At 70.0% G+C, this 111,937-nt stretch carries 102 protein-coding genes and 2 pseudogenes (1 of these 104 running past the window's edge); 62 read left to right on the forward strand and 42 right to left on the reverse strand.

Annotated features, from left to right (window positions below; genetic code table 11):
* The 5 genes from ACIOHC_RS23060 to sucD form a co-directional block, all read left to right on the forward strand.
* Window positions 1-1,000, forward strand: the 3' portion of a protein-coding gene (locus ACIOHC_RS23060) for an AAA family ATPase (protein WP_351074462.1). The gene continues 113 nt to the left of window position 1, outside the view; only the last 1,000 of its 1,113 coding nucleotides appear in the window; its start codon lies beyond the left edge, outside the window; it ends in the stop codon at window positions 998-1,000.
* Window positions 997-3,483: a DUF5682 family protein gene (locus ACIOHC_RS23065; RefSeq protein ID WP_365689998.1), complete on the forward strand. Its 2,487-nt coding sequence runs from the start codon at window positions 997-999 to the stop codon at window positions 3,481-3,483. The genes ACIOHC_RS23060 and ACIOHC_RS23065 overlap by 4 nt, the downstream gene beginning before the upstream one ends.
* Window positions 3,480-4,700: a VWA domain-containing protein gene (locus ACIOHC_RS23070; protein WP_351074459.1), complete on the forward strand. Its 1,221-nt coding sequence runs from the start codon at window positions 3,480-3,482 to the stop codon at window positions 4,698-4,700. The genes ACIOHC_RS23065 and ACIOHC_RS23070 overlap by 4 nt, the downstream gene beginning before the upstream one ends.
* A 522-nt stretch (window positions 4,701-5,222) precedes the next feature.
* Window positions 5,223-6,404, forward strand: a complete 1,182-nt coding sequence (sucC, locus tag ACIOHC_RS23075) for an ADP-forming succinate--CoA ligase subunit beta (protein ID WP_351074458.1) — start codon at window positions 5,223-5,225, stop codon at window positions 6,402-6,404.
* 21 nt (window positions 6,405-6,425) lie between these two features.
* Complete coding sequence (gene sucD / locus ACIOHC_RS23080) at window positions 6,426-7,310, forward strand: succinate--CoA ligase subunit alpha (RefSeq protein ID WP_351074456.1); 885 nt, start codon at window positions 6,426-6,428, stop codon at window positions 7,308-7,310.
* 139 nt (window positions 7,311-7,449) lie between these two features.
* Here the strand turns inward: sucD and ACIOHC_RS23085 are convergent, their stop codons facing one another.
* Entirely contained in the window at window positions 7,450-8,892 is a 1,443-nt protein-coding gene (locus ACIOHC_RS23085; protein ID WP_351074454.1) for a sigma factor-like helix-turn-helix DNA-binding protein, read from the reverse strand.
* 125 nt (window positions 8,893-9,017) lie between these two features.
* Here ACIOHC_RS23085 and ACIOHC_RS23090 point away from each other — a divergent pair, with 125 nt between their 5' ends.
* Window positions 9,018-10,565, forward strand: a complete 1,548-nt coding sequence (locus tag ACIOHC_RS23090; RefSeq protein WP_351074539.1) for a DUF6350 family protein — start codon at window positions 9,018-9,020, stop codon at window positions 10,563-10,565.
* 23 nt (window positions 10,566-10,588) lie between these two features.
* Here ACIOHC_RS23090 and ACIOHC_RS23095 read toward each other — a convergent pair whose 3' ends face one another.
* On the reverse strand, window positions 10,589-11,527 hold the full coding sequence (locus ACIOHC_RS23095) for a hypothetical protein (RefSeq protein ID WP_351074453.1): 939 nt from the start codon (window positions 11,525-11,527) through the stop codon (window positions 10,589-10,591).
* Window positions 11,528-11,878: 351 nt separating this feature from the next.
* On the opposite strand from ACIOHC_RS23095, the gene purN reads away from it, so the two are divergent.
* Both purN and purH read left to right on the forward strand, forming a co-directional pair.
* Window positions 11,879-12,535: a phosphoribosylglycinamide formyltransferase gene (gene purN, locus ACIOHC_RS23100; protein ID WP_351074451.1), complete on the forward strand. Its 657-nt coding sequence runs from the start codon at window positions 11,879-11,881 to the stop codon at window positions 12,533-12,535.
* Entirely contained in the window at window positions 12,522-14,075 is a 1,554-nt protein-coding gene (gene purH / locus ACIOHC_RS23105; protein WP_351074449.1) for a bifunctional phosphoribosylaminoimidazolecarboxamide formyltransferase/IMP cyclohydrolase, read from the forward strand. The genes purN and purH overlap by 14 nt, the downstream gene beginning before the upstream one ends.
* A 224-nt stretch (window positions 14,076-14,299) precedes the next feature.
* On the opposite strand, the gene ACIOHC_RS23110 is transcribed toward purH, so the two are convergent.
* Window positions 14,300-14,875, reverse strand: coding sequence for a hypothetical protein (locus ACIOHC_RS23110; RefSeq protein WP_351074447.1), 576 nt, complete (start codon window positions 14,873-14,875; stop codon window positions 14,300-14,302).
* Window positions 14,876-15,109: 234 nt separating this feature from the next.
* Between ACIOHC_RS23110 and ACIOHC_RS23115 the strand changes: the two genes are divergently transcribed.
* From ACIOHC_RS23115 to ACIOHC_RS23125, 3 genes are all read left to right on the forward strand, one after another.
* Window positions 15,110-15,973, forward strand: coding sequence for a bifunctional methylenetetrahydrofolate dehydrogenase/methenyltetrahydrofolate cyclohydrolase (locus ACIOHC_RS23115; RefSeq protein WP_351074445.1), 864 nt, complete (start codon window positions 15,110-15,112; stop codon window positions 15,971-15,973).
* A 29-nt stretch (window positions 15,974-16,002) separates the two neighbouring features.
* The gene (locus ACIOHC_RS23120; protein WP_351074444.1) at window positions 16,003-16,767 is read left to right on the forward strand and encodes a DUF3017 domain-containing protein; all 765 of its coding nucleotides are present in this window, start codon (window positions 16,003-16,005) and stop codon (window positions 16,765-16,767) included.
* A 511-nt stretch (window positions 16,768-17,278) separates the two neighbouring features.
* Window positions 17,279-18,268 carry a malate dehydrogenase gene (locus tag ACIOHC_RS23125; RefSeq protein WP_351074442.1) on the forward strand — a complete coding sequence of 330 codons (990 nt, stop codon included), beginning with the start codon at window positions 17,279-17,281 and terminating at the stop codon, window positions 18,266-18,268.
* 161 nt (window positions 18,269-18,429) lie between these two features.
* Here ACIOHC_RS23125 and ACIOHC_RS23130 read toward each other — a convergent pair whose 3' ends face one another.
* Both ACIOHC_RS23130 and ACIOHC_RS23135 read right to left on the reverse strand, forming a co-directional pair.
* A complete protein-coding gene (locus ACIOHC_RS23130) occupies window positions 18,430-19,164 on the reverse strand; it encodes an isocitrate lyase/phosphoenolpyruvate mutase family protein (RefSeq protein ID WP_351074441.1) in 735 nt (244 codons plus the stop codon).
* 70 nt (window positions 19,165-19,234) lie between these two features.
* Window positions 19,235-19,750 carry a carboxymuconolactone decarboxylase family protein gene (locus ACIOHC_RS23135; protein ID WP_351074439.1) on the reverse strand — a complete coding sequence of 172 codons (516 nt, stop codon included), beginning with the start codon at window positions 19,748-19,750 and terminating at the stop codon, window positions 19,235-19,237.
* 47 nt (window positions 19,751-19,797) lie between these two features.
* On the opposite strand from ACIOHC_RS23135, the gene ACIOHC_RS23140 reads away from it, so the two are divergent.
* Complete coding sequence (locus tag ACIOHC_RS23140; RefSeq protein WP_351074438.1) at window positions 19,798-21,201, forward strand: PLP-dependent aminotransferase family protein; 1,404 nt, start codon at window positions 19,798-19,800, stop codon at window positions 21,199-21,201.
* 364 nt (window positions 21,202-21,565) lie between these two features.
* Here the strand turns inward: ACIOHC_RS23140 and ACIOHC_RS23145 are convergent, their stop codons facing one another.
* Entirely contained in the window at window positions 21,566-22,813 is a 1,248-nt protein-coding gene (locus ACIOHC_RS23145) for a serine hydrolase domain-containing protein (RefSeq protein ID WP_351074437.1), read from the reverse strand.
* Between the two features lie 164 nt (window positions 22,814-22,977).
* Between ACIOHC_RS23145 and ACIOHC_RS23150 the strand changes: the two genes are divergently transcribed.
* Both ACIOHC_RS23150 and ACIOHC_RS23155 read left to right on the forward strand, forming a co-directional pair.
* Complete coding sequence (locus ACIOHC_RS23150) at window positions 22,978-24,126, forward strand: histidine kinase (protein WP_351074436.1); 1,149 nt, start codon at window positions 22,978-22,980, stop codon at window positions 24,124-24,126.
* Window positions 24,117-24,785: a response regulator transcription factor gene (locus tag ACIOHC_RS23155; protein WP_351074435.1), complete on the forward strand. Its 669-nt coding sequence runs from the start codon at window positions 24,117-24,119 to the stop codon at window positions 24,783-24,785. The genes ACIOHC_RS23150 and ACIOHC_RS23155 overlap by 10 nt, the downstream gene beginning before the upstream one ends.
* A gap of 145 nt (window positions 24,786-24,930) precedes the next feature.
* On the opposite strand, the gene ACIOHC_RS23160 is transcribed toward ACIOHC_RS23155, so the two are convergent.
* From ACIOHC_RS23160 to ACIOHC_RS23170, 3 genes are all read right to left on the reverse strand, one after another.
* Window positions 24,931-25,770, reverse strand: a complete 840-nt coding sequence (locus ACIOHC_RS23160) for a hypothetical protein (protein WP_351074537.1) — start codon at window positions 25,768-25,770, stop codon at window positions 24,931-24,933.
* A gap of 224 nt (window positions 25,771-25,994) precedes the next feature.
* Window positions 25,995-26,618: a hypothetical protein gene (locus ACIOHC_RS23165; protein WP_351074433.1), complete on the reverse strand. Its 624-nt coding sequence runs from the start codon at window positions 26,616-26,618 to the stop codon at window positions 25,995-25,997.
* Window positions 26,619-26,706: 88 nt separating this feature from the next.
* Entirely contained in the window at window positions 26,707-27,186 is a 480-nt protein-coding gene (locus ACIOHC_RS23170; RefSeq protein WP_351074432.1) for a hypothetical protein, read from the reverse strand.
* A gap of 214 nt (window positions 27,187-27,400) precedes the next feature.
* Between ACIOHC_RS23170 and ACIOHC_RS23175 the strand changes: the two genes are divergently transcribed.
* Together ACIOHC_RS23175 and ACIOHC_RS23180 are read left to right on the forward strand one after the other, a co-directional pair.
* Window positions 27,401-27,703 carry a hypothetical protein gene (locus ACIOHC_RS23175; RefSeq protein WP_351074431.1) on the forward strand — a complete coding sequence of 101 codons (303 nt, stop codon included), beginning with the start codon at window positions 27,401-27,403 and terminating at the stop codon, window positions 27,701-27,703.
* Between the two features lie 6 nt (window positions 27,704-27,709).
* A complete protein-coding gene (locus tag ACIOHC_RS23180; protein WP_389636866.1) occupies window positions 27,710-28,912 on the forward strand; it encodes a glutathionylspermidine synthase family protein in 1,203 nt (400 codons plus the stop codon).
* Window positions 28,913-28,943: 31 nt separating this feature from the next.
* Here the strand turns inward: ACIOHC_RS23180 and rocD are convergent, their stop codons facing one another.
* Window positions 28,944-30,149 carry an ornithine--oxo-acid transaminase gene (gene rocD, locus ACIOHC_RS23185; protein WP_389636865.1) on the reverse strand — a complete coding sequence of 402 codons (1,206 nt, stop codon included), beginning with the start codon at window positions 30,147-30,149 and terminating at the stop codon, window positions 28,944-28,946.
* 226 nt (window positions 30,150-30,375) lie between these two features.
* On the opposite strand from rocD, the gene trpS reads away from it, so the two are divergent.
* Window positions 30,376-31,389, forward strand: a complete 1,014-nt coding sequence (gene trpS / locus ACIOHC_RS23190; RefSeq protein WP_351074427.1) for a tryptophan--tRNA ligase — start codon at window positions 30,376-30,378, stop codon at window positions 31,387-31,389.
* A gap of 112 nt (window positions 31,390-31,501) precedes the next feature.
* Window positions 31,502-32,092, forward strand: coding sequence for a 2'-5' RNA ligase family protein (locus ACIOHC_RS23195; protein ID WP_351074425.1), 591 nt, complete (start codon window positions 31,502-31,504; stop codon window positions 32,090-32,092).
* Between the two features lie 38 nt (window positions 32,093-32,130).
* Here the strand turns inward: ACIOHC_RS23195 and ACIOHC_RS23200 are convergent, their stop codons facing one another.
* Together ACIOHC_RS23200 and ACIOHC_RS23205 are read right to left on the reverse strand one after the other, a co-directional pair.
* The gene (locus ACIOHC_RS23200; RefSeq protein ID WP_351074424.1) at window positions 32,131-32,931 is read right to left on the reverse strand and encodes a decaprenylphospho-beta-D-erythro-pentofuranosid-2-ulose 2-reductase; all 801 of its coding nucleotides are present in this window, start codon (window positions 32,929-32,931) and stop codon (window positions 32,131-32,133) included.
* Between the two features lie 165 nt (window positions 32,932-33,096).
* On the reverse strand, window positions 33,097-34,446 hold the full coding sequence (locus ACIOHC_RS23205) for an FAD-binding oxidoreductase (RefSeq protein WP_351074423.1): 1,350 nt from the start codon (window positions 34,444-34,446) through the stop codon (window positions 33,097-33,099).
* A 141-nt stretch (window positions 34,447-34,587) separates the two neighbouring features.
* On the opposite strand from ACIOHC_RS23205, the gene ACIOHC_RS23210 reads away from it, so the two are divergent.
* A complete protein-coding gene (locus ACIOHC_RS23210; RefSeq protein WP_401843794.1) occupies window positions 34,588-35,517 on the forward strand; it encodes a YihY/virulence factor BrkB family protein in 930 nt (309 codons plus the stop codon).
* Here ACIOHC_RS23210 and ACIOHC_RS23215 read toward each other — a convergent pair.
* Entirely contained in the window at window positions 35,465-36,913 is a 1,449-nt protein-coding gene (locus tag ACIOHC_RS23215) for a D-alanyl-D-alanine carboxypeptidase (RefSeq protein ID WP_389636863.1), read from the reverse strand. The two genes, ACIOHC_RS23210 and ACIOHC_RS23215, sit on opposite strands and share 53 nt — an antisense overlap.
* Between ACIOHC_RS23215 and ACIOHC_RS23220 the strand changes: the two genes are divergently transcribed.
* From ACIOHC_RS23220 to ACIOHC_RS23230, 3 genes are all read left to right on the forward strand, one after another.
* Window positions 36,852-37,097, forward strand: coding sequence for an SCO4848 family membrane protein (locus tag ACIOHC_RS23220; RefSeq protein ID WP_351074418.1), 246 nt, complete (start codon window positions 36,852-36,854; stop codon window positions 37,095-37,097). The two genes, ACIOHC_RS23215 and ACIOHC_RS23220, sit on opposite strands and share 62 nt — an antisense overlap.
* A 30-nt stretch (window positions 37,098-37,127) precedes the next feature.
* On the forward strand, window positions 37,128-38,468 hold the full coding sequence (locus ACIOHC_RS23225) for a metallophosphoesterase (protein ID WP_401843797.1): 1,341 nt from the start codon (window positions 37,128-37,130) through the stop codon (window positions 38,466-38,468).
* Window positions 38,469-38,656: 188 nt separating this feature from the next.
* The gene (locus ACIOHC_RS23230; protein WP_351074414.1) at window positions 38,657-40,213 is read left to right on the forward strand and encodes an ABC transporter substrate-binding protein; all 1,557 of its coding nucleotides are present in this window, start codon (window positions 38,657-38,659) and stop codon (window positions 40,211-40,213) included.
* An 85-nt stretch (window positions 40,214-40,298) separates the two neighbouring features.
* On the opposite strand, the gene ACIOHC_RS23235 is transcribed toward ACIOHC_RS23230, so the two are convergent.
* The 4 genes from ACIOHC_RS23235 to ACIOHC_RS23250 all read right to left on the reverse strand — a co-directional run bounded on the left by ACIOHC_RS23235 (window position 40,299) and on the right by ACIOHC_RS23250 (window position 43,205).
* A complete protein-coding gene (locus ACIOHC_RS23235; protein ID WP_351074412.1) occupies window positions 40,299-41,009 on the reverse strand; it encodes a TetR family transcriptional regulator in 711 nt (236 codons plus the stop codon).
* A 25-nt stretch (window positions 41,010-41,034) separates the two neighbouring features.
* A complete protein-coding gene (locus tag ACIOHC_RS23240; RefSeq protein ID WP_351074410.1) occupies window positions 41,035-41,472 on the reverse strand; it encodes a DCC1-like thiol-disulfide oxidoreductase family protein in 438 nt (145 codons plus the stop codon).
* A gap of 7 nt (window positions 41,473-41,479) precedes the next feature.
* Entirely contained in the window at window positions 41,480-41,911 is a 432-nt protein-coding gene (locus ACIOHC_RS23245) for a hypothetical protein (protein WP_365692031.1), read from the reverse strand.
* 67 nt (window positions 41,912-41,978) lie between these two features.
* Window positions 41,979-43,205 carry an MFS transporter gene (locus tag ACIOHC_RS23250; protein ID WP_351074406.1) on the reverse strand — a complete coding sequence of 409 codons (1,227 nt, stop codon included), beginning with the start codon at window positions 43,203-43,205 and terminating at the stop codon, window positions 41,979-41,981.
* 88 nt (window positions 43,206-43,293) lie between these two features.
* Between ACIOHC_RS23250 and ACIOHC_RS23255 the strand changes: the two genes are divergently transcribed.
* Window positions 43,294-43,803, forward strand: a complete 510-nt coding sequence (locus tag ACIOHC_RS23255) for a MarR family transcriptional regulator (RefSeq protein ID WP_351074404.1) — start codon at window positions 43,294-43,296, stop codon at window positions 43,801-43,803.
* Window positions 43,804-44,064: 261 nt separating this feature from the next.
* On the opposite strand, the gene ACIOHC_RS23260 is transcribed toward ACIOHC_RS23255, so the two are convergent.
* From ACIOHC_RS23260 to ACIOHC_RS23285, 6 genes are all read right to left on the reverse strand, one after another.
* Entirely contained in the window at window positions 44,065-44,655 is a 591-nt protein-coding gene (locus tag ACIOHC_RS23260; protein WP_351074402.1) for a hypothetical protein, read from the reverse strand.
* A gap of 181 nt (window positions 44,656-44,836) precedes the next feature.
* Window positions 44,837-45,595, reverse strand: coding sequence for a succinate dehydrogenase iron-sulfur subunit (locus ACIOHC_RS23265; RefSeq protein WP_351074400.1), 759 nt, complete (start codon window positions 45,593-45,595; stop codon window positions 44,837-44,839).
* On the reverse strand, window positions 45,595-47,349 hold the full coding sequence (gene sdhA, locus ACIOHC_RS23270; RefSeq protein WP_351074398.1) for a succinate dehydrogenase flavoprotein subunit: 1,755 nt from the start codon (window positions 47,347-47,349) through the stop codon (window positions 45,595-45,597). Before sdhA ends, ACIOHC_RS23265 begins: the two co-directional genes overlap by 1 nt.
* Window positions 47,350-47,378: 29 nt before the next feature.
* The gene (locus tag ACIOHC_RS23275; protein WP_351074396.1) at window positions 47,379-47,855 is read right to left on the reverse strand and encodes a succinate dehydrogenase hydrophobic membrane anchor subunit; all 477 of its coding nucleotides are present in this window, start codon (window positions 47,853-47,855) and stop codon (window positions 47,379-47,381) included.
* Window positions 47,856-47,860: 5 nt separating this feature from the next.
* Window positions 47,861-48,241: a succinate dehydrogenase, cytochrome b556 subunit gene (sdhC, locus tag ACIOHC_RS23280; protein ID WP_072486591.1), complete on the reverse strand. Its 381-nt coding sequence runs from the start codon at window positions 48,239-48,241 to the stop codon at window positions 47,861-47,863.
* Window positions 48,242-48,458: 217 nt separating this feature from the next.
* On the reverse strand, window positions 48,459-48,992 hold the full coding sequence (locus tag ACIOHC_RS23285) for a 2-oxo-4-hydroxy-4-carboxy-5-ureidoimidazoline decarboxylase (protein WP_389636891.1): 534 nt from the start codon (window positions 48,990-48,992) through the stop codon (window positions 48,459-48,461).
* Between the two features lie 297 nt (window positions 48,993-49,289).
* On the opposite strand from ACIOHC_RS23285, the gene ACIOHC_RS23290 reads away from it, so the two are divergent.
* The 5 genes from ACIOHC_RS23290 to ACIOHC_RS23310 all read left to right on the forward strand — a co-directional run bounded on the left by ACIOHC_RS23290 (window position 49,290) and on the right by ACIOHC_RS23310 (window position 54,955).
* Complete coding sequence (locus ACIOHC_RS23290; protein WP_401843802.1) at window positions 49,290-50,894, forward strand: glycoside hydrolase family 20 protein; 1,605 nt, start codon at window positions 49,290-49,292, stop codon at window positions 50,892-50,894.
* Window positions 50,895-51,037: 143 nt separating this feature from the next.
* Window positions 51,038-51,865 (forward strand): DUF4328 domain-containing protein, encoded by an 828-nt coding sequence (locus ACIOHC_RS23295; protein WP_401843804.1) that lies wholly within the window; start codon window positions 51,038-51,040, stop codon window positions 51,863-51,865.
* A gap of 141 nt (window positions 51,866-52,006) precedes the next feature.
* Window positions 52,007-52,576 carry a hypothetical protein gene (locus ACIOHC_RS23300; protein ID WP_401843805.1) on the forward strand — a complete coding sequence of 190 codons (570 nt, stop codon included), beginning with the start codon at window positions 52,007-52,009 and terminating at the stop codon, window positions 52,574-52,576.
* A gap of 406 nt (window positions 52,577-52,982) precedes the next feature.
* Window positions 52,983-53,771: an RNA polymerase sigma factor gene (locus tag ACIOHC_RS23305; RefSeq protein ID WP_351074534.1), complete on the forward strand. Its 789-nt coding sequence runs from the start codon at window positions 52,983-52,985 to the stop codon at window positions 53,769-53,771.
* Complete coding sequence (locus ACIOHC_RS23310; RefSeq protein WP_401843808.1) at window positions 53,750-54,955, forward strand: hypothetical protein; 1,206 nt, start codon at window positions 53,750-53,752, stop codon at window positions 54,953-54,955. Before ACIOHC_RS23305 ends, ACIOHC_RS23310 begins: the two co-directional genes overlap by 22 nt.
* A 232-nt stretch (window positions 54,956-55,187) precedes the next feature.
* Here ACIOHC_RS23310 and ACIOHC_RS23315 read toward each other — a convergent pair whose 3' ends face one another.
* Complete coding sequence (locus tag ACIOHC_RS23315; RefSeq protein ID WP_351074386.1) at window positions 55,188-56,036, reverse strand: L,D-transpeptidase family protein; 849 nt, start codon at window positions 56,034-56,036, stop codon at window positions 55,188-55,190.
* 331 nt (window positions 56,037-56,367) lie between these two features.
* Here ACIOHC_RS23315 and ACIOHC_RS23320 point away from each other — a divergent pair, with 331 nt between their 5' ends.
* The 11 genes from ACIOHC_RS23320 (at window position 56,368) to ACIOHC_RS23370 (ending at window position 65,708) form a co-directional block, all read left to right on the forward strand.
* A complete protein-coding gene (locus ACIOHC_RS23320; RefSeq protein WP_351074384.1) occupies window positions 56,368-57,948 on the forward strand; it encodes a methylmalonyl-CoA mutase family protein in 1,581 nt (526 codons plus the stop codon).
* Between the two features lie 216 nt (window positions 57,949-58,164).
* Window positions 58,165-58,827 (forward strand): leucine efflux protein LeuE, encoded by a 663-nt coding sequence (gene leuE / locus ACIOHC_RS23325; protein WP_365692041.1) that lies wholly within the window; start codon window positions 58,165-58,167, stop codon window positions 58,825-58,827.
* A 9-nt stretch (window positions 58,828-58,836) separates the two neighbouring features.
* A complete protein-coding gene (locus tag ACIOHC_RS23330; RefSeq protein WP_365692042.1) occupies window positions 58,837-59,052 on the forward strand; it encodes a hypothetical protein in 216 nt (71 codons plus the stop codon).
* A 204-nt stretch (window positions 59,053-59,256) separates the two neighbouring features.
* Window positions 59,257-59,463, forward strand: coding sequence for a hypothetical protein (locus ACIOHC_RS23335; RefSeq protein WP_365692068.1), 207 nt, complete (start codon window positions 59,257-59,259; stop codon window positions 59,461-59,463).
* Window positions 59,447-59,971 carry a DUF6879 family protein gene (locus ACIOHC_RS23340; RefSeq protein ID WP_365692043.1) on the forward strand — a complete coding sequence of 175 codons (525 nt, stop codon included), beginning with the start codon at window positions 59,447-59,449 and terminating at the stop codon, window positions 59,969-59,971. Before ACIOHC_RS23335 ends, ACIOHC_RS23340 begins: the two co-directional genes overlap by 17 nt.
* Entirely contained in the window at window positions 59,955-60,791 is an 837-nt protein-coding gene (locus ACIOHC_RS23345; protein WP_389636857.1) for a Scr1 family TA system antitoxin-like transcriptional regulator, read from the forward strand. Before ACIOHC_RS23340 ends, ACIOHC_RS23345 begins: the two co-directional genes overlap by 17 nt.
* A 438-nt stretch (window positions 60,792-61,229) precedes the next feature.
* On the forward strand, window positions 61,230-61,682 hold the full coding sequence (locus ACIOHC_RS23350; protein ID WP_365692046.1) for a hypothetical protein: 453 nt from the start codon (window positions 61,230-61,232) through the stop codon (window positions 61,680-61,682).
* A 67-nt stretch (window positions 61,683-61,749) separates the two neighbouring features.
* Window positions 61,750-62,391: a class I SAM-dependent methyltransferase gene (locus tag ACIOHC_RS23355; protein WP_365692048.1), complete on the forward strand. Its 642-nt coding sequence runs from the start codon at window positions 61,750-61,752 to the stop codon at window positions 62,389-62,391.
* A gap of 939 nt (window positions 62,392-63,330) precedes the next feature.
* Entirely contained in the window at window positions 63,331-63,759 is a 429-nt protein-coding gene (locus ACIOHC_RS23360) for a histone-like nucleoid-structuring protein Lsr2 (protein WP_365692069.1), read from the forward strand.
* A gap of 17 nt (window positions 63,760-63,776) precedes the next feature.
* Window positions 63,777-65,246 (forward strand): DUF3987 domain-containing protein, encoded by a 1,470-nt coding sequence (locus ACIOHC_RS23365; RefSeq protein ID WP_365692050.1) that lies wholly within the window; start codon window positions 63,777-63,779, stop codon window positions 65,244-65,246.
* A gap of 39 nt (window positions 65,247-65,285) precedes the next feature.
* Window positions 65,286-65,708: an endonuclease VII domain-containing protein gene (locus tag ACIOHC_RS23370; protein WP_389636856.1), complete on the forward strand. Its 423-nt coding sequence runs from the start codon at window positions 65,286-65,288 to the stop codon at window positions 65,706-65,708.
* A gap of 229 nt (window positions 65,709-65,937) precedes the next feature.
* On the opposite strand, the gene ACIOHC_RS23375 is transcribed toward ACIOHC_RS23370, so the two are convergent.
* Both ACIOHC_RS23375 and ACIOHC_RS23380 read right to left on the reverse strand, forming a co-directional pair.
* Entirely contained in the window at window positions 65,938-66,837 is a 900-nt protein-coding gene (locus ACIOHC_RS23375; RefSeq protein WP_401843814.1) for a hypothetical protein, read from the reverse strand.
* Between the two features lie 508 nt (window positions 66,838-67,345).
* Entirely contained in the window at window positions 67,346-67,591 is a 246-nt protein-coding gene (locus ACIOHC_RS23380; RefSeq protein WP_401843816.1) for a hypothetical protein, read from the reverse strand.
* A gap of 209 nt (window positions 67,592-67,800) precedes the next feature.
* Here ACIOHC_RS23380 and ACIOHC_RS23385 point away from each other — a divergent pair, with 209 nt between their 5' ends.
* Window positions 67,801-68,301 (forward strand): hypothetical protein, encoded by a 501-nt coding sequence (locus ACIOHC_RS23385; protein WP_365692055.1) that lies wholly within the window; start codon window positions 67,801-67,803, stop codon window positions 68,299-68,301.
* 46 nt (window positions 68,302-68,347) lie between these two features.
* Here the strand turns inward: ACIOHC_RS23385 and ACIOHC_RS23390 are convergent, their stop codons facing one another.
* Window positions 68,348-69,928: a recombinase family protein gene (locus tag ACIOHC_RS23390; protein WP_365692057.1), complete on the reverse strand. Its 1,581-nt coding sequence runs from the start codon at window positions 69,926-69,928 to the stop codon at window positions 68,348-68,350.
* A 33-nt stretch (window positions 69,929-69,961) separates the two neighbouring features.
* On the opposite strand from ACIOHC_RS23390, the pseudogene ACIOHC_RS23395 reads away from it, so the two are divergent.
* A pseudogene (locus ACIOHC_RS23395) lies at window positions 69,962-70,195 on the forward strand (LysE family transporter); the annotation flags it as partial.
* Here the strand turns inward: ACIOHC_RS23395 and ACIOHC_RS23400 are convergent.
* The gene (locus ACIOHC_RS23400) at window positions 70,182-71,609 is read right to left on the reverse strand and encodes an FAD-dependent monooxygenase (protein WP_351074380.1); all 1,428 of its coding nucleotides are present in this window, start codon (window positions 71,607-71,609) and stop codon (window positions 70,182-70,184) included. The pseudogene ACIOHC_RS23395 and the gene ACIOHC_RS23400 overlap by 14 nt on opposite strands.
* A 38-nt stretch (window positions 71,610-71,647) precedes the next feature.
* On the opposite strand from ACIOHC_RS23400, the gene ACIOHC_RS23405 reads away from it, so the two are divergent.
* From ACIOHC_RS23405 to ACIOHC_RS23415, 3 genes are all read left to right on the forward strand, one after another.
* Entirely contained in the window at window positions 71,648-72,292 is a 645-nt protein-coding gene (locus ACIOHC_RS23405; protein WP_351074378.1) for a TetR/AcrR family transcriptional regulator C-terminal domain-containing protein, read from the forward strand.
* A 305-nt stretch (window positions 72,293-72,597) separates the two neighbouring features.
* Window positions 72,598-74,115, forward strand: coding sequence for a hypothetical protein (locus ACIOHC_RS23410; RefSeq protein WP_351074376.1), 1,518 nt, complete (start codon window positions 72,598-72,600; stop codon window positions 74,113-74,115).
* Window positions 74,112-76,463, forward strand: a complete 2,352-nt coding sequence (locus ACIOHC_RS23415; RefSeq protein ID WP_351074374.1) for a glycosyltransferase — start codon at window positions 74,112-74,114, stop codon at window positions 76,461-76,463. The genes ACIOHC_RS23410 and ACIOHC_RS23415 overlap by 4 nt, the downstream gene beginning before the upstream one ends.
* A 76-nt stretch (window positions 76,464-76,539) precedes the next feature.
* Here ACIOHC_RS23415 and ACIOHC_RS23420 read toward each other — a convergent pair whose 3' ends face one another.
* Both ACIOHC_RS23420 and ACIOHC_RS23425 read right to left on the reverse strand, forming a co-directional pair.
* Entirely contained in the window at window positions 76,540-77,919 is a 1,380-nt protein-coding gene (locus ACIOHC_RS23420) for a polysialyltransferase family glycosyltransferase (protein WP_351074372.1), read from the reverse strand.
* Window positions 77,916-78,905: a glycosyltransferase family 2 protein gene (locus ACIOHC_RS23425; protein WP_365692063.1), complete on the reverse strand. Its 990-nt coding sequence runs from the start codon at window positions 78,903-78,905 to the stop codon at window positions 77,916-77,918. The genes ACIOHC_RS23420 and ACIOHC_RS23425 overlap by 4 nt, the downstream gene beginning before the upstream one ends.
* Before the next feature lie 209 nt (window positions 78,906-79,114).
* Between ACIOHC_RS23425 and ACIOHC_RS23430 the strand changes: the two genes are divergently transcribed.
* The 4 genes from ACIOHC_RS23430 to ACIOHC_RS23445 are packed head-to-tail and all read left to right on the forward strand — an operon-like array spanning window position 79,115 to window position 83,755.
* Window positions 79,115-80,464, forward strand: coding sequence for a DUF6716 putative glycosyltransferase (locus ACIOHC_RS23430; protein WP_351074368.1), 1,350 nt, complete (start codon window positions 79,115-79,117; stop codon window positions 80,462-80,464).
* Window positions 80,465-80,484: 20 nt separating this feature from the next.
* A complete protein-coding gene (locus ACIOHC_RS23435) occupies window positions 80,485-81,705 on the forward strand; it encodes a cytidylyltransferase domain-containing protein (RefSeq protein ID WP_401843819.1) in 1,221 nt (406 codons plus the stop codon).
* A 47-nt stretch (window positions 81,706-81,752) separates the two neighbouring features.
* Window positions 81,753-82,688 (forward strand): N-acetylneuraminate synthase family protein, encoded by a 936-nt coding sequence (locus ACIOHC_RS23440; protein WP_351074364.1) that lies wholly within the window; start codon window positions 81,753-81,755, stop codon window positions 82,686-82,688.
* Between the two features lie 11 nt (window positions 82,689-82,699).
* On the forward strand, window positions 82,700-83,755 hold the full coding sequence (locus tag ACIOHC_RS23445; protein ID WP_351074362.1) for a hypothetical protein: 1,056 nt from the start codon (window positions 82,700-82,702) through the stop codon (window positions 83,753-83,755).
* A gap of 157 nt (window positions 83,756-83,912) precedes the next feature.
* Here the strand turns inward: ACIOHC_RS23445 and ACIOHC_RS23450 are convergent, their stop codons facing one another.
* Entirely contained in the window at window positions 83,913-85,016 is a 1,104-nt protein-coding gene (locus ACIOHC_RS23450) for a serine hydrolase domain-containing protein (protein ID WP_401843822.1), read from the reverse strand.
* Between the two features lie 370 nt (window positions 85,017-85,386).
* Between ACIOHC_RS23450 and ACIOHC_RS23455 the strand changes: the two genes are divergently transcribed.
* The 9 genes and pseudogenes from ACIOHC_RS23455 to ACIOHC_RS23495 form a co-directional block, all read left to right on the forward strand.
* Complete coding sequence (locus tag ACIOHC_RS23455) at window positions 85,387-86,019, forward strand: hypothetical protein (RefSeq protein ID WP_401843824.1); 633 nt, start codon at window positions 85,387-85,389, stop codon at window positions 86,017-86,019.
* Window positions 86,020-86,219: 200 nt separating this feature from the next.
* Window positions 86,220-87,446, forward strand: coding sequence for an amidohydrolase (locus ACIOHC_RS23460; RefSeq protein WP_351074533.1), 1,227 nt, complete (start codon window positions 86,220-86,222; stop codon window positions 87,444-87,446).
* A 138-nt stretch (window positions 87,447-87,584) separates the two neighbouring features.
* Window positions 87,585-88,625: a BMP family ABC transporter substrate-binding protein gene (locus ACIOHC_RS23465; RefSeq protein ID WP_351074357.1), complete on the forward strand. Its 1,041-nt coding sequence runs from the start codon at window positions 87,585-87,587 to the stop codon at window positions 88,623-88,625.
* 284 nt (window positions 88,626-88,909) lie between these two features.
* Complete coding sequence (locus ACIOHC_RS23470) at window positions 88,910-90,520, forward strand: ABC transporter ATP-binding protein (RefSeq protein WP_351074356.1); 1,611 nt, start codon at window positions 88,910-88,912, stop codon at window positions 90,518-90,520.
* Entirely contained in the window at window positions 90,517-91,632 is a 1,116-nt protein-coding gene (locus tag ACIOHC_RS23475) for an ABC transporter permease (RefSeq protein WP_351074354.1), read from the forward strand. Before ACIOHC_RS23470 ends, ACIOHC_RS23475 begins: the two co-directional genes overlap by 4 nt.
* Window positions 91,629-92,918: an ABC transporter permease gene (locus ACIOHC_RS23480; RefSeq protein WP_351074353.1), complete on the forward strand. Its 1,290-nt coding sequence runs from the start codon at window positions 91,629-91,631 to the stop codon at window positions 92,916-92,918. The genes ACIOHC_RS23475 and ACIOHC_RS23480 overlap by 4 nt, the downstream gene beginning before the upstream one ends.
* The gene (locus ACIOHC_RS23485) at window positions 92,915-93,313 is read left to right on the forward strand and encodes a cytidine deaminase (protein ID WP_351074352.1); all 399 of its coding nucleotides are present in this window, start codon (window positions 92,915-92,917) and stop codon (window positions 93,311-93,313) included. The genes ACIOHC_RS23480 and ACIOHC_RS23485 overlap by 4 nt, the downstream gene beginning before the upstream one ends.
* Window positions 93,314-93,486: 173 nt before the next feature.
* Window positions 93,487-94,764 (forward strand): thymidine phosphorylase, encoded by a 1,278-nt coding sequence (locus tag ACIOHC_RS23490; RefSeq protein ID WP_351074351.1) that lies wholly within the window; start codon window positions 93,487-93,489, stop codon window positions 94,762-94,764.
* A 97-nt stretch (window positions 94,765-94,861) separates the two neighbouring features.
* Window positions 94,862-94,969, forward strand: a pseudogene (locus tag ACIOHC_RS23495) (Uma2 family endonuclease); the annotation flags it as partial.
* Between the two features lie 173 nt (window positions 94,970-95,142).
* Here the strand turns inward: ACIOHC_RS23495 and ACIOHC_RS23500 are convergent.
* The gene (locus ACIOHC_RS23500; protein ID WP_401843917.1) at window positions 95,143-98,418 is read right to left on the reverse strand and encodes a S8 family serine peptidase; all 3,276 of its coding nucleotides are present in this window, start codon (window positions 98,416-98,418) and stop codon (window positions 95,143-95,145) included.
* 361 nt (window positions 98,419-98,779) lie between these two features.
* Between ACIOHC_RS23500 and ACIOHC_RS23505 the strand changes: the two genes are divergently transcribed.
* On the forward strand, window positions 98,780-99,148 hold the full coding sequence (locus ACIOHC_RS23505) for an STAS domain-containing protein (RefSeq protein ID WP_365694448.1): 369 nt from the start codon (window positions 98,780-98,782) through the stop codon (window positions 99,146-99,148).
* 109 nt (window positions 99,149-99,257) lie between these two features.
* On the opposite strand, the gene ACIOHC_RS23510 is transcribed toward ACIOHC_RS23505, so the two are convergent.
* The 3 genes from ACIOHC_RS23510 to ACIOHC_RS23520 all read right to left on the reverse strand — a co-directional run bounded on the left by ACIOHC_RS23510 (window position 99,258) and on the right by ACIOHC_RS23520 (window position 102,472).
* Complete coding sequence (locus ACIOHC_RS23510; RefSeq protein WP_351086457.1) at window positions 99,258-100,244, reverse strand: sigma-70 family RNA polymerase sigma factor; 987 nt, start codon at window positions 100,242-100,244, stop codon at window positions 99,258-99,260.
* Window positions 100,245-100,350: 106 nt separating this feature from the next.
* Window positions 100,351-101,067, reverse strand: a complete 717-nt coding sequence (locus ACIOHC_RS23515; protein WP_401843825.1) for a L,D-transpeptidase family protein — start codon at window positions 101,065-101,067, stop codon at window positions 100,351-100,353.
* Window positions 101,068-101,152: 85 nt separating this feature from the next.
* Window positions 101,153-102,472 carry an MFS transporter gene (locus tag ACIOHC_RS23520; RefSeq protein WP_389636846.1) on the reverse strand — a complete coding sequence of 440 codons (1,320 nt, stop codon included), beginning with the start codon at window positions 102,470-102,472 and terminating at the stop codon, window positions 101,153-101,155.
* A 62-nt stretch (window positions 102,473-102,534) separates the two neighbouring features.
* Here ACIOHC_RS23520 and ACIOHC_RS23525 point away from each other — a divergent pair, with 62 nt between their 5' ends.
* Entirely contained in the window at window positions 102,535-103,488 is a 954-nt protein-coding gene (locus ACIOHC_RS23525) for a LysR family transcriptional regulator (protein ID WP_389636845.1), read from the forward strand.
* Window positions 103,489-103,521: 33 nt separating this feature from the next.
* Here ACIOHC_RS23525 and ACIOHC_RS23530 read toward each other — a convergent pair whose 3' ends face one another.
* Window positions 103,522-104,067, reverse strand: coding sequence for a hypothetical protein (locus ACIOHC_RS23530; RefSeq protein WP_351086450.1), 546 nt, complete (start codon window positions 104,065-104,067; stop codon window positions 103,522-103,524).
* 299 nt (window positions 104,068-104,366) lie between these two features.
* On the reverse strand, window positions 104,367-105,128 hold the full coding sequence (locus ACIOHC_RS23535; protein ID WP_351086448.1) for an alpha/beta hydrolase: 762 nt from the start codon (window positions 105,126-105,128) through the stop codon (window positions 104,367-104,369).
* Window positions 105,129-105,231: 103 nt separating this feature from the next.
* Between ACIOHC_RS23535 and ACIOHC_RS23540 the strand changes: the two genes are divergently transcribed.
* Both ACIOHC_RS23540 and ACIOHC_RS23545 read left to right on the forward strand, forming a co-directional pair.
* Window positions 105,232-106,386, forward strand: a complete 1,155-nt coding sequence (locus tag ACIOHC_RS23540; protein WP_365694454.1) for an adenosine deaminase — start codon at window positions 105,232-105,234, stop codon at window positions 106,384-106,386.
* 135 nt (window positions 106,387-106,521) lie between these two features.
* Window positions 106,522-106,839: a hypothetical protein gene (locus tag ACIOHC_RS23545; protein WP_351086444.1), complete on the forward strand. Its 318-nt coding sequence runs from the start codon at window positions 106,522-106,524 to the stop codon at window positions 106,837-106,839.
* A 71-nt stretch (window positions 106,840-106,910) separates the two neighbouring features.
* Here ACIOHC_RS23545 and ACIOHC_RS23550 read toward each other — a convergent pair whose 3' ends face one another.
* The 5 genes from ACIOHC_RS23550 to afsQ1 all read right to left on the reverse strand — a co-directional run bounded on the left by ACIOHC_RS23550 (window position 106,911) and on the right by afsQ1 (window position 110,746).
* The gene (locus ACIOHC_RS23550) at window positions 106,911-107,111 is read right to left on the reverse strand and encodes a PspC domain-containing protein (RefSeq protein ID WP_401843829.1); all 201 of its coding nucleotides are present in this window, start codon (window positions 107,109-107,111) and stop codon (window positions 106,911-106,913) included.
* 93 nt (window positions 107,112-107,204) lie between these two features.
* Window positions 107,205-107,753 (reverse strand): VanZ family protein, encoded by a 549-nt coding sequence (locus ACIOHC_RS23555; RefSeq protein ID WP_351086440.1) that lies wholly within the window; start codon window positions 107,751-107,753, stop codon window positions 107,205-107,207.
* Between the two features lie 166 nt (window positions 107,754-107,919).
* Window positions 107,920-108,537, reverse strand: coding sequence for a GerMN domain-containing protein (locus ACIOHC_RS23560; RefSeq protein WP_351086438.1), 618 nt, complete (start codon window positions 108,535-108,537; stop codon window positions 107,920-107,922).
* Window positions 108,534-110,072 carry a HAMP domain-containing sensor histidine kinase gene (locus ACIOHC_RS23565; RefSeq protein WP_351086436.1) on the reverse strand — a complete coding sequence of 513 codons (1,539 nt, stop codon included), beginning with the start codon at window positions 110,070-110,072 and terminating at the stop codon, window positions 108,534-108,536. Before ACIOHC_RS23565 ends, ACIOHC_RS23560 begins: the two co-directional genes overlap by 4 nt.
* On the reverse strand, window positions 110,069-110,746 hold the full coding sequence (gene afsQ1, locus ACIOHC_RS23570; protein ID WP_206433404.1) for a two-component system response regulator AfsQ1: 678 nt from the start codon (window positions 110,744-110,746) through the stop codon (window positions 110,069-110,071). Before afsQ1 ends, ACIOHC_RS23565 begins: the two co-directional genes overlap by 4 nt.
* A 192-nt stretch (window positions 110,747-110,938) precedes the next feature.
* On the opposite strand from afsQ1, the gene ACIOHC_RS23575 reads away from it, so the two are divergent.
* Complete coding sequence (locus ACIOHC_RS23575) at window positions 110,939-111,751, forward strand: SigE family RNA polymerase sigma factor (RefSeq protein ID WP_351086434.1); 813 nt, start codon at window positions 110,939-110,941, stop codon at window positions 111,749-111,751.
* The last annotated feature ends 186 nt before the right edge of the window (window positions 111,752-111,937 follow it).

The following is a 111,937-nucleotide window of genomic DNA, read 5'->3' on the forward strand; positions in this document are numbered from 1 at the left end:
GCCGGTCCGTTGGCAGCTTTCGCCGTGGGCCGTCGCCACCTACCTGCTCGGCGGCACCCTGCCCGACGGCACGGTGATCACACCCAAGTACGTCGGTCCGCGCCGCCTCGTCGAGGTCGCCGTGACCACGCTCGCCACCGACCGGGCCCTGCTGCTCCTCGGCGTTCCCGGCACCGCCAAGACCTGGGTGTCCGAGCATCTCGCGGCCGCCGTCAGCGGTGATTCGACGCTGCTCGTCCAGGGCACGGCCGGTACCCCGGAGGAGGCCGTCCGCTACGGCTGGAACTACGCGCAACTGCTCGCGCACGGGCCCAGCCGGGACGCCCTGGTGCCCAGCCCGCTCATGCGCGCCATGTCCGGAGGCATGACGGCGCGGATCGAGGAGCTCACCCGGATCCCCGCCGATGTGCAGGACTCGCTCATCACAATCCTGTCGGAGAAGACCCTCCCCGTCCCGGAACTGGGGCAGGAGGTCCAGGCGGTCCGCGGATTCAACGTCATCGCCACCGCCAACGACCGCGACCGCGGGGTCAACGAGCTGTCCAGCGCGTTGCGCCGCCGGTTCAACACCGTGGTGCTCCCGTTGCCGGCCACCGCCGACGCGGAGGTCGACATCGTGTCCCGGCGCGTCGATCAGATCGGGCGCTCGCTCGACCTCCCGGCCGCACCCGACGGCATGGCCGAGATCCGGCGTGTCGTCACGGTCTTCCGCGAACTGCGCGACGGGGTCACCACCGACGGGCGTACCAAACTCAAATCCCCCTCGGGGACGCTGTCGACGGCCGAGGCGATCTCCGTCGTCACCAACGGCCTCGCGCTGGCCGCTCACTTCGGCGACGGGGTGCTGCGCCCCGGCGACGTGGCGGCGGGCATCCTCGGCGCGGTCGTCCGCGACCCCGCGGCCGACCGGGTGATCTGGCAGGAGTACCTGGAGACCGTGGTCCGTGAGCGGGACGGGTGGCAGGACTTCTACCGCGCCTGCCGCGAGGTGTCCGTATGACCCGGGCCGCACGTCCCGCCGGACCGCTGCTGCTGGGGGTGCGGCACCACGGGCCCGGTTCGGCCCGCGCCGTCCGCGCGGCCCTGGAAGCCGCCCGCCCGGAGGCCGTGCTCATCGAGGGGCCTGCGGAGGGTGACGCACTGCTGCCGCTGGCCGCCGACGAGCGGATGCGGCCGCCGGTCGCGCTCCTCGCCCACGCCGTGGACGACCCCGGGCGGGCGGCGTTCTGGCCACTGGCGGCTTTCTCGCCCGAGTGGGTCGCGATCCGCTGGGCGCTGGCGCACGACGTGCCGGTCCGTTTCGTCGACCTGCCCGCCGCCAACTCCCTGGCCATGACCCAGGCGGAGGAGCGTCGAGCGGGCCACGACGGCGAGGGCGACGAGGACGGAGACGGGAACGAGAGCGGGAAGGGGGCGGTGGACACGGGCGCGGACCCGGCGGCGGGCACGGGCGGTCCGCCCGCACCCGCCCCGGTCGACCCCATCGGCGTGCTGGCCGGGACGGCCGGTTACGACGACCCGGAGCGCTGGTGGGAGGACGTCGTCGAACACCGCGCCCGGGACGGCGCGGCCACCGATCCGCGGGCACCGTTCGCCGCGCTCGCCGAGGCGATGACCGCCCTGCGCGAGGTGTACGGGGACGGCGGCCATCCCCGGGACACCGTCCGGGAGGCGTACATGCGCCTCCAACTGCGCAAGGCAGTGAAGGAGTTCGGCGAGGACGTCGCGGTCGTCTGCGGCGCCTGGCACGTGCCCGCGCTCGGTGCGAAGACCACGCTCGCCGCAGACAGGGCCCTGCTCAAGGGGCTGCCCAAGGTCAAGACCGAGCTGACCTGGGTCCCCTGGTCGCACCGTCGGCTCGCCCGGCACAGCGGATACGGGGCGGGCATCGACTCACCCGGCTGGTACGGGCACCTCTTCGACGCCGCCGACCGTCCGGTCGTACGGTGGATGACCAAGGTCGCCGGGCTCCTCCGCGACGAGGACCGGTTCGTCTCGTCCGCCCATGTCATCGAGGCCGTCCGGCTCGCCGAGGCCCTCGCCGTCATGCGGGGCCGCCCGCTCGCCGGTCTGGGCGAGACGACCGACGCGATCCGGGCCGTGATGTGCGAAGGCTCCGATGTGCCGCTCGCGCTCGTGCAGGACCGGCTGATCGTCGGCGAGACACTCGGTGAAGTGCCGGACACCGCCCCCGCCGTGCCCCTGCAACGCGACCTCACCCGACAGCAGCGCACGCTCCGGCTCAAACCGGAGGCGCTGGAGCGGGAGTTGGAGCTCGACCTGCGCAAGGACACCGACGCGGCCCGCAGTCGGCTGCTCCACCGGCTGCGGATCCTCGCCGTCGGCTGGGGCGAGCCCGCCGCGGGCCGGGCGAGCACCGGCACGTTCCGGGAGAGCTGGCGGCTGCGCTGGGAACCCGAGCTGTACGTGCGCGTCGCGGAGGCCGGGACCTGGGGCACCACCGTGCTCTCCGCCGCGACCGCCAGAGCCGAGTCCCAGGCCGCTTCGGCGAGCACGCTCGCCGAGGTCACCGCACTGGCCGAGCACTGCCTCCTCGCGGAACTGCCCGACGCACTCCCCGTGGTGATGAGGGTCCTCGCCGACCGCGCCGCGCTCGACGCCGACGTCGGTCATCTCGCCGACGCCCTTCCCGCGCTGGCCCGCACCCTGCGCTACGGCGACGTGCGGTCCACGGACACGGCGGCGCTCGGCGGTGTCGCGACCGGGCTCGCAGAACGGATCTGCGTCGGCCTGCCGCCCGCGTGCACCGGACTCGATGCCGACGGTGCCGCCGAACTGCGCCGCCGGGTGGACGGTGTCCACTCCGCGATCGGGCTGCTCACGGGGGCCGTCGGAGCGGACGCCGACGGGGCCGGGCTGCGTGCGCGCTGGACCGCCGTACTGCACAGGCTCGCCGTCCGGGACACGGTCGCGGGCGTCATCCGGGGCGGTGCGGCCCGGCTGCTGCTCGACGAAGGACGGCTCGCGGAGGACGACGCGGCACGGCTGATGGGCCTGGCCCTGTCGCCCGGCACACCCCCGGCCGAGGCCGCCGCCTGGATCGAGGGGTTCGTCGGCGGGGCCGCCGGGGGCGGCATGCTCCTCGTCCACGACGAGCGGCTGCTCGGCCTGGTCGACGCCTGGCTCACCGGGGTTCCCGCCGACACCTTCGCCGATGTACTGCCCCTGCTGCGCCGCACCTTCTCGGCGTACGAGGCGGGCGTACGGCGCACGCTGGGCGAACTGGTACGGCGCGGGCCGGCCACCGGGGGACCGACACCCACCGGTACCGGCACGACGGCGCCCGGCTTCGGCCCCGGACTCGACACGGACCGGGCCGATGCGGTGGTACCGCTGCTGCGCCTGATGCTCGGTCTGGGCTCCGGCACCGGTCCGGACCCGGGCGGCGTCGACCCGGGCGAGGGGGACGAGAGGCACGAGAGAGTCGAGAACGCCGAGGAACCGCTGGGGGCGACAGGATGACCACGGACACGGCCGGCACCGCACCGCACCCGGCCCCCGGCCCGCCGTCCGGCGGCCCGGCGAACGACGAACGGCTGCGCCGGTGGCGGCTGGTCCTGGGCGGCGACAGCGCCGAGAGCACCGGCTGCACCCTCACCGGACGCGACGCCGCGACGGACGGCGCACTCAACGCGTTGTACGGCGGCGGGGCGGGTCCCGGTGGCCGGGGCGGGAACAGCCGCTCGGCGGGGCTCGGGGCCTCCGCCCCCTCGGTCGCCCGCTGGCTCGGAGACATCCGCACCTACTTCCCCGGCTCCGTGGTCCAGGTCATGCAGCGTGACGCGATCGACCGACTCGGGCTCGCCGCCCTGCTTCTCGAACCGGAGATGCTGGAGGCCGTCGAGGCGGACGTCCACCTCGTCGGGACACTCCTCTCGCTCAACAAGGCCATGCCCGAGACGACGAAGGAGACCGCAAGAGCGGTCGTGCGCAAGGTCGTCGACGATCTGGAGAAGCGGCTGGCCACCCGCACCCGGGCCACACTCACCGGCGCACTGGACCGTTCGGCCAGGATCAACCGCCCGCGCCACCACGACATCGACTGGGACCGCACCGTCCGGGCCAACCTCAAGAACTACCTCCCCGAGTACGGCACCGTCGTCCCCGAGCGGCTCATCGGCTACGGACGGGCCGCACAGTCCGTGAAGAAGGACGTCATCCTCTGCATCGACCAGTCCGGGTCGATGGCGGCCTCGGTCGTCTACGCCTCCGTCTTCGGCGCGGTGCTCGCCTCCATGCGCACCCTGCGCACCAGGCTCGTCGTCTTCGACACGGCCGTGGTCGACCTCACCGACCAGCTCGACGACCCCGTCGACGTACTCTTCGGCACCCAACTCGGCGGCGGGACCGACATCAACCGGGCGCTGGCGTACTGCCAGTCGAAGATCACCCGCCCCGCCGACACCGTCGTCGTGCTCATCAGCGACCTCTACGAGGGCGGCATACGCAACGAGATGCTGAAGCGGGTCGCCGCGATGAAGGCCTCCGGCGTGCAGTTCGTGACGCTGCTCGCACTGTCCGACGAAGGGGCGCCCGCCTACGACCGGGACCACGCGGCGGCCCTCGGGTCCCTGGGCGCACCCGCGTTCGCATGCACCCCTGATCTCTTCCCGGAGGTGATGGCGGCGGCCATCGAGAAGAGGCCGCTGCCCGTACCGGACAAGGAGCCCCTTCAGTGACGAGAGGCGGCACCGACGAGGACGGGGGCCGGTGCGACCGCCGGGCCGGCCGACCGGGCCGAGGCGGACCGGCACGAGGCGGACCGGCACGAGGTGGCGGGCCCGGCGGACACGGTCACCGGCACGCTCCATGACGCCATCGGACGGCCCGGCGTACGGGAGCCACGGGACCGTTTCCGTACGACCGGGCGGCCGGGGGCGGCTGTCCGGGGACCACCCGACCGGCTGCTCAGGGACCACCCGACCGGCTGGACCCGAGGCTCCTGCCCACAGACATCGCGGCCGTGCCGTTCTGTCCACTGCGACCCGGCCGCGGGCCGGATCTGTGACCGTAATCACCGCTCAGGCGCGTTCTGCGATTTAGGGTCCTGCGGAGCGCGGGGATAACCTGCGAGATGGACATGCCGCGTACCCCGGGTCACCGTGTGCGCCTTCCTAGTGACAGAGCAGTCACGTTGCCCCTCGCGGCACGCCCACGCAGAAAACGAACCGCGAGACCATTTGATTAAGGGACGGACGCGCGTGGACCTGTTCGAGTACCAGGCGAGGGACCTCTTCGCCAAGCACGGTGTACCGGTGCTGGCCGGTGAAGTCATCGACACGCCTGAGGCAGCCCGCGAGGCGACCGAGCGGCTGGGCGGCAAGTCGGTCGTCAAGGCGCAGGTGAAGGTCGGAGGCCGCGGCAAGGCCGGCGGCGTCAAGCTGGCCGCCACCCCCGACGAGGCGGTCGCCCGCGCGACCGACATCCTCGGCATGGACATCAAGGGCCACACGGTCCACAAGGTGATGATCGCCGAGACCGCGCCGGAGATTCTTGAGGAGTACTACGTCTCGTACCTCCTCGACCGCACCAACCGCACCTTCCTGGCCATGGCCTCGGTGCAGGGCGGCATGGACATCGAGGAGGTCGCGGCGAAGACCCCCGAGGCCCTCGCGAAGGTCCCGGTCGACTCCAACACCGGTGTCACGATCGAGAAGGCCCGCGAGATCGTCGCCCAGGCGAAGTTCCCGGCCGAGGTGGCCGAGAAGGTCGCCGAGGTCATGGTGACGCTGTGGGACACCTTCGTCGCCGAGGACGCGCTCCTCGTCGAGGTCAACCCGCTCGCCAAGGTCGCCTCCGGCGACGTCCTGGCGCTGGACGGCAAGGTGTCTCTCGACGAGAACGCCGACTTCCGTCAGCCCGAGCACGAGGCTCTTGAGGACAAGGCCGCAGCCAACCCGCTCGAGGCTGCCGCCAAGGCCAAGAACCTCAACTACGTCAAGCTCGACGGCGAGGTCGGCATCATCGGCAACGGCGCCGGTCTGGTCATGTCGACCCTGGACGTCGTCGCGTACGCCGGTGAGAACCACGGCAACGTGAAGCCCGCCAACTTCCTCGACATCGGTGGCGGCGCCTCCGCCGAGGTCATGGCGAACGGCCTGGAGATCATCCTCGGCGACCCGGACGTCAAGTCCGTCTTCGTCAACGTCTTCGGCGGCATCACCGCGTGCGACGAGGTCGCCAACGGCATCGTCCAGGCTCTTGCGCTGCTCAAGAGCAAGGGCGAAGAGGTCACCAAGCCGCTGGTCGTGCGCCTCGACGGCAACAACGCGGAGCTGGGTCGCAAGATCCTTTCCGACGCCAACCACCCGCTGGTGCAGCGTGTGGACACCATGGACGGCGCGGCCGACAAGGCCGCCGAGCTCGCCGCGGCTGCGAAGTAAGGGACGAGGGACTCCAACACCATGGCTATCTTCCTCACCAAGGACAGCAAGGTCATCGTCCAGGGGATGACCGGTGCCACCGGCATGAAGCACACCAAGCTCATGCTCGGTGACGGCACCAACATCGTCGGCGGCGTGAACCCGCGCAAGGCCGGCACGACCGTCGACTTCGACGGCACCGAGGTACCCGTGTTCGGGACCGTCGCCGAGGCGATGGAGAAGACCGGCGCCAACGTGTCGGTTCTCTTCGTGCCGCCGGCCTTCGCCAAGGCCGCCGTCGTCGAGGCGATCGACGCCGAGATCCCGCTCGCCGTCGTGATCACCGAGGGCATCGCCGTCCACGACTCCGCGGCCTTCTGGGCGTACGCGGGATCGAAGGGCAACAAGACCCGGATCATCGGCCCGAACTGCCCCGGCCTGATCACCCCCGGTCAGTCCAACGCCGGCATCATCCCGGGCGACATCACCAAGCCCGGCCGCATCGGTCTCGTGTCCAAGTCCGGCACGCTGACCTACCAGATGATGTACGAGCTCCGTGACATCGGCTTCTCCTCCGCCGTCGGCATCGGTGGCGACCCGGTCATCGGCACGACGCACATCGACGCCCTCGCGGCGTTCGAGGCCGACCCCGAGACCGACCTGATCGTCATGATCGGTGAGATCGGCGGCGACGCCGAGGAGCGTGCGGCCGACTTCATCAAGGCCAACGTCACCAAGCCGGTCGTCGGTTACGTCGCGGGCTTCACCGCCCCCGAGGGCAAGACCATGGGCCACGCCGGCGCCATCGTCTCCGGCTCCTCCGGCACCGCGCAGGCGAAGAAGGAGGCCCTTGAGGCCGCCGGCGTCAAGGTCGGCAAGACGCCGACCGAGACCGCCAAGCTGGCGCGCGAGATCCTCGGCGCCTGATCGCCTCACCGCGTCGGAGCACCACCGCAGCATCGCGTCACCGCACAGACGTCGCGGGCCCGTACCCCTGCACAGGGATACGGGCCCGCGACGTTTCCTGTTCTCTGCCGCCCCTCGCCCGGCCCGCCGGTGCCCGCGTTCAGCCGGCTCGGGGGACCAGCCGGCCCGGACCCTGGACGAGTTCGCCGAGCAGTTGCTTCTGCAGCTGCAGGTCCTGCGGCGAGAGCTTCTGCGGGCCGCTGCGGGGCGGCACCCCGCCGACCTGCTGAGCGGGTGACTCCGGGGTCTCGTACCGCGTCGGGGCCGTCGCCAGAGTGAACAGCGTCAGACCGATGATCAGCGCAGTGAAGGAAACGGCTGCCCTGGTCCACATCTGGGCCCTGCGCTCGCTGTTCGTACGGATCACGCCGGGCGAGGGGAGCGGGGCGGGGGCCCGGGTCAGGGCGAGCGCACCGAGCCGCTGATGCAGGAGCGCCGACTGCTCGCCGGGCGACGAGCTTTCCGCCAGCTCGGGCAGCCGCTCGGCGACCGCCGCACGCGCGTTCATCAGCCTGCTCGCCGCCGCCGGGGTGCTGGCCTCCGTCTCCGCGGCGGTCTCCGGCAGGTCCAGGCCGACACCGTCGTACAGCAACAGGGTCCGACGGTACGACGGCGGCAGTGCGAGCAGCGCGTCGAGCAGCGCGCGCGCACCGGGTTCGGCGGGCGGCGGGTCGAAGCGGCGGTGCGTGCGGCGCAGCCGGTGCCAGGGCGATGTCGCGTACTCGTAGGCGGCGGCGCGCACCCAGCCGACCGGATCGCGGTCCACCGCGACCTCGGGCCAGCGTTCCCAGGCCAGCGCGAAGGCCCGTGCGACGGACTCCTGGGAGCGGCCGCTGCGCCCGGTCAGCAGAAACGTCTGGTGCAGGAGGGCGGTGGCGCAATGCGCGTACAGGGCGTCGAAAGCCTCGGCAGCCGCCCCGGGCGCGTCAACCGCCTCGGGCGATTCGTCGGCGCCGGGTGTTTCAGGTGCGACATGGGCGGCAGGTGCGGCCGGCACCGCAGATCCGTTCCCCGCGCCGCGTGTGCCGGACGTGCGGGGTGTGCCGGGTGTGCCCGATGTTCCGGACGTGCCCGATGTTCCGGACGTGCCGGACAGATCGGGGGTGGTGCCGGGCTCGGTCGGGGCCATGGCGGTGCTCCCGGTGGCTTCGACGGGGGTCGGCGGGCGGGACGGCGCAGGGGACGGCGCAGGAGACGTCACCGGCTCGGACAGTCCCCCGGCCGTCGTCGGTGCCACCGGCCGGGCCGCCCGTTCGGTGGCGGCCTTCGGCCGGGTGCTCGTGGTGGTGGGCTTGTTCCGGGTACTCGCGGGCGTGGCCCGGGAGCCTCTCCGGCTGCCGCCGATCAGCCTGGCGTACGCCTCACGCCTGCGTCCCCGGGGCGTGGCGCGGCCCCGTTCCCAGTCGCGGACCGCGGCCCGGGTGACGCCCACCGCCGTCGCGACCTGCTCTTCACTCAACGACTTCGCCTCACGCAGCCTGCGGCGCTCCTCGGAGTCGGGAAGCGGGTGTGCGGTGGTCGCATCGGTCGAGCTCTGCGTCATGAATGACCCCCCGAGGGCCTACGTCGGGTGGAAAAGTACATAAACGCATATTGAGCGACACAGCGGGTGTTCGCCTGTTACGCGGAATAAGCGCGTGTCGTTGGCAGCATTGCGGTGTGACCCAAGTGACCGAAGGCAGCCCCTCGTTGTCGGCCGAGCAGAGCAGGTCCGCCGTTCTGGCCTTCGCCTTCCTGCGTGGAGCGCTGGCCGCCGGGCTGGGGCTGGGCGGGTTCACCGTGCTCGTCATGGTGCTGTGGATCAGCTCCCCGGCCCCCGACAACGGCCCCGGTGAGGCTTTTCACGCGTCGGCGGGACTCTGGCTGCTCGCCCATGGTGCGGAGCTGATCAGAGCCGACACGCTCAGCGGAGTCCCCGCCCCGGTCGGCCTCGTCCCGCTGCTGCTCGCCGTGGTGCCGGTGTGGCTGGTGCACCGTGCGGCCCGGGACACCCTGGAGGTCGACGAGGGGCGTCAGGCACCCTCGGCGGCGGGCGCGTTCGCCATGATCACCAGCGGATATCTGCTGATCGGGGCCGCCGTCGCGCTCTATGCGCGGGGCGGTTCGCTGTCCGTGCACGTGGCATCGCTGTTCTTCCCTTCGGCCGTTGTGGTGGCCGGCGCGGCGGCGGCCGGGATCTGGACGGCTGCCGGGCGCCCCATCGGCCCGCCGCCGTCCTGGGCGCCCGTGCGGGTGCACGAGGAGCTGGCGCGTTCCCGGTTCAGGGAGCGCGCGGACACGGTCGCCCGGTCGGCCGCGGCCGGGGTGGCGATACTGCTCGGCGGCGGGGCGCTGCTCGTCGCGGTGTCGCTGGTCTGGCACGCGCAGCCGGCGCAGCAGTCGTTCATCCAGCTCTCCGGCGACTTGGCCGGCCGGGTCTCGGTGCTGCTGCTCGCGCTGGTCCTGGTGCCGAACGCCGCGGTCTGGGGCGCCGCGTACGGGCTCGGGCCGGGCTTCGCCCTCGGTACGGCGTCCACGGTCAGCCCGCTCGCCTTCACCGGGCGTCCGGCACGGCCCGTCTTCCCGCTGCTCGCGGCGGTGCCGGACCAGGGCCCGGCGACATTCCTGAACTGGGCGGCCGTGGCGGTGCCGGTCGCGGCCGGGGTGACGGTCGCCTGGTTCACCGTACGACGGGCCGCACCCGCCGATGCCGGGCGGGAGGAGGCGTGGAGTCCGGGGGAGACCGCGCTGTCGGCAGGGCTGGCGGCGCTCGGGTGCGGCATCGGTACGGCGGCGCTGGCCGGGGTCGCGGGGGGACCGCTCGGCACCGGGGCGCTGGCTCAGTTCGGCCCGGTGTGGTGGCTGACGGGTGCGGCTGCCCTGGCTTGGACAGCGGTGCTCGGTGTCCCCGGGGCGCTGCTGCTGCGGGCCTGGCGGCTGCGGGGGAGCGCCGGGGGGCGGTGGTCGCGACGGCGCGCGGAGCGGGCGGCGGCAAAGGCGCAGGCGGTCGCTGGACAGGCCTCTGCGGAGGTGCCGGAGCAGTTGCCCGGACCGGGAGCGGTGCCGGTGGCCGTGCGCACCCCCGGGAGGGTGTCCACCGCGACGGCGTCCCCTGCGGCGACGTCCCCCGTGGCCGGGACGGACGAGGACTCGGAGCCGTACGACTTCCTGCCGAGCGATCCCTGGCACGAACGGACGGCCCGGCCCGGGGAGGCGGGACCGTCCGGACATCCCTGAGCTGTCCTGCGGGCCGGCGGACGTCAGTTCTTGACGCCGAAGAAGGGCTCCAGTGGCTTCGGCAGCAGGTCGTTGCAGGCCAGCTGGCCGGACTTGGTCAGGGCGTCGTTCACACAGGTGTAGTAGTCGCGGTAGACCAGCTGCACCGTGAACGTCGTCGCCACGATCGAGAGCGCGAGCAGTGCCGTCACCAGGCCGCTGACCGCTGCCGTGGTCTGCTGCCTGCCGTAGCCCGGAGCGGGGGCGCCGGGCGCGGATCCGGGCGCGGGGGGTGCCGGAACATGTCCGGAGCCGGAGCCCTGAAGGGGACCGGCGGCCGGTGTGCCGGACGGAGCGGCCGGCCCGGCCGCTCCGGCGGAGCCGCCCGGTGCGGACACGCCCTTCGGCTTGGCCCGGAGCGCGCTGATCGACCAGTACAGGGCGAGCGCGCCGAGCAGCAGGGCGATCTCCGGGAAGTCGAAGAGCGCGAAGAAGAAGGCCCACATGCCGCAGAGCAGTGAGTAGCGCGCGCGGCGCTGGGCGGGGTCGGTCGGGTCCCAGCGCGGTCCGCCCGGCTTGCCCTCGGGGCCACCCGGACCGTTCGGCCCGCCCGGGCCTCCGGGGCGACCGCCGAAGTCGCCGCTCTGGCGACCGGGCTGCCGGCTGCTCCACTGGCTGCCCCGGGCCGGCCGTTCGTCGGGGGAGCCGCCCTCGGGCGCCCCGTCGCCGTTGCCCCTGCCGCCGTTCCCGTCCCCGTTGCCGTTCCCGGCGTTCGAGGGGTGGCGGGGCTGCCAGGGCTGGTCGGGCCGGTTCGCCGGCGGTGCGGCGAACGGGTTGTCGTCCGCGGGGCCCGTGGGCCCCGACGAGCCGGAGGAGTCAGAAGCGGGGGCAGGGCCCGTGGGCGACCGGTGCTCCCGCAGCAGGAGCGAGGTCCGGTCGGGCAGCGGGTGGCGGAAGGCGGTGCGGCGGCGTCGGTCCGGCATATGGTGAACGTCTTCCCCATCTCGTCATTTCCGCCCTGCGGACGGTTCCCTGTCCCCTGACGCTACCTCCCGGCCAGGAGGGGCCGAAAGCTGGGAGCCGCTGCGCCGGACGGTGGTACTTGCCACGCGGGCCCTCCGGAGCTTCTTCGCCCCTCCCCACCGCTCCCCGCGGCCTGCCCGTGATCGGCCCGCGGCCCCTCACCCCCGTCCCGCAGAGGGCCCCGGAGGTGCCGGTATCGTTGCTGACGGTCGGCTCGTTCGTAGAGTTCCCCGTATCGAGGGGTTCGGTTCATTCGTACGACCATACAAATCAGCGTCACTCTGCTTCACCACGCGAGAAAGGGCCCAGCCGTGGCCTCCCCGCCCCCCGCCGCCGCCCCGGCCCGCCTGGTCGTGCTGGTGTCCGGCTCAGGAACGAATCTCCAAGCCCTGCTCGACGCCATCGGTGACGATCCCGAGGGCTTCGGCGCGCAGGTCGTCGCGGTCGGCGCCGACCGCTCCGGAATCGTCGGCCTGGAACGGGCGGAGCGCGCCGGTCTGCCGACCTTCGTGTGCAGGGTCAAGGACCACGCCACCCGCGAGGAGTGGGACGCGGCGCTGGTGGCAGCCACGGCCGAGCACCATCCGGACCTCGTGGTGTCCGCGGGGTTCATGAAGATCGTGGGCAAGGAGTTCCTCGCCCGGTTCGGCGGCCGGTTCATCAACACCCACCCCGCCCTGCTCCCCAGCTTTCCCGGTGCCCATGGGGTGCGTGACGCGCTCGCGTACGGCGTGAAGGTCACCGGGTGCACCGTCCACTTCGTCGACGACGGTGTCGACACCGGTCCGATCATCGCGCAGGGCGTGGTCGAGGTGACCGAAGCGGACACGGCGGAGGGCGAGGCCGCCCTCCATGAACGCATCAAGGAAGTCGAGCGCAAGCTGCTCGTCGAGGCCGTGGGGCGGCTCGCCCGTGACGGCTATCGCATTGAGGGACGAAAGGTTCATCTCGGTCATGTCGGTGAATAAGCCCATCCGCCGCGCCCTGGTCAGTGTCTACGACAAGACGGGGCTCGAAGACCTCGCCCGCGGTCTGCACGAGGCGGGTGTCGAGCTCGTCTCCACCGGCTCCACCGCCGGGAGGATCGCCGCCGCCGGGGTGCCGGTCACCAAGGTCGAGGAGCTCACCGGCTTCCCCGAGTGCCTCGACGGCCGCGTCAAGACGCTGCACCCGCGCGTCCACGCCGGCATCCTCGCCGACCTGCGCCTGGAAACCCACCGCGAGCAGCTCGCCGAGCTGGGTGTCGAGCCCTTCGACCTCGTCGTCGTGAACCTGTACCCGTTCAAGGAGACCGTCGCCTCCGGTGCCTCCGACGACGAGTGCGTGGAGCAGATCGACATCGGCGGCCCGTCCATGGTCCGCGCCGCCGCGAAGAACCACCCGTCCGTGGCCGTCGTCACCAGCCCCGCGCGGTACGGCGACGTCCTCGCCGCCGTCAGGGCGGGCGGCTTCGACCTGACCGCCCGCAAGCGCCTGGCCGCCGAGGCGTTCCAGCACACCGCCGCGTACGACGTGGCCGTGGCCTCCTGGTTCGCGGAGGGCTACGCCGCCGCCGACGACTCGGGCTTCCCCGACTTCTTCGGTGCGACGTACGAGCGCAAGAACGTCCTTCGGTACGGCGAGAACCCGCACCAGCCCGCCGCGCTCTACACCTCGGGCACCGGCGGCCTGGCCGAGGCGGAGCAGCTGCACGGCAAGGAGATGTCGTACAACAACTACACGGACACCGACGCCGCGCGCCGGGCCGCGTACGACCACGCCGAGCCGTGTGTCGCGATCATCAAGCACGCCAACCCGTGCGGCATCGCGATCGCCGACGACGTCGCCGAGGCGCACCGCAACGCGCACGCCTGCGACCCGCTGTCGGCCTTCGGCGGTGTCATCGCCGTCAACCGTCCGGTGACCGTCGCCATGGCCGAGCAGGTCGCGGAGATCTTCACCGAGGTCATCGTCGCCCCGGCGTACGAGGACGGCGCGGTCGAGGTCCTGGCCCGGAAGAAGAACATCCGGGTGCTGCGCTGCCCCGACGCCCCGACCGCCCCGGTCGAGGTGAAGCCGATCGACGGCGGCGCGCTGCTGCAGGTCACCGACCGGCTCCAGGCCGACGGGGACGACCCGGCCAACTGGACCCTCGCCACCGGCGAAGCCCTCTCCGAGGACGAGCTGAAGGAGCTCGCCTTCGCGTGGAAGGCCTGCCGCGCGGTCAAGTCCAACGCGATCCTGCTCGCCAAGGGCGGCGCCTCCGTCGGCGTCGGCATGGGGCAGGTCAACCGGGTCGACTCCGCGAAGCTGGCCGTCGAGCGGGCGGGCGAGGAGCGGGCGAGGGGCGCGTACGCCGCCTCCGACGCGTTCTTCCCGTTCCCGGACGGGCTGGAGATCCTCACCGCCGCCGGCATCAGGGCCGTGGCCCAGCCCGGGGGTTCGGTCCGTGACGAGCTGGTCGTCGAGGCCGCGAAGAAGGCGGGCGTGACGATGTACTTCACGGGTACGCGGCACTTCTTCCACTGACGGTTCCCCAGCGCGAAGGGCCGGAACTCCCCGAGGAGTTCCGGCCCTTCGCGTGCGGCATGCCAGGTGCACCGGGCCCGCTCCGCCGACCGGGGGCCTTCCCCCGGCCGGTGGAGCGGCCGAAGGCCGTGGACCGGCACGAACGTGGATCCACGGCCTTCTCATCCGCTCGCGTCCGAGCGGGCGGGCCGACCGGATGCGGTCGGACCCGTGCGCGGCGCGCCTCAGGGACGCGGACGCTGGAACCAGGCGGCGCCGTCCTGCTTGGCGCAGAAGACGATGATCATGATGCCCAGCGCGATGCTGATGAGCGAGAAGACGTTCGCGCCCAGCAGGCTGATGAGGCTGAACAGTGTGGTCACCGAGCCGTACACGATGGCGGAGATGCGGATGCCGTTGCCGCCGGTGGTGAACTTGGCAGCCGTCAGGATCGCCCAGAGGGCGAAGGCGAGGATGAAGATGCCGACGACGACCATGACGCCCATGCCGATGCCGGCCGCCTTGTCGGAGTCGCTGCCGTAGGTCGAGGTGTCGGAGAGCTGCTTGCTGATCCACGCACCGGCGACGATGGCGAGCACGGCACCGAGGGCCTGGAAGCCACCGAGGATGTAGAGCATGATGCGGGCCGCCTTGACACCGCCCGGCATCTCGGCGGGGCCGCCGGGGTAGCCGTAGCCCGCGGGGGCCTGCGGGTAGCCGTAACCCGGCTGTCCGCCCTGCGGGGACTGCTGGGGATAGCCGTAACCCGGCTGCCCGCCCTGCTGCTGGCTGTAGGGGTTGTTCGGGTCGCCGAAGCTCATGGCGAGATTCCTCCGTTGAAAAAATGGGGACGACGCGGTCCGGGCGGAGGAAACATGCGCAATGAGTACGGTCTGTCCCCCCGACACTGTCCGCGGTAGTGCGCAGCTCATCGTGGTCTTGACGTCGGCTTTATGTCCAGCCAATTGCCGAATGCGTTGTCCAAGCGCAACCTGACGGTCATCGGCGACGCCCGGAATTGGTATGCGGGCGGGGTCATCCGCGAGTATGGGGACATGACTGCCCAGATTCTCGATGGCAAGGCCACCGCAGCCGCGATCAAGTCCGATCTCACCGTCCGCGTGGCGGCCCTCAAGGCGCAGGGCATCACCCCTGGCCTGGGAACCCTGCTCGTCGGGGACGACCCGGGCAGCCGGTGGTACGTGAACGGCAAGCACCGCGACTGCGCCCAGGTCGGCATCGGCTCGATCCAGCGCGAACTCCCCGACACCGCCACCCAGGAGGAGATCGAGGACGTCGTACGGGAGCTCAACGCCGACCCCGCGTGCACGGGCTACATCGTGCAGCTTCCCCTCCCCAAGGGGATCGACACCAACCGCGTCCTGGAGCTGATGGATCCGGCCAAGGACGCCGACGGCCTCCACCCGATGAACCTCGGCCGTCTGGTGCTGAACGAGACGGGTCCGCTGCCCTGCACCCCGCAGGGTGTCGTCCAGCTGCTCCGCCACCACGACGTGGAGATCAACGGGGCGCATGTCGTGGTCGTCGGCCGCGGTGTCACCATCGGCCGCTCGATCCCGCTGCTGCTGACCCGCAAGTCCGAGAACGCCACCGTCACCCAGTGCCACACCGGTACGCGTGACCTCTCCGCCCAGCTCAGGCAGGCCGACATCATCGTCGCCGCCGCCGGTGTTCCGTACATCGTCAAGCCCGAGGACGTGAAGCCGGGCGCGGCCGTGCTCGACGTCGGCGTCAGCCGGGACGAGAACGGCAAGATCGTCGGGGACGTCCACCCGGGCGTGGCCGAGGTCGCCGCCTGGATCTCCCCGAACCCGGGCGGCGTCGGCCCGATGACCCGCGCCCAGCTGCTCGTCAACGTGGTCGAGGCGGCCGAGCGCGACGCGGCCGCCGCGGTCTGAGCCGACCGACCCGATCCGGAAGGAAGCCCATGGGTGCTGGTACGAGTCCGGCCGACCCGGCCGCCGAGGCGGACCGGAAGTCTCCGGTGCCGGCGGGCGCGGAGGCGCCCGCCGCGGATACGACGGATGCGACCGTGCCGGATCGGGCTGCGACCCGTGAGAGCGCCGCTTCGGAGGGCGCTGCCCTTGAGGGGGCGGCCGCCCCGGGCCCCGCGGACGCCGGTGCGGACTTCGACGCCGACGCCGACGTGAACGCATCCGCCGGCTCGGCGGCCGGTGCGGATTCGAACCCGGGACCGGAGCCGGAGCCGGACGCCGGCTCCCGTACGGGCTCCGGCACCGGCTCGGACCGGAGCGAGGGTGTTCGCCCGCAGGCCGCCCCGAGCAAGGGGGCGCGCCCGTCACGCAGGTTCCCCTCGTTCACCCGCGACACCGCGCGCCCCGAGGGCGGTGGCCGTGCGGCGTCCGGGGACGCCCCCGCACCGGCTCGGCAGTGGCCACTGCTCGCCGTGCTCTGCACGGCCGGGATCGGGCTGCTGATCGTGGCCGTCGACCCCTTCGCCGAGGCCTTCAGGATCGGCACGATCCTGATCGGGGCGGCCCTCATCGGGGGCGCCGTGCTGCGGCTCGTGGTCCCGTCGGTGGGCATGCTGGCGGTCCGTTCCCGCTTCACCGACCTGGTGACGTACGGGCTGCTCGGCTTCCTCATCGTGATGCTCGCACTGGTGGCACAGCCCAAGCCGTGGCTGGACATGCCGTTCCTGGAGGACGCGGTCCACTTCACGATCCGCTGAGTCCGTACGGCCGTCCGCCTGCCCGGCCGCGCCGCTCGCGGACGGTGTCCGTCCCCTCCCCCGAGAAGGGACGGACACCCGAGGGCGGGGGGCCGCCGGGGCGAAGTCGCCCCGGAACGTGGTGACTTGAGCGGCCTCGCCCCCGTCCTGGTCTCAGCCTGGTTGACGGCGAAGGGCGGTTCAAGGGAACCCCGGGGCCTGTGGCACGGAAGTGACCATTCCGCCACGGTGTGATCGTCCCGCAACGGAGTGCTCGGCATGCGTCGGTGGCGTGTGCGAGGGCGCTCCGGGTTCCGAACACCCACCCCATCGAGCGACCACCTCCCGGGTGAGCGGATACGGCCGGGTGAGCGCTGTGTGACGGGTTGTGTGCGGTGCCACAGGGGGCCGGGCCGTCGGGAGGTTCCGGGTCCGATAGCCTGAACGCTGGATATCTCTTCACATCAAGATTCAGGGATGTCCAGCACCAGGGGCAGGGACCCCCACCGCCAGCTGTCTAACGGAGATCGCCATGACCCGCACTCCCGTGAATGTCACCGTGACCGGCGCAGCCGGCCAGATCGGCTACGCGCTGCTCTTCCGCATCGCCTCCGGCCACCTGCTCGGCCCGGACGTGCCGGTCAACCTGCGACTCCTGGAAATCCCGCAGGGTCTGAAGGCCGCCGAGGGCACCGCGATGGAGCTCGACGACTGTGCCTTCCCGCTGCTGCGTGGCATCGAGATCACCGACGACGCCAACAAGGCGTTCGACGGTGCCAACGTCGCCCTGCTGGTCGGCGCCCGCCCGCGTACGAAGGGCATGGAGCGCGGCGACCTGCTCTCCGCCAACGGCGGCATCTTCAAGCCGCAGGGCAAGGCGATCAACGACAACGCCGCGGACGACATCAAGGTCCTCGTCGTCGGCAACCCGGCCAACACCAACGCGCTCATCGCGCAGGCCGCCGCCCCGGACGTACCGGCCGAGCGCTTCACCGCGATGACCCGCCTCGACCACAACCGCGCGATCTCGCAGCTGGCCGCCAAGACCGGTGCCGCCGTCTCCGACATCAAGAAGCTGACGATCTGGGGCAACCACTCGGCGACCCAGTACCCCGACGTCTTCCACGCGGAGGTCGCCGGCAAGAACGCCGCCGAGCTCGTCAACGACGAGGCATGGCTGGCCGACACCTTCATCCCGACCGTCGCCAAGCGCGGCGCCGCGATCATCGAGGCCCGTGGCGCGTCCTCCGCCGCCTCCGCCGCCAACGCCGCCATCGACCACGTCCACACCTGGGTCAACGGCACCGCCGCGGGCGACTGGACCTCCATGGGTATCCCGTCGGACGGCTCCTACGGCGTGCCCGAGGGCATCATCTCGTCCTTCCCGGTCACCACGAAGGACGGCAAGTACGAGATCGTCCAGGGCCTGGACATCAACGAGTTCTCCCGTACGCGCATCGACGCGTCGGTGCAGGAGCTCATCGAGGAGCGCGACGCGGTGCGCGAGCTCGGCCTGATCTGATCCCGTACGTCCTGCGAGGCGTACCTCACCGCCCCCGTCAGCAGCCGCTGCCGGGGGCGGCTGCGTGCGTGGCCGTGGCCGGGAACCGACCGGGCGCCCACCCGAGTCCGGGCTGTCATGCGCGTGCGGACACGCGTGACCGTGCGGTCCCGGCGGGTCGCTCATGCCTTCCGCAGCTCGTCGGCGATCCCGCGGACGGCCGCCATGGCCCGGCGCTGCAGACCCGGACCGAAGGTGATCCGGGTGGCGCCCAGGGCGCCGAGCTCGCGCGGGGACGGCCCGTCCGGCCGGGCCAGGGCATTGAGCGGGGCCGGGACGGCGGCGGCCAGCCGGGGCAGGGACTCGGGCGGGGCCGCGATCGGGTAGACGCAGTCCGCGCCCGCCGCCACGTACAGCAGGGCGCGGCGGACCGTCTCGGCCTCCTGGTCCGTGCCCTCGGGGACACCGTGCACGTACGTGTCGACGCGGGCGTTGACGAAGAGCCGGTCGCCCGCGACCGCCCGTACCTCGGCCAGCCGGTCCGCCTGCCGCCGGGCGTCGACGAGGGTGCCGTCGACGGAATCCTCCAGATTGCAGCCGACGGCTCCCGTGTCCAGGACTCGCTCCACGAGCTCCTTCGGTGCCAGCCCGTAGCCGCCCTCGATGTCCGCCGAGACGGGCACGTGGGCCGGGACGGCGCGCACGATCCTGGCCACGGCCGCGAACATCTCCGCGGCGGGCGTCGCCCCGTCCTCGTAACCGAGCGAGGCCGCGATCCCGGCGCTGGGTGTGGCGAGCGCCGGGAAGCCCGCCCCGGCGAAGACGCGGGCGCTCGCCGCGTCCCACGGGCCGGGGAGGACCAGCGGATCGCCGGGGGCGCGGTCATGGTGCAGAGCACGGAGAACGGATGCGGTCATCGCGGGGCTCCCGGAAGTGTTTCGACACAGGGGCGGGCAGGGGGTGCGGGACGCGGCGGGTGTCGCCGGGTCAGTGCTTGATGTCGCCCGGCTTGTAGTGGCCGGGCACCATGCGGGTGGTCACGGCGAACCGGTTCCACGCGTTGATCGTGGTGATCGCGGCGACGAGGTGGGCGAGCTCGGTCTCGTCGAAGTGCTCGGCGGCGTTCCCCCACACCTCGTCCGGCACGAAACCGTCGGTCAGCACGGTCACCGCCTCGGTCAGCTCGATGGCCGCGATCTCCTTGGGCGTGTAGAAGTGCTTGGACTCCTCCCACGCGCTGAGCTGGACGATCCGCTCGACGGACTCGCCCGCCGCGAGTGCGTCCTTGGTGTGCATGTCGAGGCAGAACGCGCAGTGGTTGAGTTGCGAGGAGCGGATCTTCACCAGCTCCCCGATGACCGGGTCGAGGCCCCTGCGGGACGCGGCGTCCAGCCGGACCATGGCCTTGTAGACATCGGGGGCCAGCTCGGCCCACTGCTGCATACGAGGGGTGTGCTCGGGGTTGAGTTCGGAGGTGGGGTGGCTGTGCTCGTTCGTCGTCATGGGTACGACGTTACGGCGTGGGTGGCGCAGCGGTATGGTCCATTTCCATGACGGATTCCTGGGCCACTTTCGGTGCCGACCTGCATCTGGAGACGACCGGCTCGACGGGGCTGCGGACCGGGCTCATGGACGCCCTGCGCGAGGCCGTACGGACGGGGCGGCTGGCGCCCGGGACCCGGCTGCCCTCCTCCCGCAGCCTCGCCGTGGACCTCGGCATCGCCCGGAACACCGTCGCCGACGCCTACGCCGAGCTGGTCGCCGAGGGCTGGCTCAGCGCCCGGCAGGGTTCGGGCACCAGGGTGGCGCGGCGGGCCGAGCCGCGCCCGGCGGCCCGGCGGACGGCACGGTCACGGCCGGTGGTCGCCCGGCCCGCCCACAACCTGCAGGCCGGGTCGCCCGACCTCTCGACGTTCCCGCGCGCCGACTGGCTCAAGGCGGCCCGCCGCGCCCTGACCGACGCCCCCAACGACGCCTTCGGGTACGGGGATCCGCGCGGGCGCATCGAGCTGCGCACCGTACTCGCCGAGTATCTGGCCCGCGCCCGCGGTGTGTACGCCGATCCGGAACGGATCGTGGTCTGCGCCGGTTTCGTCCAGGCGCTGAAACTGATGGGGGAGGTGCTGCGCAAGCGGCGGGTCAGGGAGGTGGCCGCCGAGTCGTACGGACTGGACGTGCACTGGAAGCTGCTCGCGGACGCCGGACTGCGCATGCCCTGCCTGCCGGTCGACGGACTCGGGGCCAGGACCGATGAACTGTCCGGGCTGCGCGGTGCGGGCGCGGTCCTGCTGACGCCCGCGCACCAGTTCCCGACGGGCGTGCCGCTCCATCCCGGCCGGCGGGCCGCGGCGGTCGACTGGGCGCGTGGTACGGGCGGACTGATCCTGGAGGACGACTACGACGGCGAGTTCCGTTACGACCGGCAGCCGGTCGGCGCGCTCCAGGGGCTCGACCCGGAACGCGTCGTCCATCTGGGGACGACGAGCAAATCCCTGGCACCGGGGCTGCGGCTGGGGTGGATGGTGCTGCCGGAGAGCCTGGTGGAGGAGGTGACCGAGGCGAAGGGGCTGAGCGACTGGTCGTCGAGTGCCCTGGAGCAGTTGACACTCGCGGAGTTCATCGCGTCGGGCGCGTACGACCGCCATGTGCGGGCGATGCGGCTGCGCTACCGCCGCCGACGTGATCAACTCGTGGCGGTACTGGCGGAACGCGCCCCCGGTGTCCGGGTCAGCGGGATCGCCGCCGGTCTGCACGCCGTGCTCGAACTCCCGGAGGGCGGCGAGGAGGCCGCGCTGCGGTCGGCGGCGTGGCAGGGGCTCGCGCTGGAAGGGCTCTCGCGCTTCCGGCACCCGCAGGCACCGCCGGGGCGCGACGCGCTGGTCATCGGTTACGGAACACCGACCGACAGCGCCTGGGCGGGGGCGCTGGAGGCCCTGTTGCGCGTGCTTTCATGAGGCTTGGCCGTGTGTACGGGAGCGGACGAGTACGGCCTCACGTATGGGGCTTCGGGGCGCCGGACGTGGTCGTGTGCGAGATGAGAGCGTTTGTTCGCGGGAACGCCGGTGAGGGCGAGTGCATCGCGGCGCTGCTACGGGCCGGGGCTCGCAGGAGGTGGCGTCACGGTTGGTTCGATGGTCGACCGGACGTGGATCTCATGGACGCCCGCCTCGACCTCGCTGCGACAACCGTGCCCGCACCGCGGAAGCCGGGAGCCGAGCTGAGAGCCGCACGGGCTCTTGAACAATCGCCCGTGCCGGCCGGTGCCGCTGCAGGGAGCAGCTTGTGGTGGCCCGGAGCCGGCACGAACGCCCTGAGCGGTTACTTTCCCTGTCTGTCGCTGGAGGTGTCGCACAGCGCGCGGTCGACGAGGTCGCTGGCGGCCTCGTGTTGCCGGAGCGTTTCATCGAGGTCGTTGAAGCTGGTGGACAGGGAGACGGTGACGGTGCGGCTGCCGTCGTCGGTGGCGCCGTTCAGGGTGATGTAGCCGGCTTCGCCCCCTTCGTGGCTCCAGTAACTGCCGCCGCAGGTCAGGGGGCGGTTCACCAAGCCGAGGCCGTAGCGTCCGCGGGGCCAGAATGCCTCGATCCGCTTGTCGACGGGGACGGTGTCCTGCATCTCGGCCATGCGCGCCTCGGACAGCAGCCTGCCGCCCAGCAGTCCCTGGAAGAAACGGTTGACGTCCGCCGTGGTGGAGACATAGCCGCCGAGGTCGGGGACGATCTGTTCGGTGACGTCGGTCCGTTCGCCGGAGGCGAAGACCTGATAGCCGTCGGCGTGCGGGCGACGAAGGGTGGACGTGGTGCCCGGCAGATAGGTGTGGTTCATGCCGAGCGGTTTCAGGATCCGGCTCTCGACCTCCTCCTGCCATGGGCGGCCGGTGGCCTTGTCGACGATCATGCCGAGGACGACGTAGCCGGTGTTGGAGTAGCTCCAGCCGGCGCCGGGCCGGAAGTCCGGGTGGTGCTTCATCGCCCGGGCGACGATCTGTTCGGGGGTGTAGGTGTCGTAGCGGTGCTCGTAGTACTGCTGCGGGGTGTCGAAGCCGGGAAGGTCGTCGTGGAGGCCGCTGGTGTTCTGCAGGAGCTGGCGCACGGTGATCTTCCGTCCGTCGTTGCCGTTGCCGTCGATCACACCGGGCAGCCGGCTGTCCACCGTGTCGTCCAGTGACAGCTTGCCCTCGTCGACCAACTGCAGGATCACCGTGGCCATGAGTGCCTTGCCGGTGCTGGCTATCCGGAAGTAGCCGTCGCGGGGCACCGGGCGGTTCGTGCCCGCCACGGCGACGCCGGCGGCGGCGACCAGATCCCGGCCGGAGGCGGTGGTTACCCGCGCCTGGACGCCGGTGATCCCCAGCGCCTGGATGCCCTCGGTGTCCAGGCGCAGGTCATCCTGCTGGTAGCCGGGCGCGGACGTCGCGGCCGCGCCGTCCGAGGGCTGGACGGCCAGGGCCATACCCGCTGTGCCGAGCGCGACCGCCGTGACGGCCAGCCACCCCCGGCCGATCCGGCGGCGACGCTGCTGGGACGGGTGGTGCTGCGGCGCGGAGGCCGGGGTTGTGAATCTCATGAACGCCACGCTAGGTAGGCGTCGAATTGCGTGTCGCTACCACAGGCGGCCGATTGGAACCTACAGGTGGCTGTAGTGCCGCTGGGCCGCCCGGCACGTACCGTGGCGCGTCCGAGGGCCGCTCCCGGTCTCGTACGGCAGACGAAGGCGAGCCAGTGCACGGTGTGATCGGCGAGATTCGCGCACGGTGGGTCCAGGCCGGACGCGGCGGACGCTACCTGCTCGGCACCCTGCTGACCGCGACGGTGACGCTCGTGGCGGCGCCTCTGCTGTGCGCACCGTCGCTGGCAGCTCCCTGGGCGGAGCGCCACCGCCGACGTGCCGGGGCGCTGCTGGGCCGACCGGTGGGGCCGCGCCCGCGCGCCCTCCGCCGCGACCTCGTGTGGCTCGTGACTCAGGTGGCCACCGGCCTGCCCGTGGGCACACTCGCCCTGCTGTGCCTGGGCAACCAGCTCCTCATCCTTGTCATCACCGTGGGGTGGTGGGCGTTTCCCGCGTCGGATCCACCACGGCTGCCGCTGCTCGGTGTCCGTATCAACGGCTGGGTCCCCGCGCTGACGATCGGTCTCGCGGACTTCCTGCTTCTTGCGGCGCTGGCGACCGTCGCCCTGCCACCGCTCGCTCGGATGCACGCGCGTTGCTGCCTGGCAGTCCTGGCGCCGTCTCCCGCGGAACAACTGGCCGCGCGCGTCACCGAACTGACGCGGACGCGCGCAGACGTCCTGCAGGCGCACGGCGCGGAACTCCGCCGGATCGAACGCGACCTGCACGACGGTATCCAGGCCCGGCTGGTGGCCATCGCCATGCGGCTCGCCGTGGCCGGGGAGAGCCTTCCCCAGGATCCGGACGCGGCCGCCGCGCTCGTACAGCAGGCCCGAGCCGAGACCGAGGAGGCCATGACCGAGCTGCGTTCGGTCATCCGCACCATCTACCCTCCGGTCCTGGCCGACCAGGGCCTCGTCGGCGCGCTCAGCACCCTGGCCGACAGGGCCGGCGTGCCGACCCGCATCGACATCGGCGAGCTCGGTGAGGTCCCTGCCGCGGTCGAAGCGGTCGCCTACTTCTCCGTCACCGAGGCGCTGGCGAACATCGCCCGGCACAGCCGGGCCACCAAGGCCGCCGTCCACGTCACCCGCAGCGGCGCGACGCTGTCCGCAGAGATCACCGACGACGGGACCGGCGGGGCGGACGCGTCCCGAGGCACCGGCCTGGACGGAATCGGCCGCCGCGCCGCCGCCCTGGACGGCACCATGAAGATCAGCAGCCCGCCGGGCGGGCCGACCGACATCACCGTGGAGCTGCCGTGCGCGTAGTCATCGTCGAGGACAACGTCCTGCTGTCCTCCGGACTCGAACTCCTGCTGGGCTCCCAGGGCTTCGAGGTCGCCGCGATCACGGACGACGCCCCCGGCTTCCTTGCCGCCGTCGAGACCCACCGCCCGGACGTCACCATCGTCGACGTGCGACTGCCCCCGGCCTTCCGCGACGAGGGTATCCGCGCCGCCCTCCGGGCCCGCCGTGACCACCCCGGACTACCCGTCCTGGTCCTGTCCCAGTACGTCGAGCAGGAATACGCCGGCCGCCTCCTCTCCGACACCCGCGGCGGCATCGGCTATCTGCTCAAGGACCGGGTGAGCCGCATCGCGGAGTTCACCGACGCACTGCGCCGTGTGGCCGCCGGCGGCACCGCCATGGACCCCGAGGTCGTCGCCCAACTCCTCGCTGTCCGCGGCGATCCCGTCGACGCCCTCACCCCCCGCGAACGCGAGGTCCTGGCTCTGATGGCCGAAGGGCACGACAACGCCACCATCGCCCAGCGGCTCTTCATCACCGACAACGCCGTCCACAAACACATCGGCAGCGTCTTCCTCAAACTCGGCCTGTCGGTCGGCGACAGCGGGCACCGCCGGGTCCGCGCCGTCCTGGCCTACCTCCGCCGCCACAGAGGCGGCACCGAACCCGACCCCTGTTGAGCGCTCGACCCGGCCCGGCGACGTGGGCGGCGTCGAGCGCGCCGGCGCAGCCGGGGTCCTCCGTGACGATGACGCCGCCGCGGCAGCCCCTCGGAGGCCGCCCGCCCGGAGCGGTGCGCGCCGGTCGTGGACGGTGCGCGCGGGCTCAGACCGTCTCGGGGGTGTCCTGCGGCGCCTCGCCGAACCGGGCCAGGGCCAGGGCGCCCGCCACCGCCACCACGAAGCCGGCGACCGCCAGCCAGACGAGGCCCTCGCGGGTGCGGTCCCCGAGCAAGAAGACGCCGACCAGCGCCGGGCCGATCGTCTCGCCCAGCACCATGCCGGCCGTCGCCGTCGTCACCGAACCGCGCGTCAGCGCCGAGGTGAGCAGCAGGAAAGCCGAACCGCCGCCCAGCAGCAGCGCGTACACGGCCGGGTTGGTGAGCAGCGCCGACGGGGACACGTCGTCGATCAGTCGGACGGTGACCTCGACCACCCCGAAACCGCAGCCCGCGCCCAGCCCCAGGACCAGCGCCCGCGGCCGTTCCGGGAGCCGTCCGGCCGCCGCGCCGATCAGCAGGATGCCCAGGGAGATCCCCAGCATCCACCAGGGCAGCGCCGCCGGGCCGGTGCCGTGCCCCTCACCACCGGAGGAGAGGGCCAGCATGGCCAGGCCGGCACAGACGACACCGACCGCGGTCCATTCGACCGCGCTCAGCCGCACCTTGAGCAGCCGCGCGGCGACCACCGCCGTCACGGCGAGGCTCGCGGCGAGGGCGGCGCCCACCGCGTAGATCGGCAGGGACCGCAGGGCGATGATCTGGAGGACGAAACCGCAACCGTCGAGGGCGAGTCCGGCGAGGTAGCGCCACTGGCGCAGGGCGCGCAGCAGCAGCGCCGGATCGACCCCCGCGTCCGACCCCGGCGCGGCGGCGGCGCGCGAGGCGACGGCCTGGAGGACGGAGGCCGTACCGAAGCAGACGGCGGCGCCGAGCGCGCAGATCATCCCGAAGAACACGAAAGGACTCTACTGGGGGCGCCCGACGGACCCGCGTCCGCTCTCGGCGACAGCGCTTCGAGCTGATGAACGGCCGGATCGGCCGGAATGACGACCACGCCCCACACAGGGGCCCTCCGGCCCGCCGGAGAGGATCAGGAGCGCGGCGAGCCCGTGCGGTCCGGGAACTCCGGTGAGGGCGGCGTGTTGCGGCACGTCCACTGACCGGACTTCTACGTACCGGGGCTTGCGGGAGGTGGTGTCAGGGCTGGTTCGATGGTCGACCGGACATAGATCCGAGTGGTGCCGGACTTGAATTCGTGCGCGAACAGGTCGATGCAACGCCGAAGGTGCTTGCCTTCGGGGGAGTCGAGGCCATCGGGGCACAGGCTGACGTGTCGCAGCCCCTGCACGAGCGTCTCCGGCTCTGCCAGCCCGAGACGGGAGAAGGCGGCGGCGGGCCGGTAGTCCTTCTCCTTCGGATGGAAGTTCTTGATCATCCTGGTGCCCTCCGGGACAAGGCGGCCCGTGTACGCCTCCGCCTCCTTGCTGGGCAGGACGAAGGACAGCAGTCCCGTGTCGAAGCGCTGCCCCGCCTTGTAACCCGCACGCCGGTCCGATGCCGCCTCCGGGACACGCAGACCCATCTGCTCGCTCATCCAGGCCGGGGTGGCTCCCTTTTCCCAGCAGCAGTTCATCTCCTGGTCCGACAGGTCCGACTCCACGTCGTCGACGGCCCGGGCGAACACGCCGATCACGACGGCGGCGCAGGCGGCGAACACCAGCGCGATGACGACGGGCAGCCCTCGACGACGCCGGGATCGCCCGTCGGCAGCACTCTTGTCGGAATGGTTCACCGGTTGAATCCCTATCGCGCTTCCTGCTGTTCGCGGCCGGGGTCTGTGCGGGTAAGTGAGTGCGCTCATCGTTTCCCCGCTCCCGCGCTCACTTCGCGTACTTCATCAGTTCCGAGACCGGAACCGCCGACCCGTCTCTCCGGCGTAGGCTGGCTGCGATTTCCTCGTCGTCCTTGGCATGCGCCTTCTTCGAGTAGTCCAAGTGGTTGGAGATGTGTGCGCACATCTGCAGGACGGTGTTGACCTGCGAAGTCCAGACTTCGAGTGTCGTGTACAACTCCGAACCGGCACTGAAGTTCTGCGCCTGCAGCTCCGCAGCGGCCTGGGCGGTCGTCCCGGCGCCGCTCTTGTTCATTCCCGCACCTGCGATGTCGGAGCGCTTCCGTAACTCGCCGTGGATCCGGAATGCCTCGTTGCCCACCGCGCCCAGGTCATCCTGATGCACCACCAGATCGGCCTCGCCTCCGCCGCCGGTGGACGTGGCCCCGGCGGTGTTGAGTCGCATGACTGCCGAATGGCGCTCCTGCACCTCCGACTTGAGCTGTGCCCAATCGTTGTCGAACGTCACCAGTCCCCCTCCAGTTCGTTCCGACGGCCACACTACTGAACTGGCCGGAGCATGTCGGCTGCCTCCCGCACGCACGTCTCGTGCGGTACGGGCGCGGCACGCGGACGGTCCGTCACTTGTGACAGGGAACCCGCTTCTCGCCGCGATCGACCGCGCTCTAGTCTGGGACGAACGGCCTTATTGGCTTGATTCACGCGCCGGGGGAGGCGGAGACATGGCCGATGGAAAGAAGGTCACACGCAAGCTGAGGTCGAGCACGGTGGTGCTCGGCGGGATGGGGATGCTCGCGGCGGTGATCACCTCGTGCGGCTCGGAGCCGGACAAGCGGTGCGTCGACCCGCTGAACCACAAGCAACTGCCCAACTACAAATGCAAGAGCGGTAGTGGCAGCGGAAGCGGCGGCGGTTCGTACTACTACGGCGGCGAGAGCAGGAACGGCAAGGTGGAGGGCGGCAGCTTCGACAAGGCGGCCGTCCAACGCGGCGGCTTCGGCTGCTCGGGCACCGGCGGCGGCTGAACCGCCATGGAGCGACGTACCACGCGGCCGCGCCCCGGCTGGCAGCACATGGTGGAGAGCCAGGGAGTCGTCTACCCGCTCACCCGTCACCCGGACGGCTCGCTGCGCCCGTACTGGGACGAGAGCGCCTACTACGCGTTCTCACTGCCCGAGGTGGAGGCGCTGGAGGAGGTCGTCGAGGAATTGCACGCGATGTGCCTGGCCGCCGCCGCGCACATGGTGGAGCGAGACCGCTTCGCCGAACTCGGCATCACCGACCGGCGGTTGGCTTCACTGGTCGCCGATTCCTGGCGCCGCCGCGACGAACTTCCTTCCCTGTACGGCAGGTTCGACCTGTGCTACGACGGAACCGGCCCGGCGAAGATGCTGGAGTACAACGCGGACACCCCCACCTCACTGGTGGAGGCCGCGAGCGCCCAGTGGTTCTGGATGGAGGACCGCTTCCCGGGCGCCGACCAGTGGAACTCGCTGCATGAACGCCTCGTCGCGGCGTGGAGTCGGCAGGCCGCGCTGCTGCCCGCCGGACCGGTGCACTTCGCGCACTCCGAGGGCGACGAGATCGGCGAGGACCTGATGACGGTCGCCTATCTGCGGGAGACCGCCGAACAGGCCGGGGTCGACACGGAGGCGCTCTCCGTCGAACAGATCGGCTGGGACCGGCTGGCCGGACGGTTCGTGGACGAGCGGCTCCGCTTCATCCGCAGCTGTTTCAAGCTGTACCCGTGGGAATGGCTGGCGACCGACCGGTTCGGGCCGCACGTGCTGGACACCCTCGACAACGGCGGTGGCACCGGCACCACCTGCTGGATCGAGCCCGCCTGGAAGATGCTCCTCTCCAACAAGGCGCTGCTGGCGATCCTCTGGGAGCTCTACCCCGGCCATCCGAATCTGCTCCCCTCGTACCTGGACGGTCCCCGCGAACTCGCGGCGGCGGGTACGGGCCGCGGCGACGGCCCCGGCTATGTCGCCAAGCCGTTGCTCGGCCGGGAGGGGGCCGGGGTCACCATCCACGAGCCGGGAAGTCCCGCGGTGCTGCGGGACGAGCCGTGCTGCTACCAGGAGCTGGCGCCGCTGCCGGACTTCGACGGCAACCGGGTGGTGCTGGGGGCGTGGGTCGTCGAGGACGAGGCGGCCGGGCTCGGCATCCGCGAATCGGCGGGGCCGGTCACGGACGAGTACGCCCGCTTCCTGCCCCACGTCATCCTCTGACACCGGTCCGGCAGCCGTCGGCGACGGGACCTCAGGCGCGCAGGACGCCGCGGAGCTGCTCCAGCCCCCAGTCCAGGTCCTCCTTGCTGATCACCAGCGGCGGGGCGATCCGGATCGTCGAACCATGGGTGTCCTTGACCAGCACCCGGCGGTCCATCAGCTTCTCGGAGATCTCCCGGCCGGTCCCGCGGCCCGGGGCGATGTCGACGCCGGCCCACAGCCCCCGGCCGCGTACCTCCTCCACCGCGCCCCCGCCCACCAGCAGCCCCAGCTCCTGATGGAGGTGCTCGCCCAACTCGGTCGCCCGCTGCTGGAATTCGCCGGTCCGGAGCATCGCGATGACCTCCAGCGCGACCGCGCAGGCAAGGGGATTCCCGCCGAACGTCGAGCCGTGTTCACCGGGCCGGTACACCCCGAGCACGTCCCGCGAGGAGACCACCGCCGACACCGGCACCACGCCACCGCCCAGCGCCTTGCCGAGCACGTACATGTCCGGTACGACACCCTCGTGCTCGCAGGCGAACGTCTTCCCGGTCCGCCCCAGACCCGACTGGATCTCGTCCGCGATGAACAGCACGTTCCGCTCGCGGGTGAGTTCACGCACCCCGGGAAGGTAGCCGGGCGGCGGCACCAGCACCCCGGCCTCGCCCTGGATCGGCTCCAGCAGCACCGCCACGGTGTTCTCGGTCATCGCCTCCCCGAGCGCGCTCAGATCCCCGTACGGCACGATCTCGAAGCCCGGTGTGTACGGACCGAAGTCCGCCCGCGCCTCATGGTCCGTGGAGAAGCTGATGATCGTCGTCGTCCGGCCGTGGAAGTTGTTGGCGGCGACGATGATCTTCGCCATGCCGTCCGGGACGCCCTTCACCCGGTAGCCCCACTTGCGGGCGGTCTTCACCGCGGTCTCCACGGCCTCGGCCCCGGTGTTCATCGGCAGCACCGACTCCATGCCGCACAGATCGGCGAGCCGGGTGCAGAAGTCGGCGAACCGGTCGTGGTAGAAGGCCCGCGAGGTGAGTGTCACCCGCTCCAGCTGGGCCCTGGCCGCGTCGAGCAGCCGCCGGTTGCCGTGACCGAAGTTGAGCGCCGAGTATCCGGCGAGCATGTCGAGGTAGCGGCGGCCCTCGACATCGGTCATCCAGGCTCCGTCCGCCGAGGCGACGACGACGGGCAGCGGATGGTAGTTGTGCGCGCTGTGCGCCTCGGCGGAGGCGATGGCATTTTCCGTGATCGACACGGGATCTCCGTTCGTCGTGCGGCGTGGGCGGGGGTGGTGCCCACTTTGTATCGTCGGTCGGAACCCCGGTGAGGAAACCTTCGATTCACGGCGCGCCCGTCCTCCGACGGACCGGAGTGTGTTCCTCGTCTCATTCGCGACGGCGTGCGCCCCGGGGCCGAACCGGGGCCGCGCACCTTCCGTACCGGCTGCCGGAGATCGGTTCCGTACCTGAGACAATGGCCCCATGGCCTCTGAACGCCCCCGCGTGCTCTCCGGAATCCAGCCCACCGCAGGCTCGTTCCACCTCGGCAACTACCTCGGTGCGGTCCGCCAGTGGGTGGCGCTGCAGGAATCCCACGACGCCTTCTACATGGTCGTGGACCTGCATGCGATCACCGTTCCGCAGGACCCCGCGGAGCTGCGCGCGAACACCCGGCTGGCCGTCGCCCAGCTTCTCGCCGCCGGCCTCGACCCGGAGCGCTGCACGCTCTTCGTCCAGAGCCACGTCCCGGAGCACGCCCAACTCGGCTGGGTCATGAACTGCCTCACCGGCTTCGGCGAGGCGTCCCGCATGACGCAGTTCAAGGACAAGTCCGCCAAGCAGGGTGCCGACCGCACCACGGTCGGTCTCTTCACGTACCCGATGCTGATGGTCGCCGACATCCTGCTGTACCAGGCCGACCAGGTCCCGGTCGGCGAGGACCAGCGCCAGCACCTGGAGCTCACCCGTAACCTCGCCGAGCGGTTCAACGGCACCTACGGCGACACGTTCACCATGCCGGATCCGTACATCCTCAAGGAGACGGCGAAGATCTACGACCTCCAGGACCCGTCCTCGAAGATGAGCAAGTCGGCGGCCACGCCGAAGGGCCTGATCAACCTCCTCGACGAGCCGAAGGCCACCGCCAAGAAGGTCAAGAGCGCCGTCACCGACACGGACACGGTCATCCGCTTCGACCGGGCCGAGAAGCCCGGTGTCAGCAACCTCCTGACCATCTACTCCACGCTGACCGACACCGCGATCGCGGATCTGGAGCAGAAGTACGAGGGCAAGGGCTACGGTGCGCTCAAGACCGACCTCGCCGAGGTCATGGTCGAGTTCGTCACACCGTTCCGCACCCGCACCCAGGAATACCTGGACGACCCGGAGACGCTGGACTCGATCCTGGCCAAGGGCGCGGAGAAGGCCCGTGCCGTGGCGGCCGAGACCCTGGCCCGGACGTACGACCGGATGGGCTTTCTGCCGGCGAAGCACTGAGTCCAAGGACCCTGGCGGTTTCGCGACCGCAGGCGTCACACTGGCGATGGGATGTTGACCCGGTGGATGGCCGAAAATCGGCCATCCACCATCGAGGATTGAGGAGAACGATGTGGGGACCGTAACGCTCGGCGTTTCGATCGCGGTCCCGGAGCCCTACGGCAGCCTGCTCCAGGAGCGGCGCGCGAGCTTCGGGGATCCTGCCGCGTACGGCATTCCCACCCACGTCACCCTCCTTCCGCCGACCGAGGCCGAGGCGGCCTGTCTGCCCGCGATCGAGGCGCATCTCGCCCAGGTCGCCACCGGCGGCCACTCCTTCCCGATGCGGCTGTCCGGCACGGGGACCTTCCGTCCCCTCTCGCCGGTCGTCTTCGTCCAGGTCGTCGAGGGGGCCTCGGCCTGCGCATGGCTGCAGAAGCGGATCAGGGACGCCTCCGGGCCCCTGGTGCGCGAGCTCCAGTTCCCGTACCACCCGCATGTGACCGTGGCGCACGCCATCGCCGAGTCGGCGATGGACCGGGCGTACGCGGAGCTCGGCGACTATGAGGCCGCCTGGACCTGCGACTCCTTCGCGCTCTACGAGCAGGGCCCGGACAGCGTCTGGCGCAAGATCAACGAGTTCCCGTTCGGCGCCGGGGGCGGCGCGCCCGCCGTGCCCGCGCAGGGTGGCTCCTCCGTGGACGAGCCCTCGCTGCACCCCTGAGGCCTCGCCCCGAAGGCCCCCGGTGGCCGCCCCCTCGCTCAGACCGGCAGGCGCCGGAACAGCGGGCGCGGCACGTGCCGCAGTGCCGACATCACCATCCGTAGCGATCCCGGAACCCACACCGTCTCCGAGCGCCGCCGCAGCCCCGTCACGATCGCCGTCGCGACCGCGTCCGGGGTCGTCGTGAGCGGCGAGGCTTCCAGCGGGGCCTCGGCGAACCGTGCCGCGGTGAGCCGCGGCGCCGCGGTCCCTGCCGCCGCTTCTGGACGTACGACGCCGGGGCGTACGACCATCACATGCACCCCCGTGCCGTGCAGCGCGTCCCCGAGCCCCTGCGCGAACGCGTCCAGGCCCGCCTTGCTGGACCCGTAGATGAAATCGGCGCGGCGGACGCGCTCGCCCGCCACCGAGGACAGCACCACCAGCGAACCGTGCCCCTGCGCCTGCAGCGCGCCGGCGCACACCAGCCCGGCGGAGACGGCCCCCGTGTAATTCGTCCGGGTGACCCGGACCGCGGAGAGCGGCTCCTCCTCGTCGCGCTCCTGGTCCCCCGCGATACCGAAGGCGAGAAGCACCACGTCGATGTCGCCCTCGGCGAAGATCTTTCCTAGGGCGGTCTCGTGGGACTCGGGGTCGAGGGCGTCGAAGTCGACCGTACGGACGTCCGCGCCGCGTGCGCGCAGCTCGGCGGCGGCCCGGTCGAGGGCGGGGGAGGGACGGCCGGCCAGCCGGACCGTGCGGGTACGGCCGGCGATCAGCCGCCGCGCGGTGGCGAGAGCGATCTTCGACGTGCCGCCGAGGACGAGCAGGGACTGCGGGGCACCGAAGGCGTCCTTCACGGAAACACTCCTTGCGGACGAGCGGACGAGCGGACGAGCGGACGAGCGGACGAGCGGACGAGCGGACGAGCGGACGAGCGGACGAGCGGACGAGCGGACGAGCGGACGAGCGGGCGGAAGCCGGCGTGGTGCCGCATGGTGCGGCGTGGCGGTGGTGGCCGGCGGTCAGAGCGACAGGCGGCGCGACAGGTCCGAGCGGAACGCTCCGTTCGGGTCCAACTCGGCGCGCAGGGAACGGAATTCGGCCAGTCGTGGATACATCGCGGTCAGCATCTCCGGACGCAGCCGGGAGTCCTTCGCCAGACAGACCCGGCCGCCGGCCCCCGCCACCTCCTCGTCCAGCGAGTCCAGGAACCCGGCCAGGCCGGGCAGCGCGGCGGGCAGGTCGAGGGCGAGCGTCCAGCCGGGCATCGGGAACGACAGCCAGCCCGGGTCGCCCCCGCCGAACCGTTTGAGCACGGCGAGGAGCGAGGGGCAGCGCCGCTGGGAGATCCGGCGCACGATCCGGCTCAACGCCTCCTCCTGTCCGTGCCCGACGACGAACTGGTACCGCACGAACCCGCCGCGGCCATGGACACGGTTCCAGTGCGGCAGGCCGTCCAGGGGGTGGAAGAAGGCGGAGAGTCTCTGGAGTTCCCCGATGCGGTACGTGGGGGCGGTGCGGTACCGGAGCTCGTTGAAGAGGGCGACGGAGGTGCGGCCGAGCAGGCCCTGGGGTACGAGTGCGGGTGCGGCGGGCCGTTGTCCCGGGCGGAACGCGAGCGGTGTGCGCCGGGCGCGCGCGGGAAGTGCGTACTGGGGCAGGTGCTCCCCACGGGTGAGTACGGAGCGCCCCGTCGCCCGGCCGCGGGCGAGGAGGTCGATCCAGGCGGCCGAGTAGCGATAGCGGTGGTCCCCGGCGGAGAGCCTGGCCAGCAGGTCGTCGAGGTCGACGGTCCGTTCGGTGTCGACCGTCATCCAGGAACTGGTGACGCGGTGCAGCCGGAGCGTGGCCGAGAGGATCACCCCCGTCAGCCCCAGCCCGCCCGTGGTCGCGTCGAAGAGACCGGTGCCGGGCCGGACCGTACGGATCCCGCCGTCGGCGGTCAGCAGTTCCAGCTCCTGGACATGCCGGGAGAAGGAGCCGGAGAAGTGGTGGTTGTGGCCGTGGATGTCGGCGCCGATCGCGCCGCCCACGGTGACATAACGCGTGGCCGGTGTGACGGGGACGAACCAGCCGAGCGGCAGCAGCACCTCCATCAGCCGGTGCAGGCTGACCCCGGCGTCGCAGACCACCAGGCCGGACCCGGCGTCGATGGTGCGGATCCGGTTCAGCGCGGTCATGTCGAGGACGGAACCGCCGGCGTTCTGCGCGGCGTCGCCGTGGGCCCGGCCGAGGCCCCGGGCGATGGACCCGCGGGGTCCGCAGCCGCGCACGGTGGCCGCCGCCTCCTCGTACGTACGGGGGCGGAAACGCAGCGCGGTCGTCGGGGCGGTGCGGCCCCAGCCGGTCAGGGACACGGTGTCGACAGACATGGTGGTGACCGTATCGCCCGAGAAAACCCTTTCGAGGGATTTGTTACAACACTCACCGGTATGGGTGATTGAGGGGATGTCAGCTCGTACGGCAGTGAAGGGGAAGCCGGTTTTCCGCGCCCGGGAGGGTAGTCGTACGACATGGACCGGCTGAAAAACCTCCCTGTCATCGGGCCGATCGTCTCGCGGCTGATGGTGACGCACACCTGGCGCTCGTACGAGACGCTGGAACGGGTCCACTGGAGCAGGCTCGCCGCCGCGATCACCTTCATCAGCTTCCTGGCGCTCTTCCCGCTGATCGCGGTCGGCGCGGCGGTCGGTGCCTCGCTGCTCTCCGCCGAGCAGCTCCACAGGATCGAGAAGCAGATCGCCGAGCAGGTGCCGGGCATCTCCGACCAGCTCGGCATCGGCAATCTGGTGGCGCACGCGGGCACGGTCGGGCTCGTCGCCGGTGCGTTCCTGCTCTTCACCGGCATCGGCTGGATCGGTGCGATGCGGGGCTGCCTGCGCGCCGTGTGGGGCATGGACGACGTGGACCTGGGCAATCCGGTCATCCGTAAGCTGAAGGACGTCGTGCTGCTCCTCGGCCTCGGCGGGGCGGCGCTCGCGACTCTCGCCGTCTCCTCGGCCGGCTCCGTCGCCGTCGGCTGGACCGCCGGTCTGCTGGACATCTCGGACCGCGGTGCGGGCGGTGTGGTGCTGCAGGTGGCCGCCCTGGTCGTGGCGGCCCTCGCCGACTTCCTGCTGCTGCTCTATCTGCTGACGCTGCTGCCCGGGGTCGAGCCGCCGCGCCGCAGGCTGCTGGTCGCCGCGGTGATCGGCGCGGTCGGCTTCGAACTGCTCAAGCTGCTGCTCGGCAGCTACATGAGGAGCGTCGCCTCGAAGAGCATGTACGGCGCCTTCGGGGTGCCGGTCGCGCTGCTGCTGTGGATCAACTTCACCGCGAAACTGCTGCTGTTCTGCGCCGCCTGGACGGCGACGCGGAGCGGCAGGGGCACCGGGAAGGACTCCGCGCCCGTCAGCGGCGAGGGAGGCGGCGCACCAGGTCCGGCAGCGGCCAGCGCCGGTTGATCAGGAACGCGCCACCGGCCAGCAGCACCACGACACCTCCCGCGATCCCCAGCGCGATCCCCATGCCCCCGCCGCCCCGGCCCGCGGCTGCGGTCCCGGCGGCGTGCGAGGAGCCGTTCATGCCCTCGCCCTCCCCGGTGTCCGACGTGGGGCCCTTGCCGCTTCCGGTCCCGCTCTCGTCTTGGGTGTCGGCGGATTTCGGCGGGACCAGTTCGCCGACCGGGGTCACCTTGCCGCTCGCGTCGAATCCCCAGTCGAGGAGGCTGGCCGCCTCCTTGTAGACGGCGTGGGGCACCTCGGACGACGGGTTCATGACGGTGACCAGCAGCACCCGTCCGTCGCGCTCGGCGACACCGGTGAAGGTGTTGCCCGCGTGCGTGGTGTAGCCGTTCTTGACGCCGGCGATGCCCTTGTACGGGGCGACACCGTCCGCACCGGTGAGCAGCCGGTTGGTGTTCTGGATCCCGAAGCTCTCGCGCTTCCCGTTCTTCTTCGCGCCCGGGAACTCGGCCTCGGCCGTCGAGCAGTACTCCCGGAAGTCCGCCTTCTGCAGGCCGCTGCGGGCGAACAGCGTTAGGTCGTACGCGCTGGAGACCTGATCGGGCGCGTCGTATCCGTCGGGCGACACCACGTGCGTGTCGAGTGCCTGCAACTCCTCGGCGTGGGCCTGCATGGCGGCGACGGTCTTGGGGACGCCGCCGTACATCGAGGACAGCACGTGCACCGCGTCGTTGCCCGAGCGCAGGAACACCCCGAGCCACAGGTCGTGGACCGTGTAGCTGAGGTGCTCCTTGACGCCGACGAGACTGCTGCCCTCGCCGAGACCGGCGAGGTCCTCGTCCTGCACCGTGTACGTCCGCGTCTTCGGCTGGAGCGAGGGCATCACGGTGTCCGCGAAGAGCATCTTCAGGGTGGAGGCGGGGGGCAGCCGCCAGTGCGCGTTGTGCGAGGCGAGCACCTGGCCGCTCTCCGCGTCCGCGACGATCCAGGACCTGCCCGTGAGCTCCTTGGGCAGTACCGGGGCGCCTGCCCCCAGCTTGACCTGCGTGCCCGTCCGGCCCAGCAGCTCGCCGCCGACCCGGGACATGCCGGCGGGTGGCTTCGGCCGGTTGTCGGAGGTGTCCTTGCCGGCCGCCGATGCCGGACCGGCGACAAAAGCGGACAACAAGGCGGCAGAGGTGACCGTCAATGCGATCTTCTTCAAAGCAGGCACGGTCGGAAACGTACAGGGTGAAGATATGAACAGGGGCGCGGACGGCCTGACCCGCCGTGCGTACCGCCGGGACAGCCCACCCCGGGCGACTTCGCCGGAGCGCGGCGGAGATACTGAAACCATGAAGCTCAGCCGCCCCGTCTCCTGGTTCCTGCTCGCCTTCGGGGTGTGGAGCTGGTTCATCTGGATCACTTTCGTCAAGAACCTGTGGAAGGACGGCAGCGGACTCGCCTTCGACGACGCGGGTGACCCGACCACGTACTTCTGGGTGCATCTGCTGCTCGCCATCACTTCCTTTCTCCTGGGGACGGCAGTCGGTGTGATCGGGTTCCGTGGAGTCAGGGCTCTGCGCCGAGAACATGCGTGACAGGCCGTACGGCGGACGGGGGGAGCGCGAGTGGCAGTGGTCCGGATCGCACTGACGGCGGTCGTGGTGCTCGCGCTGCTCGTCGGCGTGCACCGCTACCTGTGGCGCCGTTTCGTCGGTGACACGACGACCGAGGGCAGCGCCCTGCGCACCGTCGGCACGGTGGCCGCGTACCTCCTGCCGCTGCTGAGCGTCGGCGCCCTGGTCTCCGGTCGCGCGGGTGCGCCCTTCTGGCTCCAGCGGGTACTGGCCTGGCCGGGATACCTGTGGCTCGCCGCGCTGCTCTATCTGACGCTCGCACTGCTGGTGGGCGAGGTGGTGCGGCCGGTACTGCGACGCGTGCTCGCACCCCGTGCGAGCGGGCCGGACGGGGCCACGGCCACACAGGCGCCCGCACCCGGGACCACCGAGGCCGCCGGGAGCACCGGCACCGAGTCCGCCACGACCACCGGCGCCGCCACCGCGGAGGACGCCGGGGCCACCATCACCGGGGACACCCTCGTCGCCGCCGCCCCCGCCACTGCCGCCCCGCCCCGCCCCGCCGACCCCACGCGGCGGCTGTTCGTCGCGCGGGCCGTCGGGGGCGCCGCCGCCGTCGCGGGGCTCGGCACGGTCGGCCACGGCACGTACGGCGTGCTGCGCGGGCCGCGGGTCGAGCGGATCACCGTGCCGCTCGCCAAGCTGCCCCGTTCCGCGCACGGCTTCCGGATCGCCGTCGTCAGCGACATCCACCTCGGCCCGATCCTCGGCCGCGCCCACACCCGACGGATCGTCGACACGATCAACCGCACCCAGCCGGATCTGGTCGCCGTCGTGGGCGATCTCGTCGACGGAACCGTCGCGGACCTCGGTCCGGCCGCGGAGCCGCTCGCGCGGCTGAGCGCCCGCCGGGGAAGCTACTTCGTCACCGGGAATCACGAGTACTACTCCGGTGCCGCCCAATGGATCGATCAGGTCAGGGAATTGGGGCTTCACCCCCTGGAGAACGCCCGGGTCGAGATCGATGGATTCGATCTCGCGGGTGTCAACGACATCGCCGGGCAGAGCGAGGGGCAGGGGCCGGATTTCGGGGCCGCGCTCGGCGACCGGGACCGGACCCGGGCCGCCGTCCTCCTCGCCCACCAGCCCGTCGTCATCCATGAGGCCGTCGCCCACGGTGTGGATCTCCAGCTCTCCGGCCACACCCACGGCGGTCAGCTCTGGCCGGGCAACCTTGTCGCGGAACTGGCCAATCCCACGGTCGCCGGCCTCGACCGCTACGGCGACACCCAGTTGTACGTCTCGCGGGGCGCGGGCGCCTGGGGGCCGCCGGTCCGGGTCGGCGCGCCCTCCGACATCACCGTCGTGGAACTCGCCTCCCGGCAGGTCTGACCCTCCGTCGATGGCTGGTTACAGACCCCCTGGAAACACGAAGGTTTCAAGTGCCGAACAAAAGGCTAAGAGTCACAGTTTTGGTCTTCCAGATGTGAAAATCGTGTGATTGGCTGATCGCGAGCATGCGGTGATGTGCGGATCTGAGCACAACACCGAGGTGGGGCTGGTAAAGGGAGAGCACGTCGATGCGGTCGGTCCGGGTACGGATTCTCGCGATTTTCGCGGTTTTGGTCATCGCAGGCGTCGGAGCCTGGCAGCTGCTCCCCTCGAACGAGGTGAACAAGGACCCGATCGCGGTCGGTACCACGGACGAGGTCACCTCGCTCGACCCGGCGGGGGCGTACGACGCCGGTTCCTGGGCGATGTACAGCAACATCTACCAGTCCCTGATGACGTTCAAGTCCGGGGCGACCGTCCCCGAGCCCGACGCCGCCGAGAGCTGTGGGTTCATCGGCCAGAAGCTCCAGACGTACCAGTGCAAGCTGCGTGACGACCTGTCCTTCTCCAACGGACGCAAGATCACCGCCGCCGATGTCAAGTACTCCATCGAGCGGATGATCAAGATCAAGACGGATGTCGGTCCGTGGGTCCTGTTCCCGAGCCTCAAGAACGTGGTGGCCGACGGCCGCACCATCACCTTCAACCTCTCCTCGCGCGACGCGACCTTCCCGCAGAAGCTCGCCACGGGTGCCGGGTCGATCGTCGACCGCGAGTCGTACCCGCCGAACAAGCTCCGGACCGGGAACACGGTCGACGGCTCGGGGCCGTACCTCCTGAAGTCGTACCGGGCGGACGCCAGCGCCGAGCTGGTTCCCAACCCCCGGTACAAGGGTGCGCTGAAGAAGACCGGCGTCCCGGTCACCGTGCGCTACTTCAAGGAGTCGGACGCGCTGCTGGCCGCCTGGAAGTCCGGACAGATCGATGTGACGCACCGCCAGCTGCCGCCGGCCACGCTCGCCGAGCTCAACCCCGGCGACCCCGACCTGCGCGTCACGGAGGCGGACAGCGCCGAGATCCGCAATCTCGTCTTCAACGTCCGTGACGGCTCCCCGCTCGCGAACAAGAAGGTCCGGCAGGCCATCGCGTCGATCGTCGACCGCGCGCCGCTGGTGACCGACATCTACAAGGGCACGGTCGAACCGCTCTACTCGCTGATCCCGCAGGGCTACATCGGGCACAGCACGCCGTTCTTCGACGCCTACCCCGCACCCGATACCGCTCGCGCCAAGAAGCTGATGCAGGAGGCCGGTGTGCAGACGCCGCTGGCGATCACCTTCGGCTACCGCGGCGGCGACGAGGCCTACGAGAAGGAGACCGAGGAGCTGCGCCGCCAGTTGGAGGCGGACGGGCTGTTCAAGGTGTCGGTCAAGGCCGTCGACTGGCAGCAGTTCCAGAAGGAGTACGCGGCCGGCAAGTACGACGCGTACACCGTCGGCTGGCTCCCCGACTACCCGGACCCCGACACCTTCAGCCAGCCACTGGTCGGCAGCGACAACAGCCTCCACAACGGCTACTCCAGCAAGAAGATGGACTCCCTGATCAGCTCCACGCTGCAGTACAGCGACCGCGGCCGTACCTCGACGGACTTCAAGGAGCTCCAGGCACTGGTCGGCGAGGACGTGCCGCTCGTGCCGCTGTGGCAGAAGAAGGACTACGTCGTCAGCAAGACCGATGTCTCCGGCTCGCAGTACCTCTCGGACGGCACCGGCATCTGGCGGCTGTGGGAGCTGGGACGGATCTGACGGCCCGCCGCGCCGGTCCTGGCCCGTACGACAGGACTTGGGGGGCGGTCGGTCCCGGCGCTGCCGGGCGGCCGCCCCCGTCCGTTCAGGCCCGGCGCTTCGCGGCGCCGGGCAGGAACTCCTCCAGCACCTCGTGAATCTGTCGCACCAGCGGGCGCAGCACCCGGAACCGGGAGAGCGCGATGGCGCGGGCGGCGATCGGGGCGGAGCGCTCGACCAGACGACGGCTGCGTTCGGTGTGCTCCGTCCGGTCGTACACCCAGTACAGCACCAGGCCCATCTGTATCAGCCACATCAACTGCGGTAGCAGTTCGGCGAGTTCGGGGTCGACCTTGGTGTCGGAGCCGGCCAGGCAGCGCCGGTGGATGGAGATCGCCGCCTCGCGGGCGGCGACCGAATCCGCCGAGAACGGGCTGAGCGGACTCTCCGGGTCGGCGGCGTTCTTGAAGAACTGGGCGGCGAAGCGGTGGTACGGCTCCGCCACGTCCAGCCATGTGAGCAGGACCCCGCGCATCCGCACCGCGAGGTCCTTGTCACCGTCCAGGACCGGCCGCACCGCCGCTTCGTGCTCGGCGGCGAGCCGGTCGTAGAAGCCCTGGACGAGGTGTTCCTTGTTCGTGAAGTAGTAGTAGGCGTTGCCGACGGAGACACCGGCCTCCTGGGCGATGGCCCGCATCGTCGTCTTGTCGTAGCCGCGTTCCTGGAAGAGCCGGAGCGCGGTTTCGAGGATGAGTGTGCGGGTCTGCTCGCTCTTGGGAGCCTTGACTTCCTTCACGTCCTTCGCTTCCTTCACCACAGCCCCGAGGGTATCGGCGCCCCGGTCAGTCCTCGGGCCCGGGGACCGTCCCCGCGGCGCAGACGCCGTCCCCGTCGCCGCACGCCGGCGCGGTCAGCGAACGGTACTTCGCGGCGGCGAGCACGGTGGCCCGTGCGAAGGGGCGGCCCGCCGGAGTGGTCAGCCAGTGGGACCTGGGCCGGTGTTCGGCCAGCGCCCAGAGGCAGACGATCCAGGCGGAGGTCCCGCGGTAGATCTGCCCCCGGTCGCCGATCGCCGTGATCTCGTCGAGCGTTCCGGCGTGGTCGAGCCCGGGGAAGCGGCGGCGTGCCTCCTCGGAGGCCGCCGGGACGAGGTCGAGCGGGACGAGCTGAGGCTGCTTCATCAGCCACTGGCACAGATGGAGGCAGAGCGGGCACCGCGCGTCGTACAGCACCGTGAGGCCGTGGACGGGGAGCCGCCGCCCGCCCGCTTCGGCGGTCATGGCGCGCTCAGGCCTTGGCGGCGGGTGCGGCCCACGGGCCGTCGCCCGGCCCCGTCCAGCCCTGCGGCGCGACGGGCGGGGTCTGCTCACGCTCCATCAGGCCGCGACGGCGGATCTTGTTGAGCACATAGACATTGCCGAGGTGCAGCACACCGAGGACGAGCAGGACGACGCCGAGCTTCACCGAGAGTGCCTCGAAGAGCCCGCGGGCGTCGGCGACCCTGTCGTCGTTCCTCAGATAGAGCGTGACGAAGCCCAGGTTCACCAGGTAGAAGCCGACCACCAGCAGGTGGTTGACGGCATCGGCGAGCTTCTCGTTCCCGTGCAGTACGTCGGCGAGGAACACCTTGCCGTTGTGGCTGAGCGTGCGCGCGACCCAGACGGTGAGCGCCACGCTGATCAGCAGGTAGATGACGTACGCGACAACAGTGAGGTCCATGCCCCACCCTCCCTTGAACGCGTTCAAAAGCTGTTGTCATGGACAGTAGACCCATACTTGAACATGTTCAAGTCGCCATTTCGGCGGCAGGCTCCGCCGTTCTGCCGGGCGCCCCGAGGCGTCGCACGCCCGGTACCGCCGCCGTCGCCAGACAGGCCGCGCCGACCGCCACCGAGGCGACGGCCAGCGGCACTTCGGCGCCCCAGGCCGAGGCGGCGAGCGGGGCGAGCGTGTAGCCGAGCGGCATCGCGCCGAGCGAGAGCAGCCAGTCGTAGGAGGTCACGCGGGCCAGGGCCTGTGCGGGCACGGCGGACTGGACCGCGGTCTCCCAGACCGGGTTGAGGAAGCCGAGGCCCGCCTGGGCGACGCCGTACGCGGCGATGGTCACGGCGGCGGGCGCGTGGACGGCGAGGAGGCCGAGCGGGAGGGCGTACGTGGCGAGGCCCAGGTTGGCGATCAGGATTGGACGGCGGGGGTGGGCCCGGCCGGCCAGCAGTGAACCGAGGAGCAGGCCGGCCGCGCCGGTCTGGAGCAGGGCGACCCAGACGCCCTTGCCGCCCAGCTCGTGGACGAAGAGGGCCGGGCCCACGGTCATCAGGACCGCCGCCGCGCCGTTCCAGACGGCGTGGGCGATCAGGCTCGTCCAGTACCAGTCGCGGCCCCGCACCTCGCTCCAGCCCTCCTTGAGATCGCTGATCAGGGAGCGTCGGGGGATGGGCATGTGCCGTACCTTCATGGCGGACAGCAGCGCCGCGCTCACCGCGAAGCTCGCGCCGTCCAGGACGAAGGCCCAGCCGGGCCCCGCGGTCAGGATCAGGGCTCCGGCGAGGGCCGGACCGCCGAGCCGGGTCGCGCTGTTGACCACGGCCATCAGCGAGTTGGCGCGCAGCAGCCCCGATTCCGGCACGGTGCCGCGGATCAGCGGGGACACGGTCGGCATCGCGAACGCCCCGGCGGCGCCGCCGATCGCCTCGGCGACCGCGATCTGCCAGAGCGCGGGGGAGCCGCCGAGCAGCTCCGCGCCGACGAACAGCTGGGTCGCGCACCGTACGAGATCGGTGGTGAGCGCCACGGTCCGGGCGTTGAAGCGGTCGCCGACGACGCCCCCCAGGGGCAGCAGGAGCAGCTTGGGGACCATCGCGCAGCCCAGCACCAGCGCGAGCGCCCCGGTCGAGCCGGTGGCCAGGTAGACGGCCAGGGAGAGGGCGGTGGGGATGGCGGCGTCGCCGAGGAGCGAGAGGGTGCGTCCGATGAAGAGCAGGCGGAAGGCGCGCGTGCGCAGAGGATGCGGCATGCGCGAGAATGTATTTCGAAGCCGAATTATTCGTCAACGAAATATCTTGTTCCGAAGGGAAGTTGGAGGTCGGGCGTAGGCTTTTCCCATGGAGCGACGCGACTGGACCGACGGACATGTGGAGCGCTGGAAGCCCGTCCTTCCCGACCTCGATCCCGATGTCGAGGGCGCGGTGACCCGGATGAAGAAGCTCTCCGTCCATCTGCGCCGGGTACGCGAACAGTCCCTGGTCGACTTCGATCTGGACCGTCAGGAGTTCGACACGCTCCACAAGCTGGCCGGACGCGGCGGGACGGCGGCGCCCTCCGAACTCGCCGCCGACCTCGACCTCGCGCCCGCCTCCGTCACCGGCCGACTGGACGCGCTCGAACGGCGCGGCTTCGTCCGCCGTACGCCCTCCACCACCGACCGCCGAAGGGTCGACGTGGAACTCACCGACGAGGGCCGCTCGACCTGGCTCGGGGCGATGGACGTCCTCGGGCACGAGGAATACCGGCTGCTCGGCGTCCTCGACAAGGACGAACGCACGCTGCTGAACGACATGCTGCGGCGCATCATGGTGGTCGCCGAGGACCGGGGCGGCGCCGCCTGGGACTGAGAGCCTGTCGGGGGGTGACCTCCGACCGGGCGGCCACACCCTGGCACGCACGCTTCCCGCGTTGTCGTCGGTCGCCGACGCTCTGCGTCGACTCCCTCCCGCGGCTGGGAACCGCACGCACCGGACCGCGTCCGCCATCCGGTCCGAGGTCACCCGACAGGCTCTGAGCCGTCCGGCGCTCGGCCCCCTTCCGGCCCCCGCCGCCCCCGTACGGCCGTGGCCTCCGGCTTCCCGGCATCGCGAACGGAGGCCCCGTACCCGTCAGATGCTCATCGAGCGGGCGGTGTTGATCTGTGCCATGACCATCGGGAAGGTCTCCGGGCCCATCGCCGGGATCATCGTCGAGTGGTGCCTGCCACCGCTGGTCACCGAGACCTGGATGAAGCCGGTCGTCTTCTTCTCCTTCATCAGGAGGAAGAGCAGACCGACCAGGCAGAGCAGCGCGAAGACGATCGCCAGGACGATCGCCACCGTCGGGATCTTCTCCTCCGTGCGCGACAGGTCCGTGGCCGTCCACACCGCGCCCTTGAGCGGCATCGTCCCGGCCGGCGTCACGATCTGGTCGTTCATCACGGTGATGTCACCGAACGTCAGCATCGGCGCACCGCCGGCGCCGGGCGGCATCCCCGGCTGCTGCGGATAGCCGTGACCGGGCATGGTCGGCCCCTGCTCCGGGGGATAGCCGTAGCCGGGGCCGGGCTGGGCCGCGGAGTCGGGCAGCTGCTGCGGGTAGCCGTAGGCCGGCGCGGACTGCCCCTGGCCCTGGCCGTCCGCGACGGTGGGCGGATTGCCCGGCTGCTGGGGAGGCCCCCACTTGTATGAGTCGTCCGCGTACGGATTCGGATCGCTCAACGTTCCCCGCTTTCGATCAAGCCTGTGCGCCCCGTGCCTTGCTGCTCCGGAGGCGGCGAACCGGTGTCCGGTCCCGCACGACCGTACCGTCCGGACCCGGACGGCGCAGCAAGAGGCCCCGCTTCCCGCGGTGTTCGTGCGGAAAACGGGGCCCGGGATGCGACCGGTGTGCCGGTGGCGGTCAGAAGCGACGCGTGATCAGCGCGCGCTTGACCTCCTGGATCGCCTTGGTGACCTCGATGCCACGCGGGCAGGCGTCCGTGCAGTTGAAGGTGGTGCGGCAACGCCACACACCGTCACGGTCGTTGAGGATCTCCAGGCGCTGCTCGCCGCCCTCGTCGCGCGAGTCGAAGATGAAACGGTGCGCGTTGACGATGGCCGCCGGGCCGAAGTACTGGCCGTCGTTCCAGAACACCGGGCACGAGGACGTGCACGCGGCGCACAGGATGCACTTGGTGGTGTCGTCGAAGCGCTCGCGGTCCTCGGCGGACTGCAGACGCTCGCGGGTCGGCTCGTTCCCCTTGGTGATGAGGAAGGGCATGACGTCGCGGTACGCCTGGAAGAACGGGTCCATGTCGACCACGAGGTCCTTGAGGACCGTGAGGCCCTTGATGGCCTCGACCGTGATCGGCTTCTCCGGGTTGATGTCCTTGATCAGCGTCTTGCAGGCGAGCCTGTTCTTGCCGTTGATCCGCATCGCGTCGGAGCCGCAGATGCCGTGCGCGCAGGAGCGGCGGAACGTCAGCGTGCCGTCGATGTCCCACTTGATCTTGTGAAGGGCGTCGAGCACACGCTCCTTCGGGTCGATCTCGATCTGGAAGTCCTGCCACTGGGCCTCGTCGGAGACCTCGGGGTTGAAGCGGCGGATCCGGAAGGTGGCCGTGATGTACGGCGAGGCGGCGGACTGCGCCTCGACCTTGTCCAGAGTCGGGGTTGCCATCAGTACTTACGCTCCATCGGCTGGTAGCGGGTCTGGACGACCGGCTTGTAGTCGAGCCGGATCGACTCGGTGCCGTCGGCCGAGACCTCGCGGTACGCCATGGTGTGGCGCATGAAGTTGACGTCGTCGCGGTTCGGGTAGTCCTCGCGGTAGTGACCGCCGCGGGACTCCTTGCGGGCCAGCGCGGAGGTCGCCATGACCTCGGCCAGGTCGAGCAGGTTGCCCAGCTCGACGGCCTCCAGAAGGTCCGTGTTGAACCGCTTGCCCTTGTCCTGGATGGACACGTCGAGGTAGCGCCTGCGCAGCTCGGCGATCTTGTCGACGGCCGTCTTGATGGTCTGCTCGGTGCGGAACACCATCACATTGGCGTCCATGCACTCCTGCAGCTCCAGGCGGATCGCGGCGACCCGTTCGTTGCCCGTCGAGTTGCGCAGCCGCTCGATCTGCTCCTCGACCAGCTGCGCCGGGTTCTCGGGAAGCTCGACGAAGTCGTGCTTCGCGGAGTACTCGGCGGCACCGATGCCGGCGCGACGTCCGAAGACGTTGATGTCGAGCAGCGAGTTGGTGCCCAGGCGGTTGGCGCCGTGCACGGAGACGCACGCGACCTCGCCGGCGGCGTACAGGCCCGGGACGACGGTGGTGTTGTCGGCCAGCACCTCGCCCTCGACGTTGGTCGGGATGCCGCCCATGGCGTAGTGCGCGGTCGGCTGGATCGGGATCGGGTCCGTGTAGGGCTCGATGCCGAGGTACGTGCGCGCGAACTCGGTGATGTCCGGGAGCTTGGCGTCGAGCTGCTCCGGCGGCAGGTGCGTGAGGTCGAGGTAGACGTGGTCGCCCTCGGGACCGCAGCCGCGGCCCTCACGGATCTCCGTGTAGATGGAGCGGGACACGACGTCACGGGACGCGAGGTCCTTCATGACGGGCGCGTACTTCTCCATGAAGCGCTCGCCGTCCTTGTTGCGGAGGATGCCGCCCTCACCGCGGGCGCCCTCCGTCAGCAGGATGCCCATGCGCCAGATGCCCGTCGGGTGGAACTGGAAGAACTCCATGTCCTCCAGCGGCAGGCCGCGGCGCCAGGCGGCGGCCTGGCCGTCACCGGTCAGGGTGTGCGCGTTCGACGTCACCTTGAAGAACTTGCCGGTGCCGCCGGAGGCGAAGATGATCGACTTCGCCTGGAAGACGTGGATCTCGCCGGTGGCCAGCTCGTACGCGACGACGCCCGCCGACTTCTTGACTCCGTCGACCTCCTGGAGCAGGAGGTCCAGGACGTAGAACTCGTTGAAGAACTCCACGCCCTCCTTGACGCAGTTCTGGTACAGCGTCTGGAGGATCATGTGGCCGGTGCGGTCCGAGGCGTAGCAGGACCGGCGGACCGGGGCCTCGCCGTGGTTACGGCTGTGGCCGCCGAAACGACGCTGGTCGATACGGCCCTCGGGCGTGCGGTTGAACGGCAGGCCCATCTTCTCCAGGTCGAGAACGGAGTCGATGGCCTCCTTCGCCAGGATCTCGGCGGCGTCCTGGTCGACCAGGTAGTCGCCGCCCTTGATCGTGTCGAAGGTGTGCCACTCCCAGTTGTCCTCCTCCACATTGGCGAGCGCGGCGGCCATGCCGCCCTGCGCGGCGCCCGTGTGGGAGCGGGTCGGGTACAGCTTCGTGAGCACGGCGGTACGGCTGCGCTTGGTGGACTCGATCGCCGCGCGCATACCGGCGCCGCCGGCGCCGACGATGACGGTGTCGTACTTGTGGATCTGCATGATTTCCTCTGGTCCCTCTGGCCCGGCGCCTAGCGGATGTTCGGGTCGAAGGTGAAGATCACCAGCGTGCCCAGCAGGACGGTGAACACCGTGGCGGTGTACAGCAGCATCTTCAGCCAGAAGCGGGTGTTCTCCCGCTCGGCGTAGTCGTTGATGACCGTACGGAGGCCGTTGGCGCCGTGCAGCATGGCCAGCCACAGCATCGCCAGGTCCCAGAGCTGCCAGAACGGCGAGGCCCAGCGGCCCGCCACGAAGGCGAAGCCGATCTTGGAGACGCCGCCGTCCAGCACCAGCTGGATCAGCAGGTGGCCGATGACCAGGACGACCAGGACGATGCCCGACAGGCGCATGAAGAGCCAGGCGTACATCTCGAAGTTGGTGCGCGAAGCCTTGGGGGTCTTGCCGGTCCGCTTGCGCGGCGGCTCGATGACCGGGGCCGGGTGGTCGACGTCGTAGAGGCTGACGCCCTCGACGGAACCGATCGCGGCGGAGGACTCGGTGGACATTGGCCTCAGCTCCCGAAGACTTCGCGTACGGCGTGGCCGAGGACGGGGTACAGGGCCCCGACCATGAGCACGACCCAGATCCCCACGACGGACCAGAGCATCTGCTTCTGGTAGCGCGGGCCCTTGGCCCAGAAGTCCACGGCGACGATGCGGAGACCGTTCAGCGCGTGGAAGAGAATGGCGGCCACCAGGCCGTATTCGAGGAGCGCGACGATCGGCGTCTTGTACGTGGCCACGACGTCGTCATAGGCCTCGGGGGAGACGCGGACGAGAGCGGTGTCCAGGACGTGTACGAACAGGAAGAAGAAAATGAGGACACCGGTGACTCGATGAGCCACCCAGGACCACATGCCTTCCCGGCCGCGGTACAGCGTTCCAGCCGGCACGGAAGAACCCTCCGGGAGCGGGGATTGGGGCCGGCCGGCTTGACTGTCGGTCTGACCCGGCCGGGTACGGTCCACCGGCCCCGGCCATCGTAGCGACGCTTTGTCGGTTCGTTCGCGCGGGGGCCTCTGGTGTGATCAAAGTGGCAATCAAACAGGCACGGACGGGCTAGAAGCGAGCTGGAACGGGCTGTTCGGCGCTACCGAACGGCCCATTCCGTTATGAACCCGATATCAGACCGATGATGCGGCCCCGGGCGAGTCGCCGCATCTCCTCCGCGGTCACCACCCGCTCCTGGTCGGGGTCGTGACCCAGCCTGGCCCGGATTCCGGCGAGCACCTGGTCCGGCTGTTCGGCGGGCTCGAACGCGTCCAGGCAGATCACGAAGACATGGCCGAAGCGGCACTCGTACGCGGCGTGCGCGGCCCGCAGCGCGAGATGGGCGGAGTGCGGCGCGGTGTCGTGCAGCCCGGGGGAGACCTCGGCGGCGAGCGCCTCGGCGAGGTCCTCGGGGGGCAGGTCGTAGCCCGCCTCGTCGGCGGCGGCGAGCAGCGCGTCGATGTCGGGGTACGGGCGGTGGGCGGTCAGCCGCTGCGCCCAGCGGCGGCTTCCGAAGCACTCCAGCAGCACGGCCTCGGCCTCGGCGGACGGCGCGGTGTTGAAGCGGTCGAGGCCGGGGTCACGGGCCCCGGCCCGGATGTGACCGGAGTTGCGCGGCGCCGGTTCCTGGACGGGTACGGCCGGTCGGCGCAGTCGCTTCGGGAGGCCGGCGTGGGACTCGCTGGACCTGGACAGCGTGGGCTCCTCGAATCAACGACATCTGTGAACCTGGGTGCGGCGGGACGGGTGAGACCAGGCGGATACAGGGTGAAGGGAGAGACGGATGTGCCTCAAAGCTAGCGAGGCCGGGCAACGGTCGTCCGACGGATGCGCGAATTTCACCCGGACGGGAGAGTTCCGGAACGCTTGAGGGATCCTCTCCCGAGGACAATGCCCGGCTGTATCGCTGCTTCTGCCCTGTTTCCCACCAGTACCGGAGGTTTCTTACCGATGTCGCCCTCACGCGGCACTCTCGTGGCCGGCGCGGCCCTCACCGCGGCGGCCGCCGCGACGATCGCCGTCGTCGTCTGGCCGGAAGGCTCCGGCGGCGGCCTCGCGGGGCAGTCGGGGGCCCGTACCCCCTCCGGCTCCCCGGCCGCCCCCTCGCCGACCCGGAGCTACCCGCTCTCGACACCGCCCCGCACCATCCCCGCCGTCCGCGAGCACATCGCCGCCCGCGGCCCCGGCTGGCGGCCCGGCCCCGCCGCCGGGGTCGTCGTCGCCGCCGGCAGCGGAACGCTGGCGGACGAGGGGCAGCTGCTCGCCCAGGAGCTGAAGATCCACTACCGGGGCAGCGTGCCCGCCCGCGCCGGTGACGTGGAGCTGGCACTCACCACGGGCCGGGGCACCCCCGAGTCGTACACCCTGAGGACCCATGACGGACGGGTCACGATCAGCGGACCCGACCAGGCCGGTGTCTTCTACGGAACCCGCACCCTGAAACAGTCGGTGCGCGCCGACGGCAGCATGCCCGAGGGCGAGGTGCGCGACCGTCCCGACCGGCCGCAGCGCGGCCTCAACCTCGACATCGCGCGCAAGTACTACAGCGTCGCCTGGATCGAGGACCGGCTCCGCGAGATGGCCGACCTCAAGCTCAACCAGCTCGGCCTGCACTTCTCCGACGACCAGGCGTTCCGCATCCAGTCCGACACCCACCCCGAAGTGGTGTCGCCGGAGCACCTGACCAAGGCGGAGGTGCGGCAGATCCTCGGGCTCGCGGACCGGCTGCACATCCAGGTCGTCCCCGAGATCGACTCCCCGGGCCATCTGGGCGCGGTGCTGCGGGCCCACCCCGACCTCCAGCTGCGCAATGTCTCGGGCGTGCGCTCGCCCGGATCGCTCGACATCTCGAACCCGGGGGCGGCGAAGCTCATCGACGAGCTCCTCGGCGAGTTCACCGAGCTGTTCGGCGGCCGGTACTGGCACCTCGGCGCCGACGAGTACCTCGCTCTCATGGCGCGGGACCCGGCCGCCTCGTACCCGCAGCTGCAACGCGCCGCCCAGCAGAAGTACGGACCGCAGGCCGGTATCAAGGACCTCGCCACCGGCTGGCTCAACGACCGCGCGGCAGTGGTGCGCCCGCACGGCAAGCAGCCCAAGGCGTGGAACGACGGCTTCTTCCGCGACGGCGTCGTCCACGCCGACAAGGACATCGAGGTCGAGTACTGGACGGGCAAGGAGTACGGAGCCCGGCCGCCGGAGGAGTATCTGAGGGAGGGACGGAGAGTGGTCAACCTCAACGACGAGTTCCTCTATTACGTACTCGGCCAGCCCAACAACTTCGTCTATCCCACGGGCAAGCGGATCTACGAGCAGTGGACCCCGCTCGTCCTGCGCGGCACCCGGCCGGTCCCGGCGCGATACTCCGGCCAGATCCTCGGCGGCCGGTTCGCGGTCTGGGGCGACCTCCCGCAGGCGCAGACCGCGGCGCAGGTGGCGCAGGGCATCCGGCTGCCGCTGCGGGCGACGGCCCAGAAGCTGTGGGACCCGGGCAGGCCGACGCTGAGCTGGGATCGGTTCCGGGCGCTGGCCGCACGGATCGACAAGACGGGCTGAGCGGGGCGCGCTGAGCGGGGCGGGCCGCATTACCTGTGGACAGCGTGGTGGGCCGGGGATACGTTCGCAGGCCGCGCGCCCCGGGGGAAGGGGGTGCGCGTCTCCCTGCGCCCGAACCGAGAATCCTGGGGGGTTCCACCATCATGCTGTGCTCCACCTGCCGTCTCAGACCGCCGGTCACCGAGGGCGGGCGCTGTCTGCTCTGCGCCGGTCCGGCCGGGCCGCCCCCGGTGCCACCGGCCCCGATGCCGCCGGTCCCGGCCTTCGTCGCCCCGCAGCAGTACCTGCGCTCGCCGAACGGGCTCGCGAAGGCCGTCGTCGTTCTGCTGGCCGCCGTCGCCGTGGCGGATCTGTTCGCCGTGGCGGCGGGGCTGAACGTCCGCCGTGTGCTCGGGGACGGGCTGGACAACGGCTTCGCCACGTACGACGAGGCGGAGGCGACTCTCGCGGACGACCTGTACGCCGGCGCGGGCGCGCTGCAGCTCCTCATGACCCTGGCCACCGCGGTCGTCTTCATCATCTGGTTCCGGCGGGTGCGGCTCAACGCCGAGGTGTTCGACCCCGGCGCGCAGCCGATGGGGCCCGGCTGGGCCGTCGGTGCCTGGTTCATCCCGTTCGCCAACCTGGTGCTCCCGCGCCGGATCGCCGGCGGCATCTGGACCGCGAGCGCCCGGACCGACCCCGACGGCGGCCGGAGCACTGTCCCGGCCACCGTGATGAACCTTTGGTGGGGCGCGTGGGCCTGCTCGCTGATCGCCTCCCGGTACACGTCCCAGCAGTACTGGAAGGCCGAGGAGCCACAGGAAATCATCGACGCGGCGGGCCTGTTGATGGCGACCGACGCCCTCGACCTCGTGGCCGCGGTGTTCGCCGTTCTCTTCGTGCGCAAGCTGACCCGGATGCAGGGGGAGCGGGCGGCCCTCGGCGTGTATCCGCCCACCGTGCGGCCCGCGCCGGGGCGGGCCCACTGAAGTCAGCCGGGGGCGTGCCCGTCGAGCGATGCTATTCGGCCGCAGTGGTGACGATTTTGAGCCAGTTGGCGCTGAACGCGGTAACAGGAAACGCCGCGTCCCCGTGCGTGCACGCACGGGGAGTGCCGACGGGAGACGCCGATGAGCCTGCTGGAACTGACCGCCGCCGCCGATGAGCGGGGGCTCGCCACGAGCGCGGTCGCCTGCCTCGACCGATGTCTGCCGCAGCCTGCCGAAGGGGCCGATCCGGATCCGCTGCGTCCGCTCTGGGCGGGCTGCGTGGACGGCTCGCTCTGGCCCGTACGCCTGGCAAAGGCCCGTGCGGCGCTGGACGCCGCGGCCGATGCGGAAGGGGCGGCGCCGCAGATCCGGAAGCTGCTGGGCGACGCGCCCGCGGACCGGGCGGAGCCGGGGCTGCGGGAGTGGGCGGACGCCTGTTCGCTGCTGGCCCTGGAGGTCCACCTCGGACAGGACACGACGCCGTCCGCCGGGGCCGGGGCGGTGCGGGGCTGCCGCGAGGGCGATGCGGAGGGGGCCGGTCCGCTGCTGGCCGGAGAGGTGTGGCGGCAGACCCGGATCCTGGAACTGCTGGCGGAGAACGCCGGTGCGACGGGGGCGGGCGCCGGGCTGCGCCGGGTGCTCGACACATCGGCGGAGGGGCAGCGGGTGCTGCGGGCGGCGGTTTCGCGCCGGGCACGCGGGCGGGGTTAGTGCCTCTCGTTCGGATCGCCCCAGGCGACGGGGCCGTCCGGCGGCCGTGTGTCGCTCGGGAGCCGGGGCCGGCCCCGGCGCGGTCGAGCCGGTCGGCGGGGGAGCGGTGCCGGGCGGGATCCCGGACCGGCCGGGCGGAGAGAATCGAGGGGGAACGAGGACGACCGGGGCCGCCACCCCCCACAGGAGAGGCCCCGGTCGTCTTCCGCGGGGCCGTAGGACGACCCCGTACTCCTCTCAGCGCCGTCGCTGCGTTTTCTGTCACACCGCACCGCGTCGGAGGGATGTTGCGGGTTGTACAAGTCATGGACGTGGCCCCCGCGAAGGACGTAGCGTGCTGAGTCGCGCAGGGTGGCGCGGCAGTGATGACCAGCTGCGATTCGGGACAGCAGGGCAGGTTGAGGGAGTGCTGGGGGACGACGCGGAGCTCACTGCCGCGGTGCTCGCGGCACAGGACGGGGACGAAGACGCCTTCCGTACTGTGTACCGCGCTGTGCAGCCACGGCTGCTGGGCTACATACGGACACTGGTGGGGGATCCGGACGCCGAGGACGTGGCGTCCGAGTCGTGGCTGCAGATAGCGCGCGACCTCGACCGGTTCAGCGGCGACGCCGACCGCTTCCGCGGCTGGGCGGCGCGGATAGCCCGTAACCGCGCCCTGGACCACCTGCGGATGCGCGGCAGGCGTCCCGCGACCGGCGGTGACGAGTCCGAACTGGCCGAGAGGCCGGCCGATTCCGACACCGCCGACGAGGCGATGGAGGCCCTGGCCACCGGCCGCACGATGTCGCTCATAGCCCGGCTCCCGCAGGACCAGGCCGAGGCCGTGGTGCTGCGGGTGGTCGTCGGCCTGGACGCGAAGAGCGCGGCCCGGACACTGGGCAAGCGGCCGGGAGCGGTACGCACCGCGGCGCACCGGGGCCTCAAGCGGCTGGCCGAGCTGCTGCGCACGGACGGCGCGGACGACGCCGACGGACGCCCCGGCGGGGTCGGCGAAGGTGCCGACGGCGGTGCGGGCGCCGCCGGGGACCGTGCGCCCGCGGGCGATCCGGCGGATCGATCCGCCTCCGACGGGAGCGCGGCGGTTCGCTCGGCGGAACTCGGCGCCGTGCCCGCCCCGCGCCCCGCACCCAGCGGTCCGGCGGCGCCGGCCGGTGTGACGCATTCGCGTCCATGGACGCAGAGGGACATGTGATGGCCGACGAGAGGTACGAATGGCTTGACAAGGGCGCGGCGGAGAAATTGCTCCGCGGTGAACCGGTCGATCCGGTCGTCGGTCACGGGTGTACGGAGGCGGAGAGGCTCGCGGCAGCGTTGGGCGCCGCCGCACGGGCCGCTCGCCCCGCCACCGGTGAACTGCGGGGCGAGGCCGCGGCGCTGGCCGCCTTCCGCGCCACGGCACGTCCCGCGCACGCGCGGACAGGGGCGGCGGACCCGCAGGTGAAGGGGTGCGTCGAGCGGACGGGTGAGCCCGGCCGCGCCGACGTACTCGAAACGGTGCGCATCCGGCCCGCCTCCGGTGGCGCCGCAGCGGGCACCACCTCCTCGGCCGCGCACCCCGCCCATGACCGCGCCCTGCGCTGGAGCCGCCCCGTCCGCTTCGGTCTGGCCGCCTCCTTCGCGGGCTTCGCGCTCGGCGGCGTGGCCGTGGCCGCGGGCACCGGGATGCTCCCCGGCCCGTTCGGCGGGCACGCCCCCGTACCGGCGACCTCCGTCTCGTCCGCCGCGACGCCGAAGGAGCTCGGATCGGGGCCCACCACCGACGAGAGCGGGCCCGCACGGCCGCCCGCCTCACCGGAGGCGGAGCACTCCGCTCGTCCGGGGAATCCCTCCGCCTCCGCCGGGGACCGGGACGACAACAGGACGGGCAAGGGCGAGGAACGCGGGGGCGACGACAGCGGGAAGTCCGAGGGCGCCGGCCGCGGATCCTCGAACAGCGCCGAGAACGGCAAGCAGTCCGAGGGGTGGGGCAACGGCTCCTCGGGCGCCTGGTACGCCACGGCGCTCAAGGCCTGCCGCGACTACCGCAGCGGCCATCTGGACGAGGACCGCAAGCGGTATCTCGAAGCGCTGGCGAAGGGTGCGCGCAACCTGGACCGGTTCTGCGACCGTGTGATCGCCAGGGACACGAAGGGCCAGAGCAACTCCGGCAACGACAACGGCAACGGCAACGGGAACGGCAACGGGAACGGCAGCAACAACGGCAACGGCAACAGTGACGAGCAGGGCGAGGACGGCGACGCGAACGGGGACGGGGACGGGGAGAGTGCCGCCACGCTCCCGGCGATCGGGTTCACGACCGCCCCGTCGCCGTCGCCCTCCGCCTCGGACCCGGTCGCCCCGCCGGCGGCCGACGACGGCACCGGTTCACCCGGCTGAGGACACCACGCGCGGGTTCCTCGTTTCGCCGTCCACCACGGGGTGTGACGTTTTTCGAGGCCATGACGCAGTACAGATTGAGCCGACTGGTCATCGGCAGCGCACAGAGCCGGGGTTCCCCCCGTACCTACGGCTCAGCGCATAGGCGCGGGCGGGACACGTTCCCCCGGTCCCGTCCGCGCCTCCTCACCTGTCGGTCCGCCGGTCCGCGTGACGGCGCCGCCCCGCCGGACTATCCGGAGACGACGACCTTGTCGCCCGTTTTCACCTGGGCGAAGAGCGAGGCGATCCTGCCCTCGTCCCGGACGTTGACGCAGCCGTGCGAGGCGCCGCTGTAGCCGTGGGCCGCGAAGTCCGCCGAGTAGTGGACCGCCTGGCCGCCGCTGAAGAACATCGCGTACGGCATGGCCGTGTGATACAGCGTCGAGACGTGGTGCCGTGACTTCCAGTAGACGGAGAAGGTGCCCTCGCGGGTCGGTGTGTACTGGGAGCCGAAGCGGACGTCCATCGACGAGACGACGCGTCCGTCGATCATCCACGACAGCGTCCGGCTGTTCTTGCTGATGCAGAGCACCCGGCCCGTCATGCACCGCTTGTCCGGCTCGGCGACGGGCACGGTGGTCGGCGGATTCAGCTCGGCGGCCGTCGGCTCGTGCGTCATGCCGAGCAGCTTCTGCCAGGTGACGGTGTCCGTCCGGCCCGTGCGGGAGAGGCCGCGCTTCCCCTGGAAGGACCGGACGGCGGCGGCCGTGAGCGTGCCGTAGTAACCGGTGGGGGAGCGGTCGAAGTGGCCGATCTGCCGCAGCCGGGCCTGGAGTTCCCGCACCTGCTCGCCGCGGGAGCCGCTCGCCATCAGCGTCGTGCCCTGTGGCTCCGGCGTGGGCGTCGGAGTCGCCCCGGTCCGCGGGGACGGTGACGACGCGTCCGGGGAGGGCGACTGCCGCGCCGCGGGTTTGGCGTCGTCGGTCGCCGTCGCCCGGGGCGACGACGGGGCCGTCGACGCGCCGTCGGCGGGCCGCGCCTCGCAGCCGGCGGTGGCGGCGGTCGCGGCTGTCATGGCGAGAACGGCGAGCCCCACCATGGCCGTGGTCCCCGCCCGGGGCCGGTTCCTGGCTCGAACCCTGTCCGGTGTCCCGTTCCGTGACGCGCGTGCGGTGGTGCTGCGTAACATCTCGGCCCCCTGATTCTCCGGGTCTCTCCGGTGTCCCGTTGGACGGATTCCCGCTCTGCCCGGTTGCCGAAGCCCGCGCATGATGGGGAGAGCGGCGGCGCGGGCCGTGGGGGAGGGCTGTGAGCAAGGTCCCAGCCCATGACCCTCCACCGGTCTCGTGCCCGCCGCTACAGTCCGTCGCGGGAATCCTCGGTTACCAGTAAGTAGCTTTGTTGAGCAGCTTCAGCGGGAGGCACAGCAGATGACGCGCGAGTCCGAGTCGGGACTGCCCATCGAGCCGGTGTACGGGCCGGACACACTCGACGGGTGGAACCCCGACGACAAGCTGGGAGAGCCGGGTGCCTACCCCTTCACGCGCGGCGTCTACCCGACGATGTACACCGGCCGGCCGTGGACGATGCGTCAGTACGCGGGGTTCGGCACGGCCACGGAATCCAACGCCCGCTACAAGCAGCTGATCGCCAACGGCACGATGGGCCTCTCCGTCGCCTTCGACCTGCCCACCCAGATGGGCTACGACTCCGACGCGCCGATCGCGTCCGGCGAGGTCGGCAAGGTCGGGGTCGCGATCGACTCGATCGACGACATGCGGGTCCTGTTCGGCGGCATTCCGCTGGACAAGGTCTCCACGTCCATGACGATCAACGCCCCGGCCGCGCTGCTCCTCCTGCTCTACCAGCTGGTCGCCGAGGAGCAGGGCGTCCCGGCCGGGAAGCTCACCGGCACCATCCAGAACGATGTGCTCAAGGAGTACATCGCGCGGGGCACCTACATCTTTCCGCCGGGGCCCTCGCTCCGGCTGATCGCCGACATCTTCAAGTACTGCCGGGCCGAGATCCCCAAGTGGAACACCATCTCGATCTCCGGCTACCACATGGCGGAGGCCGGCGCCTCGCCCGCGCAGGAGATCGCGTTCACCCTCGCCGACGGCATCGAGTACGTCCGTACCGCCGTCGCCGCCGGCATGGACGTCGACGACTTCGCTCCCCGCCTCTCGTTCTTCTTCGTCGCCCGCACGACGGTCCTCGAAGAGGTCGCCAAGTTCCGTGCCGCGCGCCGGATCTGGGCGAGGGTGATGAAGGAGGAGTTCGGCGCGAAGAACCCCAAGTCCCTGATGCTGCGCTTCCACACCCAGACCGCGGGTGTCCAGCTCACCGCCCAGCAGCCCGAGGTCAACCTGGTGCGGGTCGCCGTGCAGGGACTGGCCGCGGTCCTCGGCGGCACGCAGTCGCTGCACACCAACTCCTTCGACGAGGCGATCGCCCTCCCCACCGACAAGTCCGCCCGGCTGGCCCTGCGCACCCAGCAGGTCCTGGCGTACGAGACGGACGTCACCGCGACCGTCGACCCGTTCGCGGGTTCGTACGTGGTCGAGAAGATGACCGACGACGTCGAAGCTGCGGCCGTCGCCCTGATGCGCAAGGTCGAGGACCTCGGCGGCGCGGTCCACGCGATCGAGCGCGGCTTCCAGAAGAACGAGATCGAGCGCAATGCGTACCGCATCGCCCTGGAGACCGACAGCGCGGAGCGCGTCGTGGTCGGCGTCAACCGCTTCCAGCTCGACGAGGAGGAGCCGTACGAGCCGCTGCGCGTCGACCCGGCGATCGAGGCCCAGCAGGCGGCCCGGCTGGCGAAGCTCCGTGCCGAACGTGACCAGGGCGCGGTGGACATGGCACTGGCCGAGCTGCGGAAGGCGGCCGAGGGCACGGACAACGTCCTGTATCCGATGAAAGCCGCGCTGAAGGCGAGGGCGACGGTGGGCGAGGTCTGTGACGCGCTGCGAGGGGTGTGGGGGACGTACGAGCCGTCGGACGTGTTCTGAGGGGCGTGGCGTCAAGGAGCCCCACAACGGTGTCGAGGAGCCCCACAAGGGTGTCGAGGAGCCCCACGAGCAGGGGACCTCGTTCACCGTGCCGACGTGGTCGGTGTCGAGATGAAGCTCTCCGTGGACCACCTCCTCGACGGCGACGAGGGATGACCCGAATTTTCCCCGAACCCCCCGGACGGAGTGTCGTACCCACGTGCGACACTCCGTCTCATGCTGGGTGTCACCGACCTTCCGACCTATCTCGCCGGCCTGGTGCTGATCGTCCTTCTGCCAGGGCCCAATTCGCTGTACGTGCTGTCGGTCGCCGCCCGTCGCGGGGTGCGGACCGGCTATGTGGCCGCGGCCGGGGTGTGGACCGGGGACACCGTGCTGATGACGCTGTCCGCGCTGGGGGCCTCGTCGCTGTTGCGGACGACGCCGGTACTGTTCGCCGTCGTCAAGTTCGCGGGTGCGGGCTATCTGACCTGGCTGGCGATCGGCATGCTGCGGGCCGCGGTGACCATGTGGCGCGAGCGGCACCGGCGAATGGCCGAGCTGACCGAGGAGAGCGACGGACCCGAGTCCGCCGCCGCCGCGATGGAGCGGCCGTACCGGCGGGCGCTGGTGGTGAGCCTCTTCAACCCGAAGGCGATCCTGTTCCTGATCTCGTTCTTCGTGCAGTTCGTGTCGGAATCCAACCCGGCGCTGGGCTTCCTGGTGCTGGGCACCCTGCTCCAGATCGCCAGCTTCCTCTACCTGAGCTTGCTGATCTTCACGGGGTCCCGCCTCGCGGCGGCCTTCCGCCGACGCAAGACGCTCAGTGCTGGTGCCACCTCTGTAGCCGGGGCGTTGTTCCTCGGGTTCGCGGTCAAACTGTCCCTGGCAAGCGCGTAGGGGGTTGCCGTGTCTGACCTCCACCAGGCGGCGGCTCTGTTCGCCCGCATGAGCCCCCAGGAGCAGCGACAGGCGCTACGAGCCCTGGGCCTGTCCGAGAGGGCCCAGGAGAGCCCCCAAGAGCCTGCCAAGGTGACCCCGTTCTCTGCCTTGGTCAGCACACCCAGCAGGCGGAAGCGTCGGCCCATCACCGTGAAGGTGGACGCCGCCGACAGCGCGGGTTGATTCAGTAAGTTCAGTTCCTTCACGCGGGCTTGGCGTCGCCGGTAGCTGACCTGATGCCTTCTCAAGTTGCCAAGCTCCGTGCTCCCGGCCCCTGTTTATGCAAAGACGCGCATAGTCGCGTTCCTGCATAGACGGTTCACCCGCCCCGCTCGTACTGTCGTGGCGACCGGCCCACAAGGGGCCCGCATCAGGGGGTTCGTGGCTATGGCTCGTGAGGAACTGACTCGGCTGACCGGCAACGGGAACGGGAACTGCAACAACGACGACTGCCCGAATGTCTACCAGACCGCCTCCGGCTCGTTCGTGGTGCAAGGGGACGTATCCAAGGCATTCACCGCGCCGGACGGCGAAGGACTCGTTGAGATCCCCGAGGAGACCTTGAGGGAGGCATTCCGTGCTCTTGGATGGTGAAGCCTGGACAGCCAAGGTTCAGGGCTTCAAGCGTGAGGCGTGGCGACTCGAAACCCTTCCCGTGTACAGGGTGCCGAGTGAGGACGGAGACATCCGGGACTTCCTAGCCGGGCAACGGCTGGACCCTGAGAACTACTCCTCTGGCTACACGGAGGGCCTGCGGAAGATCAAGGCGGAGGGGAAGTCCAAAGGACGAGTCCACATCGTCAGGCAACCGCTCACGGACTACCTCCGCTTTGAGTTCATGTACTACGACGTACATTCACGGGCCGGGGATGACATTCGCATCCTGGACGTGACCGACCGGCCCAACCCCCTTGAAGGGGTTCAGGATTTCTGGCTCTTCGACCGGTCGGAAGTCGTCCTCATGAACTATGCGGCGGACGGCACACAGGTCAGTCGGGAACTGTACGACAGTGACCCGGCACCGTACATCGAATACCAGCGGATCGCTCTCGCGGAATCCGTACCGTTCAGGGAGTACGTCAACGGTGGCCATCGAGCCTGACGAGCTGGACCAGTCGGGGCGTGAACTCGCGGCCATGCTCAAGCATCTCCGCAAACAAGCCGGGCTCTCAGGAGTCCGGCTTGCTGCACGTTGCAACATGTCGCAATCCAAGATCAGCCGAATTGAGAGCAACAAGGGCCACCCATCACTTCTGGACGTTGAACAACTCCTTCGGGGGCTCGACGCATCCCCAGCCGTTGCGGCTGAGGTTATGGCCATAGCTCGAATTGCGCAGACGGAATGGCAGGACGGGAGGACACTCCGGAGGAAGGGACTCGACAAGAAACAGTTGCAGCTAGCTGGGCTTGAGGCGTCATCCACAAGGTTCCGGTACTTCCTGCTATCCATGATTACGGGGCTCCTGGCCACCCCTGAATACGTTCGTGCCAGCCTGGCCCAGGCACCGCCGGAGCAGCAGACCAAAGCCGTCGCTATGAAGCTAGACAGGCAAAGGGTCCTGTTTGATCAATCCAAACAATTCACGTTCATTCTCACTGAACAGGCCGTCAGGTATCCGCTCATCCCACCTGCTGAACTGGCCTTGCAGATTGACCGGCTTGCATCCTTCACTCACCAGCCGAATATCCGGCTCGGGGTTATCCCTATGGGAGTTCACTTCACCTCTGGGGCTCTGAACACATTCACGGTCTATGACGAGACCCTGGCAACCGCCGAACTGGACCTAGGCGCAATCGTGTTCCGCGACAGTCGAGACGTGCAGGATCTGATTCGCCGCTTCACTGCCTACGAGGATCACGCGCTTTTCGGCGAGCAGGCCAGAGAGCATCTAGCGGCATGGGCGGATCACTGCCGCCGGTGATCTTTATTCAACAACGTGCATATTGCGCCACGTCACACCGGAATTGGGGGATCATTTTTCCCGCTACGAGCTTCGGGAGGCGCAACAGCATGGCAAGCGGACCGAAAAAGGAAACACCGTGGGAGTCCGGAACAGCGGTGTTCGACAACACCAGTCAGATGGTGGGCGTCGTCCACTCGCGCAGGGGCCCCATGCTGATCCTGATTCGCCCCTCTGGTCTCCGCTGGCAGACACGTGCCGTATCAGTGCGGTCCGCCAATGACAGGGATCTGATCCAGCTTGCCGCCTTAGTCCGGCACCACAAGCAGGCACGAACTTTGGCGAAGCTGCGACGCGTGCACTCCTAGGCCCTAGCTTCCCGCCCTGGTCACCCAGGCACATTCGAGTGGCCGGGGCGGGTTTCCATCCCCCGAGCACGACAAGCGAAGGGAACCACTGATGGCAACTGCGGTACAGGTCCGAGACCCCCGAACCTGCATCCCCACCCAGGTGTGGGACCGGGAAGTCCGACTCATCATGCGGGATCACGCCATGGGGCGTGTCCTGGCGGAGCGCATCTTCGGTCAGGCCGTCGCCTACCTGGTGACCTCCGCCGAGTGCCCCGAGGTCCGCATGGGGCCCTCTCAGGCCGTGGACCTGGGCGTCCACTCGTTCGTGCTCGACTCGATCAGCTACATGGCGTTCTGCGACCAACACGCGGGACGCTACATCCACCACGTTCCGCACCTGCCCGGGGAGGGCACGCAGGAGCCGCCCGCTCTGCGGGACACGGTCAGGGCCATCCGGGCTTCCGGCTTCGAGATCGACCCGGAGCTGTGGACCATGAAGGACGCGGCCGACTGCTCCCAGTGCCACGCCGGGTGCACGGACAGCCCCAACAGCGGGAAGTAACACCGCACGGACTGTGGCAACTCCCCTCGGAGACGAGGGGAGTTGTCGCCATGAGGAAAGGTTCTGTATGGAGGTCGTTGACGCCTGGGAGCGGTACGCCCAGGGACGGACGCCACGGAGGGACACCAACGCTTCCGGGGCCAAGATGTGGTTGAACTGGACGCAGTACGCCGACCACGGCCCTGATGAATCGATCCTCGGAGAACTTCAAGGCCGGACCGTTCTGGAGCTGGGCTGCGGCACGGGATGCAACCTTGCCCACCTCTCCACGCTCGGGGCCGAGTGCATCGGCGTGGACATCGCCCCCAGCCAGCGTGAGAAGGCCGTAGCGCGATGGGGCCACCTCCCCGGCCTCACCTTCCATACGGCAGAGGTGACCGACTACCTGAGCCGCACAGACGGCCCCCTCGATGTGGTCCTGTCCGTCTTCGGGCCTGTCTGGTTCACGGACCCTGAACAGCTCCTCCCCCTGATCCGGAAGCGGATTTCCCCTGGTGGGGTGCTGGCCTTCTCCCACAAGCCCCCCTCGGCCGGCTCGGAACCGGTCGGCACTCTGAGAGAGGCCAGGGCGGTAACCAGGTGGGACTATACCCCAGAGGAATGGTCGGCCCTTCTGACCTCTTCGGGGTACTCGAATTCCAAAGCCGAGGTCATCCCTCCCCCTAAAGGGCAGGAGGTAGGAACCCTCCTAGTAAGGGCCTACGCATAAGACCCGGCTTCGCCTCAATCCCTCTGCCTTACGGGTGGGGGGATTCTCTTTTACCCACCCTCCCAAAGGTGACATAAATCACTCAATGAGAATGGAGGCCAATAAAGGCAAAGGTTTTATAAAGAATTCCGAAACCCTGGAAGTGTACGTTATCGGAGAGCCACGCTCCGCCGGTTCTCTTTTCAATTCGACAACAATGGTTACCCCACCCTCTGAGTAAATTCATTTTCACTGTCGGTAACAACTGGCCTGTACCTCTCTGAATCAACTGAACTTACCTAACTAATCCAATCTACTGCGTAACTAAGTGACCACTCTGGGTAATGGGTTAATTCAGTAAGTTCGGTTAGCCCTCAGGGGCCATAACTGCATCAGTTGTGATTGAGATCACGCCTCAGGCCTTCTCTCGCACCCAGTCATGACAGAGTTAGGGGTGTACGGTGAAGCCTCCACTAGATAGGCGTGAGGGAGTACGGCAGTGCTAAGACGGTTACGCGGCCCGTGGAACTGACTGTGTGCGATGCCTGCCACAACAAGGGGATGGACACAGAGGCCGTCACTAAGGCCAGCATGAGCCTGGGTGACGGCTCTCGGGCTGTGGACCTGTGCGAGGAACACAAGGGCCTCTTTGTGGCCGTCATGGACAAGCTGATGCCGGTTAGCGCCACACACGGTGTTGGCGTGGCTGGTGCTGCGGCTCCCGCTGCCGTGAGGGAAGCAAAGGCAGAGCCCAAGAGGGAGGCCAAGGGAGAGGCTGGCCTTACTGCTGCTCCTGTGGTGTCTGAGTCTGTGCAGGTACAGGCCAGCACACAGACGGGCTTTACTGAGGCCCCTAGCTTTGTGTCTGTGGTGGACACTGCCCAGGACGCTGCTCCCCGCGTCTCTCGGCATGAAGACCTCCAGGACTACTGCCAGCGCATCACTGACGGGCGTAAGGCAATGAAGGGCCGGAAGCTGGACCCTGCCTCTCAGTCGGCACGGGCACAGTGGGCCCGGCACCGCTCCCGTTTCCAGGACATCTGCACCAAGGAACAGAGCCACTTTGTGGATTGGGCAGGGCACCACGAAAAGGATGTGCGTCTCACTGCCTCTCACGTTGAGTTCCGGGGTTGGCTCTGGAAGGAATTCCCTCGCATCGCTAAGAGCTACGTAGAGGCTGGTAGGAGTCAGGACGTTCAGACCTCTGACGTTCCGGCTGTAGATAGCACCAACAGTGTTGGTGTGGCTATTCGAGACAACATCGGCCGTCCCATCGTGAAGGCGGAAACCATCCGGGCATGGGCCCGTCAGAACGGCTACGAGGTAGCCAACCATGGCCGTATCCCTGCCAGCATCCGTGAAGCCTTCAAGGCTGCCCAGGCTGCCTGAGAAAGGAACCTAGTTCGATGAAGACCCCGACTCTGTACGGGCCCATTGGTAAGGCCGTCCGGGAGGTCTCTCCCTATTCGGAGACGGACCCGGTTGGTATCTACGCGGCGGCCCTGTCCATGTGGTCTGCTGCCATTGCTGGCACGGTCCATGTGTCGTCCCGTGGCAAGGCACGTCCCGTGCTCCTGTGGTCGGCTCTGGTGGCCGGAACGGGCAGGGGCAAGGGGAACGCCCTCCGAGCCGCTGAACACGTCATGAGCGAGCCTCTGGGACGTTTCCTGGACACGTTCACCACGGGAGGTTTCACCTCTGGGGCAGCGATCATCTCTCGCCTGTCCGAACAGGCAGAGGCAACCTCCGAGAGTGAAGGAGGCACGGACACTCGTTGTCTCTCGATATCTGAGGAATGGTCAGAAGACCTGTTCCAGGCCAGGAAGGACAAGAAGTTCGGGACCACGATTCGGAAGGCATGGGACGGGGGTACCCTCCGCAACAGCACCGTGAAGGAGCCCAAGGCCGTTGAGCAGCCCCGTGTAGTCCTGCACTGCCACATCACCCCGGCCGAGTTCTCCAAGTACGCCCTTGGCGGCTCAGAGGCCCAGGGCGGAAGCCTTAACCGGATCATGCCCATCACGCTCCGAGCCGTCCCCATGCTGGACGACGAACACGAACTCCCCGCCATCGACACAGAGGCCCTGTCAGAGGCGTACACGTGGGCCAGGAGCAAGCCCAGGACTATCAGCCTGGCAGAGGACGCAAAGCCCCTCTGGAAGATCGTTCGCAGGTACGGCCGCGTCCTGGGTGAGTCCCTGCCGGAGACTCAGGCCGTCATGATCGAGCGGACGGCAGAACAGACGTTGCGTGTTGCTGCTGTGCTGGCCGCGTCGGAATGCTCGGAGGTCATCACCTCTGACGTTCTGGAAGTCGCGTTCTCTTTCGTCCGCTACTCCGTCCAGTGCGCCACTTCCCTCGTGGCTGACCACGAGACCAGCAACACCAAGCAGCCTGGACGACGTACCGCCCTGGACGTTCCCAGCCGCATCCTGGCGTTCGTCAGCTCCAACCCTGGCTGCTCCTCAACTGCCCTCCTGCGTACGGCCAAGGTCACCAAGGCAGACGTTCAAGAGCTGGTGTCCACAGGTGCATTGGTCATGGTCAAGGGTCCTGCCTCTGGGGGGCGTAGGGCAGAGACGTACTGGCTGGCAGGCCAGGCCCCCGAAGCCCAGGCCGATCACGGAGGGTCGAGTCGGCATTCAACGGTCCGTAGCCGAACCACTGGTTCCACACAGACACAGAGCACAGGGCCGACGTCACCGGAGCACAGCCACCAGGCCCGGACTGTCAGTGCCGTGATGGAGAGTGGAGCCCGTCCGAGGCTCCGCCTGGTGACCAACGAAGCCAAGACGACGCAGGAGCCCTCTCAGCCCAAGGAGACCAGGCAGGCCCTGAAGGTTGAGAGCTTGGCTGATCTCCTGTCTCAGTGGTAGACGTGCCTCGAAAATTGAAAGGAACAGTGCAAGCCGGTAATGCCGACGATCAAGGGAACTCCCAAGTGCGCCTGTTGTGGAGGGAAGAACGAACGCAGATTCGTGTCCAGTGGAGACGAAACCGTGTGGACCTACACCTGCGACAGCACCAAGTGCAACGAGGATCAGCAGGAGATAGCCAAAAGGGTTCGCAAGTACGGACTCTCATACGAGGAATACGCAGAGATACATCAGTACCAGGGTGGCAGGTGCCCCATCTGCGCCGACCCGATCGGCAAGTTCCGCCCGGGAATCGTCATCGACCACGACCACTCTTGCTGTTCCGGACGCAAGGCGTGCGGTCGCTGTGTCAGGGGGATTCTCCACCACCAGTGCAATGTTGCTCTGGGAATGCTGCGAGACGACCCAAACAACGCAGAGAGGGCGGCAGAATATCTGAGGGAAGAGTTCCCCTGGCAGTAGAAGGCTGGAACAACAGATGGCCCCCTAGTCAGCCTCCCTTTCGGAGACCAGCTAGGGGCTTTGTTGTATTCAGGTGTTCTTCGGTTGTAGAGATGGGTCCGCAGCCTTTCGCTATGTACCCTCGATGCCGAACCTTCCGCTACCTGGCCCTCTCAGGTCCGGTCATTAGCAAGATGGCGACCTTGCGCCGCTTTCTTGTCACTACTACTCGCCCCAGGTTTCTCACTCTTTAGAATCGGTTCTGACGTGCCCGAGGAAAGTTCGGGTGACGCTCGCTATCAAGATCGGCCTTGGACGTGAACGTGGCCCGAGTGTGCCGAGCATCCTTCGAACCGATGCAGGAAACCCGACGGCTACCAGCATTCAGCCGCAGGCCACAGGACGGGCATTCGTGAGTACCGCCATCCCTGGAAGGCTTCAGGCTAACTTCCTCAGCAAGAGGGTTCTCAGGGTTGTAAACCATGTCCTCAAACTCGGGAAGCATAAGAACACCCTCCCACTGGTTAACCAGACCGAGAGCGCGCATGGTGTCAACGGTGATACGGCCATCAGTCGTGGCCTGCCAAACGTTCAGGTCAATACCGAGTCCGTCACGGCCCCCGGAGCCAAAGCCGACCCCTTCCAGCTTGCCCTTGTTGCCACCCGTCACCGTCCAGCAGAATCGGTTAACCGCCCCTGCCATAGCGGCACGGGCGTTCTGGGCATCCTGAAGAGCCTTCACATAGGCAGCCTTGGCCTCATTCGCAGCATTGTAAGCCTGGGTAACCAAATCCCCGTGGACTTGCCGAATGGCAACGATGAGTTCCTTGTCCGACTCGGCAATCAACTCTTCCTGGGCCTTGACTCGAACCCCGTACTCCGAAGCCTTCTTCTCGAACGGGGCCAGGTAGTCATCCAGAGACTTGAAGTCCTTACCAGCCTTGATGGACTCCTTCATTTCTCGATTCCACTGGGCCTCTGCGTTCTCCAGGATGGGGGTATGCGTATCCCTATCACCGATACGCTTCTGAGGCACGCAATCAAAATTTTCGACCTGGAACTGTGTGAGCTGTACTGCCAATTCATCGCGCTTCTTCAAAGCCTTCTGAACGGAGGAGGGAAGGTTAAATCCTGCAGGGATCTCAAACATGGAAACTCCTTGGGTAAACGAAAAGGGACCCACTTCGATGGGCCCCATAGTCAGTATCAGTCAGTGGTTGTGTCGTTGCCGGTATCGCTTATCGCGAACCTTCCGAACACCCAGCATGAGAGTAGAAAGTGCTATTGGGCATAGGTTCGAACCTGCGGTGAAGATTTCTCAAAAGGATCTCGATAACGTCCAGTCGTCGGCCCAGCTATTAATGTCGTCCTCGCGGGGATCGCCCTTCAAAGGGCTAGATTGGGGCTCAGGCCGGGGAGCATATGCCCATGCCCTGTCCCGAACTCGGTATGCATGGCAACGGACCAGAGCGTTGACATCTTGGCCGGGGGAATGTCGGGACAGGCCCGGAGAGCCTGTTCCCAGTCATGCCGGGGAGTAGCCTTGGGCTGTTTGCGGGTTTCCGTACTCACCTGAGATTTCTCCATGCTGTTGGTGCAGGTTCCATAAGAGTCGTGAAGTCGTCCAATGACCCCGCACTTAGCGCACTTCTCGTCGCTCACTGGTCCATCTCCTTTTCTAATCGCTCAGTGATGATCCCTGCGATGGTGGAGGCCAAGACTTCCTCCGCCTGATCCTCGGTCATTTCCAGGGCCCCCGTACACACGTCGATAGCGTCCGAGAGTTCCATCCGGCCAAGTTCAGCGGTGAGGGCCAGATGAAAGACCACACACGCTGCCTGGTCCTTAAGCGCCTCGTGCACGGCTTCATTTATGAGGGGCTGAATCGCAGAGAGCGGGCTCATATGTTCCTCCTGTGTTTCGTTCGCCCTGACCCACTCAAGATTGCCCACATAACTAGCTACGATCAACCCAGCTATGCCGAAACTGGGTGCCTGAATCAACCTGAATAAACTTCTGACCTGGGGTGATCCAGTGCCGGCCGCCCTCTGTTTGTGGAGCGCGTCACAGGGTTTATTCAGAACGTGTCAGGGCTGGGTGTAGCGTGCGCGACATGAGCGGATACGAGATCAGGCAAAAGGTCGGGGCCTGGGTGCTCCGGGCGGAGTGGTCCGGTGCTGACACCCAGGGAGGGCCGCAGAGGCTCACCATCGAGCCAGCGGAGGACGCCCCAGGCCGGGACGTTGCCCGAGGGGTGACGACGACGGTTCTGCGGCGCATGGAACCTGAGCTGAGTCGGATCAACGAGAAGGCCCAGGAGGCCACGGGGCAGGCCCAGGGGGACCTAGAGGCCCTGGCAAGCCAGGCGCGGGCAGAACTGGCCTCTGGCCGCCTCTCGGACCGTTACCTAGCCCTTCTGTCTGCTCTGTACGTGGAGGCGTCCAACAGGGGCGTACAGGCCCCCGTGAAGTGGCTCGGGGAAGCTGTCGGCAAGACTCAGAACACCGTGAAGGATCACCTAAAGCGAGCGAGGAAAGACGGCTTTCTGGAGACCGTTGCCGACAGGAAGGCCGGAGGCATCGTTACCGGGAAGGCCAGAAACCTCTTGGAGTAGCAGAAAGCCCCGGCCGCTGTGACCGGGGCTGTTCTGTGTCTGGACTCTAGCTCCAGTTGTCACCCATCTTGATCAGCTTCTTCTTCACATCGTGCGGGATGAGCAGCTTCCCAACGACTTCCCCGCCAGCGTCCCGGCCAAGTTCAAAGGTGATTCCGGCGCTCAACAGGTCTTGCTCCATGGCCTCTACGCCACCAGCTTCCCAATGCTGCCTGTAGGTCTTGCCGGTGCTCTGGTAAACCCACCTGTCCTTTGTGGACTCCGGATCAATCTTGGCCAAGTCAGCCATGAGGGCGTCTAGCGTGCTCTCCGCCTTCTCTCGGATGAACCCCGCCTTATCAAACCTTCCCCCAGGCTCCAGGCCGGTCATGTAGTAGGCAATCGACTCCTCCAGTCGCTTACGCTCTCGCCTGTTCTCGTCGCCACGGGCGTACTCGCGGCGGATAACCTCGTAATCCCCGAGTTCTTCGAAGACGGCCTGAGTCAGAGCGGAGTATGTGTGTTCAGGGTCCGGGATTACGAATCCGGGTTTACGGCACTGGGGGCATCGCAAGTAGCGGTATTCCCGCTCTTCCCCTGTGGAGAGAGTCTTGTACGAGTTGGTCTCATTGATGTTGTTGGTGCAGGTCTCGTGCTTCACGACGCCCAGGAACCTGGTAGGTCGACGGTTCTTCTCGTGGTGGCGCTTGTTCTTCGCGCGGGTCGCCAACGCTGCCTGTACCTGCTCGAATTCCTCGGCAGTAAGGATCGGCTCATCTGTCACACTGATTTCCTGGCCCTTCTTGTCCAGTACAGGCTTGGAGTTGTAGGCCGTGGACTTAGTGCCACCCTCAGTGCGAATACCCTTGACGGCCGGATTCCTGAGAATCCTGAGAACCTGCTGATTGTTCCATTTCCTATTGCTGTAGGTCGGAACCTTGGCCCTGTCCAACACCTTGGCAATCTTGTTCGCAGGTACACCCCGCATTGCGGCGGCGTGCATGTAGCGCACCACCCGTGCCCGCTTTGAGTCCTGAACAAGACGCAGCTTCCCATTCACCCTGGCAGTCTTGTAACCGAACGACGGCTTACCGATACGCCATTGGTCCTGCTGCTTTGTGTACTCCCAGTGTGAAGAAACACGGGTCCTGGTGTTCGCTGCTTCAATCTCTGCCACTGCCGCAATGAAAGTCACCATTGCCTGAGCCATCGGGGATGACAGGTCCAGAGTGTCATTCAGGGAAACCAGGTTCTTCCCGAACTTCTCACACCACTTGATGACCTCGTGGAGGTCAGAGATTCGCCTGATGAACCTGTCCAGCTTCCAGAACAGAATCAGGTCGAACTCTGGTATCCGGTTGTTGAGCCAGTCGCCAAGCTCTTTCCGTTCCCAAGGCGCCTTTTTGGTTGCGGACACTCCAAGGTCCCTGGCCACACCAACAACTCTGATGCCCTCTCGGACGGCGTGGCGGCGTAGGTCAAGTTCCTGCCGTGCCGGACTGGTGGTGTCCTCCGTGAGGATCGAGAGCCGGACCGACAGGAGCCCACGGGGGGCGTCCTCGGGTAGTACCTCGTTCTTGGCCTTGAGTTCGGCCAGCTCTGCCAGCTCGTCTGCGGTCCACTCCGGGGCGGTCTGCGTAGGTGCCATGGGGCCAGAGCGTACAGGCAGTTGGACTCTGGAACGTTCTTCGTGCAGTTCGTCGACCCCGGCTACGCCTACCCGGCGCTGTCCTTCCTGCTGCTGGGCACGCTGCTGCAGATCGCCAGCTTCCTCTATCTGTCGATGCTGATATTCGGCGGCACCCGGCTGTCCGCCGCGTTCCGCCGCCGCAAGCGGCTGTCGGCGGGGGCCACTTCGGCGGCCGGTCTGCTGTTCCTGGGGTTCGCGGCGAAGCTCTCGCTCAGCAGCGTGTGACCGGGGCGAGGCCGAGCGGGGACAGATACCCCGCCATCCCCGAGGCGTCCTCGCCCGCCCAGCCGATGTAGCCGTCGGGGCGCACCAGGAACAGGCCCTTCCCGTACGCCTCGCAGCCGTCGGTCCGGTGCACACGGACCAGATCGTCGTCGAAGGCCGGGAGTTCGATGCCCGTGCCGACGGCCAGCAGCGTGAAGTGGGGACCACGGAAGATGTCGAAGAGGCGCCGCCCCCCTGCCGTCCGCCCGTCCGGGGCGCGGTCGCCGGAATGCAGGGCACCGGCCCGGCCCACCGACAGCGGGCCCCCGCGGTAGCCGAGGCCCAGCTGCTGGGTCGCCGCGCCGCGTTCCTGCTCGCCCCGGTGGATGCGGGTGGACAGGCCGAGCATGTCGGCGGCGATCGGGCGGCGCTCGTCCTCGTAACTGCCGAGAAGGGCGGCGGGCGCCCCGCGCCGCAGCACCTGGCCGAGCTTCCAGCCCAGGTTGTACGCGTCCTGGACGCCGGTGTTCAGGCCCTGGCCGCCCGCGGGCGAGTGCACATGCGCCGCGTCGCCCGCCAGCAGGACCCGGCCGTCGCGAAACCGCTCCGCCAGCGCGGCGCGCGGCCGGAAGTCGGAGGACCACAGGACCTCGGTGATGTCCCGCGCCGCCAGATGCGTGCGCGCCGCGACCAGTGCGCGCACCCCCTCCGGGGACGTGTCGGGCTCGCCCGCATCGAACCGGGCGACCAGCTGGAAGTCCGCCGTGCCGGGCAGCGGGCAGAGGGCGAGGAAGCCCTCCTCGCCGGACATCACATGCCAGTTGAGCCGGTCCAGTGCGTCCTCGGCCACCCGCACGTCGGCGACCAGCATCGGAGCGGGGTCCACGGCCTCACCCGTCATCGCGATCCCCAGCGCACGCCGGACCGTGCTGCGTCCGCCGTCCGCCGCGACCAGGTAGGAGGACCGGACCGGTCCCGTCGTCAGGCGGGCCGTGACGCCGTCGGCGTCCTGGTCGAGCCCGGTCAGCGCGGTGCCGAAGGCGACGTCCCCGCCCAGCTCGCGCAGCCGGGCCAGCAGGATCTCCTGGGTGCGCCACTGCGGCAGCATCCACGGCTCCCCGTAGGGCTCGGCCTCCGTGGGGGCCGCACGGCGGAACATGTCGCGCTCCTGCTGCCGCCGCCCGTCCTGCCAGACCAGTCCCACCGGGGCCGGTCCGCCGTGCTCGCGCACCGCGCCACCGACCCCGAGGTCGTCCAGCACCTCCCTGGTGCGTGGCTGGATGCCCTTTCCGCGTGAGCCGGGAAAGAGCGCGGGAGCCCGCTCGACGATCAGGGCGCGCACGCCCCGGCGGGCCAGATCGCAGCCGAGGGCCAGTCCGCAGGGGCCGGCGCCGACGATCACCACGTCCGCTTCCTTAACGTTGTTAAGTTCCATGGTGCGGAGTGTGTGCTTAACGCTGTTAAATTGTCAAGGTGGGAACAACGAAGATCGACCGGGCGCGCGTGGCCGACACCGGGCTGCGGCTGCTGAACGAGGTGGGCCTCGACGGGCTCACGCTGCGCGCCATCGCCAGGGAGCTCGATGTCAAGGCGCCCGCGCTCTACTGGCACTTCAAGGACAAGCAGGCGCTCCTCGACGAGATGGCCACGGTGATGTACCGCCGGATGCTCGACGAGGACCTGTCGGGGCCGGCCCCGGAGCGCTGGCAGGACCAGCTCGTCGCGTACAACGGCGCACTGCGCACCGCCCTGCTGCGCTACCGCGACGGGGCGAAGGTCTACAGCGGCGCGAAATTCACCGGAACCGATCACGCAGACGGCCTCGAAAGCCATCTGCGCACCATGGTCGACGCGGGCTTCGAGCTCTGGCAGGCCGTCCGGGCGGGCACCACCGCCTACGCGTACACCATGGGCTTCGTCACCGAGGAACAGGGCGTCCAGCCGATGCCGGACGAGCGGCGCGAGGGCTTCGACATCGGCGAGCGCGCGGAACGGATGGCCCGGTACCCGCTCGCCGCCGCGGCCGGTGCCGAGATCTTCACCCGCTACGACGAACGCTTCGAGGACGGCCTGTGGCTGATCGTCGCGGGCATCGAGGCGCGGTACGGGGTGCGCTGAAAAGGGCTCGTACCAGCGGGGTGCGCTGAAGAAGGCTCGTACCAGCGGGGTGCGCTGAAAAAGGCTCGTACCAGCGGGGTGCGCTGAGAAAGGCTCGTACCAGCGGGGTCGGTGCGCAGTTTCCCGTTCCGACAGGGCGGGTTCATCCGGTGTCCGTACAGCTTTCCTAGCGTGTCGTGGAACCGAACACGCGCGCGGAGCATCCGCCCCGTTCCGACGGGGCGGGGCACATCCCGGGCGCGCTGCGGTGACCGCACACCCGGACACGCCCCCTCCCCCCACGGGCACCAGACGCTTGGAGCGCCATGAGAGAAGCCCGCACCCGTTGGCCACGGCAACGTGACGCGGCCCCGCCCGAGGGTGTCACGTCGCAGTTCGCCACCGTCGCGCCGACCGACCTGGACGTGTGTCTGCGTGCCTGCGCCGCGCACAGCGCCAAGCTGGTGGCAGGGCTCGACCGGCGACGCACGGCGCTCGCGGAGGCGCTGCGGCACCTGCTGGCCGTGCACGCCGCGGCACAGACCGCGCCGTCCGCGCCCGCCGCGTCCCCGATCGCGCTGATCCGGCGCCCCGGGAAGAGCGGGACGGGCACCGCCGCGGCCCTCGTGGACGAGCTGCTCGACCCGCTGCTCGCGGTCGGCAACAAGGCGCTGGACTGCGGTTACGAGGACGAGCTGAAGCTCGCGGTGCTCATCGGGGACACCGTGCTGACCCAGCGCAGGCGCTCGCGGGCCGGCTGGCGGCTGCGGGCCCGGACGCTGGAGGCGATGGGCGCGGAGGCCGCCGCCATCGAGGCGTACGAGCGCTACCTGGAATTCACCGACGACGACGGCTTCGGCGTCGCGGCCAAGGTCGTCGGCCTGCGGCTGGGCGAGGACCGCCGGTACGAGCTGCTGCGCGGGCTGGAGCGCGACTGCCCCGAGGCCGCGGCGTTCGCCGTCCGGCCCGTCACCGAGTCCTGGGCCGAGGGTCTCGCGCTCCGGGCGAGCGGCGACTGGGACGGGGCGCGGCCCCGGCTGATCGGCGCCCTGCTCGCGCAGGAGCGGGGCGGCGCCCCGGTGACCGAGCTCCAGGACGCCACGTCCCAGTACCTCGACCTGGCCATGGAGGCGGCCGGGACCGACCCGGACGCCGTGGCCGGACTCACCGGACTCGTCGCGCTCTACGCCGAGCAGCGCAGAAGCCGCATGCGGGGCCCGGTCGAGGACCCCACCTTCGGCGGCGTCCAGTGGACCACGGTCGGCGAGTTCCGTAACCGGATAGCCGGCAAGTCGATCTGCCTCATCGCCAACTCGCAGCGTGTCGGCGCAAGTTCGATGGGTGCCGAGATCGACGGCTACGACCTGGTCGTCCGCTTCAACTCGTACCGGATCGACCCGGCGGCGACCGGGCGGCGCACCGACATCCACGCCACCATCCACAAGCACGGCTTCAACTGGGACCAGAAGGTGCACACCCGGCTGGTCTTCGGCGGGGTCTCCGGCGACTGGAAGCACTCCCTGCGCAACCGCCTCGTCCCGGGCGCCCAGCAGTACCTGGGCGACGAGTCGCTGCGCTGGCCGCTGCGGGACATCGGGCGCGTCGGCGCCGACGTCTGGCCGGCCATCCCCACCACCGGGTTCAACATGCTGTGGCTCCTCGACCACCTCGACGTCAGCAGCCGGCTCGACCTGATCGGCTTCGACTTCTACGAGAGCGGCGCCTACCGGCTGCCCACCGCGATGAAGATGCCCATCACCTCCGTGCACGAGTACACCAGCGAAAAGGCGTGGGTCATGGAACGCGCCCAGAGCGTCACCGACATGAGGATCCGACTGCGATGACGACGACTGCCACGTCCCTGCCCACCACGGCCGTGCCCGTGTCGCCCGCCCCCGCGAACGCGCTCACCGGCAAGCGCCGGGTCGCCTTCGCGAGCTTCGTCGACGAGAACTACCTGCCCGGGTTCCTCGCCCTGCTGCGCAGCCTCGCACTCTCCAACCCGAACGTCTGCGAGGACTTCCTCGTCCTGCACGACGGACTGCGCCCCGCCTCCGTCGCGCAGATCCGGGCGCTGCACCCGCGCGTGGACTTCCGCCGGGTCGACGCCGCGCACTACGACTCGTACGCCAAGGGCGACCAGGACAACTACCTGGTGCGCAAGGCCTACTTCATCCTCGACATCTTCCGGGTGCGCGACTACGACACCGTCATCACCCTGGACACCGACATGGTGGTCCTCGGCGATCTCGGTGAGCTGCTGAAGCTGCGCGACGGACTGGCCGCGGTGCCGCAGTTCTTCTACGGGCAGCACAAGCTCAACAGCGGACTGCTGGTCATCCAGCGCGAGTATCTGAGCGACACGTTCTGCGCGAGGATCGACGAGGTCGGGCGGGCCGGTACGTACGAGCTCGACAAGCACGACCAGGGCATCCTCAACGCCGTGCTCGACGGTGACTTCGTGCAGCTCGACGCCCGCTACAACTTCGTCAAGCGGCGGCTCTCCGGCGACCTGCCGGTTCCCGAATCGACCGCCGTCCTGCACTTCACCGGGCGGCACAAGCCCTGGCAGGGCGGCGAGTCGGGGTATCGCGAGGCCGAGGACCGCTGGCACGAATTCGAGCTGTCCGACGCCGAGTTCCACTCCGCGTACCTGGCGCTGCCCGGCGCCAAGCACCACGATCTGCTGGTCCACTACGGCACCCCGCACGTGCGGCGCACCGGCTCACCGGAGGCCGCACGCAAGGTCGCCGCCGCCCACATCGCGGCCGGCGAGTACCAGGAGGCGGCCGACCTGCTGGGCGGGGTCCGGACACCCGTCGACGAGGCCTGGCCGCACGAGGTGCTCGGCCACGCCCTGATGAGCGTCTCCCGCTACGACGAGGCCCGGGTCCGGCTCCTGCTCGCCACCGCGGCGCCCAACCGGGCCGCGACCGCCTTCGGGCGCCTCGCCCAGATCGCCTGGATCCACGGTGACGACGGCGCGGCGGCCGAGTACGCCCTGAAGGGCCTCGGCGTCGACCCGACGCACCGCGCGAACCGGCTGATGTACCAGCGCGCCACGGACGCGCCCGCAGCCGTGGAGGGCCCCGCCTCCGGCCAGCTCGCCCATGTCGCCTTCTACATGGACCGGCAGGGCAACGCCGGGGACAAGCTGCTGCCCGAGAGCGTACGGCTCGCCTTCGGCCGGGACACCGGCCCGCAGCGCTGGCACTCGATCCACGCCCACCGGCTCTTCGACGAGGCCGCCCTGGAGCGGGTCAACGAGCGGCGCGGACTGGTCATCGGCGGCGGTGGCCTCTTCATCCCCGATACCGCGCCCAACGGCAACAGCGGCTGGCAGTGGAACGTCCCGGACGAACTGCTCGACCGGATCGACGTACCCGTCATGGTGTACGCGGTCGGCTTCAACGCCTTCGACGGCCAGGCCTACGGCCACGGCCGGGACCGGTTCCTCTCCTCCCTGCGCAAGCTGGTGGAGCGCGCCTCGTTCTTCGGGCTGCGCAACCACGGCTCCATCGAGAAGATCCGGGAGCTGCTGCCCGCCCCGCTCCACGACAAGGTGCGCTTCCAGCCCTGCCCGACGACGGTGACCAGACAACTGGTCGACGGCTGGACGGACCCGGAGCGGCGCGAGGACACCGTGCTCATCAATGCCGCGTACGACCGGTCCGGGCTCCGCTTCGGCCATGACTACGGACACTTCCTGGGCGAGATGGCCACCGCGGTGCGGGCGCTCGGCGAGCGCGCCGAGGTGAAGTGCGTCGCCCACTCGCTGGACGACGAGCGGATCGCCTTCGACCTGCGGCGCGAGCACGGGATCGCGCTGCCGGTGATCCCGATGTACGACTTCGACAACGACGCGATCCGGGACACCTACGCCCGTACGATGCTGGTCATCGGGATGCGCGGGCACGCGGGCATGATCCCGTTCGGCTGCGGTACGCCGATCATCAGCCTGATCTCGCACCCGAAGATGGCGTACTTCCTCGCCGACATCGAGCGCCCGGAGTGGGGGATCTCGGTCCACGACCGGCACCTCGGGGCCCGGCTCGCCGAGCGTGCGGCCGGACTGCTGGACGACCATGCCGCGACCGTCGCCGATGTGCACGGCCGGCAGCGGGAACTGTGGAAGGTCACCGAGGCGAACGCGGCCGATCTGAGGGTGATCCGGGGCGGCGTGCGCGACTGACGCGGGGAAGCCCGAGGGCGCCGGACGGGATCGGAACGAACCCGTCCGGCGCCCGGGACAGCCGGGCGGCCGGTGCCTACTGCCGCACCACGCGCCGCCGCACCGACCGCGCCACCCTGCGCACCACCGCGTTGCGCGGCAGGAACGCGAGCTGCGCGGGTACCGCCCCGGGCAGCGCCAGCGACGTGAGCCGCTTGCGCTTGAAGTACCGCCACGTCGTCGCGTCCAGGTGCGCGGAAAGGTACCGTTCGGCGGCCGGCCGCAGCCCCGGATGGATCTTCGGCTGCATCGCGAACCCGACGGCGGTGACCAGCCCGGTCAGATCCGCCAGGTCGGCCGGGTCGGCCGCGGCCCCCGCCCGCTCGACGACCGCCCGGTCCGTCACCTCCGGCACCAGCGCGTCGACGAGCGTGACCGGGACACGGTTGCTGTTCTCGTACGGGGCGAGCCGGTCCAGCAGCATCCCGGTGCCGACCCGGGCCACCGGCAGCCCGTAGAACGCCGACGCGGTGAGCAGCGCGGTCGAGAAGCAGCCGACGACCAGCGCGGGCCGCATCCGCTGATAGAGCACCTCGGCGAGGACCGGGGCGGTGAGCACCCCCGCGTCCAGCACCGTCAGCTCGGCACCGAGCTTCTCGGCCTCCGCCCCCATCGCGCGCGACCACTGCGCCGGGGCCGTGGGGTGCGGTTTGAAGACGAGGCGGGTGTGACCGAGCGCCACCGCGCCGCGCATCATCCGCAGATGCAGGTCCTCCTCCTCGGCCGCGCTGATCAGGCCGAGCGCGGAGAGGTACTGGCCGAGCAGCAGGGCGGGGGCCTCCACCGACGGCACGCCGTCCCGGACCCCGGGCGCGTCCGCGAGCTCACGGAGCACCTTGAGGAACACCTCGGTCGGCACGATCTGCGGCGGCACCCCGAACTCCGTGAGCAGCAGCGGCTTCAGGCCGGGCACCAGGTCGAGGTGGAGCAGCCGGCGCACCCGCGTGCCGACCAGGGGGTCGATCTTGTTGCGGGTGGGGCCGTAGCTCATCAGCCCGTCCGCGTAGACGTCGACCGGTGCGCCGGTGAAGATCTGGGTGACGGCCATCGCGGGGTTGACCTGGATCGACTCGACCGCCAGCTCGATGTCGTCGTCGCCCAGCCCCCAGGCCAGGCGCAGATGCCGCTCCCACAGGGGCACGTCGTCGGGGCGCGGCGCCCAGCCGCCGGGGTGGAAGGGCGCGATCGCCGTGTTCCACGACACCACGTCGTCGAAACGGCTTCGCAGCGCGTCGAACCCGGGCATCGCGTCGACGGCGGGCGTCGTCTCCGGAACGGCCGCGTTGTTCGAGACGAGCAGGATGCGGCGGTCCGCGTCCGGGAAGCAGCCGGCGTCGAGGGCGGCGGCGAGCGTGGCGGTGCCGTAGAGGGTGGACGCGAAGAAGATCTGCGTGGTGCGGGACCGGGCGCCGTTCACGCGGCCGCCACCTCCTTGGCACCCGCGGCGGCCGGACGGCGCCGCAGCCTGCGCAGCAGCGTGGCGCGCTGCACGTCCATCGAGTCGAGGGCCTCGTCGAGCACCCCCTGCGGCATTCGCCGCAGTGCGGCTCCACTCATCGACTTCAGTGTGCGGGCCACCGCGGGTTCGAACCTTTCGATCGAGCTCATGTGGTGAGAAATGATCGCGCAATAGGTACGGACCGCTTTCGGCAGCAGCGCCTGTGCGTCGCGGTCCTCGGCCGTTTCCCGAATGACCTGGTCGAACGAGCGAATGAAATCGAGCTGGCGCACGTCGCCGATCTGGGTGAGCGAAGAGGCGACGCCGCGCCGGTAAAAGAGTCCGAGAAGTCCGAGCACCGCAAAGGAATCGGCCTCGCGGTGCAGCCGCCAGATCCACGGGCGGTCCTCCGCGGTACGCAGACCGTCCGTGAAATGCAGCAGTCCGCGGTCCAGGAGACGTCGGTGGTACAGCCCGGCCCAGGCGTACGGATAGTCGACCGAGGTGGTCCGCTCGGCGGGCAGGATCGCGTCCCGCGGGTCCAGGACCTCGCCGCGCCTGCCGTGCGGGACACGGTGCACCGTACGGTTCCTGCCCTCGACCTGGACATGGTCGGTACGGACGAAATCGCAGCCCAGCGCCTGAGTCCGGGCCAGGATGTCGGCGTAGTACCCGGGCGCCAGCCAGTCGTCGCCGTCGAGGAAGGTGACGTACTCGCCGCGTGCCGCGTCCAGACCGGTGTTGCGGGCGGTGGCCAGTCCGCCGTTCTGCTCATGTCTGCGGACGACCACCCCCGGAATCTCGTCCTCGGCGCGGCTCAGCATGTCCGCGGTCCCGTCGGTCGAACAATCGTCGACGAGGATGAATTCGAAGTCCTCGCGGGCGTTGGCCCGCAGGCTCCTCAAGGTGTCGGGGGCGTATGTCTGCACGTTGTAGAACGGCACGATGACCGAGAGCTTAACCACCCTTCTCACGCTAGGCGGGAGCCCGTCATTTGCCTTGGCCCCAGGAGGGACACCGGGTGAACGGCGAATGTCGGAATGATGAACCGGACTGATTCGTGGGCGATTGCGTCCCCTTTGTGAAGGTGATTCGCCAAGCGTCGGCGGGCTGTTAACCATCTGTTGCCGTCACGTTGGGCCGCGAATCGAAATGCCTTCCTAAGTTCTGGGGCGTGCCCCCACGTACCGATAAGACGACCGCCCTCCGGGTAGCCGTGCTCGCCGACTCCGACACCCGGTGGAAATGGGGCGCGCTCACCGCGCGCCGTCTCACCACCGGGAGGTCCGAGGAGTCGGCGCGGCGCGTCGAGATCACCGGGCTCCTGCTGCGCGGCCGGGCCACCCCGACCCCGCGCCAGCTCGCCGAGGTCGGCGACGTCGGAATCGGCGCCGAACGGGTGCGTGAGGTGACGGCCGTCGAGTTCCTGCACACCGTGCGGGACGAGGGATACGACGTCGTCGTCCTCGCCCTCGTCGGCGGAGCCGTCCAGGCGATGCTGCACGGCCTCGCCGCGCTGCGGCTGCCTGCCAGGCCCGTCGTCGTCACCGGCTATGTCGGCGTCGTCTACGAGAAGCTCGCCGACGGACTGCTGCTGCGGCACGGCGCGGACATCGTCCTCGCCAACTCCCGCCACGACGCGGAGCGGTTCCGCGCGGTGTACGAGGGAGCGGGCGCCGACGCCTCGGCCGTCACGGAGGCCGCACTGCCGTTCCTCGGCGGCGAGCCGTACCGCCCGCGGGAGGGCCGCGACACGGTCGTCTTCGCCGCCCAGCCCTCCGTACCGGCCTCCCGCGCCGACCGCACGTATCTGCTGCGCAGGCTCGTCGAGCACGCCAGGCTGCACCCGGACCGCGACGTGCTGCTGAAGCTGCGCTCCAAGCCGGGCGAGCACACCACACACATCGAGGAACTCCCCTACCAGCGGCTCGCGGAGAAGCTGCCCGGCGGACCGCCGCCCAACCTCCGCCTGGTGTACGGGCACATGGGCGAGGTCCTGGACCGCACCGATCTGCTGGTCACGGTCTCCTCCACCGCCGCGCTGGAGGCCCTGCACCGGCGCATCCCCACCGCGGTCCTCACCGACCTCGGCGTCCGCGAGGCCCTCGGCAACCACCACTTCATCGGCTCCGGCCTGCTCACCTCCTGGGACCACCTGGACGGCGGCCACAGCCCGGAGCCCGACGCCAGATGGCTGGCCGGCCAGGGCGTCTGTGCCGACGGCACGTACGCCACGGCCTACGACCACGCCCGCACCCGCGTCGACGCCCTGCTCGCCGCCGGCCGGCTGCCCGACCTCGCCCCGTACTACACGCCCGCCACCGCGCCCGGCTACCTGCCCGGCATCCTCGCCCGCCACCACCTGGCGCCCGACGGACACCCGCTGCCCGGCACCGACCGGCCGCGCGAGACCGGCGGGATGCGCGGCGCGGTCCGCGACGCGGTACGGGAAGCGGCGCGCGGCGCGTACCGGCAGGGCGTCCAGCGGGTCGCCCCGGTGATCCGACGGATGGGCGAGCTGTGAACACCACCTCAGGAGCAGAGATGACCCCGACCGCGACCGTGCTCGCCGTGATCCCCGCCCGTGGCGGATCCAAGGGCGTACCGGCCAAGAACCTCGCCCAGGTCGGCGGCGTACCGCTGGTCGCCCGCGCCGTCCGGGCCTGCCTGGCCTCCCGTGAGGTCACGGACGTCGTCGTGACGACGGACGACGCGGCCATCGCCGACGCGGCCCGTGCCGCGGGCGACACGCTGGGCGCCCCGGAGCGGGTGCACATCGTGCAGCGCCCCGCGGCCATCGCCGGGGACAGGTCGAGCAGCGAGGACGCGGTGCTGCACGCCCTGGACGCGTACGAGGCGATGCGCGAGCGCACGGCCGACGTGGTGCTGCTGGTCCAGTGCACCAGTCCGTTCGTCGTACGGGAGGACATCGACGGCGTCGCCGCGGCGGTCGCCCACGACGGCGCCGACACGGCGGTCACGGTCGCCCCCTTCCACGGCTTCCTCTGGCGCGACGGCAGCGCGCTCGAAGAGGACAACCACGGCGTCAACCACGACAAGTCCGTCCGGCAGATGCGCCAGGACCGCCCGGAGGACCTGCTGGAGACCGGCACCGCGTACGCCATGAACGCCGCGGGCTTCCGTACCCACCGCCACCGATTCTTCGGCCACACCGCCCTGGTGCGCACCGACGCGGCACGGGTCCTGGAGATCGACGACCCGCACGACCTGGCCCGCGCCCGCGCCCTCGCCCCGCTCCTGGACCCCTCACCGCTGCCGACCCTCGACGACATCGACGCGGTCGTCCTCGACTTCGACGGCACACAGACCGACGACCGGGTCCTCATCGACGCCGACGGACGCGAGACCGTCGCCGTCCACCGCGGCGACGGCCTGGGCATCGCGGCCCTGCGCAAGACCGGAATGCCACTGCTGATCCTCTCCACGGAACAGAACCCGGTCGTCGCCGCCCGCGCCCACAAGCTCCGCATCCCGGTCCTGCACGGCATCGACCGCAAGGACCTGGCGCTCAAGCAGTGGTGCGACGAACAGTCCATCGCTCCGGAACGTGTCCTCTACGTGGGCAACGACGTCAACGACCTGCCGTGCTTCGCGCTCGCCGGTTGGCCGGTCGCGGTCGCGAGCGCCCATGACTCGGTACGGGCCGCGGCCCGCGCCGTCACGACCACCCCCGGCGGCTTCGGCGCCATCCGCGAGATCGCGGCCTGGCTGCTGGGCCCCACCCTCACGAAGTCCCCCGAGTAACCCCCCAAGTCCCCCGAGCACCTCCCCCCGAGTAAGGAACGCACCTCATGAACACCTCCCGTCTGCGCACCCTCGGCACCCGTACCGCGGGCCCGGGCCGGCCCGTCTACGTCACCGGCGAGATCGGCATCAACCACAACGGCGACCTCGACAACGCCCTCGCGCTGATCGACGTGGCCGCCGAGGCCGGCTGCGACGCCGTCAAGTTCCAGAAGCGCACCCCGGAGATCTGCACCCCGCGCGACCAGTGGGACATCGAGCGCGACACCCCCTGGGGCCGGATGACGTACATCGACTACCGTCACCGCGTCGAGTTCGGCGAGGCCGAGTACCGGGCCATCTCCGAGCACTGCGCCGAGCGCGGCATCGACTGGTTCGCCTCCCCGTGGGACACCGAGGCCGTCGCCTTCCTGGAGAAGTTCGACGTCCCCGCGCACAAGGTGGCCTCGGCCTCCCTCACCGACGACGAGCTCCTGCGCGCCCTGCGCGCGACCGGCCGCACGATCATCCTGTCCACCGGCATGTCGACCCCGCGCCAGATCCGCCACGCGGTCGAGGTCCTCGGCAGCGACAACATCCTGCTCTGCCACGCCACTTCGACCTACCCGGCCAAGGCCGAGGAGCTGAACCTGCGGGTCATCAACACCCTGCAGCAGGAGTACCCCAACGTCCCGATCGGCTACAGCGGCCACGAGACCGGCCTCCAGACGACCCTCGCGGCCGTCGCCCTGGGCGCCGCGTTCGTCGAGCGCCACATCACCCTGGACCGCGCCATGTGGGGCTCCGACCAGGCCGCCTCCGTCGAGCCGCAGGGCCTCACCCGCCTCGTCCGCGACATCCGCACCATCGAGGCCTCGCTCGGCGACGGCATCAAGAAGGTGTACGAGTCCGAGCTCGGCCCGATGAAGAAGCTCCGCCGCGTCGCGGGCGTCGTCGCCGAGAGCGCCGAGGCGGCCCCGGCCGCCGAGCCGGTCGCGGTCTGACGGGCCGACCGGTGAACCTCGCCTTCGTCGAGAGCCCGGTCCAGCTCCTGAACGTCCTGGAGTGGGCCTGCACAGAGGGAGGCGACGACCACGTCCTTGCGGACATCACGGTCGTCGTCCTCCCCCCGGTCGACCCGATGTCGCGCGGCCAGCTGCGCCGGATGGCGGAGCTGGCCCGCGACGAGGGCGTCAACGTCCGCTGGCAGGAGGCGCGCGGCGGGGCCGGCGCGCCCCTGAAGACCCTGCGTTCCCTGGCCGGACTGCTGCGCAGGGCGGAGCGCATCGTGATAGGCGACCCGTTCTCCCGCTACGTCCAGCTGCTGCTCACCATGGTGCGCGCCCGGCACCTCACCGTGGTCGACGACGGCACGGCCACCATGGAGTTCGTCGCCCAGCTGGCGCGCGGCGAACGCCTGGTGCGCTGGCACCGCAAGGGCAGTTCGGGCCCGCGTGAACTGGTCCTGGCCCCGGTCACGGCACGCGCCCGCAGCCGCTTCACCCCGTCCGCCACCCGTACGGTCGAGGTCTTCACGGCCATGCCGGTCGAGGCTCCGCCCGGCGTCACCGTCACCCCCAACACCTTCGCCTGGACCCGGGCCCGCTTCGGCCCGCCGCTGCTCACCAAGGGCGCGGACCTGGTCGGCACCTCGCTCGTCGAGACGGGCGTGGTCGACCGGGCCCAGTACCTGGAGGCCGTCGCGGCCCTGGCCCGCACCCACGGGGCCACCCGCTACTTCGCCCACCGCCGCGAGTCCACCGAGAAGCTCCACGCCCTGGAGGCCGCCACCGGCCTGGAGATCGTCCGCCCCGACCTCCCCCTGGAACTCATCGCCCGCCGCGGCCCCATCGGCCGTACGGTCCTGAGCTTCCCCTCCACGGTCGTCCACACCCTGCCCCTCGCCCTGGTCGGTACGGACGTCAAGGTCGCGGTCTGCGACATCGCCCCGGAATGGCTCCGCGAAACGGCGTCGCCGCGCGCGCAGGGGTTCCTGTCCGGCGTGACGGAGACGGCCCGCGACGTCCAACGGCTGGCGCCCTGGCGGGCGACGGCGGTGACGGAGGCGTAGCCCCGCCCACCGGACCACGACCGGGGCGCCGCCCCTGCCCCGGTCGCCCCTGCTCCGCCGTGCGACGGGGCGGTCGGCATGGCAGTCAGCCCGATCGCGAGAAGCCGACCGGCCGCGCCCGCACCGCCCTGCCGCAGCCGGGCCCGACCGGAGCGTCTCAGCCGGTGGCGACCTTCGCGACCAACTCACCGATCCGGTCGACCGCGGTGGAAGGACCGGGGAAGAACCGATTCTTGGTCAGCGCGAACGAAATGCCGGTCGCGGTGTCGGCATAGGCCGCACTGCCTCCCATGCCGGGCATGCCGAAAGCGCTCAGCGTCTCCTGCGGGTCGGCCCCGGGCCGGCCGAGGTTGTAGCCCAGAGCGCGCGGCATCGGGAAACCGACCATCTGGTCGACACCGACCGTGGCCAGGGCCGTGATCTCCCGCAGCCGCTCGTCCGAGACCAGCCGGACACCGTCCACCTCACCGAGCAGCGCGGCGTACATCCTGGCCGCCGCGCGGGCGGACATCGTGCCACCCGAGGGAATGTCCGAGGTGAGCACCACGGGGTTGTTGCCGTACTCGGCGCTGGGGGTCACGGCGGGCGGCGTGGCCTTGAGCAACGGCATGTCGGCGGGCATCGCTGCCATCATCGCGGCGGTATCGGGCGCCTCCTCAAGTCGGGCGAGCCGGCCGAGCTCGGACTCGGGGACGCCGAAGAACAGCTCGTCGGCGATGCCCAGCGGAGCCGCCACCTCCTGCCGGAGTACGTGCGAGATCGGCTTGCCGGTGGCCCGGCGGACGATTTCGCCCATCACGAAGCCCCAGGTCATCGCGTGGTAGCCGGTCCTGGTCCCGGGCTCCCACCAGGGCTCGGAACCGGCGATCAGGGCACACATCCCGTCCCAATCAGCCAGGTCCTGCACCGTGAGGTCGGACGGCACCGCCGGGACGCCGACGGAGTGGGTCAGCGCGTGGCGGATGGTCGCCTTGTTCTTGCCGTGGGCACCGAACTCGGGCCAGAGCTCAACGATCGGAGTGTCGTAGTCAAGGGCGCCGCGGTCCGCGAGGACATGTACCACCGTCGCGGTCACGCCCTTGCCGGTGGAAGCGCTGTAGAACGGCATGTCCGAGGCGACCGGACGGCCGCTGTCCGGATCGGCGACACCCGCCACCGCGTCCACCACCAGCTCGCCGTACCGGTACACCGCGACCTGGATGCCCAGCTCGGCACCCGACTCCACCAGCTGGTCAATGGCCTGTTGCACAAGCTTCTGCATGATGTTCCTGCCTTCTCGATCTCTGGCTGCGGCGCTTGTGGGCGCCGTTCGTCCGGGAGTCGGTACCAACGGTGAGATCTCGACATCCGCACAGCGCCGTTCGTCGCTGCCCGACCACCGGGCGGGCCGAGATCGGGATGATCCGGGACGAGAAGCCGAACGTGCGGGCGCGCATGCGCCCGCCCGCGCGCGGCCCGCACCGGCCACCCGGCCATCGGCTCGTCGGGGAGTGGCGGTCGACGCCGATGCCGGTACGCAAACCTTGGCGGGGCGTCATGGATCACCCTGACCCGTAAGTGGCGTACACCCAGGGTTTGTTGGGGGAAGGCCCCGATGGCGGGCAGGGTCGGCCGGGCGCGAGCATCGACGCATGACAGCGATGCGGATGGCGGCGGCGCGACAGGGTGGGACGGCCGACACGGCCGGGGTGACGGTCGCGACGGCCCTCCTCGCTGGACCCGCCCTGATGGCCGGGTACGGAGTGGTGCGGCTGGTCGGGCGGGCCGCCGGCGATTACGGGCCCGGTGTGTGGTGGACGGTGGCGCATCTGCTGTTCCTGGCCGCGGTGGTCGCGTTCGTGGCGGTGTTCCGGGGGCTGCGGGGGCTCGCCGAGGTGCGCGGCGGCGGGCGGGTCGCCGTCGAGATGGCGTCCTGGGCGGGGGTGCTCGGGGCGGCGGCGGTGGCGGTCCAGGCGTTGATCGACCTGACGGTCGGGTTCGTCGCGGCGGACGAGCAGGCCATGAGCGACCTGTTCGGGCGGGTGCAGGACGTCCCCGGGGTGATGCCGTTGGTCTACACGGTGGTGCCGATGCTGTTCTGGTTCGGGCTGCTGGGCCTCGTCACCCTGCTCGCGTTCTTCCGCCGGGACCTGGTCCGGGCGTGGGTCCCCGTGGCCGTGCTGGCCGGGACCGTGCTGATGGCCATGAGTCTTGATCTGCTGACGGCCGGAGCCGTGTGCATCGGACTGGCGATGCACACGGTGCGGCGGGGGCTGCCCGGCTGACGGAGCCCCCTCCGGGATGTCGTGCGGGCGGCGGGCGGCCGGGGTGACCGGTCAGGGAGCGAAATGGGCAAGTTTACCCACCTCGCCGTCACCTCACACGCCACGACGCAGTCATTTATTCGTCTATGTGGCTGAACTTTTCTTGTTTCATGGTCAGTTGACGGGGGAACGGGCTTACCCTTCACCAGGTGAACCAGTTGATGTCCCGTGATTCCGATGCCCGACTGCCCGGGGACGAGGCGCTGCCCGGCGCCCTGTCAGAGTCCTTGCGTGCCGAACTGATCGCCTTCCGGCGCGACCTGCACATGCACCCTGAGCTGGGCAACCAGGAGTTCCGTACCACCGCGGCCATCAAGGCCCGGCTGGAGAAGGCGGGGCTGGAACCACGGGTACTCGACACCGGGACCGGACTCCTGTGCGACGTGGGCGGCCGGGAAGGCGACACGCGGCCCATGCTCGCCCTGCGCGCGGACATCGACGCCCTGCCCATCCCGGACACCAAGGCGGGTGTCCCGTACCGCTCCACCGTCCCCGACCGGGCGCACGCCTGCGGGCACGACATCCACACCACCGCGGTCCTCGGCGCCGGGCTCGTGCTCGCCGAGCTGGACCGGCAGGGGCTGCTGCCCAACCCCGTGCGGCTGATCTTCCAGCCGGCCGAGGAGGTGCTGCCGGGCGGTGCGCCCGACACGATCGAGTCCGGGGCGCTGGAGGGCGTCGGGCGGATCATCGGGGTGCACTGCGATCCGAAGGTGGACGTGGGGCGGATCGGGCTGCGGGTCGGGGCGATCACCTCGGCCTGCGACCGGCTGGAGGTCAGCCTCGACGGCCCCGGCGGGCACACCGCCCGGCCGCATCTGACCACCGACCTGGTCACCGCCGCCTCCAAGGTCGCCACCGAGGTGCCCGCGCTGCTGGCCCGCCGGGTCGACGCGCGGGCCGGTCTCGCCGTCACCTGGGGCCGACTGGAGGCCGGGCACGCCTGCAATGTGATCCCGCAGCATGCCGAACTCTCCGGCACCGTGCGCTGCCTGGACCTGGCGGCCTGGCGCGAGGCGCCGGACCTCGTGCACGCGGCGATCGACGAAGTGGCCGGGATGCACGGCGCCAAGACGGTGATCGACTACGTCCGGGGCGTCCCGCCCGTGGTGAACGACGCCGCCGTGATCGATCTGCTCGCGGGGGCGATGACCGCGCGGCGCGGTTCGTACGCGATCGAGGACACCGAGCAGAGCCTCGGCGGCGAGGACTTCTCCTGGTACCTGGAACAGGTCCCGGGGGCCATGGCCCGGCTCGGGGTCCGCACGCCCGGCGACACCGCCCGTCTCGACCTGCATCGTGGCGATTTCGACGCGGACGAGGAGGCGATCACGGTGGCGGTGGAGCTCTTCACTGCCTGCGCGTTGCTCGACGGCAACCATCCGTGACCGGACGCGACACCTCTGGTTCGCGACGATCCGATAACGGCTTCCGTACAGGGCTTTATCTGACATCTACGCGCGTTACGATCGCCGCGAAACCAGCGCCGGAAGAGGCGCTTCGGTCAGGTTTGAAGGAGCCTTCCCTTGCGCCGGGTATCCAAGATCACTGCCGCGTGTGCTGTCACCGCGGCCCTCGCGCTCACCGCCACCGCGTGTGGCGAGTCGTCCACCGAGAGCTCCGGCTCCGACAAGGGCAAGATGAAGATCGGCATGGCCTACGACGTGGGCGGCCGCGGCGACAACTCGTTCAACGACTCCGCGGCGCGTGGTCTGGACAAGGCCAAGTCCGAGCTGGGTGCCACGACGAAGGAGCTCACCGCCAAGACCGGTGAGACCCCGGCCGACCGTGAGCAGCGGCTGGAGTCGCTCGCCGAGGGCGGCTACAACCCGGTCATCGCGATCGGTTTCGCCTACAAGGACGCGGTCGACAAGATCGCGGCCAAGTACCCGAAGGTCAACTTCGGTCTGGTCGACTCGGTCTCCGACGTGAAGAACGTCGACAGCATCGTCTTCACCGAGGAGCAGGGCTCCTACCTCGCCGGTGTCGCGGCCGCGCTGAAGTCGAAGGACGGCCAGGTCGGCTTCATAGGTGGCGTCGACCTCCCGCTGATCAAGAAGTTCGCCGCGGGCTTCCAGCAGGGTGTCATGGACACCAACCCGAAGGCCAAGGTGCAGATCCAGTACCTGTCCACCGGTTCGGACCTCTCCGGCTTCGGCAGCCCCGACAAGGGTGCCGCCGCCGCCAAGGGCATGCTCGACAAGGGCGCGGACGTCATCTTCGCCGCCGCGGGCGGCTCGGGTGCCGGTTCGATCGAGGCCGTCGCGGGCAAGAAGGGCGCCTGGTCCATCGGTGTCGACTCCGACCAGGCCCTCGACCCGTCGCTGGCGAAGTACAAGGACACGATCATGACGTCCGTCGTCAAGAACGTCGACGGCGGTGTCTACGACCTGATCAAGTCCGTCAAGGACGGCAAGCCGGTCGTCGGCACGCAGTCGTACTCCCTGGCCAAGGGCGGCGTCAGCCTGACCACCACGGGTGACCACCTGAAGGACATCACGGCCAAGCTCGACGAGGCGAAGAAGAAGATCGTCGACGGTTCCATCACGGTCAAGACCACGACCTGATCCACTGTCGATCGGGGCCCGGGTGAGCCGCTTCGGCTTCACTCGGGCCCCGATTTCACGTACGGGTCCGGCCGACGTGCCGTAGCCGTGCGCACACTGTCCGCCACCTGTCATCAGGTGGCCAACGATTCGGTGGCGCTACGCGCGTAGCATCCGCCGGGCGCGGTACCTTTCACCGTTCTACCGCCTCCGTCCCACCGCTCCACCGCCTCCGTCCCACCGCCTCCGCCCTCCGCTCCTGCCAAGGAGAGTGCGCCATCAACGCGTCCAGCAGTCCCCATGCCGTGGAGCTCCGCGGCATCACCAAGCGGTTCCCCGGGGTCGTGGCCAACCACGACATCGACATCACCGTGCGCCGCGGCACCGTCCACGCTCTCGTCGGCGAGAACGGTGCGGGCAAGTCCACTCTGATGAAGATCCTGTACGGCATGCAGAAGCCGGACGAGGGCACCATCGCGGTGGACGGCGAGCAGGTCTCGTTCCACAACCCCGGCGACGCCATCGACCGCGGTATCGGCATGGTGCACCAGCACTTCATGCTCGCCGACTACCTCACCGTCCTGGAGAACGTCGTCCTCGGCTCCGAGAAGCTGTACGGGATCGGCGACCGGGCCCGCGCCAAGATCAAGGAGATCTCCGACGCCTACGGCCTCGGTGTCCGTCCGGACGCCATGGTCGAGGACCTCGGGGTCGCCGACCGGCAGCGCGTGGAGATCCTCAAGGTCCTCTACCGCGGCGCCCGCACCCTCATCCTCGACGAGCCCACCGCCGTCCTCGTGCCGCAGGAGGTCGACGCGCTCTTCGACAACCTGCGCGAGCTCAAGGCCGAGGGCCTGACCGTCATCTTCATCTCGCACAAGCTGGGCGAGGTGCTGTCCGTCGCCGACGAGATCACCGTCATCCGGCGCGGTACGACGGTGGGCACCGCCGACCCGAAGCACACCACGACCAAGCAGCTCGCCGAGCTGATGGTCGGCAGCGAGCTCCCGTCCCCGGAGACCCGCGAGTCGACCGTCACCGACACTCCGATGCTGACCGTCGAGGGACTGCGGCTGACCGCCACGGACCCGGACGGTGTGGTGCGGTCGGTGCTCGACGGCATCGGCTTCACCATCCACAAGGGCGAAGTCCTCGGCATCGCGGGCGTCGAGGGCAACGGCCAGTCCGAACTGGTCGACGCCATCATGGGCATGCGTCAGCTCGACGACGGTGTGCTCACCCTGGACGGCGCCGACATCTCCCGCACGCCGACCCGCAAGCGCCGCGAGAACGGCATGGGTGTCATCCCCGAGGACCGCCACCGGCACGGACTGCTGCTGGAGGCCCCGCTCTGGGAGAACCGCATCCTGGGCCACGTCACCGAACGCCCCAACAGCAAGGGCGCGTTCCTCGACCTCAAGGGCGCCCGCGCCGACACCGAGCGGATCGTGCGCGAGTACGACGTCCGCACCCCCGGTATCGAGGTCACCGCGGCCTCCCTCTCCGGCGGCAACCAGCAGAAGCTGATCGTCGGCCGGGAGATGAGCCACGCTCCGAAACTGCTGATCGCCGCGCACCCCACCCGCGGAGTGGATGTCGGTGCACAGGCGCAGATCTGGGACCAGATCCGGGAGGCGCGCCGCGAGGGACTGGCGGTCCTGCTGATCTCCGCCGACCTGGACGAGCTGATCGGGCTCTCCGACACCCTGCGCGTGATGTACCGCGGCCGGCTGGTCGCGGACGCCGACCCGGCGACCATCACCCCTGAGGAGCTCGGCTCGGCGATGACCGGCGCGGCCACCGGGCACCTCGAAGCACCGGACGCAACAGAAGCACCGGACGGGGCCGAAGCACCGGACGCCCCGGGTGCCGACAGCACCGACACCGACCCCCGGGACGGGGGAGAGGACCGATGAAGAAGATCGACAAGGAGCGGCTGCTCCTGGGGATCGCGGCCCCCGTACTCGCGATCGTGGTCGCCTTCCTGGTGACCGCACTCGTGCTGGCCGCCACCGGCAAGGAGCCGTTCAGCGCCTTCGGTATCATGTTCGACTACGGACTGAAGTCGGACAGCCAGGTCTACATCCTGAACAAGGCGACGACGTACTACCTCGCGGGTCTCGCGGTGGCCGTCGGCTTCCGGATGAACCTCTTCAACATCGGCGTGGACGGCCAGTACCGTCTCGCGGCCTTCTTCGCCGCGGCGGTGGGCGGCGCGCTGACCCTGCCCGGCGCCCTGCAGATCCCGCTGATCATCCTCACCGCGATGATCGTCGGCGCCATGTGGGCCGGTATCGCCGGTGTCCTCAAGGTCACCCGGGGCGTCAGCGAGGTCGTTTCGACGATCATGCTGAACGCCATCGCGACGGCGGTCATCGGCTATCTGCTCCAGCAGGGCCGCCTCGGCCACCTGGACAAGGCCGGCACGAAGATCTCCACCAAGCCGCTCCCGGAGTCCGCGCACTTCTTCGAGTTCCCCACCACCCCGTCGCCCGTCTGGGGCTTCGTCGTGGTCGCGGTCGTCGCGGGCATCGCCTACTGGTTCGCGCTCTCGCGCACCCGGTTCGGCTTCGACCTGCGCACCGTCGGCCAGTCCGGCTCCGCGGCGGAGGCCAGCGGTGTCGACGTGAAGAAGATGGTCGTCACCTCGATGCTGATCTCCGGCGCCGTGGCCGGTCTGATCGGTATGCCGACCCTCCTCAACGACAGCTACGAGTACAGCGGCGACTTCCCGGTCGGCATCGGCTTCACCGGTATCGCCATCGCCCTCCTCGGCCGCAACCACCCCGTCGGCATCGCGCTCGGCGCGCTGCTGTGGGGATTCCTGGAGCGCGGCACCGGCAAGCTCGAATTCGAGGGGTACGACAAGGAGATCGTCGGCGTGATCCAGGGCGTCATCGTCCTGTGCGTCGTCATCGCCTACGAAGTCGTCCGCCGCTACGGACTCAAGCGCCAGCAGAGCAAGGTCGGCGCGGAACTAGCCGCACAGGCCGCCCGTAACTCCGACCAGCAGGAGGTGTCGGCGTGACCGTCACGGCGACTTCCACTCCGCCCCCCGCGGCCCCCAAGGTCTCCGGCGGCAAGGGCGGCCGCACCCGCCTCTCCTTCCCCGTCGTACTGCTGATCGTCGCGGGTGTGCTGCTCGCGCTGTCCGCCGTACGCGCCATCACCGGCGCCGCGGACGTCACCTCCGCCGGACAGATCAGCGCGGCCCTCGCGATGGCCGTGCCGATCGGGCTCGCCGGTCTCGGCGGCCTCTGGGCCGAGCGGGCCGGTGTGGTCAACATCGGGCTCGAAGGCATGATGATCCTGGGCACGTTCTTCGGCGCCTGGGCCGGCTGGCAGACCAACCCGTGGCTCGGCGTGCTGGCCGGCGTCATCGGCGGCATGCTCGGCGGACTGCTGCACGCCGTCGCGACCGTCACCTTCGGCGTCGACCACATCATCTCCGGTATCGCCATCAACATCCTGGCGCTCGGCTTCACCACCTACTTGGCCAAGCTCTGGTTCAACTCGGGCGAGGCGGCGGCCAAGGGCGGCAGCCCGAAGCAGTCCCCGCCGGCCGACGACATCACCTCGGTGACGATCCCGGGCCTCTCCGACTGGCTGCACTCCATCGAGAAGCACCACTGGTTCTTCGTCTCCGACCTGGCCGGCGTCATCGGCGGCCTGGTCACCCATGTGTCGCTGCTGACGATCCTGGCCGTGGTCCTCTTCGCCCTCACGTTCTTCGTGCTGTGGAAGACCTCGTTCGGGCTGCGGCTGCGCTCCTGCGGTGAGAACCCGGTCGCCGCCGAATCGCTCGGCGTCAACGTCTACCGCTACAAGTACATCGCGGTGATCGTCTCCGGCGGAATGGCCGGCCTCGGCGGTGCCTTCCTCTCGCTCGTCACCTCGCACATCTACAACGAGGGCCAGACCGGCGGGCGCGGATACATCGGTCTCGCCGCGATGATCTTCGGCAACTGGCGGCCCGGCGGACTGGCCATGGGCGCCGGTCTGTTCGGCTTCGCCGACGCGCTCCAGCTGCGCAACGGCGGCGAGTCCGTCCACGCGCTGCTCCTGCTGCTCGTGGTCATGCTGGCCGTGCTCGCGGCCTGGAAGCTCTACCGCAAGAGCTTCGTCCAGGGCGTGGTCAGCGCGGTCGTCGCCGCCGCGGTGCTGGTCTGGTACCTCGGTACGGACACGGTGCCCACCGAGTTCGTGAGCGCGACCCCGTACATCGTCACGCTGCTCGTCCTCTCGCTCTCCGCGCAGCGGCTGCGGATGCCGAAGGCGGACGGCATGCGCTACCGGAAGGGCCAGGGCAAGTGACGGCCGGCGCGGAGGTCGACTGGGCGGCGCTGCGGAGCGCCGCGCGGTCGGTCATGACGCGTGCGTACGTCCCCTACTCGCACTACCCGGTCGGTGCGGCGGCGCGCGTCGACGACGGGCGTACGGTGTCCGGCTGCAACGTCGAGAACGCCTCGTACGGCATCGGGCTGTGCGCCGAGTGCGGCCTGGTCTCCCAGTTGCACGCCACGGGCGGCGGGCGGCTGACCCACTTCACCTGCGTGGACGGGGCGGGCGAGATCCTCGTGCCGTGCGGCAGGTGCAGGCAGCTGCTGTACGAGTTCGGCGGGCCGGAGCTGATCCTGGAGACGCCGGACGGACTGCGCACGCTCGACGAGATGCTGCCGCAGGCGTTCGGACCGGGCCATCTGAAGTAGCCGGACCGGCCGGCCCGCACCGAGCGTCCGGGCCGACCGGACCGGCGGACATCCGCAGCCGAACCACCGTGGCCCTCCCGCCCGTCGGGAGGGCCACCCCTCTCTCCACCCTCTATGCGCGTAGAGTCATCCAGGACTCTTGCGTACGTACCGGCCGGAAGGACTCCCAGGACATGGACGCCATCTCCGTCATCCGCACCAAGCGGGACCGAGGCGAGCTGACCCCCGAGCAGATCGACTGGGTCATCGACGCGTACACCCGCGGTGAGGTCGCCGATGAGCAGATGTCCGCGCTGGCCATGGCGATCCTGCTGAACGGCATGAACCGCACCGAGATCGCCCGCTGGACCGCCGCGATGATCGCCTCCGGCGAGCGCATGGACTTCGCGTCGCTCTCCCGGCCCACCACCGACAAGCACTCCACCGGCGGCGTCGGTGACAAGATCACCCTGCCGCTCGCCCCGCTGGTCGCCGCGTGCGGCGCCGCCGTGCCGCAGCTCAGCGGACGGGGTCTGGGCCACACCGGCGGCACGCTCGACAAGCTGGAGTCCATCCCCGGCTGGCGCGCCCACCTCACCAACGAGGAGATGCTGAGCGTCCTGGACACCACCGGCGCCGTGATCTGCGCCGCCGGTGACGGGCTCGCCCCCGCCGACAAGAAGCTGTACGCGCTCCGCGATGTCACCGGCACCGTCGAGGCCATCCCGCTGATCGCCAGCTCGATCATGTCCAAGAAGATCGCCGAGGGCACCGGCGCGCTCGTCCTGGACGTCAAGGTCGGCTCGGGCGCCTTCATGAAGACCATGGACGACGCCCGCGAACTGGCCTCCACCATGGTCGCGCTGGGCACCGACAGCGGAGTGCGGACGGTCGCGCTGCTCACCGACATGGCCACCCCGCTCGGCCTGACCGCGGGCAACGCCCTGGAGGTGCGCGAGTCGGTCGAGGTGCTGGCCGGCGGCGGCCCCAGGGACGTCGTCGACCTCACCCTGGCCCTCGCCCGCGAGATGCTGGACGCGGCCGGGCTCAAGGACGCCGACCCGGAGAAGGCCCTCGCCGACGGCTCCGCGATGGACGTCTGGCGCCGGATGATCTCCGCCCAGGGCGGCGACCCGGACGCCGCGCTCCCGGTCGCCCGTGAGCAGCACGTCGTGACGGCCCCGTCCACCGGTGTGCTGACCCGCCTGGACGCGTACGACATCGGCGTCGCCGCTTGGCGTCTCGGCGCGGGCCGGGCCCGCAAGGAGGACCCGGTGCAGGCGGGCGCGGGCGTCGAGCTGCATGCCAAGCCCGGCGACACGGTCACGGCCGGACAGCCGCTGCTGACGTTGCACACCGACACCCCGGAGAAGTTCGACTACGCGCTGAAGGCACTGCCCTCCTCGTACGACATCGCTCCGGAGGGCACGGAGTTCACGGCCACCCCCGTGGTGCGGGAACGTATCGCCTGACCTGCGGTTTACTCGTACGGGTGAACGGGACCGGTGGACTGCCGCCGGTCCCGTTCGGCATGCTGGACTCGGTGACGCACCGATGGAGGAGACCGCCATGAGCGCACTCACCGTCGACCCCGCGCCGGGGCACGGCGAGGAGTGGGACGACCTCGTGCGGATCTGGGAGGAGACGGACGCACCCGAGGGCTGCAAGGTGGAGCTGACGCTTCCCGAGCCGTTCGCGCTGGTGCTGGACACCGGGGCCTTTCCGGTCAGCTGAGAAGCGGCGCCGCGCCGGTCCCGCGCGTGCGCGAGCGGCCCGTCGGGGCGGAGGAATCCGCCCCGACGGGCCGCTCTCATGCTGGCGGTGCGCCTACCGGCTCACCGCCAGGCCGTTCACTTGCCGAAGTACGCGTGGTAGATCGACACGGAGGACTTGTTGCCCTTCTTGTCCGTGACATTGGCCTTGTAGGAGATGGACTTCCCCTTGGCCGGGTTCTTCACGGAGATCTTGCCCGCCTTGACCGTGGCCTTCTTCCAGGTCTTGCCTGCGTCGTAACTGACGTACACGGTCAGCGACTTCAGGTTCTTACCGGCCGCGGCGCCCTGCACCTTCACCGGCACGGAGGCGGTCCTGCCCGCGGTGACCTTGCCGTCCAGCGTCACATTGGGCGTGAAGCGGACCGTGGAGATCGGCAGCTGGGTCGAGTCGGCGCTCTTCTTGGACCGGAAGGTCCAGCTCGCGTCGATCCGGGTGGAGACGGCCGACACCTTGGTGCTGCGCCGGACCGAGGTCGTCAGCCGGTAGTCCGCGGCCGCGGACGGCACGGTGATGGGGGTGTAGCCCTCCAGCGGGTCCGCGTTCTGGGCGATCCTGGTGCCGTTGCGGTACAGGACGGTCTTGACCGAACTGTACGTGGAGGAGCCGATGTTGCCGCTGCCGTCGGCCGTCAGGGGCAGCGCGCCGACGATGTCGTTGCCGTCGCGGAAGATTCCGTAACCGGCGCCGAGCGCGGGGCCGAACACGGCGGTGTTGACCTTCTTGCTGTAGGTCTTGCCCGCCTTGAGGGTCTGCGGGTCACCGAGGGAGTACATCGCCTCGGTCACCGGGTAGCCGTCCTCGTCCAATCCGCCTTCCTGGCTGAAGTCGAAGTTCCACTGCACCTTGTCGGCGGTGGAGACATAGGCGGTGTTGGTACCGGGGAGCTTCTGGCTGGACCAGGCCGCCCAGCCGGAGGACGAACCGGGGAGCGAGCCCCAGGCCGCGATCCCGCCGGTCTTGCCCTTGGCGGACGAGCCGAGAGAGGTCTGGACCTTGGCCATCTGAGCGGTGGTGAACTTCCGGCTGTATCCGGTCGCCGCCTGGGTCACCGGGCCGCCGACCGCGATGTCGTACCGGGTCGAGGCCCCCTTGGTCCAGCTGCCGAGCCAGTGCTGGGAGAGCGAGCCGTCGGTCACCTTCGGGCCGACGTGCGCGGTGCGGAACCCCTGGTACGAGTCGAGGAGCCAGCCGTAGCCGTAGCCGCTGTCCTTGGTGACGAACTGGAGGTCGGGCGCCGCCAGCTGGGCCTTCGTGCCCGTGGTGGGCAGGGTGAAGTTCACCGGCTTCGTCTTGCGCGCGTCGAGCGTCACGGTGGTGTTCTTCGTGAGGTTCAGGATCGGCTGGGCGAACCAGTCGATGCCCTTGGCGCTGTTCTCCGGGTCGACGTAGACGGCCGAGTTCATCACGTAACCGCCCTTGGGGACGCGGACCTTCGCCGTGCCGCCCTCGCCCGTCGGGGACACCCACACATCGCGTGCCGAACCGGACATGCCGAAGAGATCGGACTCGTAGTACTTGGCGGGCTTGCCGTCACGTCCGATGAACTTGACCGTGAGGTCGTACGACTCGATCTCACGGTCAACCGCGGCCGCGGTGCGCACGGTCTGGCCGTCACCGGTCCCGACGACGTACGCGGAGTAGGTGCCGTCGGCCGTGCCGCCGAGCTTGGTGTTCACGGTCAGCGGTACGTCGGCGGTGCCGCCCGCGGGGACGGTCACCTTGTCGGCGCCGAGGGTGAAGAATCCGGCCGGGGCGGGCTTGCCCTTCGGGCCGGTGGCCGTGACCGCGACGTCGAGGGTGACGTCCGTCGTACCGAGGTTGCGGTACGTCACGTTCTTGGTGACCGGGGTGTCGTCGGTGTGCGGCCACTGGTGGACGCCGAAGCTCACCGAGACCGGGTCCGCGACGACGGTCTGGGCGATCGCCCGGTCGACGGCGATCCGGCCCGAGCCCTGCTCGAACGGGGTGTACGCGCCGGGCTTCGTCGAGGCCGTGAGGGCCCCCTTGAGCTCGGTGTACTTCCAGTCCGGGTGCTGCTGCTTGAGGAGCGCCGCGGCGCCCGCGACGTGCGGGGTGGCCATCGACGTACCGGAGATGGTCAGGTAGCCCGGCGGGTTCTGCCCGACCTCCTGGTCGATGGCGGAGCCGGGTGCGGCCGCGGCCGTGATGTCGACGCCGGGGGCGGTGACATCCGGTTTGATGGCACCGTCGCCGATGCGCGGGCCACGGCTGGAGAAGTCGGCCAGCTGGTCGTTGTCGTCGACCGCGCCGACGGTCAGGGCGGCGTCCGCGCTGCCCGGGGAGCCGACCGTACCGGCGCCGTCGCCCTCATTGCCCGCCGCGATGGCGAACAGGACGCCCTTTTCGGCCGACAGTTTGTTGACCGCCGCTTCGAGCGGGTCGATCTCGGGGGTGTCGCCGCCGCCGAGGCTCAGGTTGATGATGTCGGCGCCCTGTGCGACCGCCCACTCCATCCCGGCCAGGATGCCGGAGTCGTCGCCGAAGCCGTCGTCGCCGAGCACCTTGCCCTCGATGAGCTTGGCGTCCGGGGCCACGCCCTTGAACTTGCCGCCCGACTTGGCACCCGTGCCGGCCGCGATCGAGGAGACGTGCGTGCCGTGTCCGACCCGGTCCTTGGTGTCGGGCGAGGAGGTGAAGTTCTTCGTCTCCAGGACCTGGCCCTTGAGGTCCGGGTGGGTGGCGTCCACCCCGGTGTCCAGGACGGCGATCTTGACGCCCTTCCCGGTGTAACCGGCCTTCCAGGCGGTCGGTGCGCCGATCTGCGGCACACTCTTGTCGAGGCTCGCCTTGCGCACGCCGTTCAGCCAGACCCGGTCGACACCGGCGGCCGTGGTGCGCTGGGCGCCGTTCGAGGGCTTGCTGGTGAGTGCCTGCCAGATGTCCTTCGCGTCGTGGGTCGGGGTGGTCACCGACTCGGCGTTCAGGATCTTCAGGGTCCGGTCGACCCGGGTGGCGCCCGCGTCACGGACCTCCGCCTTCGCCGTCGCGGCCCGGTCGCCCCGGTAGGCGACGATCAGCTTCAGGCCCGCCTTCTGCGCCCGGCGGTTCTCCGCGCGGTTCAGCTCGGTGACGTCGAACAGCCGTCGGTCCAGCTTGCCGGAGCTGATCAGCCGGTGTGCGTCGGCCGGGACCAACAGGGTGTGCCCGTCACGTATCTGACGCTGCACGGGTATGTGTTCACGCCCCTTGGCGGGTCGGAAGCCCGTGACCCGGCCCTTGGCGTCCACCGAGACGCGGTCACCGGTGATCAGCGTCAGCTGGTGCCGGGCCACGGACTTGGTGCCCGTGGACCGCGCGATCTCGGGCTGTGCCACGGCCGGCGTGGTCATCCCGGCTGCGAGCGCCACGGCGGCCGCCGTGGCGATGGTCGAAACACACGCGTTTCTCACGTGTTTGCGCAACTCTCCCCCTGGAGAATCAGGCAGCCCGATGAGGGGCCACTGGTCAGTCGGCACCGCTGAGAAGCCGGTGTCGGCCGGTTCACCTACCTAGAGGGAGAATTGATCGAAAAGGTTCACAGGAACCGCACAGACAACCGGAGTTGACGGAAGTTCATCGGTGCGCGGGTGAACCGGACGGGGGGCGAGGGCGACCGAGGGGTGTGTGCCGGGCACGAGGGAGCAGCTGAGGAGCGGATTCGGGGGACAGGGGCCGGTCCGGGACGGCGGGAAGGTGCGGAGCGGGGCAGCGATGAGTTTCGGCCGCCGGACCGGTCACCCTGATGTGGAAGCCATGAGCCCGATCGTTCTTGTCGTCACCGGACGCGTCACACGGGACCGCGTGCCGGGACTCTGCGCCGAGCTGGAGTCGCTGCTGGACGGCGCCGAGGGCGCCGTCCACGACCCGGAGGCCGAGGTGGACTGCGATGTGGGCGGAGTCGTGCAGCCGGATCTGGCCCTGGTCGAGGCGATCGCGCGGCTGGGGCTCGTCGCACGCCGGGCGGGCGGCGGACGGCTCCGGCTGCGCAATGTGCCGCCCGAACTGCGGAGCCTGCTCGACCTGGTGGGGCTGGCCGATGTGGTGGACGTGCGATGCGAGGCCGGGGACGGCGGAGCCTGAGCGGGAATCCGGCCCGGGGCGGGGCCGTCCCGTTCGCCGGCCCGTCCCCTCCGGCGTCCCGCCCCACCGGCCCGCTCCCTCTACGTCCGCCCGTTCCGTATGCCGCGCCTCACGCGGCGTCCGCGTCGAGGTGGTCCGGCAGACCGAACAGCGGGAACCAGCGCGGTGTGTCCAGGAAGCAGTGCATCCCGGTGATGACGCCATCCGAGATGTCGATGACCTGCACCGCCCACGGCACGAACCCCGGTCCGTCCGGATTCGGCTTGTAGTGCGCGAACGCCGGGGCGCCGTTCGCCTCCGTCGCCACCAGCCGCGAGCCCGCGCAGCCGGCACCGTGGGAGACCATGAAGCCGGTGATGTCCTCGTGCCCCTGGAGCCATAGGTCGAACGGCGGCATGGTCATGACGGCGTCCTCGTGGAGCAGCGCGGTCAGCGCCGCCATGTCGTACCCCTCGAAGGCCGCGACGTAGCGCTCAAGGAGCCTGCGCTGCTCCTCGTCGAGCGGATCCGCGCTGTCGGGGACCAGGCCCTCGCGTTCCGAGAGGGTAGCGCGCGCCCGCTGGAGGGCGCTGTTGACCGAGGCGACCGAGGTGTCGAGCAACTCGGCGACCTCGCTCGCCTTCCAGGCGAGCACCTCGCGCAGGATCAGCACCACCCGCTGCTTGGGGGGCAGATGCTGCAACGCGGCCACGAACGCGAGCCGCACCGACTCCCGGGCCACGGCGGCCTCCGCCGGGTCGGCCGTCGTGGGCAGGATCCGCCCGTCCGGCATCGGCTCCAGCCAGGTGTTCTCCGGCAGCGGGTTGAGCGCCGCCCGGGCGAGCGGCGTCGGGCCCGTCAGATCGACCGGACGGGCCCGCTTCTTGCCCGCGTTCAGCATGTCCAGGCAGACGTTGGTGGCGATGCGGTACAACCAGGACCGCAGCGAGGAACGCCCCTCGAACTTGTCGAAGTTGCGCCAGGCACGCACCAGCGTGTCCTGTACCGCGTCCTCCGCCTCGAAGGCCGAGCCGAGCATGCGGTAGCAGTAGCCGGTCAGCTCGACCCGGTGTCCCTCCAGACGGTTGTCGATGTCCGCCGCTGCCAGATCACCCATCGCTCCACCCCTGTTGTGCTGTGACGCCACTCACTTCAGCACTGTGGAAGCTACCGCAGGCCACTGACAACGACGGCGGGAAGCACCGAAGCGGCCCACCATCAGGTCACGTTCCGGGCTTGCGCCCGTACACGTACACGTCGTCGCCGTTCTTCAGCAGTTTCCAGTAGGACTTCGCGTCGGCGTCCCGCATGTTGACGCAACCGTGCGACCCCGGCGGGTTCCACATGCTGACACCCACCGAGTGGAACGCCTGCCCGCCGTCGAAGAACTGGGAGTACGGCATCGACACGTGGTAGATGGACGAGACGTGGTTGATGTGCCGCAGGTAGATCTGCTTCGACCCGGTGCGCGTCTCGTACCCGTTCCGCCCGGTGCGTACCGGCACGGGACCGAACTTCAGCTTGCTGCCGTCCTGGATCCAGCTCAGCTGCCGGGTCAGGTCCACGCACGCTATCCGCCCCTTGTTCGTGGGGCACTTCTTGGCCTTGTTCGGGGTCTTGCCGGCTTCCTTCTGGGCCGTGAGCGTCTTCATCGTGCGCCAGGTGACCGGTCCCGCGTAGCCGATCGTGGGAGTGACCCCGTAGGTGCGCTGGAACGACTGGATCGCCTTGCAGTCGGCGGCCGACTGCTTGCCGTCGACCGGCCGGTGCAGATACTTCTCGACCTGCTTCTGGTACGGCCCGGTGGACGTCGTGCAGGACGCCGCCTGCGCGGATCCGCCGGTGCCCAGGACGAGGGCGGGCGCCGCCGTCAGACCGGCGACGGACAGTGCGACCGCCCGCCGCGCCCGGACCCCCCGAAATATTCCTGCGACTCTCATGTACGCCAACTCCCCTTCGCGCGCCGTGAGGTGATTCCGCCTGCTAGACGCGCGTCGGGGAGTGGATGGTTGTGCCTTGTACGTCTCAGTTCTGTACGGACGCCACCGGCAGGAGCCGGCGGCGCTCGGCGCGCGCGGCCCGTGAGCCGTACAGCGTGATCGAGACGACGCCGAGGACGGCGAGGAGCCCCAACGACACGGTCCCGGCCCAGCCCCCGGCGTGGAAGGCGACCGCGCCGAGCGTGCCGCCCGCGCTGGAGCCCAGGTAGTACGCGGACTGGTAGAGCGCCGACGCCTGTGCCCGGCCCTTCGTCGCCGTACGGCTCACGGACGAGGAGGCGACCGCGTGTCCGGCGAAGAAACCCGCCGTGATCAGGACCAGGCCGAGGAGTACGGCGGCCGGCTGGTCGGCGAGCGAGAGCAGCAGACCGGCGGCCGTGGTGGAGACGGCGAGGTACAGCGCGCCCCGGCGGCCGAGCCGGGCGACCAGCTTGCCCGCCGCCGCGGAGGAGACCGTACCGACGAGATAGACCAGGAAGATCGAGCCGACGATCCCCTGCGGGAGGTTGAACGGCGCCTCCACCAGGCGGTAGCCGATCACCGTGTAGACCGCGCCGAACACCGTCATGAACAGCGCGCCGATGGCGTACAGCCGGCGCAGCAGGGGATCGGCGAGGTGCCCGCCCACCGTCTTCGCCAGGGCCTTCGGGTTCAGCGAGCCCGGGGTGAAGTGCCGGGCCGCGGGGATCATGAGGTGGAAGACCACCGCGCAGGCCACGGCCATCAGCCCGACCGCTCCGAGCGCCGCCCGCCAGCCCCACAGCTGGGCGACCCAGCCGGTCAGGATCCGGCCGCTCATCCCGCCGATGCTGTTCCCCGCCACGAACAGCCCGATCGCGGCGACCAGCGCCTTCGGCCGTACCTCCTCCGCCAGGTAGGCCATCGCGGAGGCGGGCAGCCCGGCCAGTGCCGCGCCCTGGACGGCGCGCAGCGCGATCAGCCAGCCCAGCGAGGGCGCGAAGGGTACGAGCAGCCCGACCAGCACGGCGACCGTCAGGGAGGCGGTCATCATCTGCCGTCGCCCGAAGCGCTCGGAGAGCGCGCTCATCGGCAGCACGCACAGCGCCAGGGCGCCCGTCGCGGCGGAGACCGTCCAGCTGGCCTGTCCGGCCGTGGCGCCGAGGGACGCGGAGACGGCGGGCAGCAGGGCCTGGGTGGAGTAGAGGAGTGCGAAGGTCGCGACACCGGCGGCGAAGAGCGCGAAGCTCATCCGGCGGTAACCGGGGCGGCCGGGTTCGAGACGGTCCGGTCCGGCGGGGCCGGTGGCGGCGGCAGCGGCGACGGGGGACGGCTGGGGCGAGGCGGCCACCGTGAGGGTGGACGCCCCGGTACTGGCAGGAGGCATGGTTCGAAAGTAGGCTCCCCGGTTTCATGCGTCCAATGCACGAATTGGCGATAATCAATCCCATGGTGCATGAACGCAGCTCACGGCCACGGCTGTCACCGAGCAGTTACGAAGAAGACATTCGCGCGGTCCTCGCGCCGAGGCTGGCCCACTTCGAGGCGGTGGCGCGGCACGAGCACGTCACCCGTGCCGCGCACGAGCTCGGCGTCCCGCAGTCGACGCTCTCACGGTCGATGGTCAGGCTCGAACAGGACCTGGGAGTCGCCCTGTTCGCCCGCAAGGGCCGTACCGTCTCCCTGACCCCCGCGGGCCGCACCTTCCTGGGCTCCGCCGAGCGGGCCCTCGCCGAGGTCGAGAAGGCCGCCGACTCGGTACGGGCCGACGCCGACCCGGCCACCGGCAAGGTCGCCTTCGGCTTTCTGCACACCATGGGCTCCGAGACCGTGCCCGCCCTGCTCCGCGCCTTCCGCGCCGACCACCCCCGGGTCCGCTTCCAGCTCGTGCAGAACTACGGCGAGGCGATGATCGAACGCCTCCGGGCCGGCGGCCTCGACCTCTGCCTCACCTCACCCGTCCCGGACGCCCCGGATCTGGTCGCCCGCCGCCTCGACGAACAGCGGCTGCGTCTTGTCGTCCCCGAGGACCACCGGCTCGCCACGCGTCGTCGCATCCGCCTGGCGGAGGCCGCCGACGAGAAGTTCGTCACCCTCGAACCGGGTTACGGCCTGCGGCGGATCACCGACGACCTGTGCGCGGAGGCGGGGTTCACGCCACGCGTCGCCTTCGAGGGCGAGGAGGCGGAGACCCTGCGCGGCCTGGTCGCGGCGGGTCTCGGCGTGGCCCTGCTGCCGCCGCCCGCAGTGGCCCGCCCCGGCGTCGTCGAGCTCACCGTGACGGCACCGAGGGCGGCCCGCGAGATCGGCGTCGCCTGGCTGGACGGCCACCCGGACACCCCGCCGGTGGCCGCCTTCAAACGCTTCCTGCTGTCGAGGCGGGGACACCTGCTGCCGGACTGACCGGGCCGGGACGGCGCCGGAGACGGTCCCGGCTCACCGTCCGCCCGATGACCGGCCCCCGGCCGCGCGTACGGCCCGCTCGAAGTACGCGTGTGCGCGCGAGTCCTCCGGCGTGCCGAGCACACCGAGGCCGCGGTCGGCGAACGGCCCGAACAGCAGCCCGTGCCGGCGCAGGGTGTCGAACGCCGGTTCGTCGGTGTCGCGGACGGTGGCCAGGGGCAGCGTGCGTGCGGCCCCCACGGTCGTCGTCACGGCCCACCAGGCGATGTCGTCCTCCTCGACAGGGAGCGGAGTGAACCGGATCCCGCCCACCTCCGCCCAGGGAACGCGCCGACGGCTCCAGGGCCGGACGACCGTGATCCCGGCGTCGTCCAGACGTACGGCGAACCGGCCCCGCAGCGCGTAGTGCAGCACGACCGGCAGCAGCAGGCAGGTGGGGACGAACCACCTCGTCGGATGGTCCCCCCAAGGGCCGAGGACACCCACGACGGTGACGCAGACCCAGGTGAGCGCCGTTTCGGCGCACAGCCACCGCACCAGCGGCGGCCCCTCCAGCACGCGTACCCTCACCGCGGTCACGAGCGCGTCACCGGCCCCGTCCCGCCCGGTGGCGCCGTGTGCACCGCATCTTCGGCCACCGTCACCGGGCGGATCGTCGGCCACCTTCCGAAGGCGGTACTCGCGCTGTGGACCACGGCACTCATGAGCCCCCCTCATGCCGTCGCTGTTCATGGCTGCTCATCGTGTGATCAACCTATGAGTCGTGGTGGTGAGAGGCATGAGTGCCCGTACTCAACCCCATTCACGTTTCCGCCGGTTGCGCGGCCGACCGGGTGCGGCCACATCATGTGCCGCTCGGCCCCCGCCGGTTCGTCCCCTCAGTCCCGCAACGACCTTCCGAACCCCGCGGCCAGCGGCATCCGCAGCCCCAGCGGTGGCGGAGCCGCCAGGGCGTCGGCCACCGGACGGGCGTAGGCCCGGCCGAAGAGCGAGCCGCGGACGAAGTCCGTGACCAGGGCCGCCACTTCGGCCCGGTGCTGGCGCAGACCGTGGCCGTCCGAGTGGACCTCGAAACGGCAGGTGTCACGGTTGGCCTTCTTGGCCCGTTCGGCGAGCCGGAAGGAGAGCTCGGGATCGGTGCGGGCATCGTTCGTGCCGTGGACGAGCAGGACGTGCCGGCCCAGCAGATGCTTCACCGGCTCCGGCTCGTCCCGCGCGTCCTCGGGCAGCCACGGAGCCATCGCCAGCACGGAGCCGACCGCCGCGTGGCCGCCCGCCCGGAGCGCGGCCCGGCCGCCCATGCCGTGGCCGACGAGGCAGACGGGGACGTCGCCGTAGCGCCGTACGACCTCGTCCACCGCCCAACGGGCGTCCGCCGCGAGCTGCGCGTCGGTCGCGTTCCAGCCCCGGCAGCTGTAGCGCACGACATGCGCGGCGAGCCCGTCCTCCTGGCCCGCGCGGGCCAGGGTCCGGGCCAGCGGCAGCTGGAGGGCGTACGAAAGAGGGGAGGGGCGGCGGTGCGAGTCGGCCTCGCCGTCAGGGAGCAGCAGAACCACGCCGCTGACCGCAGATGGTGCTCCGGCCGTCCTGACGGCCCGTCCCAGCCTCGCAGCAGGCAGGGGGAGTGCGCGCTGTGCCATGACAGAACAGTGTCAGAAGGGCAGGTGTACTCCACCCGTATTCGCGGTCACTGTTACGTATCGGCAAGCGACAATCTACGCGCGTAGGCGCTAGAGTGCCCAAATGATGAGCCCGACCCTCCATGCGCCCCGCCAGGATCAGATCCGACGTGCCCCCAAGGTCCTTCTCCACGACCACCTCGACGGCGGCCTGCGCCCGGGAACGATCGTCGACCTCGCCCTCGCGAGCGGATACGACGGACTCCCCGAGACCGAGCCCGACAAGCTCGGCATCTGGTTCCGCGAGGCGGCCGACTCCGGGTCGCTGGAGCGCTACCTGGAGACGTTCGCCCACACCTGCGCCGTCATGCAGACCCGTGAGGCACTGTTCCGGGTGGCCGCCGAGTGCGCCGAGGACCTGGCCGCGGACGGTGTCGTCTACGCCGAGGTGCGGTACGCCCCCGAGCAGCACCTGGAAGCCGGGCTGACCCTCGAAGAGGTCGTCGAGGCGGTCAACGAGGGCTTCCGTGAGGGCGAGCGGCGGGCCCGCCAAGACGGGCACCGCATCCGCATGGGGGCCCTCCTCACCGCGATGCGGCACGCCGCCCGCTCCCTGGAGATCGCCGAACTCGCCAACCGCTACCGCGACCAGGGCGTCGTCGGCTTCGACATCGCGGGCGCGGAGGCGGGCTTCCCGCCCACCCGGCACCTCGACGCGTTCGAGTACCTCAAGCGCGAGAACAACCACTTCACCATCCACGCGGGCGAGGCCTTCGGCCTGCCGTCGATCTGGCAGGCCCTCCAGTGGTGCGGCGCCGACCGGCTCGGCCACGGCGTCCGCATCATCGACGACATCGAGGTCACCGAGGACGGCGGTGTGAAGCTCGGCCGTCTCGCCTCCTACGTACGGGACAAGCGCATCCCGCTGGAGCTGTGCCCCACCTCCAACCTCCAGACCGGCGCCGCCGCCTCGTACGCCGAGCACCCCATCGGGCTGCTGCGGAAGCTCTATTTCCGGGTCACCGTGAACACGGACAACCGGCTGATGAGCGGTACGACCATGAGCCGTGAATTCGAGAAGCTGACCGAGACTTTCGGATACTCGCTCGACGACATGCAGTGGTTCACCGTCAACGCGATGAAATCCGCGTTCATCCCTTTCGATGAACGTCTCGCGATGATCAATGATGTGATCAAGCCCGGATATGCGGAGCTGAAGTCCGAGTGGCTCTTCGAGCAGACCGCCACGACCAGCGTCTCTTCGACTTCCGGGGACTGATTCACACTTTCGGGGGGAACGGCCGGGAGGGCGAATTCCCGGCCGTTGCCCGGGCGGGGCGTGTTTGCGGGACGGGTAGTGGGCTGACTACGTTTCAGAGCCGCTCACTTCCCCTCCCCCAAGGATGAATTTCACATGAAGCAGTCTGCCGTCAGGACTCTCGGCGTCGCCGCGCTCGGTGCCGCTTTCGCCGCTGCCGCCGCGGGCACCGCCTCCGCCGCCGTGTTGCCGACCGACGCCGCGGCCACCACCCTGCCGGTCGCCGGCTCGACGCTGGAGGACGCCACCCGGACCCTGCCGGTCCAGGACGCGAGCACCAAGCTTCTCGGCACCGGCCGGCAGAAGCTCGCCGACGGCGCCACCGCGCCGGTCAAGGGCCTGCTCGGCGGTCTGCCCGCGGGTGGCCTGAAGACCAGCGGTCTGTCGACCAACGGCCTCCCGCTCGGCGGCTGATCCCCGTACGCACGCCTGTGGGGCGGACACCCGAACCGGGTGTCCGCCCCACAGGCATGTGGTGCGGCGCCTCACCAGGCGGTGGACGAGGTCTTCTCGGCCGGGAAGAACACCCACAGCGCCAGGTAGAGCAGGAACTGCGGCCCCGGCAGCAGGCAGGAGAGCAGGAAGATGACGCGCATGGTTCCCGCGGAGGTGCCGAAGCGCCGTGCCAGCGCCGCGCACACTCCACCGATCATGCGTCCGTCGAGGGGGCGGGCGAGTGCGGCCATGGTGGGCTCCTTCGTGAACCGTTGCTGAGGAGCAGCTCCGTCGTGCTCCCGATGCATTCATGGTCGCCCGACGAACAGGGGCAAAGCATCGCTCTACGGTGCGATACCGACCCTGGGAATCGTCGGGGTCGGCCCCTGAGCAGGCTCGTCCCTGGGGCGGGGCATCACCCTGATCCGCCGCTGCTTCCTGCGGCGCAGCCGCGCCCGGCCCACGGGTACGACCAGCAGATGGGCGAGCGCCACACCGATCGTGTTCAGCAACAGCGAGTCGACGTCGACGACCTGCCCCGGCACTCCGGTCTGCAGCAGTTCGATGGCGAGCGAGATCATGGCCCCCGCCGCGACGGTACGGGCCATCGAGGCCCACGGGGAGACGAACAGCCGCCCTCCGGCCATCGGCAGCAGTACGCCGAGCGGGGCCAGCAGCAGCAGTCCCGCGCCGATCCGGCGGGTGGCCTCGACCGTGCCGAGCGACAGGTCCGCTCTGATGCCGGCGAGCGGGTGGAGGTTCGAGGCCGTCGTCCACGGCACGTCGAGGGGGCGCAGCGTCAGCCAGCCGACAAGCAGCAGATGCGCGAGGAGGAGAGAGATCCCGGCCGCGCGGAAGCGGATGGCAGCTCGACTGCCCGAACCTTGACGCACGCCCCCCAAGACGCGCCGGGCGGCAGGATCGGTTCCGCCGAGCCCGACGAACCCGTCGCCGGGCCCGTTCGGCGCCTCGACCCGCTCGGGCCGAGCCCGGCCCACCCGGCGCGCGAGAACGGCGAACCGGCCGCCGGACGTCTCCCGCGCCCCGGCATTCCCGCGCTCAGGCCTTCGGCCGCGCCGCCGGCGTCGGCACGGCCTTCGGCCGCGCCTTCGTCTCCGCGGTGCACAGATACCCGCGCGGCGCGTATGCGCCGGGCCCGGCCAGCACCACCGTGCCCTGCGGGGCGAGCGTCTCGCTCTCCGCGTACGTGCACACGATCTGGGCCAGCGCCTCGGCCGGCAGGTCCTCCGGCTGCTCGCTGAGCCGCAGCGTGCCCTGCCGGTCACCGCTGCGGGCCGGGCCGATCCGCAGCCCGGCCGGAACGGCCGTGGTGAACCCGGCCCGCCGCTCGTCGGCGGACGGCTTCTGCTCCAGTTCCTCCAGGAGAGCCCGCGCTATCCGGATCCGGTCCGACTTCGCGTCCCCGACCTGCACCGTGCGGTCCACCGTGACGAGCTGCGAGGAGCAGACCAGATAGATCTGTACGGGGATGCCCCGGAGAGCCTGGGTGGTGACGTCCTCCGCGGACATCGAGCACGGCACCCGGGACGGCGCCGCCCCGGCGTCCACCGGCACGGAGGTGGTCCTGATCCCGCAGCCCGCGGCCAGCACGGCCGCGGTCACGGCACCGGCCAGCGCCACGGCCGACCGGACCGCCCGGCGGTTGCCGCCCGTCATGTCGCCTCGCCCTCCTCGTCCTGGTTCCCCGGGTCGCGGTCCCCGTCGGAACGGGTGAGCGGCTCGGCGTCGCGCGGCAGCCGCAGGACGAACACCGCGCCGTCGCCGTCCGGTGAGTTCGCGGCCGTGATGTCGCCGCCGTGGATGTGCGCGTTCTCCATGGCGATCGACAGACCGAGGCCGCTGCCCTCGGAGCGCGGCCGGGAGGCGCTGGCCTTGTAGAACCGGTCGAAGACGTGCGGCAGGACGTCCTCGGGGATGCCGGGGCCGTGGTCGCGGACCTCGATGACGAGTTCGTCGCCCTCGGTCCGCACCGCGACCCGCACCGGCGAACCGCCGTGCTTGAGGGCGTTGCCGATCAGATTCGCCAGGATCACATCGAGCCGCCGGGGGTCGAGGCGGACCAGCATGCCGCGCTCGGCGTCCAGATCCACCGCGTCCAGCCAGGCACGGGCGTCGATGCAGGCGGTCACCTGGTCGGCGACATCGACCGTGTCGAGGACGAGCCGGGCCGTGCCCGCGTCGAAGCGGGTGACCTCCATCAGGTTCTCCACCAGGTCGTTGAGGCGCCGGGTCTCGCTCACCACCAGGTGCACCGCCGGCGCGATCATCGGATCGAGGCTGTCCGCCTCGTCCTCCAGCACCTCGGTGACGGCGGTCAGCGCGGTGAGCGGGGTGCGCAGTTCGTGCGACATGTCGGCGACGAACCGTCGGCTCGCCTCGTCCCGCGCACTCATGTCCGCGACCTTCTTCTCCAGCGAACTCGCGGTCCTGTTGAACGTACGGGAGAGATCGGCGAGTTCATCGGTGCCGGAGACCACGAGCCGGGTGTCGAGCTTGCCCTCGCCGAGTTTGCGGGCGGCGTCACCGAGCCGCTGAACGGGGCGCAGCACGGTCGTCGCGGCGGCCTGTGCGAGCAGCGCCGAGCCGACCAGGGCGAGCCCGGTGGCGATCCCCAGCGACCAGGCGAGCGAGTTCAGATCCTGACGCTCCTGGTCGAGGGACTTCAGCATGTAGCCGGTCGGGCCGCCGCCGATGATCTTCGTACCGCCCACCAGATACGGCGTGCCGCGGATACTGGTCCGCTGCCAGAACAGGTGGTACGCGTACTTGTTGCCCGCCTCGACCGGCTGCTTCTTGTCGACGGCCTTCTGCAGCGACAGCGGCACGTTGTCGAGCGTGAAGGTGTCCAGGTCGGAGTTGCCGACGATCGGCTTGCCCCGGTCGCGCTCGTCGACCAGCAGCACGCTGTAGCCGGGCGAGCTGCTCGCCATCTGCACGGCGGCGTTCTGCAGATCGTCCTTGGTGGGTTGCGGCGGCAGCGAGGCCGCCCGGTTCTGCATCTCCTGGCGGAAGTCCCCGAGGGCGGAGTCCTGGGTGCGGGTCAGCACGGCCTCGCGGTTCAGCCAGTACGCGATCCCCGAGGCGGACACGGCGGCGGTCAGCGCCACCAGCGCGAACACGACGACCAGACGCAGCCGCAGACTGGTCCAGCGAAGCCCGGTGAGCAGGGTCCGTTTGACGGCATCACTCACTGAGGCGAATCCAGCCGGTAGCCCACACCCCGAACGGTACGGATCAGGGTCGGCGAGGACGGCACGTCCTCCACCTTGGCGCGCAGCCGCTGCACACAGGCGTCCACGAGCCGGGAGTCACCGAGGTAGTCGTGCTCCCAGACCAGCCGCAGCAGCTGCTGCCGTGACAGGGCCTGGCCCGGCCGGCGGCTCAGCTCCAGCAGAAGTCGCAGCTCGGTCGGCGTGAGCTGCAGATCCTCGCCGTTCTTGGTCACGGTCATCGCGGAACGGTCGATCACCACGCTCCCGAAGGACGCGGAGTCGGTGGACTCGCGCTCACCGCGGCGCAGCACCGCCCGGATGCGGGCGTCGAGCACCCGGCCCTGCACGGGCTTCACCACATAGTCGTCGGCGCCGGACTCGAGTCCCACCACGACGTCGATGTCGTCGCTGCGCGCGGTCAGCAGAATGATCGGCAGTTGGTCGGTGCGCCGGATGCGCCGGCACACCTCGAAACCGTCGATTCCGGGCAGCATCACATCCAGCACGATCAGATCCGGCCGCTGCTCACGCAGCAGTTTGAGGCCGTCCTCTCCCGTCGCCGCGGTGGCCACACGGTGGCCCTGGCGTGACAGCGAGAGTTCGAGGGCCGTGCGGATGGCGTCGTCGTCCTCGATCAGCAACAGGAAAGGCACGCTGGTCATTCTGACCCATGGTGGAGCCCCAGTTCGACAGTTGGCGCCGACTCATACATCCGGCGGACCGGCGACGCGCCGACGGCAGGCCCTGTGACAGGGCTGTGACAGTCGGCGGACAGCCCGATGAAACTGCCCCGGCAAGCTCATTGGCACAAGGAACGGACGGACTCCACCGATGGGGGGCGCAAGATGAACGCAACTCACAGCACCACCGCAAGCGCAGTTGTCACGCGTCTCCACGATGTCGGCCGGAGTACCGAGAAATCCGGTGCCGTGGGGGGCGCCTCCCTGCTTGAGCGGAGCCGAGAGCTCGGCGGCGGGCGGGGGTGCGTTCGGGGCGCCGGGCGTCAGCACACGTCGTACATGACGGTGATCGACGCGTCCGTGGGGGACAACGGGGGAAACGGCGGGGGAAGCAACGGGGGAGCCGCGTACGGGGAGGTCACGGGGGAGCGGAAGGCCCCGGCGCAGGTCGAGGACGCCGAAACGGCGTTCACTGCCTACGTCCGGGAGCGCCGCGCCTCCCTGTACGCAACCGCCTATCACCTGACCGGTGACCGGTTCGAGGCCGAGGACCTGCTGCAGAGCGCTCTCTTCTCGACCTACCGTGCGTGGGACCGGATCAGCGACAAGGCGGCGGTCGGCGGCTATCTGCGCCGCACCATGACCAATCTGCACATCAGCGCCTGGCGCAGGCGCAAGCTCAACGAGTACCCGACCGAGGAGCTGCCGGAGACGGCGGGCGACACGGACGCGATGCGCGGCACGGAACTGCGCGCCGTGCTCTGGCAGGCGCTGGCGCGGCTGCCGGAACTCCAGCGCACGATGCTGGTCCTGCGCTACTACGAGGGCCGCACCGACCCGGAGATCGCGGCCATCCTCGACATCAGTGTCGGCACGGTGAAGTCCAGCATCTGGCGGTCGCTCCGTCGGCTGCGCGAGGACGAGGTCCTCAGCTTCGGCCGTGACGAGGAGGAGTCCTTCGGCGAGCTGGTGGCCTGAGGGGACGGGGGACACGGGGGACGAGGGGGCCGCCGCCTCGGGGGAGGCGGTGGTGCACGGGGGAAGTGCTGCGGGGTCGGACGGGCTGGGGGCCCGTCCGACCCCGTCGTCAAGCCCCCCGCCGGCCGGGGGGCTGACCACCGGGGGCCGGGGCACCGCACGAACCGGTGGGCCCGAAAACCGGGG

Source organism: Streptomyces sp. NPDC088252 (assembly GCF_044740965.1).
Classification (GTDB): Bacteria; Actinomycetota; Actinomycetes; order Streptomycetales; family Streptomycetaceae; genus Streptomyces.

Bases quoted from the DNA above. Each gene is read 5' to 3' on its own strand.
- ACIOHC_RS23065 (WP_365689998.1), top strand. From the start codon at position 997: ATGACCCGGGCCGCACGTCCCGCCGGACCGCTGCTGCTGGGGGTGCGG.
- ACIOHC_RS23070 (WP_351074459.1), top strand. From the start codon at position 3,480: ATGACCACGGACACGGCCGGCACCGCACCGCACCCGGCCCCCGGCCCG.
- sucD (WP_351074456.1), top strand. From the start codon at position 6,426: ATGGCTATCTTCCTCACCAAGGACAGCAAGGTCATCGTCCAGGGGATG.
- ACIOHC_RS23085 (WP_351074454.1), bottom strand. From the start codon at position 8,892: ATGACGCAGAGCTCGACCGATGCGACCACCGCACACCCGCTTCCCGAC.
- ACIOHC_RS23095 (WP_351074453.1), bottom strand. From the start codon at position 11,527: ATGCCGGACCGACGCCGCCGCACCGCCTTCCGCCACCCGCTGCCCGAC.
- purH (WP_351074449.1), top strand. From the start codon at position 12,522: ATGTCGGTGAATAAGCCCATCCGCCGCGCCCTGGTCAGTGTCTACGAC.
- ACIOHC_RS23110 (WP_351074447.1), bottom strand. From the start codon at position 14,875: ATGAGCTTCGGCGACCCGAACAACCCCTACAGCCAGCAGCAGGGCGGG.
- ACIOHC_RS23115 (WP_351074445.1), top strand. From the start codon at position 15,110: ATGACTGCCCAGATTCTCGATGGCAAGGCCACCGCAGCCGCGATCAAG.
- ACIOHC_RS23120 (WP_351074444.1), top strand. From the start codon at position 16,003: ATGGGTGCTGGTACGAGTCCGGCCGACCCGGCCGCCGAGGCGGACCGG.
- ACIOHC_RS23125 (WP_351074442.1), top strand. From the start codon at position 17,279: ATGACCCGCACTCCCGTGAATGTCACCGTGACCGGCGCAGCCGGCCAG.
- ACIOHC_RS23130 (WP_351074441.1), bottom strand. From the start codon at position 19,164: ATGACCGCATCCGTTCTCCGTGCTCTGCACCATGACCGCGCCCCCGGC.
- ACIOHC_RS23135 (WP_351074439.1), bottom strand. From the start codon at position 19,750: ATGACGACGAACGAGCACAGCCACCCCACCTCCGAACTCAACCCCGAG.
- ACIOHC_RS23140 (WP_351074438.1), top strand. From the start codon at position 19,798: ATGACGGATTCCTGGGCCACTTTCGGTGCCGACCTGCATCTGGAGACG.
- ACIOHC_RS23145 (WP_351074437.1), bottom strand. From the start codon at position 22,813: ATGAGATTCACAACCCCGGCCTCCGCGCCGCAGCACCACCCGTCCCAG.
- ACIOHC_RS23160 (WP_351074537.1), bottom strand. From the start codon at position 25,770: ATGATCTGCGCGCTCGGCGCCGCCGTCTGCTTCGGTACGGCCTCCGTC.
- ACIOHC_RS23175 (WP_351074431.1), top strand. From the start codon at position 27,401: ATGGCCGATGGAAAGAAGGTCACACGCAAGCTGAGGTCGAGCACGGTG.
- ACIOHC_RS23180 (WP_389636866.1), top strand. From the start codon at position 27,710: ATGGAGCGACGTACCACGCGGCCGCGCCCCGGCTGGCAGCACATGGTG.
- trpS (WP_351074427.1), top strand. From the start codon at position 30,376: ATGGCCTCTGAACGCCCCCGCGTGCTCTCCGGAATCCAGCCCACCGCA.
- ACIOHC_RS23205 (WP_351074423.1), bottom strand. From the start codon at position 34,446: ATGTCTGTCGACACCGTGTCCCTGACCGGCTGGGGCCGCACCGCCCCG.
- ACIOHC_RS23210 (WP_401843794.1), top strand. From the start codon at position 34,588: ATGGACCGGCTGAAAAACCTCCCTGTCATCGGGCCGATCGTCTCGCGG.
- ACIOHC_RS23220 (WP_351074418.1), top strand. From the start codon at position 36,852: ATGAAGCTCAGCCGCCCCGTCTCCTGGTTCCTGCTCGCCTTCGGGGTG.
- ACIOHC_RS23215 (WP_389636863.1), bottom strand. From the start codon at position 36,913: ATGAACCAGCTCCACACCCCGAAGGCGAGCAGGAACCAGGAGACGGGG.
- ACIOHC_RS23230 (WP_351074414.1), top strand. From the start codon at position 38,657: ATGCGGTCGGTCCGGGTACGGATTCTCGCGATTTTCGCGGTTTTGGTC.
- ACIOHC_RS23240 (WP_351074410.1), bottom strand. From the start codon at position 41,472: ATGACCGCCGAAGCGGGCGGGCGGCGGCTCCCCGTCCACGGCCTCACG.
- ACIOHC_RS23245 (WP_365692031.1), bottom strand. From the start codon at position 41,911: ATGGACCTCACTGTTGTCGCGTACGTCATCTACCTGCTGATCAGCGTG.
- ACIOHC_RS23250 (WP_351074406.1), bottom strand. From the start codon at position 43,205: ATGCCGCATCCTCTGCGCACGCGCGCCTTCCGCCTGCTCTTCATCGGA.
- ACIOHC_RS23255 (WP_351074404.1), top strand. From the start codon at position 43,294: ATGGAGCGACGCGACTGGACCGACGGACATGTGGAGCGCTGGAAGCCC.
- ACIOHC_RS23265 (WP_351074400.1), bottom strand. From the start codon at position 45,595: ATGGCAACCCCGACTCTGGACAAGGTCGAGGCGCAGTCCGCCGCCTCG.
- sdhA (WP_351074398.1), bottom strand. From the start codon at position 47,349: ATGCAGATCCACAAGTACGACACCGTCATCGTCGGCGCCGGCGGCGCC.
- ACIOHC_RS23275 (WP_351074396.1), bottom strand. From the start codon at position 47,855: ATGTCCACCGAGTCCTCCGCCGCGATCGGTTCCGTCGAGGGCGTCAGC.
- ACIOHC_RS23290 (WP_401843802.1), top strand. From the start codon at position 49,290: ATGTCGCCCTCACGCGGCACTCTCGTGGCCGGCGCGGCCCTCACCGCG.
- ACIOHC_RS23295 (WP_401843804.1), top strand. From the start codon at position 51,038: ATGCTGTGCTCCACCTGCCGTCTCAGACCGCCGGTCACCGAGGGCGGG.
- ACIOHC_RS23300 (WP_401843805.1), top strand. From the start codon at position 52,007: ATGAGCCTGCTGGAACTGACCGCCGCCGCCGATGAGCGGGGGCTCGCC.
- ACIOHC_RS23310 (WP_401843808.1), top strand. From the start codon at position 53,750: ATGGACGCAGAGGGACATGTGATGGCCGACGAGAGGTACGAATGGCTT.
- ACIOHC_RS23315 (WP_351074386.1), bottom strand. From the start codon at position 56,036: ATGGTGGGGCTCGCCGTTCTCGCCATGACAGCCGCGACCGCCGCCACC.
- ACIOHC_RS23320 (WP_351074384.1), top strand. From the start codon at position 56,368: ATGACGCGCGAGTCCGAGTCGGGACTGCCCATCGAGCCGGTGTACGGG.
- leuE (WP_365692041.1), top strand. From the start codon at position 58,165: ATGCTGGGTGTCACCGACCTTCCGACCTATCTCGCCGGCCTGGTGCTG.
- ACIOHC_RS23335 (WP_365692068.1), top strand. From the start codon at position 59,257: ATGGCTCGTGAGGAACTGACTCGGCTGACCGGCAACGGGAACGGGAAC.
- ACIOHC_RS23350 (WP_365692046.1), top strand. From the start codon at position 61,230: ATGGCAACTGCGGTACAGGTCCGAGACCCCCGAACCTGCATCCCCACC.
- ACIOHC_RS23355 (WP_365692048.1), top strand. From the start codon at position 61,750: ATGGAGGTCGTTGACGCCTGGGAGCGGTACGCCCAGGGACGGACGCCA.
- ACIOHC_RS23360 (WP_365692069.1), top strand. From the start codon at position 63,331: ATGAAGGGCCGGAAGCTGGACCCTGCCTCTCAGTCGGCACGGGCACAG.
- ACIOHC_RS23365 (WP_365692050.1), top strand. From the start codon at position 63,777: ATGAAGACCCCGACTCTGTACGGGCCCATTGGTAAGGCCGTCCGGGAG.
- ACIOHC_RS23370 (WP_389636856.1), top strand. From the start codon at position 65,286: ATGCCGACGATCAAGGGAACTCCCAAGTGCGCCTGTTGTGGAGGGAAG.
- ACIOHC_RS23375 (WP_401843814.1), bottom strand. From the start codon at position 66,837: ATGTTTGAGATCCCTGCAGGATTTAACCTTCCCTCCTCCGTTCAGAAG.
- ACIOHC_RS23380 (WP_401843816.1), bottom strand. From the start codon at position 67,591: ATGAGCCCGCTCTCTGCGATTCAGCCCCTCATAAATGAAGCCGTGCAC.
- ACIOHC_RS23385 (WP_365692055.1), top strand. From the start codon at position 67,801: ATGAGCGGATACGAGATCAGGCAAAAGGTCGGGGCCTGGGTGCTCCGG.
- ACIOHC_RS23390 (WP_365692057.1), bottom strand. From the start codon at position 69,928: ATGGCACCTACGCAGACCGCCCCGGAGTGGACCGCAGACGAGCTGGCA.
- ACIOHC_RS23400 (WP_351074380.1), bottom strand. From the start codon at position 71,609: ATGGAACTTAACAACGTTAAGGAAGCGGACGTGGTGATCGTCGGCGCC.
- ACIOHC_RS23410 (WP_351074376.1), top strand. From the start codon at position 72,598: ATGAGAGAAGCCCGCACCCGTTGGCCACGGCAACGTGACGCGGCCCCG.
- ACIOHC_RS23415 (WP_351074374.1), top strand. From the start codon at position 74,112: ATGACGACGACTGCCACGTCCCTGCCCACCACGGCCGTGCCCGTGTCG.
- ACIOHC_RS23435 (WP_401843819.1), top strand. From the start codon at position 80,485: ATGACCCCGACCGCGACCGTGCTCGCCGTGATCCCCGCCCGTGGCGGA.
- ACIOHC_RS23440 (WP_351074364.1), top strand. From the start codon at position 81,753: ATGAACACCTCCCGTCTGCGCACCCTCGGCACCCGTACCGCGGGCCCG.
- ACIOHC_RS23450 (WP_401843822.1), bottom strand. From the start codon at position 85,016: ATGCAGAAGCTTGTGCAACAGGCCATTGACCAGCTGGTGGAGTCGGGT.
- ACIOHC_RS23455 (WP_401843824.1), top strand. From the start codon at position 85,387: ATGACAGCGATGCGGATGGCGGCGGCGCGACAGGGTGGGACGGCCGAC.
- ACIOHC_RS23460 (WP_351074533.1), top strand. From the start codon at position 86,220: ATGTCCCGTGATTCCGATGCCCGACTGCCCGGGGACGAGGCGCTGCCC.
- ACIOHC_RS23475 (WP_351074354.1), top strand. From the start codon at position 90,517: ATGAAGAAGATCGACAAGGAGCGGCTGCTCCTGGGGATCGCGGCCCCC.
- ACIOHC_RS23490 (WP_351074351.1), top strand. From the start codon at position 93,487: ATGGACGCCATCTCCGTCATCCGCACCAAGCGGGACCGAGGCGAGCTG.
- ACIOHC_RS23500 (WP_401843917.1), bottom strand. From the start codon at position 98,418: ATGACCACGCCGGCCGTGGCACAGCCCGAGATCGCGCGGTCCACGGGC.
- ACIOHC_RS23505 (WP_365694448.1), top strand. From the start codon at position 98,780: ATGAGTTTCGGCCGCCGGACCGGTCACCCTGATGTGGAAGCCATGAGC.
- ACIOHC_RS23510 (WP_351086457.1), bottom strand. From the start codon at position 100,244: ATGGGTGATCTGGCAGCGGCGGACATCGACAACCGTCTGGAGGGACAC.
- ACIOHC_RS23515 (WP_401843825.1), bottom strand. From the start codon at position 101,067: ATGAGAGTCGCAGGAATATTTCGGGGGGTCCGGGCGCGGCGGGCGGTC.
- ACIOHC_RS23520 (WP_389636846.1), bottom strand. From the start codon at position 102,472: ATGCCTCCTGCCAGTACCGGGGCGTCCACCCTCACGGTGGCCGCCTCG.
- ACIOHC_RS23525 (WP_389636845.1), top strand. From the start codon at position 102,535: ATGGTGCATGAACGCAGCTCACGGCCACGGCTGTCACCGAGCAGTTAC.
- ACIOHC_RS23535 (WP_351086448.1), bottom strand. From the start codon at position 105,128: ATGGCACAGCGCGCACTCCCCCTGCCTGCTGCGAGGCTGGGACGGGCC.
- ACIOHC_RS23540 (WP_365694454.1), top strand. From the start codon at position 105,232: ATGATGAGCCCGACCCTCCATGCGCCCCGCCAGGATCAGATCCGACGT.
- ACIOHC_RS23545 (WP_351086444.1), top strand. From the start codon at position 106,522: ATGAAGCAGTCTGCCGTCAGGACTCTCGGCGTCGCCGCGCTCGGTGCC.
- ACIOHC_RS23550 (WP_401843829.1), bottom strand. From the start codon at position 107,111: ATGGCCGCACTCGCCCGCCCCCTCGACGGACGCATGATCGGTGGAGTG.
- ACIOHC_RS23560 (WP_351086438.1), bottom strand. From the start codon at position 108,537: ATGACGGGCGGCAACCGCCGGGCGGTCCGGTCGGCCGTGGCGCTGGCC.
- ACIOHC_RS23575 (WP_351086434.1), top strand. From the start codon at position 110,939: ATGAACGCAACTCACAGCACCACCGCAAGCGCAGTTGTCACGCGTCTC.